Source organism: Moraxella sp. RCAD0137 (genome assembly GCF_002894025.1).
GTDB lineage: Bacteria > Pseudomonadota > Gammaproteobacteria > Pseudomonadales > Moraxellaceae > Moraxella > Moraxella porci.
In genome coordinates, this window is the sequence record NZ_LTCC01000001.1 from 173,014 (window position 1) to 288,356 (window position 115,343).

The window sequence follows — 115,343 nt, forward strand, 5'->3', positions numbered from 1 at the left end:
AACACTCCTGTAGCAAGACATGGAGATAATTTATACAATCTTCCTTTTAACATGAATACATTTTATCAGCTTTGGGGTGTAAAAACGCCTGATGAAGCTAGAAAAAAAATCAATGAGCAGCGCTCACAGTATGCTCACATTACAACGCCAAAAAACCTTGAAGAGCAAGCCTTGGTTTTAGTAGGTAGAGATATTTATGAAAAACTCATTAAAGGATACACCGAAAAACAATGGGGAAGATCTGCTACTCAAATCCCTGCATTTATTATTAAAAGACTTCCTTTAAGATTTACTTTTGACAATAACTATTTTAATGATCAATACCAAGGTATCCCAAAAGGAGGTTACACTAGGCTTGTTGAGAAGATGCTTGACGGTATTGAAATACGGCTGAATACAAACTACCTCGACAATAAAGATTATTGGGACGATCAGGCTCACAAAGTAGTGTATACTGGAAAAATTGATGAGTTTTTTGGTTGCCAATTTGGAAAACTAGATTATCGAAGTCTAAAATTTGAACACGAACTCTTGGATATAGACAATTATCAAGGCAATGCGGTTGTCAATTATACAGAGTCACACATTCCTTTTACCAGAATTATCGAACATAAACATTTTGAATTTGGCACCCAAGATAAAACTATCATTACGCGTGAATATCCATTGGAAGCTGATGAATCCAATGAAGCATACTATCCAATTAATGATGATAAAAATCAGGCAATATACCAAAAATACCAACAACTAGCAGATCAGTTGGATAACTTTATTTTTGGTGGACGACTGGCAGAATATAAATATTATGATATGCATCAAGTTATTGAGAGTTCACTTGAAAGTGTTAATAAAGAATTAAAGAGTGTATTATGAAAGACAAGGTTTTAGTTTTCTTCCCTAGATCGGTTAATATTAATGCTGGTGGTCCCGCTGGATTTTTAGCACATAATCTTGCAGATAAGCCAAAAGATGATTTTGTTTTATCATCCGATTTTTTACAACCAATGAGTTTTATCAAAAAAACCCCGTATAGAATTAAGCGATTTTTCAATAAATTACAAAATGGCAATCAAGTTGATCACAAAGCTTATTTTCAAGCCAGAGAGCATTTTTTTCATGTGAAAGCAAATACATATAAATATATCTACTTCCATGAGGATGTGGATTATTTTCGTGTTAAAGATCTTATTTCCGACAATCAGTGTGTCATTTTCCAACCTCACTGTCCGCAAAAACATTCCGAGGAGTATAAGGAGTATTCCCCTAATGATGTGACTATGCATCATTACATACAGCAAGCAGAGAAAGCAGTCTTTGAGCGAGCAGATATAGTTGTGCTGCCAAATGCAGATTGTTTACCAATCTACCAAGATCTATACACCTCAAGAAATAAGTTTTATTTCATTTTAAGCGGTGCAAAATCTTCATACAACAATCAAAGCCAAACAAAATTTGACTTACCTCAAAATCAAATTAATTTAATGTATATTGGACGCAGAAATCATGTGAAAGGTTTTGATATTGTTATCAATAGCTTTAGGCGCGCTCGACACCATCGCAAAGATATCCATCTTTATGTTATTGGTCATGGTGATTTAATAAATGAGGACGGCATTACTGATATTGGTTTTTCAAACAATCCTATTGCTTGGTATAATTCGGTTGATTATCTCATCAATGCCAATCGCCAAAGCTATTTTGATTTATCTATCATTGAAGCAATTTCAACAGGCGTGCCTATCATTATGTCAGAAAATTTAGGACATAAATATTATAAAAACACTTCCGCATTAATTAAGATGTTTGAAATTGAAAATAGCGATGCATTGGTTAATATTTTAATACATGACTTAAAAAAGCGTGATTTTCAAGATTTAAGCAATATAAATTTGTATCAAAATTATCTGACTGACACTCATTATTACCACAGATTTATAGATTTTATCAAATATCTACATGAAAACTCTATAAATCAATGAGTTTTTTTGACATCTACATTTGCGGATGCATACTAATATGAGCAAAATAACAATCGTTACAGCCTTTTTTGATATTGGGCGTGGAGAGATTTCCACACAAGATGGGCTACCAGATTATCTAATGCGGACAACAGACACATACTTTGACTATTTTGCCAATCTTGCCAAATTGGAAAATGACATGGTGGTATTTGTTGCCAAACCTCATGTTGAGAAAGTCCTAGTCCTAAGAAATGGCAGACCGACACAAATTATTGAATTTGACTTTGCCAACAAACTCAACTATGTCAAAAAACTAATTCATAACGTGCAAACTGATGTGCAATTTATCTCAAAGATCAATCCAGAACAAATCAAGAATATTGAATATTGGTCAGCTGATTATGTTTTGGTTAACAATCTTAAAGCCTATTTTGTCAACAAAGCGATAAAACAAGGTGTTGTCAACACAGATATGGTTGCATGGGTTGATTTTGGCTATTGTCGAGCAGCCGAAACTTTGAATGAGCTTAGATATTGGGCTTATGATTTTGATCCAAATTTTGTTCATATGTTTACTATCCGTAAAAATAGAAAGATTCAACACCATGGCGATGTCATGAAATTTATTTTTAATAACGAAGTCTATATCATCGGTGGCTGCATTGTAGCATCGCAATATAAATGGCGAGAGTTTTTAAAATTGCTTACCAAAAATCAAAAATCTTTGCTTCAAAATCGAATTATTGATGATGATCAGGGTATGTATTTAATGTGCTTATTGCAAAACAGACACTTATTCAAGCTAAACTATCTTGGCAAAAAACAATGGTTTGCATTATTTAGAAAATATGATAAGACCGCAAAAGTTTCCATTATTGAAAAAATAAAAGATTCTTTTATATAGGGAGTAGTCTATGAATCAATTTATTTTTAGTGACAGTAAAGAAATGATTTCTCTTAAAAAACTATACCAGCATCCTTATCGAATTTTTTATTACGCTTTTACACCTAGAAGAATTCGCAAACAAAAAGAATTGAGAGCCAATCTGGCACAACAGTCTCAAGTAGCCCAAGATTGGCAGCGCTTAATATCGGCCTATTTTAACAATCAGCTAGATAGCTTTCAATTAAAGCCAAAACAAAACCTAGGTACCAATAAGGTTATTTGGCAGTACTGGGGGCAAGGACTCGATAACCTACCTGCAATGGTAAAACTGTGCTTCAATAGTGTTGATAAAAACAAAGGTGATTATCAGGTCATTCGCTTGACTGATGAGACACTTAGCCAGTATTTAGAACTCCCCGACTTTATTGCCCGAAAGCGACTTAATCCCGAATTCAAACATGTCTTTTTTTCTGATTTGCTAAGACTAGCTTTGCTTTCTGCCTATGGAGGTATATGGGTTGATGCTACAATATTATTAACATCGCCGATTAACAAAACTATTAGCGAACAGGACTTTTTTGTATTCGAAAGAGTAAATACTGTTAAAAATAAAGAATTTTGGACACGCTTTAATCCAAGCTACTTCAGCTGGGAAGAAAGCCATCGCGTTAACATGCTCACCAGTTTTATTATTGCAAAAAAAGAAAGCAAGCTATTGAATCACTGCTTGCAACTCATGCTAAATTTTTGGCATACTCAAAATCACATTCCACACTACTTTTTCTTTCAAACCATGTATGATGTATTAACCAAAGAATTTATGCAAAATCAGCAGCTGTCCATTGATGACACACTACCACATCAGCTGATCAGCATTATTAATGATCCCTTTGATGCAGATAAATACGGGCAGATTACTGAAAATATCAACATTCACAAAATGACCTATATCGACAATGTGCAGCCAGGTTCATATTACGAATATCTATTAAATATTTATAAATAAAATAAGATTTGAACATGATTAACAAACTTACTTTCGGACTATTTACAGAGCAAGACACCAAAAGCTTTATGCGTCTGATGGCGTATGTCAAGCCGTATAAATTCCGCATCATCGTCGCCCTGCTTGCGATCATTGGTGTCGCTATTACCGAAAGTTATCTGGCAGCCTTTATCGCCCCATTGGTTAACCAAGGATTTGTCATCCCTGATGGCGTACCGCCTATCAAAGACGGTGAAGGATTGGTTGCAAGCATAATCCATCTTAAAGATCGGTTTATGTTTACAATCTGGGGGACTGAAAGTAAAGTGTGGATCGTGCCCATTTTTTTTATGGCATTGGTCATTTTTCGAGGGATTTGTCGTTTTGTCAGCCAGTACTTGATGAGTTGGGTTGCGATTATGGCGATTAGCCATCTGCGTCGTGATATGTTCGATAAGATGCTAAGCTTGCCATCTGAATATTATCAAGCCAATACATCAGGTCATGTTTTGATGAATATCGTTCAGATGGCAGACACCTCGATTAATAACGCCAGCAATGTATTTATCACCCTCACTCGTGATACGCTCATTGTGATTGGCTTGGTATGCGTATTATTTTATTTGAATTGGCAATTGGCGCTCGCCATCATGGTGATGTTTCCGATATTGTCCGCTCTATCTAAGTATTACCGAAACCGTTTGAAACATGTACTCAGTGATTCGCAGCTATCAATCGGTACACTCAATACCACCATTGGTGAAACCCATCAAGGCCAGCGGATCATCAAGCTATTCGGTGGTCAGATACAAGCATCAAAGCGCTTTGATGGCGTCAATAGCACCATTGTTCGCCTTACTAAGAAAATCACACAGGCTACTGCTGCTCGCTCTCCGATCAGTGAGGCCATTGGCTCATTGGCTTTGGCTGCGGTGATTTTTATTGCCCTATGGCAAAGTCAGGCGGGCGTTACCACCATCGGTGAATTTATGGCGTTTATCGTGGCGATGATGCAGATGTTTGGGCCGATTAAAAACTTAGCAAATATCAGCATCCCTATGCAGGCCATGTTTCTGGCGGCCGATTCGGTCTGTGAGTTTATGGACACCAAGCCCGAAGCTGATCATGGCAAAGTGATGCTGGATAATATCTCTGGCAATATTTACTTTAAAAATATTGAGGTGCGATATGGCCAAGACAAAACTGCCTTAAATAAGTTTAATCTCAACATAAAAGCAGGTGAAAAAGTTGCACTTGTTGGCCGTTCAGGATCGGGTAAAACCACTGCCATCAATCTATTGCCACGATTTATCACGCCAAGCAGCGGAGAGATCTTATTGGATGGCATTGACATCAACACCATCAAACTTGAAAATCTACGCGCTCAATTTGCACTGGTCACTCAAGAGATCTTTTTATTCGATGACACTTTGTTTGAGAATGTCCGCTATTCTCGACCGAGCGCCACAGAAGCTGATGTGATGGCAGCACTAGAGGCGGCAAATTTGACTGAATTGGTCAATAAACACCCACTTGGTCTGCACCAACCAATCGGTGCTAATGGCAGTCAGCTGTCTGGCGGTCAGCGTCAGCGTGTGTCTATCGCCCGAGCGATTTTAAAGGACGCACCGATTCTGCTGCTTGATGAAGCAACCAGCGCTCTGGATAATGAATCTGAACGCCTTGTGCAGCAGGCACTTGAACGCCTAATGCAGGGTCGCACCAGTATCATCGTCGCTCATCGGCTAAGCACCATCGAACAAGCGGATCGTATCATCGTGATGGATGAGGGCAAGATCATTGAGGAAGGTTCTCATCATGAGCTGATGGCAAAAGGTGGGTATTATGCTAAGCTTCAGAATCTAACAGAACGAGCGTAGTTTGGATTGGATTACGCTTGTTCAAATCATCATCCGCGACACTCTTTCATGGCAAATTATTAAGGCCGTTTAGCGCTGCCTGACGGTCATCCCGATCCATCCAAGCCATCACCCTTCGATCACTTGGATGGTCTGACGCACATCACACACGCCCAGCCCACCAGATACTGGCGCGGCGAACCAGTCTCCTTGCATGTGGCGGCGTGCATTGACAAATTGCGCAAAAGACTGAGAATTGGTATCGAGCGCTTTAAAACGAAGCTGTGCGCTTTTTGGCAGATCTGATCCCAAGCGGATCGATTGGATATCAAGCGGATGCCCTCCTGCCTCAAAAAACCCCATCGCACCCGTACCTCTTGGCAGTGAACTTAACTGCTCGATACCATGCACCACGCGTCCCACCACGCTGATCTGTCGATCAATATGGCGCGCTGGCTGCCCGATCATCACATACAGCTCGGTGGCATTTGAGCTGTCTGGTGCATCATCGCGCGCAGCACCCACCATGCCATAGCAGTGCACCAAAAACGCCTGATCACCTTTGATGCCAGTAGGATACCCGTTCACAAATCCAACACGGTCTGCATGCGCGTCCATATCCTCTAGAGCCATCATTTGCAGCGAATGAGCAGGTATGGTAAATTCTGCAGGCAACTTAACAGCATCAGGCGGCAGTGGCTTCATGAGTGTATTGGTCACATAATCAAGCGCGCCAAATTGCACGACATAATTATCCTGCACCCGATATACAGGTACACCATCCCAATACGCCGCTTTGGCCAGTCGCCTGATCTGATCAGAATGCTGCGGGGCAAAGGTGTCATTCAGCTCCATTATCACCAGTCGCCCATTGTTCAAGGTGATGTAGATTAAGTTATCTTGCTTAAGCTCATACCACTCAGCATCACTGCTGGCAGCCAAGACCTCAGCGCTACTTCGATAGCTGTGTGTGATGGGGTGAATGCTATGAGAGATGGCGGTGCTGACATGCTCGGCGGCATGAGCGGTCATCATCATTGCAATCAATGAGCCCAGCATCAGCTTACAAGTTAGTGATAAGGTCATGGCGTCTTCCTTGTCAAAAAATACATCATATCTTCTAAATGATTATCATCCGAAGCCTAACAATTATTGTAGCACATTTTGCAATAAATAAAACGATTCATCAATCCTGCGTGCGTCTTAATAGACCACCAAAATAAACCAACAAGATCGCTTAACAAAATTTGACTTTAAAATGGCTGTATTTACGCTTATACTGCTACTATCTTTACTGATCTAATTGTATCAATATTCTTTTGACCAGTGATGACCAATCAGTTATTAACTCATCAATAATTAAGGAAATCTTATGAGCGTGGATAAATTTAATGCCAAAACCAAAGATGTTGGCGGCATTCCTGTGTCGCGTTTTTTACCCCAAAGACACAGAAAAACTATCGGAGCTTGGTGCTTTTTGGACCATGCAGGTTCAGATGATCTTTCATTAGCCGACGATGAGGCAGGATTGCAGGTTGGCTTACATCCACACCTAAATTTACAGACCTTTACTTGGATGCTATCAGGCGAAGTATGGCATCAAGACAGCCTTGGCCATCGCCAATTGATCCGCCCCAAACAAGTCAATCTGATGACTGCAGGCACTGGCAATCAAACTGGCATCAGCCACACCGAGCAAACCCCTGATGGCGTTAAGGACTTGCATGCTGTGCAGCTATGGATCGCCCTACCCACCGATCAAGCCATCGCCCCAAATTTCGAGCATTATCCAGAGCTGCCGACTTGGAGCCGTGATGGTGTGAATTATATCTTAACAACGGGCAGTTATCACGGTCATACTGCGCCGACCACCCAGTACAGTCCTCTGGTCGGTGTAGATATGCAATTCACCCAAGATGCTCAGTTTGAGATCGAGGCGGTGGATGGCTTTGAATATGGTTTTTTAATTATCGATGGCGAGCTGAATGTGAATGGCGAGACCTACCATCAAGATGAACTTGTGGTACTCTCCGACTGTGTTGATGCTACAGAATCCGTACAATTATCCGCCAAAAAAGGCACGCATCTGATGCTGCTTGGCGGCAAGCCACTTTCGCACCCGACCATCATTTGGTGGAATTTTGTTGCAGATAATGTTGACGATCTAAAGCAAGCGGTTGCTGATTGGAATGCAGGTCATCCGCGGTTTGGTGATATTTCGCTAGATGGCACCGATCTGCGCAGACTGCCAGCTCCAGAAGTGCCTGATGGCATCTTACAAAGCTGATCGAAAAATAAAAAAAACGGCAATGTACATCTTTTGCCGTTTTTATTTGCTTATTGGTTAGCTTGATGGTTCGCTGTCAGCTTAGCACCTTGCCAAGCTACTGGCAAATCATAGCTTAACCACTTCTTCAGCTTGCAGGCCTTTATCGCCCTCAGTCACCACAAACTCAACAGACTGACCCTCTTTAAGTGAGCGATAGCCTTCACTTTGGATAGCGCGAAAATGTACAAACACATCCTCACCTGTGGCACGCTGAATGAAGCCAAAACCCTTGGCATCATTGAACCATTTCACAATACCTTGTTCTTTAGACATAACAAATTTTCCTTGAATACCTCATCATTTTGATGGGTTAAATTATTATCAGCTTGACGATCAGATCATCTAGCACGCCAAAAATCATTAATTGATTTTGATGAAATCTTACCATCATTTTGGCTAATTACAAATACTTACAATACCGAAAATTCAGAATATTCAACATTTATTTATAAAATACCTAGCCAATATCCAGATAACTCACCGCTATAACATGAAAGATGCTGGCTAAGGTCTTGCTATAAAACCACAAACCATTTCCCTTTATTTGGCATTGTGCAAATATTTGCCAAACGCCGATAAATTCGATACAATGATTTTTTGCAACACGGACAGTATCCGATGATTACTCAACATCCCACCCAAACCTCCAAAAAGATCGCCCTCATTAATGGGCCGAATTTGCATCTCTTAGGCAAGCGCGAACCTGAGATTTACGGATATACGACGCTAAAAGATATTGAAGATAGACTTATCAATAAATCTTGTGAGCATCACATTGAGCTGATTTGCTTTCAATCCAACCACGAAGGCGCCATCGTTGATTTTATCAGTGAGCAAGGCTTATTATCCAATAAACCCGTCGATGCGGTCATTATCAATCCGGCTGCCCATACCCATACCTCAGTCGCCATTCGTGATGCACTTGCCGCATTAAACAAGCCGTTTATTGAGGTTCATCTATCAAACATTCATGCTCGCGAACCCTTTCGCAGCCATTCTTATTTCTCAGATAAAGCAGTCGGCGTCATCTGCGGCTTAGGCGACAGCGGCTATGATATGGCATTGGACTGGTTTATCAAGAATTTATAAACAAACCTTAATGAAAATGGAGACTCTCATGACCAAAACAGAACAACTGATCGCCCAAAATGACAAATACGGCACCAAAAACTACCTACCCTTGCCCATTGTCATCAGCCAAGCCTCTGGCATTTGGGTTGAAGATCCTGAAGGCAGGCGCTATATGGACATGCTAAGCGCCTATTCAGCCGTCAATCAAGGCCACTGTCATCCGCGCATCATTCAGACGCTCAAATCACAAGCCGAGAAAGTTACCCTGACCAGTCGCGCCTTTCATAATGACCAGTTGGCACCTTGGAGCGAGAAAATCTGTAAACTGTCTGGCAAAAGTCGTGTCCTGCCGATGAATACAGGCGCCGAAGCTGTCGAAACCGCCCTAAAAACCGCGCGTCGATGGGGCTATGATGTCAAGGGTATTGCTGATAATCAAGCCGAAATTATCGCTTGCGTGGGCAATTTCCACGGTCGGACATTGGGCGCGGTATCACTGTCGTCCGATCCTGATTATCAGCGTGGCTTTGGCCCGTTATTGACAGGCATTAAGCTTGTGCCTTATGGAGATCTACAGGCGCTCAAAGATGCCATCACGCCCAATACTGCCGCCTTTATCATTGAGCCGATTCAAGGTGAAGCTGGCATCAATATCCCACCAAAAGGCTATATGAAACAAGCCTTTGATCTGTGCCGCGAAAACCGCGTATTGTTCATTGCTGATGAGATTCAGGCAGGCTTGGGTCGTACTGGCAAGATGTTTGCATGTGAGCATGAAGACATCGTACCAGACATGTACATTCTTGGCAAAGCTTTGGGCGGTGGCGTGTTCCCGATCTCATGCGTGGTGGCTGATGATGAGATCCTAGGGGTCTTTGAACCTGGCTCGCACGGTTCGACCTTTGGCGGCAATCCACTGGCTTGTGCGGTATCGATGACAGCTTTGGATGTATTGGTTGAAGATAAATTGGTTGAAAATTCAGCAGAATTGGGCGATTATTTTTTATCAGAGCTAAAAAATATCAACAATCCCATCATCAAAGAAGTGCGTGGCCGCGGCTTGTTTATCGGTGTTGAGCTGACACAAGCGGCTCGACCATATTGCGAAAAACTCAAAGAGCTTGGGCTTTTGTGCAAAGAAACGCACGATACCGTGATCCGCTTTGCACCGCCTTTGATCATCACCAAAGAAGAGATCGATCTGGCGCTCTCAAAAATCCGCCAAGTGCTATAATTCCCAAACAACAGCCCCAGTGCCGTGACACTGGGGTTTTTATCAGATCAAAGGATTGATGACTGGAATTTTAAAAGCCGATGACTTCTCATTTTGCTCAGTATGTGATTGAGCTGATGTCACTTGCTGGGTCTGATCTTCTTGTTGGCTTAGATTGTCGTGATGCTTTGGGCTAAATGTCTGCACCAAAGGATTGATCGGTAAGCCCATCTTGTCCAGCTCTTCGGTCACACCCACCTGAATATTATCCCCTTCAAACAATCGCTCATCATCCGTACGCTCAAGGCTAAGATTCTCAAAATCAAACAAATTACGGTCGGCAAGCTGACTTGGCGCGACATTTTGCAGCGCTTTGAACATACTTGCTAGGCGTTTTGGATGTGCATGATCCCATTCACGGAGCATCTCATTAATCATCGCACGCTGCAGATTTTCTTGGCTGCCACATAGATTGCATGGAATGATGGGAAATTTTTTGTAATTGGCGTATTTGATGATGTCCTTTTCGGCAACATAAGCAAGCGGACGAATCAGCACATTTTGTTTATCATCGCTTAATAGCTTTGGCGGCATGGCTTTTAGGCTACCACCATGGAATAGGTTTAGGAAAAAGGTTGCCAAAATATCATCACGATGATGACCCAGTGCCACTTTGGTCGCACCGATTTGTTTAGCAAATCCATACAATGAGCCGCGACGCAGACGAGAGCAAGCCGAGCAGTAGGTCTTACCTTCAGGGACGACTTGCTTGACGATGCTATAGGTGTCTTTTTCTAGGATATAATACGGAATACCCTGTTCTGACAAGTATTTTGGCAAGACATCTTCAGGGAAACCGGGTTGTTTTTGGTCAAGGTTTACCGCCACGACATCAAAGTGAATCGGTGCGATACGCTTTAGGAATAATAAAATATCCAGCAAGGTAAAACTATCTTTACCGCCCGAAATGCACACCATCACCACATCGCCATCTTCAATCATCTTAAAGTCGCGAATCGCCCATGAGACTTCTTTGCGGAGTTTCTTTTGTAGCTTTTTGAAGCGGCTTGATTTGATACCGTCGTCAAATTCATGACGCTCATCATCAAGATTTTCTTCATCATAGGTTTCGATAGAGCTATCTAGACCCGTGAGTACATCGCTCAATTCTTGTTGTTCTTGGCTATCAATTTCGTGAGTATGACTTGTCATGTGTTACCTATCATTTCAATGCTTAATTTGATGAATCTTTACGCTTAATGCGATAACGCGATGTCGTTTGTGCATCATTGCTTTTATCAGTGAGTTTTTGCGTCAAGCTTTGGGCAAGTCTTTCACCATCGGCAAGCTTTGGATTGACATAGACACGCTTGATACTTGGTTTGTCGCTTGTTGGCTTGTCGCTTGCACGAGCGACATCTGCTTGCCGATCAAATCGCTTGCCTTGTGATTTGGCTTGAAATTTATCTTGTGGTTTAGCCTGTGATTTGGCAAATGATCCATCTTGGTATTTAGACTGATTAAAGTCTTTTTTACCCGAGTGTTTTTTGTCGCTACGATCAAAGGCTTTACGCTCAGCTTTGGCAGACTGATCAAACGCCCTACTTGACGCTCTGTCTGATAGCTTATCTGAAGATTTCGCAAATGGCTTGTTATCCGTTTTATTCTGTGTTTGATATGAGTGGCTACGGTCATTTAGCATATCATCACGGACATCAATTTCGGCGGTTTTGATGGCGTTTTTGTGACGGATTTCAAAGCTTTGATGAATTGGTTTTTTGATGTCAAAATCAAAGCCGATGGTTTTGTGTGTAATGTCAATGACTTCGTAGCGATTTTTTAGGCTATCATCTAGCTCAAAGCGAGTGTAGTTATTACTAAAATACAGTACGCCAGCGGCTGATAGGCGGTTCATCGCACGGTTAATCAGCGCCACATGGTCACGCTGTACATCAAATGTACCTTTGAATTTTTTGGAATTTGAAAAAGTTGGCGGATCGATAAAAATCACATCATACTGCTCGGTATTATGTTTAATCCACTCAAAAGTATCTTCACTAATGAACTGATATTTTAATTCATCTTCATAGGCAGCGTCGAGCACCAAGCCATTTAGGGCGAAGTTTTGCTTACCCCAGTCCAAATAATTCCCCGATAAATCTACACTGGTCACGCGCTTAGCCCCACCGATGGCAGCGTGCACGCTTGCTGAGCAGGTGTATGAAAATAAGTTCAGCACTCGCTTGCCACGGCTTGCCGCCTTGACCAATCCACGCATATTGCGATGGTCGATAAACAAGCCCGTATCGAGATAATCGGTGAAGTTGACATAAAAATAGGCATGGTCTTCGCCGACAACCCACATTTTTTTGCGTTTGCTGGTTTCATTCTTGGTGTATTGTTCATTGCCTGATTGGCGAGCGCGCGTCTTGATAAAGATAGACTCACGAGATACGCCAAACACCTCACGCACCGAATGCAGCACCAAATTAAAACGAGCCTTAGCAACATCAGCAGGGATTTGCTTTGGTGGTGCATATTCTTGGACATGGATTTTGTCGCCATAGACATCGATGGCGACATTGAAATTTGGCAAATCTGCGTCATAAACTCGCAGATTGGTCACGCCTTGTTTGAGTGCTTGTTTTTTTAGATTGGCTAAATTTTTTTGTAGGCGATTGATAAATTCTTGAGCCTCATCGATCTGCACATCTTGACGCTCAAAATCACGAATCAAGCTTGGCAATGGCGATAGGTTAAGCTTGCCATGACGGAAATACACCGTCAGTGCACCGTTATGACAACGCAAAGTATTCGGCTCTACGATTGGTAGCGTATCGGCGTGCTCCACATGACTTGCCAGCACCGCCATATAAGCATCTTCCACGCCTGCATCACGCAGACCATCGACACATTTTAGCCCCAAGCCGTGATACAAGGGCTTGATAAAATCACTGTCGCCCAGTCGTTCGCCATATGGCGGGTTGGTGATGACGAGTGGTGATTTGGCAGTGATGCCAGTCAGCACATCTGTCAATGTCGCAAGCGGACGCTGCTCAAGTCGCACTTTGGATAATATCGGCGATAAGCCAGATGCCATCAAGTTCTTATGACACGCCTGCACCGCATGAGCATCGGCATCACAGGCGATGATGGTCAAGTTTTCATTTTGTAATTTATCTAAATTATTATGAAACTGATCTTGGGCGGCTTGCACCATCTCATCCCACAGCTCTTCATCATGATGCTGCCAACAATAAAAGCCAAATTCATCACTCACCTTTTCTAGCCCCACAGGATAATTGGCACGCATGAGTAGTGCTTCGGTGATAAAAGTGCCTGATCCGCACATCGGGTCAATGATGGCATCAAACTCGCCATGATGCCAACCACATTCATACAGCAAAGCCGATGCCAAGTTTTCCTTCAGTGGTGCTGCGGTATTGGCGACACGATAGCCACGGCGGTGCAAGCTAGTGCCTGATAAATCAAGGAACAGCTCGGCAAATTTATTATTCGCTGCTGCAAAAATCTGAAAATCTGGCGCTTTGGCATCGACATCAGGGCGCGCGCCAAACGCACGGTTGAAGGTATCGGCGATGGCATCTTTGATACGCAGCGTAGCAAACTGCTGATTGACTGTCAATCGCTTATCCGTGCTCAGACGGATGGCAAAGCGATGCTCAAGCCCGAACAGCTTCGTCCAATCGATGCGGGTGGCGAACTGATACAATGCTTCTGGCACATCTTCATTCAGTACTTCTGTGCCATTATCAATTTTTTGTTTAAAATGATATTCGCCAAGCGGCAGCAGAACACGACTGGCCACACGGCTAAATAGACAGATATGATACAGCTGACGCAAATTCAGCGACACCAGCACACGCCCTGCACGCAGTATTTGCGGCACAAGCCCAAAGCTTTCAAGCTCAATCACCAGCGCCTGTTCAAGTCCATCAGCACAGGTGATGACACCATGAAAGTCATCGGCATTAAAATTCGCCAAATCAGCAAAATAAGTCGGGGTGTGCGTGGTCATACTATCCAATCAATTACAAGAATAAAAACTGATTATTATAGCATATATCAATATTAAAATCCGCTCGTTTATTCATAAAATAAAACCGCCTTAAGCCAAAGATGGCATGAAAGCGGTTTAGCATCAAAGATCACCGTGTGGCTTTAGATGGTGTCTGATGGCTTCTCCAAAATCACTTTTTTAATATCATCCACACCATCATTCATAATCAGCTTCATATATGGATATGGCACTTCGATGCCAGCTTCATCCAACGCTCGTTTGATTTTTTCATTAATGTTTTCTTTGATGACAGGAATGCGAGCCACAGACAGCGGCGCAACCCAAAATCGCACAATCAGATTAATCCCAGATTCACCAATGCTATCAACTGTCGCAAGTGGCGCAGGATGCTTGAGCACAACTTCATCTTTTTGCAGCGTCTTGATGATGGCACTGCGCGCTGCCGTGATGTCGGCGTGTAGTCCGATACGAGTTTTGACATCAAAGCGAATCATCTTTTTGGATGTCAAATTTACCACCTCAGATGATGCCACGGCAGAGTTTGGGATGATGATAATGATGTTATCACGGTCAAGGATTTGGGTCGCGCGCAATGAAATCTTGACCACTCGCCCTTCTTTGTCACCCAAGCGAATCCAGTCACCCACCTGAAACGACTGCTCTACCAAAATCACGATGCCTGCAATAAAGTTGGCAAGTGTGCTTTGGGATGCCCAACCCACCGCAAGACCTGCAATACCCAGACCTGCGACGATGGAGAAAATATCAAATCCGAACTTCGCCATCACCGTGGCAAATGCCAACACCAAGATCAGCACAAGCAGCAAATTTTTGAGTAGCTGCTCAATCGATGCGTTCAGCTCATAGTGCTTTAGAACACCACTGACCATCTGCCCACTGACCGCCCACAGCACATAATAAAACCCCGCCCAAGTCGCCGCTTTGGCAGTTGCGGTAACCGTCTCGGCTCGAATGCCAATCTGTGACATGATCGCCAATAAGCTTGTCATAAACCATAAATAGCGCAAAGTCGCTCGCACGATGCGCGCATAGCGATGTGGCAAGCCAAACAATTTACGCACGGTTTTGGTTAAATACACCAAAAACCAATAAATAAACCCCACCAATACCAACAAAATAATGATCTTAATGCTGGTGGTTAACATCTTAAAGCCGATATTGGCTAAAGTCAGAGTTTGATCATCCAGACTGCCACCGAACAGATGGTAAATATTTTGATACAGATCTCTTAAAATATTTCTAAAAAAATCGGTGATGGTGGAATTATTCATGAAAAGTCATTAAAGCAATTAATTTTAAGCGCAAAACCCCTAAGGCGCTGGCCTTAAGGGTTTTATGAATATCAAAGCTTAAGATTTGTTATTATCGTCAGCCAAGAAGAACCAAGTATCCAGCACAGAGTCTGGGTTTAGCGACACCGAGCTGATGCCTTGTTCCATCAGCCAATAAGCCAAATCTGGATGGTCGGATGGGCCTTGGCCGCAGATACCGACATATTTTCCAGCATCGCGACATGCTTGGATGGCCATACCGAGCAATTTTTTGACCGCAGGATCACGCTCATCAAATAGATGCGATACGATACCCGAGTCACGGTCTAGACCAAGGGTTAGCTGTGTCAAATCGTTTGAACCGATTGAGAAACCGTCAAAATATTGTAAGAACTCATCTGCCAAGATAGCATTGGTTGGAAGCTCGCACATCATGATGATTTCTAGGCCATTTTCGCCACGCTTCAAGCCATTTTTCTCAAGTAATTCAATAACTTGCTTAGCTTCACCAGTGGTACGCACAAATGGAATCATGATTTTGACATTGGTCAATCCCATATCATCACGCACATATTTTAGTGCACGGCACTCAAGCTCGAAGCAGTCACGGAAATTATTCGACACATAGCGAGATGCACCACGGAAGCCCAGCATTGGGTTTTCTTCTGATGGCTCATATAGCTTACCGCCGATTAGATTGGCATATTCGTTTGACTTAAAGTCAGACATACGCACAATCACAGGCTTGTTGCGGAACGCCACTGCCAAGGTTGAGATGCCTTCAATCAATTTATTGATATAAAACTCAACTGGTGAGTTGTAGCCTGCCATGCGCTCTTGCACCGCTTGTACGGTTTCTTGTGGTAGGCTATCGATGTTTAGTAGTGCTTTTGGATGCACGCCAATCATACGGTTGATGATGAATTCCAGACGAGCCAAGCCCACGCCTTCATTTGGGATTTGGGCAAAGTCAAAGGCACGGTCAGGGTTACCCACGTTCATCATCACCTTGAATGCAAGCTCTGGCATAGTGCTGATTGAGTTACGCTGTACTTCAAAGTCAAGTAAGCCTTCATAGATAAAGCCAGTATCACCTTCGGCACACGATACAGTGACTTCTTGGCCATCAACCAACACTTCGGTCGCATTGCCCGAGCCAACGATGGCAGGCACGCCCAGTTCACGGGCGATAATCGCTGCATGGCAGGTACGACCGCCACGGTTGGTGATGATCGCCGATGCACGCTTCATCACTGGCTCCCAATCTGGGTCAGTCATGTCAGAGACAAGCACATCGCCATCTTGGACTTTGCTCATTTCGTTCAAATTGGTGACGATACGCACTTTACCACTGCCCACACGCTGACCGATTGAGCGGCCTTCGGTGAGTACTTTAGCGCCTTTTGAGTTGATGATATAGCGCTCCATATGGTTCTTATCTTGGCGAGATTTGACCGTTTCTGGACGTGCTTGTACGATGAAAATTTCGCCTGTATCACCATCTTTTGCCCACTCGATATCCATCGGCTGACCATAATGTTTCTCAATGATCAATGCTTGCTTAGCAAGGCGAGTTAGCTCATCGGTGGTTAGGGCAAATTGGTTGCGGTCTGCTTTATCAACATCAACGATTTTGGTTGATTTGGTAGTACTACCTTCATCGCCATAAACCATTTTCTTTTGTTTTGAGCCAAGATTACGGCGTACTACAGCTGGACGGTTTTGTTCTAGCAGTGCTTTTGATAGATAAAATTCATCAGGATTCACCGCGCCTTGGACGACCATCTCACCTAGGCCATAGCTTGCGGTGATGAACACCACTTCATCAAAGCCAGACTCGGTATCTAGCGTAAACATCACGCCTGAAGTACCCGTTTCTGAGCGTACCATACGCTGAATACCTGCTGACAGAGCCACACCTGCGTGCTCAAAACCCTTATGCACACGATACGCGATCGCACGATCATTATATAAAGACGCGAACACTTCTTTGATAGCAATCAGCACATTATCGATACCACGGATGTTCAAAAATGTCTCTTGCTGACCTGCAAATGACGCATCTGGCAAGTCTTCTGCTGTCGCTGATGAACGCACCGCTACAGCGATGTCTTGACCACCTGATAGCTCGTTGAACGCCGCACGGATTTCATCTTCTAGGTCTTTTGGCAATTCTTGATCAATCACCCAGCCACGAATCTTAGCACCAGTTTGTGCCAGTAATTCAACATCATCAACATCCAAGCCTTTTAGCTCAGCATTGATTTTGTCAAGCAAACCAGTTTCGTTCAAAAAGCGGTTAAAGGCATCGGATGTCGTGGCAAAGCCATTCGGTACATTCACGCCCAGATTACCCAAGTGGCTAATCATCTCACCTAATGATGAGTTTTTACCGCCGACAAGTTCGACATCGTGCTTGCCCAGTTGATTAAATGCAATGACCTGCTGGCTCATAAGTAGCTCCCAAAATGCTAAACAAAATCTCAAAGATGAAAACTGCCGACTTATCCATCATCTTAGAAATTCGATCGGATGTTGCAATGATTTTAGGCGATTATAGCGACAAATTTTATAATTAACAATCAATTTATCCTTTTATTTATAAATTAAATATAGCCATAAATTTATAAAATGATAAAAAGCAATAAATGACTGATTTTAACGCATTTTACCAATCTTAACCAAAATCACGCCATCGTAAGTTGGGTGAAATTTGTGCGCGGTGCTGTTCGTAAGTTAATTTTGTGCTATAATTAAAGCGCTAATTTATCTTAGGTCAAATGAAGTAGAACAGACATGTATGTCCATACCCCCTTACATTCCGATCAAGACGATCGCCCCGCCATTCGCAGCGCTTTTTTCATTTCTGACGGCACTGCGATCACCGCTGAGACACTTGGTAAATCGCTGCTGAGTCAGTTTAGTGATGTTGAGTTTGACATTCAGGTGATCCCCTATGTCGATACCATACAGCTGGCGCACGAAGCGGTTAAGCGCATTAATACTGCTTATGAAAAGACCCAGCTGCGTCCTTTGGTATTTGACACCATCGTCAGTGACGAAATCCGAGAGATCATCAATTCGGCCAATGCTCACAATCTGGATATCTATGAGGGCTTGATCAATCGTATCGCCACCGAGATCAATCATAAGCCAAACCCACATGCAGGCATGGCGCACAGCAATGTTGATTCGGATGATTATAAAGCGCGTATCGATGCGGTACATTTTGCACTGGATAATGACGATGGCGCCCGCACCAATCACTATGATGGCGCTGACATCATCTTGGTCGGTCTGTCTCGTTCTGGCAAAACACCGACCTCACTGTATCTGGCGCTCCAATACGGCATCCGTGCCGCCAACTATCCATTAACCGAAGAAGATCTAGACACCAGTCAGCTGCCGCGTGCGCTCAAACCTTATCATAATAAGCTATTTGGTCTGACGATCGATACCGAGCGTCTTGTACGCATTCGCCAAGAGCGCAAAGCAGGCAGTCGTTATGCCAGCCTTGCTCAATGCCAAGCCGAACAGCAAGCGATTCAGGCCATTTATAGCACCCAAAAAATCCCCAATCTGAATGTCTCTGAAATGTCAGTTGAAGAAATTGCTACGCGTATTTTGCAGATCACAGGCCTAAAACGCCGCATTGGTGTTTAAGTTGATTTGGCTATCGTACAGCTGATGGGCGGATACAGTAACAGATAAAGTTAAACATTAGAGAAATGCTATGACAAAAAAATATGTTTTAAGCGCATTATTGGCACCCATATTTTTGATGGCTTGTCAAACCACACCTCCCAAGCCTGCGCCTTATATTGCCCCTGTACTGACCACCAAAAACAGCCAAGTGCTGGAGGTACTGCCGACGCGCATGCCGTGTGACTCAGCCACGCCCATGCAGTGTTTATTGGTCAAGCCTGTCAATGGTGCAGACAGCGAGATTTTTGGCATCGGTTTTGGTGATATTAAGGGCTTTGAGCCGAAAACTGGCGTGCATTACAAGATCCGTGCCAGTCAAGAATTTGATCAAGCAACCAATGAACCTACTGGCAAATGGCAGCTACAAGAGGTGCTTTTTCAAGGCCTGCCAAATTTATGACGCTGCGCTTTGAGCAAAAGTCAGATTAAAGATTATCTAAAAAATCCATCATAATTTTTCTAAGGAATTGATATGTCAAAAAACAAAAAAGCCAATAACGAACCAGACAGCGTAGAACCACAAGACACCCCTACCGCCATCAAAGCAACTGCGCCCACATTTCAGCATGTCGATCACGACCACCCTAGCTTGATCAGCCCGCTGGATGGCAATCGCATTGATTTGGGTCGCTATAAAACCCGTCTGAACAAAAACCGCCTAAAGCACAATTATGAATATGATGCCATCGTGTTAGGCGCAGGCCCTGCAGGTGAAGCAGCTGCGATGAAACTTGCCAAATCTGGCCTACGCGTGGCGGTCATCGACCCGCGCGAGCAAGTCGGTGGTAACTGTGCCCATGTCGGCACCATCCCTAGCAAAGCCCTTAGACAGTCGGTATTTAATATCATTAACTTCCGCCGAGATCCATTGTTCAATAAGGCCAAAGATAGCTATCAAGTCCCGCTTAATAAAGTACTAAGCCGTGCGCGTGAAGTGATTCGCAATCAAGTCAATACTCATAAGCTGTTTTATGAGCGTAACCAAATCGAAGTCATTCACGGCTGGGGCAGCTTTATTGATGCACACACTCTGGAGATTTATTCAGGTGAGCTTGAACCAACCAAGACCATTACCTTTAATGAAGCAGTGATCGCTGTCGGCTCGCGCCCTTATCGTCCTGACATCCTAGACTTCGATCACCCTCGCGTCTTTGATTCAGACAAGATCCTACAAATGGATTATATGGCGCGCAAAATCATCATCTATGGCGCTGGGGTCATCGGTTGTGAGTATGCATCCATCTTTACAGGCTTAGGCTATGTGGTTGATTTGATTAACAATAAAGAGCAGCTGCTTAGCTATTTGGATGAAGAGATCTCAGATGCCCTAAGCCACGACTTTCGTCAATTTGGCGTGCGCATCCGTAATAACGAAGAAATCGACCATCTTGAAACACATGACGACTGTGTCATCCTACACCTAAAAAGCGGTAAAAAAATCAAATCAGATGCGATTCTTTGGTGTAATGGTCGCTCGGGAAATACCGACAGTCTAAATCTTGAAGCTGTGGGGTTGAGCGCCAATAATCGCGGTCAATTGGAGGTCGATCAAACTTATCGCACCAGCGTTCCACACATCTACGCTGTCGGTGATGTCATCGGTTGGCCATCATTGGCATCGGCTGCCTATGATCAAGGCCGAAATGCGGCAGGCTTTATGGTTGGTGATGAAGATGCAGAGTTCATTAACAGCGTGCCGACGGGTATTTATACCATCCCTGAGATCTCAAGCATTGGCAAGACCGAAGCTGAGCTGACGGCCGAGCAAATCCCGTACGAAGTCGGCCAAGCTTTCTTCCGCCATCTGGCTCGCGCACAGATTATCGGTGAGCGCTCAGGCGTCCTAAAGATTTTGTTCCATCGTGAGACCTTGGAGCTGCTAGGCATCCATTGCTACGGCAACCACGCCTCTGAGATCATTCACATCGGTCAGGCGGTGATGAAGTGTGGCCATACGCTGGAGTACTTTATCAACACCACCTTCAACTACCCGACGATGGCAGAGGCTTATCGTGTCGCTGCCCTAAATGGTATGAACCGAATCTTTTAATCGTCTTTCATTTTATCATCGAATGAGCTGATGGCTGCCATCGGCTCATTTTTTTGGCCTATGATTTGTGATACATCCTACTGATGACCAATTAAATAACCGCCACGCTTTTGATAATACGCAAAAAAACCGAGCGATATCAACCGCTCGGTCATCGAATCATTCAATAGCTGAGTGATTCGTTTTGTTTATACCAAAAAGACATACGCCCAAATAGTGACGATGGCAATGGCGACCAAGTTCAGCCACCAGCCGACTTTCATCATATCGCGCTGTTTGACATGTCCTGTACCCATCACGATGGCGTTCGGCGGAGTCGCCACAGGCATCATAAAAGCACAAGATGCACCAATACCGATGACCATAATCAGCACTTCAGGCGGCAGGCCAAGCTGTACACCGATTGGCGCAAACAGTGGCACAAGTAGCGCAGCCGATGCAGTATTACTGGTGAACTCAGTCAAGAAAATGATAAAGGCTGCGATCACTAGGATCACCAGCAGTGGTGAAGCACCTGCCAAAGCAGCAGAGATGCTCTCACCCAGTACCGCCGATGCACCTGTATCTTTCATGATATTTGACAGAGCAATACCACCACCAAACAGCATCAATACGCCCCAGTCGGTGTTGTCCGAGACTTGTTTCCAGCTGACCAAACCAAACAGCAGCACCGCCACCGCAGCAAACAGCGCGATCACAGTATCAGGCTGTGCAAAGCCAAAAGTCTCGCCCAGCTGCTTACCAAAAATCCAGCTCACCGCAGTGATGGCAAAAATGACCAAAGTCAAAATGCGTGGCAAGGTCATCGGGATATGCTCTTGCTCGACCATTTGGATTTTTTGATTAAGATTTGGGCGTAGCACCAGATACATAGCACCTAGCAAAAATGGCATCAGTACCAGCATCACTGGCAGACCAAAGCTCATCCACTCGCTAAAACCAATGCCAAGTTCTTTGGCGGCAATCGCGTTCGGCGGTGAACCCACCAAAGTACCCAAGCCACCGATCGACGCTGAGTATGCAATGCCTAGCAGCACGAAGATAAAGGTATTGCGGTCTTTGGTCTCATCCACCGAGGTCAATAGACCAATGGCAAGTGGCAGCATCATCGCTGCTGTTGCTGTATTACTGATCCACATCGATAAGCCTGCGGTCACCGCAAACATCATCACCACAGCGCGACCCAGATGACCGCCCGCCATGCCAATTAAGCCAAAGGCGATCTTACGATCCAGCTTTTGGACATGCATGGTAGCAGCCAGCGCAAAGCCACCAAAGAAAACAAAAATAATCGGATCGGCGAAGCTTGACAAGGCTTTTTTGGTATCAAATTCAGGAATGCCGATAAACAGTGCTAACAGCGGCACCAAGATGGCTGTCGCAGTCACATGAATGGCTTCTGTTAGCCACAAAATGCCAATGAATGCTGCCAATGCCAAGCCTTTATTGGCCAGTGGTTCAAAAGGTAAAATATTGTTCAGCACAAAAGCAACGACAGCTGCGATCGCAGTAATTACAATGCCGCGAATGGCATCGCTACGCAGCGTACCTGAGGGTGGCGTGCTATTATCATCGTGCTGAAAATCGGTTCTAAGAGTAAAATCTGTCTCTTGTTGGGTATTTTTCGTCATAATTCATCCTTAATGTAAAGACCTTTTTTGAGGATGTATTTTGGCAAGTTGGCACATCACAGTGATCCTCGGCCGATCCACCACTCATCAAGGCAAAACGATGCAAAAATTACAGGTACAGCAAAACTGCTTATGGCAGCAAGCTCCCATAAGCAGTTTATCCATTGCAAATCGTCCATCGCTTTGGTGTTATGATAACAAATTAGTAAGAATTTGCAACAGATTTGTCATTTTAATCTTACGCGATTGATACAAAGTGCATCAAAAATAAATTATCTTTGATAAATCCGCCATTTATCAATTAACAAATTCCCAAAATTTGGTTAAAATAAACATCAAGACAAACCTCTCACCGACCTATTACATACGGATTATTTATGACTGACACAACCACCACGCCTGATAATTTTAAAGATGCCTATCAAATCTTAAAATCCAATGCCGATCGACTTGAACAATCTGATGCGCTTGACATCGATAATTTGGTCGCCATCGTCGAAGAATCTTTGGCGGCTTATAAAGTTTGTCAATCCAGAATTGATGCGGTCGAATCTGCTTTGACCTCGGCATTTGCCAAGGCAGATGTGACAACAGAAGACGCCTAAGCGCTCATCACTTAGCATCACATAAAAATTAGCATCACATAAAAAAGGCGCCGATGACGCCTTTTTTGGTTGATCTGTTTGGGTTGATGAGACTGCCATCACTCTTTGATCTCAAACACTTGCTTAAGATACGCCAAATAAGTATCATCCTCGATCATGGTCTTGCCTGGACTGTCGGAGAGCTTGGCGACTGGCTGACCATTACAGGCCACCAGTTTTAGCACGATGTTGAGCTGCGTTGCGCCCATGTCATTGGTCAGATTGGTGCCGATACCAAAGCCTGTCTTAATTCTTCCTTTAAAATACTGATGCAGATCCCACGCTTTTTGGAGCGTTAGACCATCACTAAAAGTCAGACTTTTGGTGATTGGATCAATTTTTAGTTTATGATAATGCTTGATTGCTTTATCGCCCCACTCATACGGGTCGCCACTGTCATGTCTTAGACCATCAAACAGCTTGGCAAAATACAAATCAAAATCGCGCAAAAACGCATCCATCCCCACCACATCGGTCAAGGCAATGCCCAAATCGCCACGATACTCACGCACCCAGCATTCCAGTGCCGCCTTTTGGCTATCTCTTAGGCGCACATCCAGCGCCTGAAATGCCTGCATAAATTCATGTGCCATCGTGCCAATCGGCGTGATGCCAAGTTTTTTGGCAAGATAGACATTGGAAGTGCCACGCACGATCTCAGGACACGCCTTGGACAGCGTCTCGACCACATGATACTGCCAAGCTTTGCTAAACCTGCGACGCGTACCAAAGTCCGCCACCGTAAATGGTGCTGACTCATGGCTGCCATCGGCGGTTTGTTTGGCGTGATATTCATGCAGCCAAGCAACTTTCTCATCCAAGCGTCGTTGCCCCTCGATCAGCAATGCCTTGGTATCAAGGCGTGCATAATACAGCTCACTGACGATGCACAGCACAAAAATCTCAAAGAACATCGCCTGAATCATCGGGCCTTCGATGTCGATGTTCAGATGATTTTCCTCATCGACAGATACCGTGATAAAGCGGCGTTTTAGCGCAAATAATTCTAAATAATCGACAAAATCAGATTTAATAAATCTTAGACTGCGCAGATAATCCAGCTCATCTTGAGCAAAACGCAGCTGACACAAATAATCCAGCTGCGTCTCAAGATCATCCTTAATTTGACTGAGCGGATAGACGGTTTCGTCATGATTGCGGCAGCGAAAGCGATACACGCCATGCGTCTGGGGGAATTGATGCAACATCGCTTGTAGCATGGTGAATTTATATAAATCATTATCCAATAGCGATGTGATGATCGGCTGTGCTGATGAATTGCTCATAAACATATCCATGATTATTGTTGTTAGTCAAATGCTTATCATACACAAAAATCACGCCATTTGCACTCATTTTCCCACTGGTTTTTCAATTTTTTTAAGTAATTTTCCAATTATTATTAAATTGTATATACCTTGATGCGACTGCTTGTATGACTTAAGATGCCATCAATCTTACAGCAAAGCGCTGAAATTTGGTGTATAATGCACTCCCTACCCCAAAAACTTAAAATCACTCGAAAACTGCTTATGAGCAACCAAATTTTCCCCAGTCAGTTGACACAGTTATCAGCCTTATCGACAGATAATTTTCAAGTGCGTCTGCTTGATGATGCTGAATATAACGCCACACACGATGCCATGCTGACACGCACTTTAGCGCGTATCGAAGATAAAAAATCAGGCATCACTCACCCTGATGAGCTGTGGATTGTCGAGCATCAAGATGTCTATACGCTTGGTCAAGCAGGCAAGCCTGAGCATATTTTATATCAAACAGATACGCCGATTATCAAGACCGACCGTGGCGGTCAAGTCACTTGGCATGGACGTGGGCAGCTCGTCGTATATTGGCTGTTTGATTTACGCGCACTCGACATGGGCGTGCGTGATTTGGTCAGTCATGCTGAGCAAGCCATCGAAGACGTGGTCAGCGACTATTTGCCCGACTCACTCATCGCCAAGGCTCGCCGTGATGCCCCAGGGGTGTATATTTATAATCATGATGGAGATATGCTTGGCAAAATCGCAAGTCTTGGCTTTAAGATTAAGCATGGCTTTAGCTATCATGGCGTGGCGATTAATCTTGTCAATGATTTATCCGCCTTCAATGCCATCAATCCGTGTGGCTATGCAGGGATGCCGATGGCAAAATTGGCAAGCTATGGGCTATTTGATAACACCAAAGTTGCTGAATTTATCGAAAAATTCATCAAAAATATTCGCGCACGCCATCAAGGATTGGTTGCACTTCGAGCGATAGGCGAGTAAAATAGCTCAAATTTCTTTTTTTAATCGGAGTATAGTATGGCAGATTTTAACCAAATCCTAGATGCAGGCGATGTTGATGGCGGTATCATCAATGTAGTTGTTGAGATTCCAACGGGTTCAAACCACAAAATCGAATGGAACCGCAAATTGGCTTGCTTTGAGCTTGACCGCGTTGAGCCTGTTGCATTTGCCAAGCCTTGCAACTATGGCTTTATCCCACAGACACTGGATGAAGATGGCGATGAGCTGGATGCGCTGATCATCACCGAGCAGCCGCTGACCACTGGTATTTTCCTACAAGCCAAAGTCATCGGCGTGATGAAGTTTGTTGATGATGGCGAAGTCGATGACAAAATCATCGTTGTCCCTGCTGACGATCGCAACAATGGCAATGCCTATAACAGCCTAGAAGATTTGCCTGCACAGCTGATCAAGCAGCTTGATTTCCACTTCAACCACTACAAAGACCTAAAAAAACCAGGCACCACCAAAGTTGAAGGTTTCTTTGGTGTGGATGTCGCCAAAGAAGTCATCAAAGAGAGCCAAAAACGCTGGAAAGAGATGTGATCTTTGACCAACATCGATCGCCCTAAAAAAAGCCAAGTTGTGTAAACTTGGCTTTTTATTTTGATATGGATAGGGCTTGGCACATCCTTTGGCAAAATAAGTAGGTCTTATCACTGCGACGGTGGGATGATATCAATCTCGATGATATAATCCATCACAGCGGGTCTGCGCCCAAAAGCATCGTATTCCAGACGGATGACATGACGACCATTTTTGGTCACCACAAAGCTACCATTGGCAAAATCATGGGTGTCAGGACGCACCAAACTTAAGTGAATCCGATCATCAGAGATGCTGGCTTGGATGGTATCGCCGATATAAGGATAGATGAAATAATCACAAGTATTGCCCGCCATGCTATCTTGGCGCAGCACTTGGTTGCTATCAACCTTTTTTTGTACCAATCGAGGGCAGTTGTCTTGGGCATTGGCCTTTCTTTGGGCGATGGGCGTTGTGTTTACGATGGTCTGATTCGTGGTTTGATTTGGCATGTTAGATGCTTGTGGCTCGACTTTATCTTGGTTGCATGCGGTTAATAACACCACAGATAAGGCGCTGATAACGGCGCAAAATTTACAGCTTTGTACCATGATGCCATATCCTTTATCAAACATTCTCAAATCGCCAAACCCATCAGTCAACGCTCAAGCCATGCCAATGAGCAGCACTACAGGATCGATGAGCATTTAACCGCCAAGCCAGATATTAGCCAAAATCTTGGCAAAACCGCGTTGGCAGCGCATATAAATTCTCGCTGACAGCAACTATAGCACAAAAATTACAAAAAATAAACAAAATACAGCAAAACTTTACTAAGCTCATCACTCGACGATATCGGAAAATGTCGCTGATAATACATTTGCCAAGTCTTTGGGATCGATGCCGATATCACAGCCTCGCTTGCCGCCACTGACATACATTTGATCCAGCACTTCGGCACTGCTGTGAATCACTGTTTTTAGACGCTTTTTCTGAGCCAATGGGCTGATGCCACCGACGATGTAGCCTGTGACGCGTTCAGCATCGGCAGCGGCTGCCATTTGTAGTTTTTTGCTGCCGACCGCTGCTGCCAATTTTTTTAGATTTAGGCGATGATCCACCGGTAAAATCGCGACAAAGTACGACTGTCCATCAAAAGCCAATAATGTCTTGAACACCAGATCGGCTTGTAGTCCAAGTTTTTCGGCAGCCTCAAGCCCAAAGCTCTCGGCAGATGGATCATGCTCATAGCTTAGCACTTGATGGCGGATCTTTTGTTTTTCAAGCAATTTGATGGCAGGTGTCACAGCTCATACCTCATTTGGGTTGACGGTATCAACCTTAGGATCGCGGCTGGTGCAGATCGCCATTGCTTTTGCCACTTTATCGATGATCACTTGACTGTCGATGCTGCCTTGTTTTACGATCGACAATAAAGCTTCGGACGACAGTGTGGTTTTGATTTCGTCGCCCGTACATTGGCACAGATTGGCCTTTTGTTCGGCTGTTAAGATCAGATCGGTGAAGGCGGCATTATTATTCAGCTGATTTTCACACTCGGTTCTTAGTGTCGTCAGCAGCATTTCACTGCCCAGATTACCCACTTCATCGATGCCAAGGTTTTTGGCGGTTTGTTGGATGTGGGGGTTATCACAGCCCACCAAAAATACAGCACCAATGATGAGCGCAAAAAGCTTATTTGTAGAGAACATCATACACCTCCATCAAGCGATCGGCTTAAGCGGCGGTACGACATCGGCATTTTGGGCGCGATGACGCAGATAATGATCCATCAACACGATCGCCAGCATCGCCTCAGCGATCGGGGTTGCGCGCACACCGACACAAGGATCATGACGGCCTTTGGTGATGACATCGACCGCCTCGCCATCAAGATTGATGGTCTTGCCTGCGGTGGTGATGCTGGCTGTCGGCTTTAAAGCGATGGCGACGCGGATGGTTTGGCCGCTTGAAATACCACCCAAGATACCGCCTGCGTGATTGGCATTAAAACCCTCGGGCGTCAGCTCATCACGGCTGTCATGACCAAACTGCTCAGCCACAGCAAAGCCATCGCCAATCTCAACACCCTTAACAGCATTGATGCTCATCATCGCATGGGCAATGTCAGCATCAAGCCGATCAAAGACAGGTTCACCCAGACCCACAGGCACGTTTTCAGCAAAAATCTCAAGCTTGGCGCCGCAGCTGGTACCCTCTTCGCGCAATGAAGTCACCAACTTTTCAAAGCGAGCCACTGCCTCAATATCGCCACAAAAAAACGGATTGTTATTCACCTCATTCCAATCGAGCTGATGTGCCTTTTCATTGCCGATCTGCGTGACATGACCACGGATGACGATGCCAAGGCGTTCGGCCAAGTACTTTTTGGCGATCGCGCCTGCTGCCACACGCATCGCTGTCTCACGCGCTGACGAACGGCCGCCACCGCGATAATCCCGAAACCCATATTTCATGGTGTATGTATAATCGGCGTGATTTGGGCGAAAGGTAGCAGCGATGTTGCCATAGTCTTTGGATTTTTGGTCGGTATTGCGAATCAAAAGACCAATGGGCGTACCGGTAGTCTTACCCTCAAAGACCCCTGAGATAATCTCGACGATGTCATCTTCTTTTCGCTGAGTGGCGAATTTGGAGGTGCCAGGTTTGCGGCGGTCTAGTTCGATTTGCAGATCTTCGCTGCTCAATGCCATACCTGGCGGCACACCATCAACGATGGCCATCAGGCCTACGCCATGTGATTCGCCACAAGTGGTGACGGTGAAAAGTTGTCCTATCGTATTGCCTGCCATGTTGCCGCCTTAGAATGTATTTTTGGATGAAATGTATTTTTTGGATGATAAAAGTAATAAACTGGATAAAATTGTCATTTTATCATAATTTTAGATGACAAACAGCTTATCATGGCCAATCTATTGATTTAAAAAACTCAATTTAGCCCAAAAATTTACCACAACAGGCCTTGAATCGTTCATTAGAGCCGCACAGGCATGGCATTTTGCCAGTATGGGTGCATGGCACAGTTGGATCCAAAAAATACCAACGCTCACCCTCGCCATCATCAACTCGTACGAACGCCGAGCGCTCTTCGTGGCACTGTTCACCGTCTGTCGCCATAAAATACGCACGAAAATGCACCTGTGCATGCCTTTTGCCGATCTTTGGGTTGTGGCTTAAAATCATCAATCGCTGCCAGTTGGTTTGGGCTGCCCATGCTCTGATGGCATCCACCGCCAACAGTGGCTGCTGAATGGGCAGCGTGGTATCGATGATATAATCAATATCCTTTCGCACATAAGCACAGTAACGCGAACGCATCAAAGCCTCAGCATTTGGGGCTGCAAGACCTTGGTGATATAGCGCGCAGCAGTCATCATAGGCCAATGCTGATCCGCATGGACACAGATGGATGCTCATGAGGCAATCTTTTCAAGTAGGTATCTTTGGGCATCGTGCGTGCCGCCTGTGGTCGATAATGGATACCACTCGCCTGTGCCTGACAGCTGCCAAGCTTGGACATCATCTTTTAGATAATTAATCAATCCATCTTCATAGATTTTTTTGAATAATTTAGGCTCAAGGATCGGGAAAGCCACCTCGACACGGTGCAATAGGTTGCGATCCATCAAATCGGCCGAGCTGCAATACAGTCGCTCACTGCCGCCATTTTCGACATCATTTGAAAAATAATACACCCGCGTGTGTTCCAAAAACCGTCCCACCACTGAACGCACACGAATATTTTCGGATAAACCCACCACCTGTGGGCGCAAACAGCAGATCGATCGCACGATCAAATCAATCTGCACGCCTGCCATGCTGGCCTCATACAGCTTATTGATGATCTTGCGCTCGGTCAAGGCATTAAACTTCATGATGATGCGCGCTTTTTTGCCAGCTTTGGCATGGTTAATCTCATCATCAATCAAGCTTAATAAAGTCTCATGCAGGGTAAATGGCGCATGTAAAATCTGCTTCGATGGCAACGGTCTGCCCATGCCTGTCAGCTGCTGGAATACGCCTGCGACATCCTCGGTCACCTCCGTGTTGGCGGTAAACAATCCATAATCGGTATAAGCTTTGGCATTGCCTGCATGATAGTTGCCAGTGCCTAAGTGCGCATAGCGGCGGATTTTGCCATTTTCGCGGCGAACGATCAGCATCATCTTGGCATGCGTCTTGTAGCCGACGATCCCGTACACGACCACCGCGCCTGCTTCTTGGAGCATATTGGCCACAGCGATGTTTGAAGCTTCATCAAAACGCGCGCGCAGCTCAATCACTGCGGTGACTTCTTTGCCATTACGCGCTGCTTCTGCCAATGCTTGCACGATCTCTGAGTTTACCCCAGAGCGATAAATGGTCTGTTTGATGGCCAAGACATTTGGATCATTGGCCGCTTGCCAGAGCAGATTCACCACAGGACTAAAGGCATGAAATGGATGATGTACCAAGACATCTTGTTTGGCGATCGCTGCAAACATCGCGCCAGTATCGCCTTTTTCGATATCGCGGAATGCTTTTGGGATCGCTGCGGTAAATGGCGCAAATTTCAACTCAGGACGATCAAAGCTGGTTAATAATCTGGTCAAATTCACCGGTCCATTAACACGGTACAGCTGATATTCATTGAGTTCAAATTCATCAAGCAAAAAGTCACTGATCTCTTGTGGGCAATTTGTGGTCACCTCCAAGCGCACTTCTTGGCCAAAACGGCGATTATCCAGCTCCCCTTCGAGTGCTTTGGCAATGTCATCAACATCATCAGCCAGTGCCAAATCAGCGTTTCGCGTCAAGCGGAACTGATAGCAACCTGTGACCTGCATGCCCAAAAATAGTTCGCCAACATTTTCATGAATCACTGCCGAGAGCATCACATGGTGTTCTTTGCCATCAGTCAACTCATCAGGCAAGCGAATGACGCGCGGCAATGAGCGCGGCGCAGGCACGATCGCAAGATTAATATCGCGTCCAAACGCATCTTTACCCTCTAAGCTTACGATGAAGTTCAGCGATTTATTGACCAAGCGGGGAAATGGATGCGCAGGATCGATACTGATCGGTGTCAAGACTGGCATCACTTGGCTCAAAAAATACTCTCGCACCCAAGCGCGCTGCTCATCGTTCAGCTCATCGCGTCGTAGATAGCGGATCTCATGCTTGGCAAGCTCAGGCAAGATGTCTTCATTGAGCATTCGATACTGCTCGCGCACGGCACGATGAGCGATGGTACTGATGATTTGCAAAATTTCGCTTGGCTTTCGACCATCTAGGCTGCTGACCTGATCACCTTGTTTCATTTTTTGGAGCAAGCCTGCCACACGGATCTCAAAAAATTCATCCAAATTTGATGAAAAAATCGTCAAAAAAAACATGCGCTCCAACAGTGGGTGATGCACATTGGCCGCCTGCGCCAGAACTCGCAGCTGAAATCTGAGTGCTGACAAATCGCGATTGATGTAGCAGTTGGGCATGAAATTACCCGACGCATCAAACAGATTTTCAATCTCTGTAAGTGGCAGCGCAGCAGGACTACTTGGGTTGGCTGAGACTTCGTTGGCGGTGTTAATCATGGTGGAATTCCTAAAACTTGCGATAATCAAAGCGATGCTCAAGCTGAGCGGTCGTCGCTGCAGGTGATGTTTGGTTGGTGTAATTGGTTTGATCGGTCGTCTATTCATAAGCTCAGTTTACAAAAATTTGCCAGCAGATTCAATGAATCTTTGATGACAAATTTGATCAATCAGCACATCATCACGGTATCGCTGCTGTATTCATGCGCCGCAAAATGATGCGCTGCTTATTGCGCAGGCGCTTGGCGTTCATATTTTTGCCGTAGTATTTGGGATTGGGCAGCATACTGATCAACAGCGCCGCTTGCTCGCGGTTGAGCTTAGCAGCAGAACGGTTGAAATAATGCTGCGCCGCCGCCTCGATGCCATAAATCCCCTCGCCAAATTCAGCGACATTCAAATACACCTCCAAAATGCGCTGCTTGGTCCACATCGACTCCATCATCACCGTGATGATGGCTTCCTCACCCTTGCGCAGATAAGATCGGTGTGAGGTCAAAAACAGATTTTTGGCCAGTTGCTGACTGATGGTCGAGCCACCTGCTGAGATCGCGCCTTCAGCTTCATTGGCTGCGATCGCTGCTTGAATGCTATCAAAATCAAAGCCGTGATGGCTGACGAATTTGGCATCTTCGCTGACGATGGCGGCTTGCTTGGCTGACTTGGCGATGCGATCATAATCCACCCACGACTGAGTGACACCCCCTCCAGACAAGCGATGCCAAAGCATGAATGCTGAATTTTCGACAGGCGTATTTCCCCATAAGACCAAAAAGCCTGCCACCATCAAATGAAAGCTCAAAAACAGCACCAATAAGGGTGCAATTATCCATTTAAAAATCCAGCGAAACACGCTACAATACCTTTATATACCAAAAACAGTTGTCTATCATAACTCATCCAAACCGCCTTGTATAGTGATTGTATCGCATGTCGCCATATCTTACCAGCCAGCCACTAAGTTTTGATGCCATCGCTTTATTAACCAAACTTGGCCATGATCGGCATGCACTAAGGCATATGGAGGCTACCGAATTTTCGGCGCTGCGTCATCAGATTTTGGCTGCACTTCAAGCTAGCGATACGCCGGCTTGGTATCTACTTGGTACTGACGGCTGTCATCTGTGTCATGAGGCGCAGTCGATCATTCATACTGCATTGAGTGTCTGCGCCCAGATGCCCACAGTCTGCGCGTTGGATCTGGCGGATGCTGCCGATGAGCGCTTGGTGGATCTGCTTGGCAGACACATTCCCATCTTGATGACTGACAGCCAGCTGCTGTGCTATCCTTTTGGCTTGATGGACATCATCCCTCTGGCATCGAGCGTTTAAAAAAAATCCGCCCCTAAGGACGGATGAATTATACTGTGGCAAATTTGGTCATTTGGCTCATTTAACCATTCGGCAAATCACTCAACCAAATCACCTCTATTTACCACTTAAAATCACACCAAACGACTGCTGGCAAGCTCGGTCAGCTGATATAGGCCGTCACGGTAGCGGTTATTTGGCAGGCTAGACAGTGCATCTTGGGCAAGCTTGGTTTCTTCGAGTGCTCGTGCCTTGCAGTAATCCAATGCGCCTGAGGCTTGTACCAATGCAATCAGCTCGCCTGCATCAGCCACTTTACCAGTTTGGACAGCGATCCGCAATTTGTCATACTCTGCACTGTTGTTATTTTTTAGGATTTCTAATGTCTTGATGATGGGCAGGGTTGGCTTGCCTTCTGCAAGATCATCACCCAGATTCTTACCCATCACCGCAGCATCACCAGTGAAATCAAGCACATCATCAATCATCTGAAAGGCATTGCCAAAATGATAAGCAAATGCCCCAAGCGCGTCCAGATGCTCATCACGACCTTGCAAAATCGCAGCACCTTTGGTTGCCATCATAAATAGGCGTGAAGTTTTGCCGTCAATGATTTGTAGGTAGTCCGCTTCCACTGTCTCAGGATTGTGCTGATGCTGTAGCTGCAATACTTCACCTTCGGCAATATCACAAGTGCCATCACTAAATAGCTTAAGCAATGGCAGATTATTAAAACCTACTAATAAATTAAATGAGCGAGCAATCAGATAATCTCCCACCAAGACCGCTGTGGCATTATCCCAAGTCGCATTAGCAGTTGGGCGACCACGGCGCAATCCTGATGCGTCGATGACATCATCATGCACCAGCGTCGCCGTATGTAGCATCTCGGTAATCGCCGCCAGTTGCATCGCCTGTTCGCTCTGCACATCATTCAGCATTCGTGCGGTCAAGAGTGTAATCAGTGGACGCATTCGCTTGCCGCCTGCATCGATGACATGCTTTGAGACACTCATCACCAATTGTACTTTTGAATTAAGACTACCAAAAACCTGCTTATCCATGATCGCAAAGTCGTCAGCGACGATGGCTTGAATGTCTGCATAAGTGGGAATAGAAGCTGTCATAAATGCACGCCAAAAATTAAAATAATCCGCCTATCATACCACAACCCGACTGCTTACTCAAAAATCTTGCAGGAAGTTTTTGGCAAATTTCGCAGAATTGTTCAAAAATTAATCAGTTGGTTTGCTTAGAACAATTTTTCATAACTAATTGTTATATTTTCATACATAATTTCGCCTGTTAACACTTGTAATACAAGCCAACTACAGGCATAATGTTAGCTTTGAATAATCGTGGCATTACGCCCATCACTGACGGATAAGCCAATCATGAGCCAAACTACCACACAACATACAGAAATCGACGACGTGAACATCGAAAAAATCATTCCGCTGATCACCCCAAGCAGCCTAAAAGCCGAATTGCCGCTATCTGATACCGCCTATCAAACCGTACTAAACGGCCGTAAAGTCGTGCAAAATATCCTAGATGGCATCGATAAGCGCATCTTGGTCGTGGTCGGCCCTTGCTCGATTCACGATCCTGTCGCAGCACATGAATATGCTGATAAATTAAAAGTCCTTGCCGAAGAGCTAAAAGATGAGCTATTCATCGTGATGCGTGTTTATTTTGAAAAACCACGCACCACCACTGGCTGGAAAGGTCTGATTAACGATCCAGATATGAACGACAGCTTCGATATCGAAAAAGGTCTGCACACCGCTCGTAAACTACTGCTTGAGCTGAACGAAAAAGGCCTGCCTTGTGCCACCGAAGCACTCGATCCAAATACGCCACAATATATGCAAGATCTGATCAGCTGGTCAGCCATCGGCGCTCGCACCACTGAGAGCCAAACGCACCGTGAGATGAGCTCTGGCCTATCCTGCCCAGTTGGTTTCAAAAATGGTACCGATGGCAGTATGACAGTTGCGGTCAATGCCATGCAAGCGGTGCAATCAGGTCATAGCTTCCTAGGTTTATCAAGCGATGGTCAAGTCGCCATCATCAAATCAAAAGGTAACAAGTACGCCCATGTCGTATTGCGTGGCGGTAATGATAAGCCAAACTATGACGAAACTGCCGTCGCTGCTGCCGAAAATGAACTTGCCAAAGGCAAAACCAATGGCAAAATCATGATCGATGCCAGCCATGCCAACAGTGGCAAAGATCCTTATCTACAGCCCATGGTCATCAATAATGTCGCCGGCCAAATCGCAAAAGGCAACAAATCCATCATGGGTCTGATGATCGAAAGCCACCTAAAAGGCGGTCGCCAAAATATCCCTGCCGACCTATCACAGCTAGAATATGGCAAATCCGTCACCGATGGCTGCCTAGATTGGGAAGCGACCGTTGAGACGCTGCGTAGCTTCGCCAAAGAAGTCAAAGAACATCTGCCAAACCGCTGATTTAGATTGATAAGTTTCAATCTATTTCATAGCAGATAAACTGCAAAACCGTCATTCGTGGCGGTTTTTGCGTTATCATTAATGCCCTTCTTGCGTTATAATAAACCCATTAAATTTCAATCCATTGAATCAACCGAGCACACCATGAGCAATCCAAGTTTTAAAGATTTATTATCCAAAGAATTTCGTGATAATCTAAAAAATCTTGCCAAGCCATCCACCAAGCCTGAGAACGATACGGGCAAACCCATCGATCCTGTGAGTCTGATGAACGCCAAACAAGTCGCTGGCGAAGTCAAACGCTATAATCATGATGCCATTGATGAAGACAAAGTATTGTTTATGCAAGCCATGAGCGGCGTCGCCCCGCTCAAAACCGATGCCGTCATCAGCCGCCGCCCGACCAAGGCAGATGAGAATGCCTTACGCCGTCGTGCTGCTGCCGAAGGTGGTGAAGAGCTACTTGGTGCCAATTTATCCGATATGCAAGCCTTGCTCAATCCCGTGGCAGGTGAAGCCTATTTGTCGTACAAAAATCCAACCCTACAAAACAAGATTTTTGAGCAATTAAAACAAGGCAAACTTCGCTGGTATGATGCCGTCGATCTGCATGGCTCAAGTATCGAAGATGCTCGCACTGCCGTGCAAACCATCATCGCCAATGCCCTATCAAATGGCGAAACTGTCGTAAAAATCGTCCATGGTAAAGGCAAAGATGCCATCATCAAAACCTGCGTCAATGGCTGGTTACGCCAAATCAGTGATGTGATGGCTTTTGTCTCTGCACCCGCCAATGATGGTGGCAATGGTGCGGTGCTTGTGCTACTTAAGAAAAACAAATCCGTCAAATAATCGAATAAACAAAACCCCAAAAGCGATCCACTTTTGGGGTTTTGTATTAACTCGCATCAATCCGCAATCTTCTCACCATGGATTGCTAGGTCTAGACCTTGATATTCATCTTCGGCATCAACACGCAGACCAATGGTGTATTTAATCACAAGACCAATGATGGCGGTCATCACTGCACTATAAGCGATGGTAGCCAGTACGCCTTCGATTTGTAGCCATAGCTGAGTTGCCATATCGACATTTGCCGCATCTGGATAAATCTCGGTGCTGACAAATACCCCAGTCAAAACCGCACCCACGATACCACCAACACCATGCAGACCGAACGCATCTAGGCTGTCATCGATGCCCAAGCGACGCTTGCCGTACTGAATCATTAAGAAACACGCCACCGCAGTCAACACACCAACCGCAAGCGCACCTGACACATCCACAAAGCCTGCCGCTGGCGTGATACCCACAAGACCTGCGATCGCACCTGATGCACCGCCTAGAGCTGATGCTTTGCCACGAGCGAAGTATTCGCACACCATCCACGCAATCGCACCAATCGCCGCTGCCACTTGTGAGACTACTAATGCCATCGCTGCACTGCCATTGGCACCCAGTGCCGAGCCACCATTGAAACCGAACCAGCCTACCCATACAAGACCTGCACCGATCAATGTCAAGGATAAGTTTGCAGGAGCAAGGTTGCCTTTGCCATAATCTTTACGCTTACCAAGTAATGCTGCCAATACAAGACCTGCAACACCTGCGTTGATATGCACCACCGTACCACCAGCAAAGTCAAGCGCATCACCGGTCAGCCAGCCACCACCCCATACCCAGTGGCAAATCGGTGCATATACAAGCAATACCCAAGCTGCTGAGAACCACATAAAAGCACCAAATTTGATACGCTCAGCCAATGAACCTGCCAAAATCGCCACGGTAATCACAGCAAAGGTCAATTGGAAAATCACAAACAAAATCACAGGGATCGTGCCACTGACATCATCAAGCCCAACGCCTGCAAGCATCGCATTAGCAAAGCCGCCGACAAAAGCATTCATGCTACCTTCTGAGAATGCCAATGAATACCCGAGCACCACCCACAGCACCGACACCACCGCTGTCGCACCATAGCTGTGCATCATGGTCGATAGAATATTTTTCTTACGCACCATCCCTGCATAAAACAGTGCAAGCCCCGGCAAAGTCATCATTAGCACCAAAGCTGTCGATACCAGCACCCAAGCTGTATCACCAGTATCCAAGACATCTTCGGCAAATGCCACATTTGACATTGCAAGCAGTCCAAGTCCCATCAAGGCCGATTGCCACTTTCTTAACGCTTTCATTTGCCACCCCTTTTGCATTTGATTTGTTATCCGAATTTATAAAGCCGCTTCATCCATCTCACCTGTGCGGATGCGAATCACTCGCTCCAGTGGTGTGACAAAAATCTTACCATCGCCGATACGACCTGTATTCGTAGATTGCATAATCACATCGATGACTTGATCAACCATCTCATCAGTCGTCGCGATTTCGATCTTCACCTTTGGCAAAAAATCCACCACATATTCAGCACCGCGATACATCTCAGTATGACCTTGCTGACGACCAAAACCTTTGACTTCAGTGGCGGTGATGCCCTGAACACCGATTTCTGATAGACCTTCACGGACTTCATCAAGCTTGAATGGCTTTATGATTGCACTGATTAGCTTCATGACTTTCTCCTTTTGCTTCTTAGTAGCTTTGCAACTTTGTGTAACTTATTTGTTGTTACATAGTATGCAAAAATTTTATTTAAAAGAAAAACGGTTTATTTTTATAAAAAAAGCTTTATTTATCGTTTTTTCTTATGTTTTAATAATTTTTAGTATTCAATATTTTATCTTATGATTTGATATATTTTATTGATATATAATTTTGAGTAGTGTTTCATACAGAAATTTGGGATAAAAATTGCATAAAATGGGCAATCTGCTACAATAACAGCCAGTCTTTTGAAAGGTCTTTTTATGACACAGAGCACACTCCCCATCAAGCCACTCACCATCGGTATCGTCGCAGGCGAAGTCTCAGGCGATGCACTCGGTGCTGATTTTATGCAGCAGATGAACGTCATTCACCCCAATATCCGCTGGGTCGGTGTTGGCGGCGTGCAGATGGCAGCACAAGGACTTCATTCTGTGATTGAAATGTCTCGCCTATCAGTGATGGGACTGGTGGAAGTCGTCAAGCATCTGCCAGACCTTTTGCGTGCCAAAAAAGAGATTTTGACAGCGTTTGATGATGCCAAGATTGATGTGTTTGTCGGGATTGATGCACCTGATTTTAATCTGAGATTGGGTAAAGTACTTAAGCCAAGCGGTGTGTATTGCGTGCAATATGTCAGCCCATCAGTTTGGGCATGGCGTGAAAATCGCATTCATGGCATCAAGGCGGCGACCGATTTGGTGCTGTGTCTATTCCCCTTTGAGCTTGGTGTCTATGCCAAGCATCAGCACCCTGCCGTCTGTGTCGGTCATCCACTACTTGCCAAGCTATCCGCTGACACAAGAAGCCTAAGCAATAAACGCACTGAGCTAATAACTGCACTACCGCAGTATCCCGATTTAGCACGGCTATCAGCTGCCAAACAAGTGATTTGCCTAATGGCAGGCTCTCGCACTTCAGAGATTGACGCCATCTTACCGTTATTGATTGACAGTGCCAAATTATTGGCAAATCAGCAGGCAGACTGCCAATTTATCTTACCTGTGGTCAGTCAAGCACACAGCGAGTTGGTGCAAACATACTGCCAAACCCACGCCAGTGAACTGGCTGATAGTATTCATATAGTGCATAATGATGGTCAATTTTCGTACACATCAAGCCTAGGACTAAGCCAAGCCTGTATGAATATCAGTGATGTGATACTACTAGCATCAGGGACTGCGACGCTTGAATGCCTACTGCTTGAGCGTCCAATGGTCGTGGTGTATAAAGTCAGTGCCATCACCTATGCTATCGCCAAACGACTCGTAAAAATCCCCTATGTCAGCTTGCCAAACATCCTATCGCATCAGCAAATCGGTCAAGCCATCGTGCCTGAGCTAATCCAAGCTGATGCCACAGCTATGGCGGTCAGCGAACAAGCACAGATGATTTTGGCTGATACCAGCAAGCAAACTGCGTTGCTACACCAAACAGCCATGACACTGCGAGCCGATAGCCATGCCAATCCTGCACAGGCGGTGCTTGATGGATTTTTCAAACACAAGGCAGTCAAGTAATATGACATTGGATGAACTTTGTACCATCAGCACCAAAGCTGATGCCAAGCCAATCACGGGCTCACAGCTTGTCATCGGTGTCGATGAAGTGGGTCGGGGTGCGTTATTTGCCAACATGACGGTATGTGCGGTGATACTGCCTGATAAGCTGACAGGACTGTTTGGTGAGATTGACTTGAGTACTACGCCGCTGAAGCTACTCAATGACAGCAAAAAATTGACCGAAAAACGCCGTGAAAGCTTATTTGAGCCGATCAAAGAATTAGCACTTGATTATGCCATCGTTGATGTGTCACGAGCCGTCATTGATGATATCAATATCTCAAAAGCCACCATGCTTGGGATGCGACTTGCAATGACTACCTTGATCGCCAAACACGATCTTGCCGATGACACCCTACTTTTGGTTGATGGGAACGAGTTTCCTATGCTTGATGGTAGCTGTGCAAGACATTTTTATCAGAGACACACAATGATCAAGGGCGATGCGACCCATACGACCATCGCCTGTGCCAGTATTCTTGCCAAAGTACATCGAGATCGGCAGATGATTGAATATGGCAAGCATTATCCAGAATATCGGATCGAAGGTCATAAAGGCTATTTGACCGCCGTGCATAAGGCCGCCATCATGACTTATGGCATCTTGCCTGAGCATCGACGTAGTTATCGCCCGATTAGTGAGATGTATCGAGATGGTTTTGTCAATCAGGCCTATTGGGTGGGTGACTACCCATAAATTAAAAAGAGTGGTGCAAGGACCACTCTTTTTAATTTAACACCCAATCAACGCTTTTTCTCAGCTCGCTTAAACTTCTGAATGCGTTTTTTCTCACGCATCAGCTTGGCTTTGTTTTTGACCACTGGATTTTTCTTGCCCTCATACGGGTTGGCATTTTGTTTAAACTCCACATGAAGTGGCGTACCTTCAAGCTTAAATACATTGCGATAGACATTCTCAAGATAACGCTGATAACTCTTTGGCAAGGCTTGGGTTTGGTTACCATGAATGACAATTACCGGTGGATTATGCCCACCAAGGTGCGCATAACGAAGCTTAATGCGGCGACCTGAGACCATCGGTGGTGGATGGTTGGCAACGGCATCTTCTAGGATACGAGTCAGCTGATTGGTTGACACCTTAAACATCGATGCATCATATGCCTTGTGGATGGATGGATACAAATTGCCCACGCCATTACCATACAATGCTGAGATGAGATGAATTTTCACCCATGGGACGAAGTTAAATCGGCGATCAATCTCAATCTTGACGATGTCTTTTTGGTCTTGGGTTAGACCATCCCATTTGTTAATCGCCACGACAATCGCACGCCCTGCATCAAGTGCATAACCAAGCATATGCAAGTCTTGATCGACAATGCCTTCTTTGGCATCAATAACCACGACCACGACATTGGCATCTTTGATGGCTTGAAGAGTTTTGACCACTGAGAATTTTTCGACTTTTTCATCGATACGACCACGGCGACGCACGCCAGCGGTATCGATGAGTACATAATTACGCCCTTCTCGCTCAAAGGGAATATAAATACTATCTCGAGTCGTACCCGGCATATCAAAGACCACGACACGCTCTTCGCCCAGTAAGCGGTTCACCAGCGTTGATTTACCGACATTTGGGCGACCGATGATGGCAAGTTTCAATGCCTTCTCGTCAAGCTCATCCGCTTCTTCATCTTCGATCATATCCGCGGTCAACGCTTCAAGCAGATTTGTGACGCCCTTGCCATGACTTGCCGCCATTGGGAATGGCTCACCAAAACCCAGTGCAAAAAACTCTGCCGATGACGCTTCATGCACGCCATCCATCTTATTTGCCACCAAAAATACTGGCTTACCCAGACTGTGCAAAAAGCGGGCAATCTCACTATCAGCGCCAATCACCCCTGCACGAGCATCAACGACAAACACCACAATATCCGCTTCATGGATGGCGGTATAAGACTGTGTCGCCATATAGTCATCGATATTGCCCGTGCCATCATCCATCTCACCGATACCGCCAGTATCAACGACGATGAATGATTTATTCTCAAAATGTGCATCGCCATATTGACGGTCACGGGTCAAGCCTGCCAAATCCGCCACCAAGGCTTGACGGCTTTTGGTTAGCTGATTAAACAAGGTGGATTTGCCGACATTGGGGCGACCAATCAAGGCAACGACAGGTTTGATGCTCATAAACTTCTCTTAATTATCATTAGATGGCCATGTTAGCAATGTGTTTGGCCAAAATCTATTTAAACTTTATAAATTTTAAAAACAGCAAAACCTTTGCCATCATGTGACAGCAAAGGAGCGCCTCAGCAGATCAACTTAGAACTGATAAATACTCACAATCCCATCGGTTGACTGCGCATAAAGGCGATTATTAACCACATTTAGGCTGGTTAGCTCACCTTTGGTGCTGACACGGCTGATGATTTGGCCGCTGGCATTTAGCACATGGATTACACCTTGTTGATCACCAACGGCAATGTGCTGGCCAATGGTCACAGGGTTGGTCAGACCGCGATACTTCAGTTCATCATTTTGCCATAGCTGATCACCTGTTAAGCGATCAAAGGCCACGACCTCGCCATCAATACTACTGCCAATCACAGCGCTGCCTAGCACAGTCAGTGCATCGGTGCTGGCCAACTTACTGATGAACAATGTGCGACCTGTACTCATGTCAAATCCAGCAAGCTGACCGCTGTAGCTAGCAGCATACAGATGACTACCAGCCACGGTCGGAGCAGCATCGACATCGCGCAGTTTACTGATCTCACCCACGCCACTGGCCAGACCGACACGGCGCACCCACTGCGGCGCACCTGTGATGCTGTCAATGGCATGAATGCGGCCATCAGAAGCACCAACCAATACCGTACGCGCATCAATTTGCAAAGGCTTGGCCATGCCGCGTACGCTGGTATTCGGTGCCTGAGTATGGTATTGCCAAATGCTGTTGCCCGTGGCGATATCCAAGCCGATGGCTGCACCACCATTGGTTGTGACGATCACGCGATCACTCATGACCAATGCAGGCGCAAGGCTACTTGCGGACAAATCTGCCGCCCAGCGCTGTGTGCCAGTTTGTGCATCGATGGCGATGATCTTGCCTGAGCGCGTGCCGACGACAGCAGTACTGCCAGCAGCATCAATACCAACAGCACTGGTGATGGCATCACCCACATTCAGCTGCCATGCTGTCGCGCCATTGATCACAGCACTGACCACACCGCCGCGACTGGCAGCGATAAAACCATTGGCAACTGGTGCGACCTGCAAGTCGATGACATCTTTTGCCTTGGCGCGACTGCGACCCAAAGTGGATTTGCCTGTATCCAAACGCACGCTCGCTACCTGGTTTAATACTGAAACTGGTGCTTGGATGCTCGTCAGTTTAGCAGGTTTACGCTCGGTGGGCTTGATACTTTTGGTACCACAACCGACCATCGCCACTGCCAAAGCCGCGACCAATGCTGTTTTCATATAGCGCTGATACATAAGATGTCCTTAATTTTTAAATACTATTCAAAACTGGTGATGCCGATGGTCATCATCGCTCATTATAAAATGTCGTTACTAATCACGGATTGCCGCTTTGTGTAGTTTGTGTGTCAGCAGGCTCTGACACTTGTTCGACCATGGTTGCCTCTGCAGTCGCCACAGCATTATTATCGGTAGGCTCATTCGCCACAACCATCGGCACTTCAATTGGTTCAACGGTCACGCCCAAGGATTGTAGTTTTAAAGCCAATACCGCGCGATTTTCTTGGCGCTCACGAAGCACATCCCAGGCAGCCAAATAGGCTTTTTTGGCATTTTCACTGTCATTTTTGGCAAGATACACATCACCCAACAGCTCTTGGCGTGATGGCTCAAACGCCTCTGGCATACTCTCATTTGCCACCGCAAGCGCACCATCGATGTCGTTATTGGCAAGCATCGCGCGGGCATAGCGAATCTTAGTCATGGCAAGCAGGCCTTCATCATCAAGATCAATCACAGCTGCTTGATTGAGCGTCGTGACCGCACCTGCCAAATCATCATTATCCGTCTGATGGCGCGCCTTGATCATCAGCGCCTGCCATGCATAGACAGTGTCACCATGTTCCGCGACCAACGAGTCGATGTCTGCCAGCAGTTTAGCTTCTTCATCAGCCAGTTGCTTTTGGGCAGCGTCATCCAGTGATGGATTATTGGCAGATAGTAGCAGTTGCTCATCACGGGTCGAGATGCTGGTATAGGCATCCGCTGCGACGGTGTCGATCTTGGCGTAATTTTTTTGGTAATATTGCCAACCAAAAAACACCGCCAACACCACTAGCACAGCGTAGATGATCTTCTCGCCATGCTGCTTTAATGCATTCAGTGACGAGTCTGCCTTATTTGAATTTTCTGTCATTGTTATACTCTAAAGTTAATATCAAGCCATTATAGCATATCGCAGTGACACTGTCGCTAGTTATCCAAAATAATAGCCATTCGGCTGTCTGTGCTGCTCGCCTGTCGCCATGGTTTTGATAGTGATTTCACCGGTTGCCACTTCATCTTCGGCAAGGATGACGGTGTGCGCTGCACCTGATTTATCAGCTTTTTTCATTTGTGCTTTTAAGCTTGTGGCGCTGGCCATTTTGACACGCAGATTTGGCCGTGCTACTCGCAGTGCATTGGCATATTGCACACCATGAATGAAATAATCAGGGTGTGCAATCACAAAGACATCGCACTCGCTTTGTGGTGCAAATGGATTCACCGCTTCGATAAGTAGTAATAAACGCTCCAGTCCCATCGCAAAGCCCACCGCAGGCTCAGATTGCTCAGGCTTACCCTTGATAATACCAATCAAGCCATCATAGCGACCGCCACCACAGACGGTGGCTTGTGAGCCAAGTTTATCCGTCACCCATTCAAACACGGTCTTATTATAATAATCCAAACCACGCACAAGTTTTTCATTAATTTCAAAGCCGATGCCAAGTGCCGTCAGATAAGCTTGTACCTGTTCAAAGTGTGCTTTGGTTGCTTCACCCAAAAAGTCGCTGAGCTTTGGGGCATTTTGTAGGATTTCTTGAGTTTTGGCATCTTTTGAATCTAGAATACGCAGTGGATTAGTGCTAAGACGACGCTGCGAATCTTCATCCAGACTGTCTTTGTGTGCCGTCAAATACTCAACCAAAGCCGCCTTGTATGCCATACGCTCATCAGCCTCACCCAACGTGTTCAGCTGTAGCGTGACTTCATGGTCGATACCAAGCACCTGCCACATACGATGAGTCATCGCAATCAATTCAGCATCCGCATCAGGCAGCTCGCTACCAAAGCACTCCACGCCCAACTGGTGAAACTGACGATAACGACCTTTTTGTGGGCGTTCATAGCGAAACATTGGTCCGATGTACCATAATTTTGGTGTATCGCCACGAGTCAGATTATGCTCAACTACGGCACGCACCGCACCTGCCGTCCCTTCAGGGCGTAGCGTCAGCGGGGTTGGTGGTTCACTTTTATCAAAAAAGCTGTACATCTCTTTTTCGACGATGTCGGTCGCCTCACCCACACCGCGGGCAAATAGCTGAGTTTCCTCGACAATTGGCAGGCGAATTTGGCTAAAGCCATAGCTGTCTAGCACACCGATTAATTTGGCTTCTAGGCGACGCCAATTTGGGCTATCGCTTGGTAAGACATCATTAAAGCCTTTGATGGCGGTAATTTTACTCATTAGTAACCCTTCTTATTTTAAATATTTTAATCAGCCTTGCACACGCAAAATCTCATTGGCGCGCGCTTCTTGGATTTCTTTGACCTGCGCTCGTACCATTGCTTCGATTTCATCGACTAGCTTGGTCGTGTCAATCAAATGGCTCTTGGCGCCATTACGATACACCAGGCTATTTGGGCTAGCACCGACGACACCGATGGTCGCTTCTTTGGCTTCACCCGGCCCATTGACTTTACAGCCAATCACCGACAAATCCAGCGGCTCACGCACATCTTCTAGGCGTGCCTCAAGCTCATTCATCACACGGATGACATCAAACTCTTGACGGCTGCAGCTAGGGCACGCAATGAAATTCACGCCATTTGAGCGAATGCCAAGTGATTTTAGGATATCAAAGCCAATCTTAATCTCTTCTTCAGGCTCAGCAGCAAGCGAAATACGCATGGTATCGCCAATGCCATCCAAGAGTAGACCGCCCAATGCAATCGCCGATTTGACCGTGCCTGTACGGTACACGCCTGCCTCAGTCACCCCCAGATGCAGCGGATTATCAATCTGCGCTGAAATCAGACGATAGGCATCCAGTGTCAAAAACACATTGGATGCTTTGACCGAGATTTTATAATTTTGAAAATCCAATTTTTCTAAAATATCAATATGGCGAAGTGCTGATTCAAGCATCGCTTCGCCTGTCGGTTCTCCGTATTTTTTTTGTAAATCTTTTTCGAGCGAACCTGCATTCACCCCGATGCGAATCGGCACATTATGATGACGAGCAGCCGCCACCACTTCACGCACTTTGGCGTCATTGCCGATATTACCTGGGTTGATACGCAGGCAGTCAGCGCCAGCATCCGCCACCGCCAAAGCAATCTTATAATCAAAATGAATATCAGCAATCAAAGGCACACTGACTTGCTTTTTGATGTCAGCAAAGGCTGCCACACTCTCCATCGTCGGAGTGGACACACGCATCAAATCAGCACCGGCATCGACACATCGCTGAATCTGCGCCACCGTCGCCGCCACATCGCAGGTGTTGGTATTGGTCATACTCTGCACACTGATCGGTGCATCACCACCGATGGCGACATTGCCGACATGGATTTTTTTGGTTGGGCGGCGTTTGATTGGATTATGTGCTGACATAGTTGTTCACGCTTTTTAGTTTTGTTAATGAATTTAATGGCTGTGATGCGTACTTAGCCAATAAGCACTGAGCGTCTGGCGCATCTGATCACCAAGCTGACTACCTGCACTGATGGCGCGATCAATGGCCAAAATGGCAGCCTGATAATGAGCGTCTGTGGGCAGCATACGCACTTGCTCGACCTTGAGATAAGCCAAATTCTCCAAGGCAATCACCCGATCAGCATAGCCGATATGCTCACCTGCAATACCAAAATGCTCAATCGCTGCCTGATACTCTTTTTGGGCGGTCAAAAACATCGCATATTGGTGATGTAGCGCCATATCTGTATCATCCATTGCCAGTGCTTTTTGGTATAGCTGGCGTGCTTTTTCAAGATTGGCAACACTGCCATCACTTTGGTACACGCGTGCCATCACACCGATGGCTTTTGCATGGTTGGGATCTGCATCCAGCGCCATCTGAGTCTGCTGCATCGCCAGATCCAACTGCCCTGCTTGTAGGTATTGTAGCGCAATCTCGGTGCGAATGCGCGCCAAATCCTGCTTAGCTGCGGATACTGGCAGCATACTTTGGCAGGCAGCCAAGAGTGGCAGCATCACCATCATCATCTTAGCACGGTGCATCACCAACCTCACTATAAAAACCCAAAACACTGACCGCCACCAAAACACAAGCCATCTTTAAAGCCAACCAATGCCACCAAAGCGCACGGCTGTATGACGCCACGGATCAATCCCAAGCCAGTCAGGATTGTTGGCGTCTTTCAATACTTTCTTGCCATTTTTTGGCTCGGCGTGTGCGATCCGCCACTTGTCCGACCAACTGCCCACACGCTGCATCAATATCATCGCCACGCGTCTGACGAATGGTACAGACAAAGCCTGCGTTATTAAGAATATTGCTAAACGCATGGATGCGGTTATTGCTTGAGCGGTCATACGGTGCATGCGGAAATGGATTAAACGGAATCAGATTAATCTTACTTGGCAAATCTTTGAGTAGCGCCACCAGCTGTCTTGCGTGCTCATCACTGTCATTCACGCCTGCAAGCATTACATATTCGATGGTGACGTGTTTTTTGTGGCGGGGATTTTCATCATAAACATAAGCTTTGGCGGCGGCGATGAGTTCAGACAGTGGGTATTTTTTGTTAATCGGTACCAGCTCATTGCGTAGCTCATCATTGGGTGCGTGCAGACTGATGGCAAGCGCCACATCAATGTCTTTGGCAAGATCATACATCTTTGGCACAACGCCCGATGTTGAGAGTGTCACACGACGCTTGGATAAGCCAAACGCATGATCATCAAGCATCAAAGACATCGATGCCACCACAGGCTGGTAGTTGAGTAGTGGCTCACCCATACCCATCATGACGACATTGGTCACACGGTTCTCACGCTCGGTCGGGGCGACATCTTCCATATAGGACTGGTTGGCGACCCATAACTGACCGATGATCTCACTTGGTGTCAAATCACGCTCAAAGCCTTGTTTACCTGTACTACAAAATGAGCAGTCCAAAGCGCAGCCAACTTGGCTTGAGATACATAAAGTCTTACGCCCAAATTGCTTATTGTCATCGGCTGGAATCAGCACTGTCTCAACCAGCGAGCCGCCAGCAACCTCAAACACCCACTTACGCGTACCATCTTGGCTAAATTCCTTATATTTCACCGTCGGTGGCGTGACGCAGGCTGTGTCATGCAGACGCTGTTGCAGTTTTTTTGAGATATTGGTCATCTCAAAAAAATCGGTCACGCCAAATTGATAAATCCACTTCATCACCTGCGTCGCTCGAAATGGCTTTTCGCCAATACTGACAAAAAAAGCGGCAAGCTCATCTTTTGACATACCCAAAAGATTGATTTTAGCTTGAGTGTCGCTATTGACATCAGGTGTATGAATGACAGGAATTTTGTTCACAAAGTTTCTTCTATATCAACAATTAAACGCACTATTATACCCAAAAATTTTGTCAAAGTCATGCGCTGCACCACATCGGCACAGCCAGACATCATTGTGGGTTTTGTTAAGGCTTAAGCGATCAATGCATTGATCGGCCATCATCACGCCATGGCTTTGACGCGTGCAACTTGACGCGCGAAATCCTCGCGGTACTCAAGCAGCTCTTCACAAGTGATGGCAAACACACCGCTACCGCCTTTTTCAAAGGTCAGCCAATCAAACTGAATCTCAGGATACGCTTGGCGCAGCGCCCATTCACTATCACCAACCTCACAGACGAGCAAGCCATCGCGTGTCAGATAATCTGGCGCATCATGCAGGATTTGATGCACCAGATCCAAACCGTCTTGACCTGCTGCCAGCGCATGCTCAGGTTCGTGCAAAAACTCAGGTGGCAACTCTGCCATGATCGCAGCATCCACATACGGTGGATTGGTGACGATCAGCTCATATTGATTCTCAGCAGGCAATTTGGCAAACAAGTCCGACTCAAGCAAATTCACCTGATGCTCAAGCTCATGATGCTCAACATTCGTCCATGCCACCTCAAGCGCATCTTTGTCAATGTCGGTAGCATCGACATTGGCATCAGGAAATGCCTTAGCCAGTGCGATGGCGATACAGCCTGACCCTGTACATAAATCCAAAATGCGTTCAGGTGCGGCCAGTTGCGACTCTTCCAAGCCATGATGAAAAAACTTCGACTTGCGCACATCATCGACATCAAAATACGGATAAAATTTTTGTTGGATCAACTCAGCGATCGGTGAGCGTGGGATCAAAACGCGCTCATCAACATAAAATGGCAAATTGCAGAAATACGCCAGATTAATCAAATAACTCAAAGGCTTACGCTGAATGATACGCTCGGATAATAGCGTTAAGACTTGTTGTTTTTCGCTTGGGGTGAGTTTACATTCTAAAATCTGTTCATCGGCCGACCACTCAAGCGACAGCGAATGCAGCACAATCGCTGCTGCTTCAGCAAATTCATCGGTTGTGCCTTGTGCCACTACCACATCATATTGGCGCAGCTTGGTCACCACAAAGCGGATAAAATCGCGAATCGTCACCAAAGCTTGTTCGGCCTCACCAAGCTCTGCATACAAAGCAGCGATGTCCGCTTGGGTCAGCTCGCCATTTTCACTGGGTGTGTATTCAAATTCATGGTCTGCTAAGTCGTCATGATTTGCAATTTCATTAAATTGTGACATAAATTACCTTAAATGATGAAAGTCAGCTATCACATCCCTGTGGATTTGATGGCAAATTTTGGCGTTTTGATGGCCGCTTTATGGAGTCAAATGACTTTATTATAATGAAATTTATCAATAAAAGCACGAATTTTCCAAGCAATTGGTCAGTAGATGCTCAATAAACACGGAATGAAAGTGAATTTTGGCCAATTTAGCCAACTTTGATGGAATGCGTTTGGCTTTAAGTCGAAAAATTGCTACACTATGCGCATTGACCCAAGCTAAGTTTTTGGATTAGACCAGATTTAGAGATTAAATGATGAAACATAGTGACTTTTGTTTGCCTGATGGCATGAGCGCCGAGACTTTTTTGGCTGACTATTGGCAAAAAAAACCGCTTTTGATCAAAGGCGGCCTGCCTGCTTTGGTGGGTATGTTTGAGCCAGAAGATGTGCTTGGCCTTGCGCTCGAAGATGGCGTATCAGCGCGTCTGATTAGCCAAGATGATGCCAATCCCGATCAATGGTCGCTTAAACAATCGCCACTGAGCGAAGAAGATATCGATCAAGCACCGACGCTGTGGACGATTTTGGTGCAGAATTTGGAACAGTGGTCGCCTGAGCTTGGTGAGCTGTGGTCGCATTTTGATTTTATTCCAAAATGGCAACAAGACGACATCATGGTGTCGGTCGCGCCCGAAGGCGGTTCGGTGGGCGCGCATTATGATGAATATGATGTGTTTTTGGCGCAAGGATTTGGCGCGCGTCGCTGGATATTGGGAAAGATGTGCGATGCTGACACGCCCTTTGTGCCTGATCAGCCGATTCGCTTGCTGGATGATATGGGGCAGATTATTTTTGATGAAGTGCTTGAGGCTGGTGATGTGCTGTATGTGCCACCAGGACTTAGCCATCATGGTATTGCCCAAAACGACTGCTTGACTTTTTCTTTTGGCTTTCGTCGCCCAAATCTGGTGCAGATCATCGATGAGATCGCCGATGTTGCCACCAACCACAGCGAGCTGTTTCGTGTGCTGACTTTGCCTCAAGCTCTGCAAGATGACGCCTTTGAGCTGAGTGATGACAGCATCCAAGCCATGAAAAAAGCCGTCTTAGATCTACTAAATTCCAAAGCAGGCGATGCGCTGTTTGCTGATGCCATCGCTGAGCTGGTCTCCAAGCGACAGTATGAGCTGCTGGCCTTTGAAGATGAGCTGAGTGCAGATGAGCTAAGTGATCGCCTGTCCGATGGCGAGGCTGTGATGCTAAATCCTGCCTGCCGCTTCGTGCGCAAAGGTGCTGCTTGGTATGTCAATGGCGAGTGTGTCAGCTTTGATGCTGAGGCTTTGGCGCTGTTTGAACGACTGATCGCAGGCGAGGTGATTGGGGATGGTGATGTGGATGACGAGAAGTTACAAACCCTAAGCCAATGGCTCAATGACAACTGGCTGGTGATGGTATGAAAATGCGCGTACTTCGAGCGGTGTTGATCATCATGGCTCTGATGCTGATTGCGGCGTTGTTATTTTTAAGACATCAAAACAACAACCAACCGACCAATCCGGTCCCTGTACTTAGCACAGCAGAATCAAGCTGATTTTATTCATTTTCATTTTTATAAGAACAGATTATGTCATTTGTGCATTTGGGCATTCGCAGCGAATATGCCATCATCGATTCGATCGTTCGCATCAAAGAGCTGATCAAGGCCGCCGCTAATGACGGTCAGACCACGCTTGCGCTTGCCGACTGGAACAATATGTTCGCTGCAGTCAAATTTTATAAAGCCTGCATCGGTGCTGGCATTAAGCCAATTTTGGGTGCTGAGGTGGTCATCGGCGATGCCATCGACAAAGATGCTGCCGATGCGCGTCACAGCGTGATTTTATATGCCATGAACAATCAAGGCTATCAAAATCTGATGCGCTTGATCTCAGATGCCTACACCAACCGTCCGATGAATGATAATGGCTCGGTGCTGTTTGAAACACCTGTCATTACCAAACACGCGCTTAGCCAATACAGTGATGGCTTGATCGCCATTCTCACCCATCGCTCTGAGATCGCGCTGTCTTTATTGGGCAATCACCCAGACAATGCCCTGCCGCTGTTACAAGCATGGCAAGAAGTATTTGGCGATCGCTTATACATCGGCATCCGCCGCGTCAAAACTGGTGATGATCGTTTCAATCAAAATGCCATCATTCAAGCAGCCAAGCTTGGCATCGCCATCGTGGCGCATAATGATGTGCGTTTCATCAACCCAAGCCCGATTGATGCCAATGACAAAAACAACATCGCAAGCACCGACTTTGATGCTCACGAGGCGCGGGTATGTATCGCAAACGGCTATTTGCTGAGCGATGACAAGCGGCCGCATGACTACACCGAGCTACAGTATTTTAAGAGTCAAGATGAGATGGCAGAGCTATTTGCTGATTTGCCAGAAGCCATCGAAAATACCAATCGCTTGGCGTCTCGCTGCAATGTCACGCTGACGCTTGGCATCAATGTCTTGCCTGATTTTCCGATTCCCGAAGGCGATACGATTGAGACATTTTTTCGTAAGACATCCGCCGATGGTCTGAACAAACGCCTAGATAAGCTCTATCCGATCGATGAGCGCGGTGATGATTGGCCAGAGATCCGTAAGCCCTATGATGAACGACTAGAATACGAGATTGACATTATCCTAAAAATGGGATTCCCAGGGTATTTTCTGATCGTTATGGACTTTATCCGCTGGGCTAAAGCCAATGGCGTCCCTGTTGGACCGGGTCGTGGCTCGGGTGCAGGCTCGCTCGTTGCTTATGCACTGAACATCACCGACCTTGACCCGCTTCGTTACGACTTGCTGTTTGAACGATTCTTGAATCCTGAACGCGTCTCGATGCCTGACTTTGATATCGACTTTTGTATCGAAGGTCGTGACCGCGTCATCGACTATGTGGCGCGCACTTATGGTCGCCAAGCGGTGAGCCAGATCATCACTTTTGGTACGATGGCGGCTCGCGCGGTGGTGCGTGATGTGACGCGCGTTCAGGGCAAGCCCTTTGGTCTGGGCGATCGCATCTCAAAGCTGATCCCAAAAACCCCCGGCATTAAGCTAGATGAGGCGATGGAACAAGAGCCGCAGCTCAAAGAGTTGCTCACCAATCCTGACGCCCCCGATCATGAGCTGGCGCTTGAGATTTGGGAGATGTCAAAAAAATTAGAAGGCATCACGCGCAATGTCGGTAAGCACGCAGGCGGTGTACTGATTGCCCCAAATCGTATCAGCGATTTTAGTGCGGTGTATTGTGACGACGAAGGTCATCCTGTCAGCCAGTTTGATAAGGACGATGTCGAAGCAGTCGGCTTGGTGAAATTTGACTTTTTGGGTCTTAGAAACCTAACCGTCATCCAAGCAGCGGTCGATAACATTAACCAAACGCGCCAAGCGCTCGGCCAGCCGCCGATCGATCTTGAGACACTGCCGCTTGATGATGCCGATGTCTATAGCTCAGTACTCCAAGAAGCCAAGACCTCTGCGGTATTTCAGCTTGAAAGCTCAGGGATGAAAAAATACCTAGCGCAGCTTAAGCCATCGAATATCGAAGATGTCATCGCGATGTGCGCGCTGTATCGCCCAGGGCCGCTCGAATCAGGCATGGTGTCGGACTTTATTGAGCGTAAACACGGCATCCAAGAAGTCGCTTATCCGCATCCGCAGTTTCAACATGAGCTGTTGCAGCCGCCTTTAGAATCCACCTATGGCGTCATCGTCTATCAAGAGCAAGTGATGCAGATCGCACAGGTCTTAGCAGGTTATACGCTAGGCGGTGCCGACATGCTACGCCGTGCGATGGGTAAGAAAAAACCCGAAGAGATGGCCAAGCAGCGATCATTGTTCGTCGATGGCGCGATCGGTCAGAATATCGATGGCGGTTTGGCGGCGCAGATCTTTGATTTGGTCGAAAAATTCGCAGGCTACGGCTTTAACAAATCGCACTCGGCTGCCTATGGGGTGCTTGCCTATCAGACAGCATACCTTAAGCACTATTATCCTGCTGAATTTATGGCGGCAGTACTCACCTCTGAAATGGATGACACCGATCAGGTGGTGTTCTTATTATCAGACTGCCGCGATAACTTTGGCCTAAACATCATTCCACCGAGTGTCAATCATAGCCAGTGGAAATTTGTCGTGCGCGACAGCAAAACCATCGTCTATGGCCTAGGCGCGGTCAAAGGCGTGGGCGAAGAAGCAGTCAACAGCATCGTCGCGGCGCGTCGTGATGGGCCATTTAAGGACTTATTTGATTTTTGTAATCGTGTGGACATCAAAAAAGTCGGCAAGCGATCTTTGGAAGCATTGATTAAGGCAGGCTGCTTTGATGTGCTGGCAGAAACCCTAAAGCCACATTATCTTGGTGAAGATTTTGATCATTCGTATCAGATTCGCCGCGGTCTGTGGCGACAGCTGCCTGAGGCGATGGCTGCCGCCGATCAGAACCGCCAAAATCAGCTCACTGGCACGATGGATCTGTTTGCTGAATTTGATGATACTCTGTTCGTCGCGCCAGAGCTTGAAGAGGTATTTTGGCAGCCTCAAGATCGTCTGCGCTACGAACAGCAGACTATTGGCCTGTATTTGACTGGCCATCCACTCGATGAATATCGCAGTGAGCTACCCCTATACACCACCGTCAGCAGCATATTGGATCTCAAAGACACAGGCAAAGGCGGCCACGCTTGGATTGCAGGGCTGATATTTGATGTGGCGTTTTTTGGGGAGCGCATTGTCGTGAAGATCGATGATGGCAAAGGCCGCCTAGAGATCAGCTGCTATTCTGATACCTTTAAGAAATTCAAAGACATTCTCACCCCAGGCAAGAGATTACCTGGTATCAATGAAGAATATGAGCCAGATTTTAATAGCAAAGGCGAACGACAGTTTATGACCATCGCCAATATCGTCATCGCCAAAATCAGCGTTCGCGAAAGTGATGATGGCCGCATCTTTACCCGTCTTTTGCATGTCGAACCCATCGAACAGGCGCGCATTCGCAGGCTCAAAGAAATTCATCTGAAGCTGCCAAGTCACGACAGCCAACAGCTTGATGCCATCTTAAGTCTATTAAAAGAAAATCGCCCACCGCCAGCTGCCCTACTCCGCGGCAGCCATATGGGCGCTAACGATGAAGATTATGATGCCCATCAACAAGGTGATCTGTGCGTACCAATCAATCTGTATGTCTATGACGCATGCTGTATCGGACGCGTACTGGTGAATGATCGTCTGCGCATTTATCCAAGCGATGAGAATATCGCCACCCTAAAATCCAGCATCCCTGCTGAAAATCTGGTATTTCGCTGATGAAACAAACGATGACATCTTATCTGCCGCACATCCGCATTGTGATGGTTGAGACTACCTTGCCTGCCAATATCGGCTCGGCAGCTCGTGCGCTACACACCATGGGGCTGTCGGATTTGGTGGTGGTTAATCCGCGCCTACCGATTGATGAGAGCAGTGTTGCCAATGCCGCAGGGGCACAAGAGCTACTGGCTAATACTCGCATCACCGCCACACTTGATGAGGCGCTCAGCGATTGTACACTGATTTTTGCTGCCAGCGCTCGCAGTCGTCAGATGCCACGCCCTGTCGTGACACCTGCCTTTGCTGCTATGATGATGGCACAGCATTTATCAGTGCAAGATACATCAAGCGACCAGTCTGATGATGCAGTCATCACACCACGCATTGCCATTTTATTTGGCCGTGAAAATCACGGGCTTAATAATGATGAGCTTGCCAAGGCGGATTATCATATCCAAATCCCTGCCAACCCTGCGTATCCCGTGCTCAATGTCGCCAGTGCCATTCAGGTCATCGCATCTAATATTTATGCACAGTTTTCAAATCCTTGTGATGATATTGCACAGACAAATAGCGTACAAGGTATTTATTCAAATAAACAAACCCAAGGCACGCCACAGATCACCCATCCGCTTGACATCACCATCCGTGGACAATGGGATGAGCCTGCCATCAGTCATGCTCAGGCGATGAGTCTAAACGCAGCAACGATTGACTTATTAAAAAAACTCAATCTTGCCCACGATGACGACCTAAAGCACCTACCGTACCGATTATCACGGCTGTCATCACGACTACAGCTAGACCAAAAAGAGTATGCACTGATTCGAGCATTGATCGCCAAAGTAGATAAGCTTGTGGATTCTTAATATTGATGGCAGCATGGCGAAGGCTTGACCCATAGGTTGCATCACCCTGTTATGGATAAATCCAGTCATTCGGCATCAGCGCGCTTGCATCGCTGGGTTTTTTGGGGTTAAAATAGCCGAAACGGATTATTATTGAGGGATTGCCATGACCACCACGCCTGCCATGCTCGATGAGCTGCTGTTGCAGCAACAGCAGTATTTTGCCAAGCACCCAATCCCAAGCGCTGCCGAGCGTCGGCACAGACTGGATCTGCTCAAATCCGCCCTACTAAAGCATCAAGACGCCCTGATCCAAGCCATCAATCAAGATTATGGCAACCGCTCTTTGACCGAATCCAAAATCGGTGAACTACTCACCTGCATCGAACAAATCAAATACTACCAAAAACACCTGTCACGATGGATGCGCCCCAGTAAACGCCGTATCGGCATCTTGCATCAGCCTGCCAGCGGCTATGTCAGCTATGAACCCTATGGCGTCATCGGCATCATCACGCCTTGGAATTACCCACTAGTGCTATCGATGGGTCCGCTGATCTGCGCTTTGGCAGCGGGCAATGTGGCGATGGTTAAGCTCTCTGGCGCATCGATGCATTTTGGTAAAGTCCTAAAGTCCGCCTTAGCTGAAGTATTCATGCCATCTCAAGTTGCCGTCGTCTATGGCGATGACATCTCTGAGCATTTTGGTAAATTGCCCTTTGATAAGCTGATCTTCACAGGCTCATCGGCAGTTGGGCGCATCGTCATGCAACAAGCCGCTGCCAATCTCACCCCTGTGCTACTTGAGCTGGGCGGTAAATCGCCTGCCATCGTTCATGAGTCGATGCCAATGGCAGATGCCGCCGAGCGACTTGCCTTTGGTAAGCTGTGGAATGCCGGTCAAACCTGCGTAGCACCCGATCATCTGTATCTGCCCAGAGGCAAGCTTGATGAGTTCATCGACTGCTACCAAAAACAAGTCGCCAAGATGTACCCCACTCTTGCCAAAAATCCTGACTACACCAGCATCATCCACGCCCGTCAATATGATAAACTACAGCAACTCTTAACCGATGCTGCTGCCAAAGGCGCGACCATCATCCACATCAATCCTGCCAATGAAAGCGATGAGATGCTCAAAGACATCCGCAAGATTCCGCCGACGATCGTGCATGGAGTGAGCGATGAGATGCTCATTATGCAACAAGAGATTTTCGGCCCAATTTTGCCGATCATCGAATACGACGATATCGACCAAGTCATCCATACCATCAATCAAGGCGATCGCCCGTTGGCGCTGTATTATTTTGACTATAACAAGCAGCGCGGTGACTACATTCGCCAATGGACACATTCAGGACACTTCGGGCAAAATGGCGTCGTCACTCATGTGGCGCAGGATGATCTGCCCTTTGGCGGTGTCGGTGCGTCAGGCATGGGCAAATACCATGGGCCTGAGGGGTTTTATAGCTTTAGCCATGCTCGCTCGGTGATGTACACACCCAAGATTTTTGGCTTAAGATTGATCTTGCCGCCTTTTGCCAGTAAGTTTGCGCTGACTTGGATTGAGCGATTATTTTTAAGATAATATTGTCAATTTATCATCTTAATTTTGCTTTATTCATTATCCATCAATCAATAATGCACAAGGATCGTCATGTCAAATACCACCCAAAATCTAGAGCTACCAGCCGCCATCCATCCGGCGCCCAAGCCTGATTTGGCGTATAAGTCTCAGTATCGCTATGTCGGCATGATGCTCGATGTCGTCGGTCGCAGCCTTGTGATGGCAAGCCATGTTGATCCAGTGATTCAAGAGGAGATCGGTGAGCTACCTGAGAATTTGATCATCATGATGAGCGTCTTTGGCACGCCACTGGGCTTTGGCATCCAAGTGCAGTCGGTGCTGATGGATGATCGCAGTCATGCCAAACGACTGGTGTGGCTAGGCAGTCTGGCAGATATGGATCAATCAGACAATCACAAAGCGCTAAAGATTTATTTTAAACATTTAAGATTTGCTTATCAGATACTATCCTTTAAAGAAAGCACTGCCACAGGCTTTGCCAATAACCGCATGGTGGTCGATGGCGATGTGTCTTTGGCAGTGATCTTAGTGCGCTGCCTAAATCGCCTAGAGAGCGTGATTTTGCCAAAAATCTTAGCACGAAAAGCCATCAAAGCTTATCCTGATGCACTTGGTTTGCCCCAAAAGCTTGGCCATGCACTAAAAATCTACGGCAAACTATTGGCATCATATGTCTTTGGTCACTCAACTACCAACCCGTCTGCCTAAGGAGCCATGTGATGCACGATTATTTTGAATTTTATTGCCCTGTCAAGATCATCGCAGGTCAGCAGGCACTTGAGAATATCCCATTTGAGCTTACACTTTTGGGTGTGCGCCGTGTGCTACTCATCACCGATGCAGGCGTGCGTCAAAATGGTCTTTTGACACCGATTTTACAGGCATTTGTTGGGATGGATATTGAGATCGGCTGCATCGTTGATGATGTGCCAAGTGATTCAAGCTTACAAGTGGTCAAACAAGTCAGCCAAGCGTATCGCACACATCAGTGCCAAGCGATCTTAGCTGTCGGTGGTGGCTCGGTCATCGATACCGCCAAGACCGCCAATATCTTAGTCAGCCTCGGTGGTGATGATCTGATGGCATATGCTGGTGCGCACAATCTGTCAAAACCACTCAATCCACTGTTCGTGGTGCCAACCACCGCAGGCACTGGCTCAGAAGTCACCATGGTCGCAGTCATCAGCGATGATGCTACCCAACAAAAAATCGCATTCGCCTCTTATCATCTACTGCCAAACATCGCCATCTTAGACCCACGCATGACCAAGACACTGCCGCCACGGCTGACTGCGATGACAGCGATGGATGCTCTGACACATGCCATCGAAGCTTATACAGGACTTGCGCACAATCCGATGAGTGATGCTTATGCCATCAGCGCCATTGAGCTTGTCGCCAAAAATCTACCCAAAACACTCGATACACCCGATGACAGTGATGCTCGACTGGGCTTGGCTGTCGCTGCGACGATGGCAGGCATGGCGTTTTCAAATTCGATGGTGGGACTCGTGCATGCGCTCGGTCATGGACTTGGCGCCATCGCCCATCTGCCGCACGGCGTGTGTATGAACATCTTTTTGCCAGTGGTGCTGTCGTATAATCAAGATCACGACGGTGAGCGACTTGGGCGACTGCTACTGCCTTTGGCTGGTGAATCGGTGTATCTACAGACCAAAGCCGATCAGCGCGCCGCTGTACTGATTCGTCACATTCGCACACTTCAGCAGTCGTTGCACGCACGCACAGGTCTGCCTTATACACTTGAGCAGACCGGTCAGGTACAGATCTCGCAGTTTGATGCCATCGCCAAAAAAGCACTGAATGATGGCTCAATCATTTATAATCAAAAAGAAGCAACACTGGATGATTTGATCGAGTTATTGCACCAAGCTTGGCATGGCGAATGGACGATCATCTGATTGATGGCAAGTTGGCAAAGTTTATCGATCTGATGCATCTTGTGATTGAAGCTTGGGCGTATCTGGCGTACAATACGCCCTTTAGTCATTATTTTCACATCCATATCCCAAGAGTGACTTGATAATTAACGATCTCATCGCTACTATAGTTCACTATAGTTAATCAGATGAGTTAGGATAACGCCATGTCGATTTTTGCCAAATTGCGTCAGCTAAAAGACGCCATCGATGACGATGTACAAGCCGTACTGGAGCGCGACCCTGCTGCCCGAACCAAGGCCGAAGTACTATTGACCTACCCAGGCATTCATGCCCGTATCATGCACCGCGGTGCGCACTCATTGTGGCAGCGTGACCAAAAATTCTTGGCGCGTGCATTATCGCATTTTAGCCGCTGCACGACAGGCATTGAGATTCACCCTGCCGCCAAGATTGGCAAGCGATTTTTTATTGATCATGGCATGGGTGTGGTAATCGGAGAGACTGCCGAGATCGGCGATGATGTGACCTTGTATCACGGGGTCACACTGGGCGGTGTATCATGGGAAAAAGGCGCAAAACGCCATCCAACACTGGGTAATAATGTCGTCGTCGGTGCAGGCGCGAAGATTTTGGGTGGTTTTAGTGTCGGTGACGATGCCAAAGTCGGCTCAAATGCCGTCGTGGTCAAGCCTGTACCAGCAGGTGCGACGATGGTCGGTAATGCTGCTCGCATGATCGTCAAAGAAGAGCCAGCCAGCCCTACCGAGCACCAAGCGCAGTCTGAGCATCTGTTTAACGCCTATGGACTTAAGCCCAATGCCAAAGATCCTGTGGCATCGAGCATCGCTGCTCTGCTTGCACACATCCAAGACCAGGACAAACAAATCTGCGAGCTGATGGATGCAGTCAAACGACTTGATCCAAATTTTAAGCCAAAATCGATCAAGTCATTATGTAAAGATGATCTGTTGGTGCTTAATGAGGATACTGTCAGTGACTTTGTCATATAAGTGGCCAAATAAGCTGAGACAAAACTGATGAAAAACCGCTGCACTTGGTGCTTATCCGACCCGATTTATATCGCTTATCATGATGATGAATGGGGCAAACCTGTCTATGACGATGACACCTTATTTGCCATGCTGTGCCTTGAAGCCATGCAGGCGGGCTTAAGCTGGATTACCATTTTAAAGCGTCGTGATGGGTATTATCGGGCGTTTGATGGCTTTGATGCCACCAAAATCGCTGCTTATGATGATGCTAAAGTCGATGAACTCATGCTAGATGCAGGTGTCATTCGCCATCGCGCCAAGATTTTGGCAATCATCAATAATGCCAAAGCATATCTGGCGATCAAACAGCAGCAAAGCTTTAGTGACTATCTGTGGGGCATCACCACACCTGATGGCAAGCCCATTGACAACCGCCCTGCAGCACTCTCCGACATCCCTGCACAGACCGATGTGTCTGTACGCCTAGCCAAACAGCTTAAAAAAGACGGCTTTAAATTCGTCGGTGCCACCACCTGCTATGCCTTTATGCAGGCGGTGGGGATGGTCAATGACCATGTGGCGGAGTGTGAATTTCGCTAATGGCGGTGTCAGATGCCTTGGATTTGTTTATTCAAATTACTAAGCCATCGACGCCATCAGCGCCATCAGCCAGTGATTAGCCATGCGCTGATTCTAAGCTTAAACTGATGACACGCGTTGAGTCATCAGTTTAAGCTTTATGGCTCAGATAGTGACTCAGACATCGGCATCTTTTTTGGTGGTATCATTCGTGTGATGCTGAGCAAGCAGCTTTTCAAGCATCGATCGATCCAAACCCTCGATTTGAATGGTGCGATTGGGAAATGGAATGCTGATACCTTCGGCATCAAAGGCGTATTTGACCTGTTCAAGCAGCTCTGCTTGCACGCCAAACCAATCATCATTATTCGCCCACACGCGCATGCTCAGATTCACCGAACTGTCCGCGAGCGCAGTCACAATGACCGTTGGCTCTGGCGTATCAAGCACATTGGGGTGCGTCTTGGCCAATGACAGCATGACAGAGCGCGCATGGCGAATGTCAGCATCATAGCCGATGCCGACATCGATGTCCACGCGACGCGTCGGCAGCGAAGAATAGTTGACACTGGCACTGGTCATGATGTCACCATTTGGAATGATGATCTCGTGATTGTTGGCGGTGCGGATGCGTGTATTGACCAAAGTGATATCAAGCACCGTACCAGTTTGGCCGCCGACTTCCACGACATCTCCGCGACCAAAAGGACGAAAAATCACGATCAGCACGCCTGCAGCCAAGTTAGACAGCTGATCTTTGAGCGAGACACCAATCGCCACGCCAGCTGCACCGAAGATCGCCACAAAGGAGTTGGTGTTCACCCCAAGCTTATTGAGCGCTGCCAAAATCACAGCCACCAGCATCAAGCCGTACAGCAAATTACCCAAAAAATTGGCAGTCGTATTATCCAAGCGACTTCTTGCCATCACATGTTTGGCGACGAGTACCACACGCTTGCCGATCCATTTACCAACAAAGAAAATCAGCAGCGCCAGCACCAATCGACCCGACATATCAATCGCAAGCTGTGTCAAGGTATTAATATCAATCGGAATGCCCAAAAACTGCAGCGTATCATTAGCGCCATGCTCCAAAGTATCCTTGGTCAATTTGGCAGCATCTGCAGCCACTTCTTTGGCGGTCTCAGCTGCTTGTCTGGCTTCTTCGGCAGCCTCGGTGACAGCCTGCGCGGTTTGTGTTCGCTCTACGGTATCGTTGCTACTTTGTGTCATAGTTTACCCGTCATCCACTTTATTAAACTCTGCAATTTAAAATAAAATCATTGATAGCCAAAAAGCTCAAAAGGCTTGTAAATACAAGCCTTCATTGCCATCGTATGATCGCTTAGATGAATTTGGTGATCAGTTTGAGTGGCAGATATTTCATACCAAGACCGATCGGCAGCCACGGCCATGCTGGCACATAAGCCTCATCGACTTTGGCTTCGATGGCCTTGACGATCACATCCGCACCCTCGTCTTCTTCAACCTCGAATGGCAGATATTTGGCACCGATATTCAGATCAGTGCGCACATAACCCGGATAGATGGTTGAGATGGTGATGGGCAGTTTTTCTTTGATCATATCCGCTCGGATGCCTTCGGCCAGACGCGCCAAGCCAGCTTTGGCAGCTGCATAAGTGGTCAGATGACGCGGCAGACCACGCACCGCTGACATGCTAGAGATCACCACAAGCTGTCCGCTGTTCTGGGCACGAAAAATCTGCATCGCCGCTTCACATTGAGCGATGGCAGCGATAAAGTTGGTTTCGGCTGTGGCGCGGTTGATGTTAAATCGACCATGGCCGATCACGCGACTGTCGCCGACGCCAGCATTGACGATGATCTTATCGATCTTACCGATTTTGGTGGCAAAGTCGTTAAACACCTCAAAAATCTGCTCATAATCGGTCACATCCAAGCGCGCAGTATGCACCGTGATGCCATAATCGCCCTCAAGCTCAGCTTTGATGGCATCGAGTCGCTCCAAACGACGGGCGCAGATCGCCAAATCATAACCCAAAAAGGCAAATTTGCGCGCCATCATCGCTCCAAGACCAGAGCTGGCACCCGTGATCAGCACGGTTTTGCCAGCGCCTGTGCCACGGATGTCATTTAGGTCTTTAATTTTATTAAAGCGATTGGCGATCACACGGCCAAATTTATCCACCTTTAAAAACAATGCTTCGAGTTTTTTCATCAATGTATAACCAAAATAATCAAATTAAATCCAATCAGCTGCTTGCTTTGATTGAAAAGATGGCCTATTTTATCGCAACTGACAAAAAATTCCCAGTAAATTTCATGCCAAAATCTGACTGCTTAGGACATCTTAAGCCAGCTTACGCGCGCATCACTTACACCCGAAACTTAGCAGCCAAATTCCCGACCCATGACATACTTTGATCGATGAGGCTGCTGACACTGCTGTCCAGCTGCTCGGCCAAACCCAACTTTTCAGCGAAGTTTGGCTTGCTGCGAGAATTGAGCAAATACACCTGCTGATTTTCAAGTTTGGATAATAAATATGCATCCGAGGTGCCGATTTGGTCGATGAGATTTAAGCGCTTGGCATCTTCACCAAACCAAATCTCACCTGTCGCGATCTGATCGACATCCAAGCTTGGACGATGGCGCGCCACAAAATCCTTAAACAGCTCATGAATACGCTCGATATCAGCTTGATGCTTGGCACGATCTTCATCGGTATTTTCACCAAAGACAGTGACGGTGCGCTTATGCTCGCCTGCGGTAAACTGCTCAAAATGCACATCGTGTTTTTTTAAAAACTCATGAAAATTTGGCAGCTGACTGACCACACCGACTGAGCCTAAGACCGCAAAGTCACTGGCGATGATCTGATCGGCCGTACACGCCATCATATAGCCACCGCTGGCGGCGATTTTATCAACACAAATGGTCAGCTTTAGATTGGCCGACTTAATGCGCTCAAGCTGTGCTGCTGCCAGACCATAGGCATGCACCTGACCGCCGCCGCTCTCTAGACGCAGCACCACTTCATCACCTGCTTTGGCGACGCTGATGATGGCACTGATCTCTTCGCGCAGATGCTGCACTGCACTGGCACGAATATCACCATCAAAATCCAGCACATACACCGACTGGCCATCAGCCTGCTGATCAGCTGATACCTCACTGTTTTGATGCTTGGCAACTTTATTTTGCCGCGATGACTTAAGCAGCTCACACAGCTTATTCATCAGCTGATGTGGCGCATCGTCGCGATCGGATTGGATGGCCTCGATGCGCTTTTTGGTGTTTTTTTGGACTTTATTAAGATGAATAATGCGCAGTTCGACCGGTTTTTTTGGGGTATGTAACATGATATTCCTATATGACTAATGATGTATCCATTGACTTGGTGAAGCCAAGCCAAGCTTGTGGCAGATATTGGGTAGATGTTGGCAAATTTAAATCGCAAACCATCAAAAATTACAAAAACGCCACAAAGCATTATCCAAGCGCTGGGATCTAACGCGAGGATTCAGCTTTGGTTTTATTTTTCAGACCCACACCGCGCAGACGCCCTCTGTGATCGACATCACGGACGATCAGCGACCAAGTATCATTTAAATGCACCTCATCGCCTTTGACTGGCTCGGTCTTAAAATGCTGCATCATATACTCTTCAACGGTTTGGTTTTTGGCTTGTGTCAAGGCATCAATGAGCTTGTCATCAACCCCAGCTAGGCTGCCTGCCACTGGTGGCACTGTAAAGACATCAAAAGCATTAGCCACAGGTTTTGGCAAGCGACTGTTATTGGCCAATGATCGTGTGGCCAGATTATAAAATGGCAAATCTGCGATACGCGCATGCGGTGACAACAACCAATCGCCATAAAATTCGCTGTTTTTTTGGTATTGCGTGGCGGAATTGTTAAAGATTTTGGCGACACTTTTGGCATCATCGCCACGCATCGCATACCAAACCACATCGCCCATTTTTAAGATGGTGTCTTCGGTGACTTTGACCAATTTATCATGGCGCACCAGCGCAAACAGTGACACTTGATCGGTGTTAAATTTGCTGGAAATGGCCTGTGGATGACGACCTATGGCAAAGGCGCCTTGCTTGACTTCAAATTCATACAAAGTAATGTTGGCTTGATCACCCACCCAAATCTCATGCTCAGCTTTGGGTTCATCATTGGTCGGTACCCACACCCGAAACAGTCGCGACATCATCGGAATGCTCGCGCCTTGAACCAAGAGCGAGAAGATCACCACCCCAAAGGTAATATTAAACGCCAAGTCCGCCCCTGGCACTTGCATGGTCACAGGAATGATGGCAAGGGTAATCGGCACTGCACCGCGCAGCCCCACCCATGAGATAAAGCCAATCTCACGAAAGCCGAATCGAAACGGCAACAGCGAAGTCGTGACAGCGATTGGACGCGCAACAAACAACAAAAACAAGAAGATAAACAAAGAATAATGCAGCACCTGCAAAATGCTCGATGGCTGCACAAGCAAACCCAATACCACGAACAGCACCGCTTGGGCAAGCCATGCAAAGCTGTCCATCACGCGCAGTACATGTTCGGTGGCGCGCACTTTGGTGTTACCGATGATCACACCTGCCAAATACACCGCCAAAAAGCCAGAGCCGCCCATCAAATTGGTAAAGCCAAAGACGATCATCCCAGCAGACATAATTAAAATCGCGTACATGCCATCAGCCAGATGGACTTTTGGCAATAGCTTAGACAGCGCCCAACCAGCCAACAAACCCAGCACCAAACCGATGCCAATTTGACTGACAAGCATCATCAAAATATCGCCAACACTTTGGCCAGCAGGATCAAGATTCAGCGCGATCATCGCTGTGACTAGCAAGATCGCCAATGGATCGTTGGCGCCTGATTCGATCTCAAGCGTCGCCTGTACACGGTCATTGAGCTTGACGCCGCCATTACGCAGCAGACTAAAAACAGCCGCAGCATCGGTTGAGCCAACGATCGCTGCCATCAACACGCCCAATCGCCAATCCACATCCAATAGCCAAGTCGCAAACACGCCAAGCGCCATCACAGTGGCCAGCACGCCCCAGCTGGCCAAGGTCACCGCAGGCTTTAGCCCGACACGAAAGGACTGCAGCGATGTACGCAGACCGCCATCAAGCAAAATACAAGCCAGCGCCGCTTGACCAATGAAGTTCGCCAAATTATATTCAGCAAACTCAATACCCAACACCCCTTCTTCGCCAGCGAGCATCCCCACCGCCAAGAAAAATAACAAAAGCGGCACACCAAGACGCGCCGACAGGGTACTGGTCATGATGCTGGCAAAAATCAGCATCGATGCGACCACATATAAGATGTTTAAGGTATCCATAACTCAATCCCAGTTTTGGCTAATAAAGCCATCAAGCACCACAAATTCACTACCGCCAAAGACTGTCTAAAACAGCAGTCCAACATTCAGCCCATCAAGTTCATAAATCATTGTTATTTCAAGGGGCAAACTGCATCAATCCTATCATAACTGCCATCAATATACCACCCAAAACCCCCAAAAAAATCCGCCAATTTTTCATATTTTGGCATTCATCTACCAAAACCTCCGATCTTGTCTGTTTTAGACAGCTACAGATAACCTGAGCGTGACTGATGACATCTGCATAAAAGCCTGAGTTTTATTGGAATTTTTATTAACAGCCAATTGAAAGCAGCAAGCAATTTCATGGTCAACAATCGCAGCCAAAGAGGAATGTAAAAAAGCGTAAATTTTATTATCTCAATACTTGCACGATTGCCAATTACAAGGCATAATGTAGCGTTTTAAAGACAAACCTAACTTTCGGTGCGCTGCTGTCAAATTTGTGGCTGCACTTGATGATTATTAAGTAAAATTGATTAAGGCAAATTTTTATGATGCGTAGCACTTATTGCGGTCAAGTGACCGAAGAGCTGATTGATCAAACCATCACCATCGCAGGCTGGGTACATCGTCGCCGTGACCACGGTGGCGTGATTTTCCTAGATATGCGAGACCGTGAGGGCTTATTGCAAGTGGTGATTGACCCTGATACCCCTGAGGCTTTTGCTACTGCTGATGCTGCGCGTTCTGAATATTTGCTAAAAATCACCGGCCGTGTGCGCCGCCGCTATGCAGGCACCGAGAACCCAAATATGGTGAGCGGTCAAGTTGAGCTATTGGGCAAAGAAATTGAGCTACTTGCCAAGGCTGACACCCCGCCATTCCCATTGAATGATGACAACATCACTGTCTCAGAAGAGCTGCGCCTAAAATATCGCTTCTTAGATATGCGTCGCCCAGAGATGCAAGAGCGTATGAAATTCCGTGCCAAAGCCACTTCGACCATCCGTCGCTATCTGGATGATCATGGCTTCTTGGATGTTGAGACGCCTGTACTGACTCGTGCCACCCCTGAAGGCGCTCGTGACTATCTGGTACCATCGCGTACTCGCCAAGGCAACTTCTTTGCCCTACCACAATCACCACAGCTATTTAAGCAGCTATTGATGGTAGCAGGTTTTGATCGCTATTATCAAATCGCTAAGTGCTTCCGTGATGAAGATTTGCGTGCTGACCGTCAGCCTGAATTTACTCAGGTGGATATCGAAACTTCATTCCTATCAGATGAAGAGATCATGGATATCGCGGAAGGCTTGACCAAAGATCTGTTCAAGACGATGCTTAATGTCGAATTTGACAAATTCCCACGCATGACTTATGCCACCGCGATGCGTGATTATGCATCAGATAAGCCTGATTTGCGTATTCCTTTGAAGCTCGTTGATGTCGCTGATATCATGCAAGGCGTTGAATTTAAAGTATTCTCAGGCCCTGCCCAAGATCCAAAAGGTCGCGTGGCTGCTCTTCGTGTGCCAAACGGTGCTGAGATGAGCCGTAAGCAAATCGATGAGTACACCAAATTTGTCGGTATCTATGGCGCCAAAGGCTTGGCATATATCAAAGTCAATGATGCCACCAAAATCAACAACGGTGTGGATCAAGAGTCTGGCCTACAATCACCGATCATCAAGAACATGACTGATGATGTACTGATTGAGCTGATTAAGCGTACCGAAGCACAAACTGGCGATATCATCTTCTTTGGTGCTGACAAAGCCAAAGTGGTGAATGATGCGATGGGTGCACTGCGTGTCAAAATCGGTACTGATTTGAATATGTTCACTTGTGAATGGGCGCCGCTATGGGTAGTTGATTTCCCAATGTTCGAAGAAACTGACGATGGCAAATGGACTTCGGTGCATCATCCATTCACCCGTCCAAAAGGTTCTGTCGAAGAGCTAAAAAACAGTCCAGAGACTGCTCTATCAATCGCCTATGATATGGTGCTAAATGGTACTGAAATCGGCGGTGGCTCACTGCGTATCAATACCGTTGAGATGCAAGAAGCTGTCTTTGATGCGCTAGGCATCTCAAAAGAAGAAGCTGAGCTGAAGTTTAAGTTCTTGATGGATGCGCTTCGTTTTGGTGCGCCGCCACATGGTGGTTTGGCATTTGGTTTGGATCGCTTGATCATGTTGATGGTGGGCGCAAGCTCAATCCGTGATGTGATTGCTTTCCCGAAAACCAAAACTGCTGACTGTCCATTGACCGAAGCACCTGCTGCTGTCGATAACAAACAGCTGCGCGAGCTTGGCATTCGTGTCCGTGAAAAAGAAAAGGCAGAATAAGCTCCAATGTCGTTAGGCCTCTTAAAATACATGCCGCTGTCAGTCCTTCATGGATTGGCAGCTGTTTGTGCTTATGTGGCGCACAGCTTTAATCTAAGCATCTATCGCAGTATCAACGCCAATCTGATTTTGGTATATCCCAATATGCCAGATGAGGATCGTGCGATATTGGCCAAAAAAATCCTAAAAAACCAACTTTCCAGTGCCATTGATAGCTTTAAAAGCTGGGCGATGCCGCCTGAATGGTCGGTCAATCAAATCACCAAAGTGCATCATCAGCACATCCTTGAACAGGGCCTATCCAATCCAAACGGCATGCTCGCCATCGTCCCTCATATTGGCACTTGGGAAATGATGAATGCATGGCTAAATACCTTTGGATCACCGACCATTATGTATAAGCCAATCAAAAATCCCAACGTCGATGCCTTTGTGCTGGCAGGTCGTGAACGATTGAATGCCACATTGGTGCCAACCGATGCCACAGGCGTCAAGGCAATTTTTAAGACGCTGAAAGATGGTGGCTTTAGTATCATTTTGCCCGATCATGTACCCGACCCTTCAGGCGGCGTGGTGGTGCCGTTTTTTGGAATTGAGACCATGACCAGTACCCTTGCGCCCAAGCTTGCCGCCAAGACCAATTGCGCTTTGGTGGGGTTAAGCTGCGTCAAACGCGCTGATGCCGATGGCTTTGAGGTTTTTTGTTATGCGCTTGATGATGAGCGCCTATACCATAAAGACATTCACATCAGTACCACCGCCTTAAACCACGCGATGCAGCAGATGATCGATGTGCATTTTGAGCATTATATGTGGGGATATCGCCGTTTTAAGAACACACCACTGGTGGATAACCCTTATCTATTGCCACACGATGAGCTTCAACAGATCGCCATCAAATTACATCAGGCCACCCAAACATCCTAAGGATTACCATGACTGACACCAATTACATCATCTGCATGAAGTGGGGTACCAAATACGGTGCTGAATATGTCAATCGACTTTATAATATGGTGGCTCGTAACATCACCCTACCATTTACCATGGTCTGCTTGACAGATGACACTACAGGCATCCGTGATGAAGTGGTTTGTTACCCGATTCCAGAGCTGAATCTGCCAAGCAATATCCCTGAGCGCGGCTGGAAAAAACTCACCACCTTCAAGCCTGATTTATACGGCCTAAAAGGTACGGCACTGTTTTTGGACATCGACATTGTAATCGTTGGTAATATCGATAGCTTTTTTACGCACCAGGCGGAGCATGACGACAGTGTGATGATTATTCGTGACTGGAAAAAACCGTGGCGTATGGTGGGTAATAGCTCGGTGTATCGCTTTAAGGTGGGTTATAACACCTATCCGCATTTGCTGGAATATTTTGAAAATAATTTTGAAAAAATCCGCAGCGAAGTGCGTCATGAACAGGCATTTTTGTCCAATTATCTGCGCGAGCATCATCACCTTGAATACTGGGATCCTTCGTGGTGCGTGAGCTTCAAATATCATTGCCTGCACAAGATTCCTTTGGCGTATTTTCTACCCCCCAAAAAACCTACCAATGCCAAAATTGTCATTTTTCATGGCGAGATCAATCCACCAGATGCCATCACAGGCGGTGGCGGCAAATGGTATCGCTATGTGCTACCAAGCAAGTGGATCAAAGAAGCTTGGCAATAGGTAATAAAAAGACTGCTATGGCTAAGCAGTCTTTTTATTGGCTTTAGACACAGGTCAATGGATTTGGCATAAAACCTTAGCCATATCATCCGCTAAGATGCAGCATCTAAGATTTGGCAAGCTTACGCACCTCGGTGATGGTTTTGCCACCCAATCCATAATTATCCATATCGATCTCATCGATGACCACGACGGTCGTGGCAGGATTTTTATTCAAGACGCGCGCGAGCAGTTCGGTCACGCCTTCGATGATTTGCTGCTTTTGTTCGACACTAGGCGCTTCACTGCCGCCTGTGACTTTGACATTGACATAGGGCATTTTTATCTCCTTTTATTTTGGTGGATTATCCATCATAGATGAAATTATCAAAGTATCTTAATTTATTGAACAGCTTAGCCTTTTTGCCAAGCGATCATCGCACCCATCAATAAAGCGATCATCGCAAGCAATAAAGACATCTCAAATCCTTGTGTCCAGCGATACAGCTGTGCTGAGACGATCGGCCCTAAAATTTGGCCAATACTATAAGCGACTGTGGCGATGGCGATCAGGTTTTTGCCAGTTTTGGCGGTCAGCTGCTTGGCGATAGGCATCACCAAAGTCACCGTACCCATAAACCCACCACCGACAAGCAAAGCGCTTAACATATAGCCCATCGTGTATGGCGCAACCACGGGCAAAATCACACCGATCGCTTGCATCAGCATATTTAGCACAAGTGACATGCGCGTACCTAAGCGCTGACAAATCTGATACCAGATGAAACAAGAGGGTATCACACTCAGCCCAAATGCCGTCCAGACAAATTCGATATCAGCATTGGCCACGGCAAGGGTGATCAAAAGCGGTAAATAAGTCGCGGTAATGATATAGCCAAACCCCGCCAAGCCATATAATACAGGCAATGCCTGAGCATCCAAACGACTATTAGTAGCAGCAACTGATACAGATACTGGGCTGTCTTGGCTTTGTTCAAAGAACAATCCATGGATCACCAATGCTGTGGCAGCCAGAGCGACAAGTGCAAGCAATAGCCATATCTGTGGTGACAACCAGCGCTCTGACATCACCGCCACCAGTTGCGCTGAAGTGGCAATTCCCAGACCGACGCCTGCGTACATGATGGGTGCTGCATTCAGCTTTTGGCGCTGCCCCAATAACCACATCGAGGTAGCTACGATACCAACAGCACTGAACACGCCTGCCAACAATCGAATGCCGATGATCAGCACGCCTAAGCTTGTCAAATACAATGCACCCAGCGTGATCGCAGTGCCAAGCAGTGCCACCAAAGCCCATTGATGCGCCTGATCAAGCTTGATGCGTATCGCGCCGATCGCGCCGATGAGATAGCCCAGATAATTGGCTGCTGCTGCCCAACTGCCCTGCTCAATGTCCAAAATCTGCTCATTGACCATATAAGGATACAGTGCAGTATAGGCAAATCGCCCAAAGCCCATCACCACAGCCAGCATCAAAGCAGCCTCAAGGCCATTTTTTAAGGTACTACGCATCGCCATGCCAACTGCCAAGTGTTCAAAAGATATCATTAGCTTACTTGAGTTGATTTACATATGCAAACAATGTTTGGTATTTTGTAAATTTATACAGCCATATTGACAGATTATAACCCATCGGATGGGATGGATAATTGACATCATCTTTAGCATCAAAGCTTGCGATACACCTCATCAAAAGGCACACGAAAACGCTCGCCCCACACGCCATTGTCGGTGCGATAGCCGCACGAAATGATCATGTTAATCTCGGCAGCATCAGGCAGATTGAGCAGATTTTTGACCATTTTACTGTCAAATCCCTCCATCGGACAAGTATCCGCGCCTGCCGCACTCATCGCCAGCATGAAGGTCTGTGCCGCCAACGCGCAGCTTTTGTGTACCATGATGCGCACATCAGTGGCAGAGACGCGATCATAGACGGGTTTGAATTTTTGGATGGTTGAGAACACCAATTTGCGTGCATTGGCCACGCCAAAATTGGTGCGATAAATCATCGGCATGGTCACGCCATAATAGCGCTCAACGCGTTTGATGCGCGCCGCCTGTCGTGATTCGGGGGAATAACGCTGGATATTGCCGCGCTCGAATGCCAATGCCGCTTTGGCACGCTTTGCATAATGGTCTTGACGCGTCACGAACACCACCATCTGCTGTGCGCTCGTGGCCGCCTGCTGTGATAGGCACGCCTTGGCCAGTTGATCAAGCAGCGCAGCATCAGTAATGTGATAAAACTCATACAGTTGCATATTTGAGCTACTGGGTGCTAGCTGAGAGAGTTCAAGACACTCTTTGACCAACTTAGGATCCAAACTTTGATTGGCATCATACTCAGGCACAGCACGGCGATGGTTGACGATGTCTTTAAAATGCTGCATGGCACACCTCTTAATCTTTACAAACTTTTGGCTTTGGCTGGCACTTAGCGCTTAAACATATCTGCTTGGCGATTTTTTTTGACATAATCAATCATACAATCACGCAACAGCTGACTGGCCGTGCGATTGTTATCGCGGGCGGCCTTTTTAAATTGCTCAACCAGATTTTTATCGACGCGCATGTTAAAGGTGGTTTGTTCGCTGTGATTCATCAGATTCTCCAACATATTGAATTTATGAGATAATTTGGGTGGATTTTAGCATAATTGCAATGACAATGCAAGTACTTTGTCTTTATAATACCATCGCTAAAGCCATCATAGCAGTATTGATCTATAGCTGAGCGCGCATTGAGCTTGCTGACATTTGCCCATAAAAAAAATCACCCCAACCAATGGTCAGGGTGATTGGCCAAAGCCATCGATTAGATTCTAAACTGTGGCAGTAGCGCTGGAATCCCAGGGAACATCCCCACCGCCGCCATCACAGCGCACAGCACGACAAAGCCCACCAAAGGAATGATCACGCGGCCACTCAAGCCCAGCTCGACGCTGCGCTGCTTATCACCGATCAAGCCCAGATTGTCCAGCATCATCGTCAGCGACCAACCAAATACAGGATTGACCAGTGCAGAGGCGAACACGACAATCGCGGCTGACTGAGTGGTCTTGCCTTTGCGCGTCATTTCCATGCCCGCCTCAAGCAGAGGCACAAACACTGCCACGATCAGCGCCACGGACAGCACAGGCTGCCAGATCGCCAAATCCATCGGATAACCCCAAATACTGGCAATGATACAAAACACCGCCGTCAGTACCGCACCTGCTGGAATGGGACGTTTGGCGATGGCGGCAGGAACGATGTAAGTTCCCCATGATGAGGCGAAATTGGCGCCGCCCAACAGCGACCCTGCTGCCTGACGCGCCGATGCTGCAATCATGGTATCATCAATGTTCATGTGCGTGCGCTCAGAATTTGGCGGATAGCTGATTTTTTGGAATACTTGATGGCCAAGAAAATCAGGCGACCACATGGCTACGGCCAGCACCGCAAACGGGAAGACCACCACAAAGGCCTTTAGGTCAGGCAAGCCCATTGTCCAACCCGTATCCTCACCCCACCAATAGGCAGGATTTAATGGCGGCAGACCAGGCTCGGTTTTAAATTCAAAAGGCGCACCCAAAGCAAACGCAATAAAACCTGCCAACGCACAGCCAATCGGTACGGCCAGCCAACGCTTTTGCCAATGCTCAAGTAGCGCGTACATCACGATCGTGGCGATGATGATAACAAAAGCCAAGTGCGGTAAGCCGATCTGCTCCGACCAAGTCATCATGTTTTTGACCTGAGCGATCAGACCAACAAAGCCCAAGTATAATAACAAACCACCTGCCACGCCATTACTGGTCAGCTTAGCAAGCAAAGATCCGCCCTTAAAAAGCCCCAGCAAAATGCCGAACACGCCGATCAAAATACCAAATGCCAAAGGATGTCCGCCAGCAGCCACGACCAAAGGAATCAGAGGAATCAATGGGCCATGCGTGCCTGCCAAGTTGGCTGTCGGCAACAAAAACCCTGATAACAGCAGCACAAACACCGCCGCGATCAGCATCTCATAGCGCACATTTTCCAGTACAAAAGCTTCACCAAGGCCAAGCGGTGCTGCAAATGCCGCTGCCATCGCGCCGACCATCACGATTTTACCGATCGTACCAGCCATCGCAGGAATGGCATCTTCAAACTCAAAGCGATAATCACGAAATGGCAAATTGGCTCGCCAACGACGCGGCTTCATGATCTGAAGCTCGTGGTTTAAATAGGCGTCGCGCGACTCAAAGCTTGAGCTTGGGCGATGCAGTTCGCGGTAGCTTTTGTTTGAATTATCATCAATCACTGAATTAGAATCACTCACAATAGTCTCCTTTTATTGCTTTTGAACGATCATCTTTTCACTTACAAAACAAGTGTACTTGTTATTTTGATTGCAGGATTATAACTTGCTTTAGTATGTCTGTCATGCATTATTTTATAGAAATGATAATAAAACCCCAAAATTATTTTTATTTGCAACTTTGGCATAACTGTAAGTCATATCTTGCATTGTGTGATGGTATCGATAAATTTGTATTGTCATATATACAAATTATCTCAACAATGGGATTTTATCGCCAATCTTCACCTAAGCGTCGGCTGCTTGGCAGATTCATAAAAATCTGGATGAATCCTTAGAACAAATTTGCTAAAATGATCCATTATACCCTCCATTTAGGATCGATCATGACATCTGCTACTCATCCTTGCCCTACCTGTCAAACACCAACCCAATGGTCGGATAATCCGCATCGACCGTTTTGTTCTGAGCGCTGTAAGCTTATTGATCTGGGTGCATGGGCATCAGATGAGTATGTGATAGCAGGTGAGGACAGCCCTTTTTCGGGGCAATTAGATGATTCATCCACAGCGTATTGATTTGGACACAGATCGAATTTATATCATTAAGGAAATCCCATGAGCACTCATTTGATGCCAACTTATGCCCGTCAGCCCATCAACTTCGTGCGTGGCGATGGCTCATATTTATACACCGCAGATGGCACAGCCTATTTGGATGCGCTCACAGGCATCGCTGTCTGCGGTCTTGGGCATTGTCATCCTGCCATCACCGCCGCGATCCAAGCACAGGCAAGCGAACTTGTGCATACCAGTAATTTATTTGAAGTCAGCTGGCAAGAAAAAGCGGCCGATCTTTTGTGTCTAGCTGCTGGCATGGAGCAAGTATTTTTTGCCAATTCAGGCGCTGAGGCCAATGAATGCGCCCTAAAGCTTGCACGCGCCTACGCACACAAGCAAGGCAAGCGCCGCGCAAAAGTCATCGTGATGGACAATGCCTTTCATGGTCGCACCCTGCTGACGGTATCAGCCACCGCCAACCCAAAAGCGCGCGCTGGATTTTATACCTTAGATGAGGATTTTATCCGTGTGCCTTTTGGCGATGCTGCAGCCGTGGCAGCACACAGCGCTGATGCGGATGTTTGTGCCGTGCTGGTCGAACCGATCCAAGGCGAAGGCGGACTGCATACGCCAGCAGACGACTATCTGGAACAACTCTCCAAAATCTGCCATGATAATGATTGGCTGTTGATGCTCGATGAAGTCCAAACTGGCAATGGCCGTACAGGCAAATATTTTGCGTATCAGCATTCAAGCATCACGCCCGATGTTCTTACGACTGCCAAAGGCTTGGGCAATGGCTTTCCTGTTGGTGCCTGCATGGTCAATGGCAAAGCAGTCGGACTGTTTGGGGCTGGTTCACACGGCTCAACTTATGGCGGTACGCCCTTGGCAAGCCGTGTGGTCTGTGCGGTGTATGAGACTTTGGATGACAGCATCATGCAAAATGCTATCACCCAAGGTGACAAAATCCGCGCTGCGGTTATCAATGCCTTTGGCGATCATGGCATCCAAGCTCGAGGTCGCGGCATGATGATTGGCTTTGCAATGCCAGATACCCTCGACCTAACCAAGGCGGTCGATCTGGCACGCGATGAGTATCAATTGATCATCAATGTCACGGGTGGTAATGTCATTCGCCTGCTGCCAGCATTGACTTTGTCTGATGCCGACACTCAAGCACTGATAGACAAACTGTGCGCACTCATCGGCAAGCTAATCGATGCAGCACAGCCATCGATGTGAAAATCATGTCAAACCAAGCCTCTTTGCACCCACAAATAAGCACATCCGATGGCTCGCCTGCTCTGCTGTTCAATGATGGGCAAGCCACGGCGCGGCTGACTTATGCTCAGCAGCAGCGCATCACTCGCTTATGCATTCGCTGCGCGCTATTGCTCATGCAATATGGCGCTGAGTCAGCGGTCGTCGTCGATCTCACCAAGCGCTTGGGCAAGGCGCTTGGCATCGATGGCGTCGAATGTGGCTTATCCTTTAATGCTGTGACGCTCACCACTTTATACCAAGGGCGCTGCATCACCACAGTGCGCAACACCGTGCATCAAGGCATCCATGTCAGTATCTTAGTGCAGATTCAGCAGATCGTCTTACACGCCGAAGAAGCTTGGCAGTCGCGTCAATTTATCCTAACCTTGAGCGAACAAGATGCACTGATCGATGGCATCGAACAGAGTTTTGATGGCATGGCGCGCACCACTTACCCAAATCTGCTGGTCTCATTATTTGTCGGCATCTCTTGCGCCAGTTTTGCTTATCTAAATGGTGGCGATTGGATGATCGCACTGGTGACATTGGTTGCAGGCTTTGTGGCCATGCGAATGCGCATATTTTTGGCGGCGCACCACTTCAACCCATTTGTCGTGGTCATCATCACCGCCTTTACCGCCACTTTACTCGGCGCATCTGCGTACTTTTTGGAATTGGGGAGTAATGCTGACATTGCCGTCGCTGCCAGCGTGCTGCTACTGGTACCCAGCTTTCCCATCATCAATTCACTGTCTGATATCCTAAAAGGCTATATCAACATGGGCGTCGGTCGCTGGATGTTCGCCACCATGTTGACACTCTCTGCCTGTGTTGGCATCGTGATTGCGCTGATTTTCTTGGGCATTCCACATTGGGGGCTGTGATGGATTGGCTAATGATTCTTCAAAAAGTCGTGCTATCTTGCATCATCACCATTGGTTGGTGCTTGATGTTTACTTTGCCAAGGCGTTACATCATGCACTGCATGGCGGTCACGGCACTGGCTTTTGGCACCAAGCTTTTGATGGTGCAGGATGGCACACATCTTGCGATTGCCACTTTTTTTGGTGCGATGATGGGCAGCTTTTTGGGTGTGCGCTACGCTCAGCGATATGGATTGCCACCAAAGGCATTGATTGTGCCAAGTCTGATCTGCATGATGCCAGGTATCGCTGCCTATAAAGCCATGGTGAGCATGGTGCAGATCGGCTATTTTGGCTTTAGCATGGATTTGTTCATCATCATGATGCATCATTTTTTTGAGGCGATTTTTGTGATCTCAGCATTGGTGTTGGGATTGTCGATTCCTGGGATTTTATTTTATCGTAGAAAGCCAATTGTCTAAAAAAAGCCTATCGGATTTAAAAAAGTGCAGCGTAAAATCTGCACTTTTTTTGACTCTTAGATAATATAGACTTAATTTACCAAGCCTGTGCCAATGCTGACAACGCGCCTTTTAGCATCGCTGAGACAGTACTGTTACAGGTGCCGATGCCTGAGTAGATTTGACCATCGACAGACAGCTGGATATAAGCAGCAGCGGCATTGTGCGTTTGGTTGTCCTTGCCGTCATCGCTATCGATTTGGGCAGTTTGGCTGATGGCGTGTTCGGCATAGTTGGTGACATGGATTTGCTTGCCGGTTGCCTTGACTAGGCCATCAATGAACGCTGATAATGCACCATTGCCTTGACCGATGACTTCAAACACTTCGGTCGGTGCTGCCACTTGACCTTGGAATGATACTTCACCGCCTTTGTTGTTGATGGTGTAGTCGCTCAATCGGAAAGTATCTTGAGATAGATAAGTTTGGGTGAAGATTTCCAAAAGCTCTTCGGTCTTCAGCTCACGAGCCAGACTCTCGGCTTGGGCTTGCACCACACGAGCAAAGTCAATCTGCGTCCAGCGTGGCAAATTAAAGCCATAATGACGCTGTAGAATATACGCTGCACCGCCCTTACCTGACTGGCTATTGATACGCACGACATCTTGGTAGCCACGACCGATGTGTAGCGGATCGATTGGCAAATATGCCACATCCCAATGATTTTCCGTCTCTTTGTGCGATTCGTTATAATCCAGTGATTTTTTGATGGCATCTTGGTGTGAGCCACTAAATGCAGTGAACACAAGCTCGCCGACATACGGATGGCGTGGATGTACTGGCAAATTATTGCACTCAGTGACGATTTGCACCATTTCGCTGACTTGGCTAAAATCAAGCTCAGGATCGATACCTTGGGTATATAGGTTCATCGCCATCACCAGGATGTCCATATTGCCTGTGCGTTCACCATTGCCCAATAGCGTGCCTTCGATACGATCAGCACCTGCCATCAAGCCAAGCTCGGACGCTGCCACCGCACAACCACGGTCATTGTGCGTATGTAGGCTGATGATGACGTGCTCTCGTTGCTTGAGATGACGGCAGAAATATTCCACTTGGTCGGCATAGATGTTTGGTGTGCTGGCTTCGACCGTGGCAGGTAGATTTAGGATGACCGCTTGACCGTTTTGTGGTTGCCACACTTCACAGACAGCATCACACACTTCGACCGCATAGTCGGTCTCGGTTTGGCTAAAGCTCTCTGGGCTGTATTGGAACACCCATTCGGTATCTGGATAATTTTTTGCCTTATCGCGAAGCATCGTCGCTCCTGCGATGGCGATTTGTTTGATTTCTTCTTTGTCCATCTTATAGACTTTGTCTCGTTGGACTTTTGAAGTTGAGTTATACACATGGACGATGGCACGGCGAGCACCTTGTAGTGCTTCAAAAGTACGCTCAATCAAATGCTCACGCGCCTGCACCAATACCTGCAAAGTCACATCTTCAGGCACATGACCTTCTTCGATCAAACGACGGGTAAAATCAAATTCGACTTGTGCCGCAGAAGGAAAACCAATCTCAATTTCTTTAAAACCGATATCAACAAGCAATTTAAAGAATTTTAATTTTTGCTCAATATTCATCGGATCGATCAAGGCTTGGTTGCCATCACGCAAATCAACACTCGCCCAAATCGGTGCCTTGGTAATGGTCTTATCCGGCCAAGTGCGGTCAGTCAGCTTGGGTGCAAATTCAAAAGGACGATATTTGGTAAAATCGAACGCAGGATTTTTTGGGGTAATATGTGGCATGATGGCTCCAAATTAAAAGCAAATTAATCGTAATTTTTGATGCTTGGTATCATAACAAATTTAGTATAGCAATTTTTACCTATTTTTGCATTATTTTTAGCATCAATGAGTACAAATCACTAATTTTTTGATAATATATAGTGAATTTCACTCATTTTAAGAGATTTATCAGTTATGGCAACCGCCCAAGACATCGTGACGCTCGATGGCATCGATCGTAAGATTTTACGGATTTTAACAAACAATGCACGAGCATCCATCAGCGAGATCAGCGATATCATCAATCTATCCGCCACGCCCACCATCCGCCGTATCAAAAGGCTTGAAGAGCTTGGCATCATCACAGGCTATCATGCACACACCGACCCCGCCACACTGGGCTATACGCTGTCGGTCTATGTGGCGGTGAGCATGGATAAGCATACCGCTGAGCGTTTTGGCGAATTTGAAAGCCAAGTTCGCACCTTTGATGAAGTGGTCAGCTGTAGCGTTGTCACAGGTCGTAGTGAAGATTACCTGCTCAAGGTCTTGGTCAAAGATATGCGTCATTATGAAGAATTTCTACTACACAGGCTTAGTAAAATTGATGGTGTCAGTCAGCTACACACCAGTTTTGAGCTGCGAGAAGTGTTTAGCCGTTCAGCGGTATGACCACGCACTATGCTTGTGATATATGCTTTGATAGATGAATGGTGCGATGACAAATGGCATCAATCACTTTTGCATCGTGACTGATGATGAGCATGGCTGTTTGATACTTTTGATTAATTTTTCTTAATAAGTTCAGCAGCTTGACAATAGATATGCGATCGAGCATCGCCGTTGGTTCATCGAGAATCAACAGCTTTGGACGAGCAAGTAGAGCGCGCACGATACATATCCGCTGAATCTCACCCCCAGATAGACCGGATGGATAGCGATCCAGTAGCGTGGCTGATAGACCGCACAATTTTAATAGTTCATCCATATAGGCATCATCATAAGTATCATCATAGGCATCATCAATACTTTGGCACGCTTCAAGCAGACTTTGGCGGATGGTACGAGCAGGATTTAGGCTGTCTTTGACTTCTTGCATCACCAGCTGTGCTTGTCGCTGTCGCATTCTAAGCGCCCTGGCAGATAACTGGTACAGATCTTGATGATCGATGATGACTTTGCCAGTCACCATCAGCCTTGGATCTAGCCTTGTGATGGCTTTTACCAGTGTTGACTTGCCGACACCTGACGCCCCCATGATGCCGACGATTTCGCCTTGAGTGATTTGTAAATCAAACTCTTCAATCACAGTGGCAGACGGTCTCAAGCTCAGCCATTTTCTTGGGTGGCGTATGCCAAGATTTTGCACTGTCAATATCGGCTGCAATGTATCTGCCATCATCGGTGATGGCGTACCAAAATCTGCATCAAGTAGCGCCTGCGATATCCGATGGTGCAGCAATTGATCGACATCAAGCACAGCAAAACCATCCGATGACAAGACCAAAAACCGATCACAGCACGCCATTAGGCTTGGCAAATCATGGCTGATGAGTATCAGCGCTGTGCCTGTTTGTTTGGATAGATTAGTTAGTAGTTCTAAAATTTCATCTTTGAGATGGCTATCAAGCGCACCTGTCGGCTCATCGGCGATGATGACTTTTGGAGATCCTGCCAAAGCCTGTGCAATACTGATACGCCTTGCTTCACCGCCTGAGAGTTCATGCGGATAGGCAGATAAATAACGCTCAGCATCAGGTAGGTGCACCATCTCAAGCAGCTGTTTAGCACGGGCTTTACGCTCGTGTTTTGGGATACCAAGCGTGGCAAATAGCTTATCAAAGCTTGTCGCTATCGTATCCACAGGATTTAGCGATGCTTTAGGCTCTTGGAAGATGTATGCCATCTTGGTGCGTATCTGGGCAAATGCCCTATCATCACCTTGCCGATCAAGTGGCACACGCTCGCCTACAATCTGAGCCTTGGTAGATGATACACGCCAATATGCTGGCAAAAGCCCAAATAAAGACTGCATCAGTGCTGTCTTGCCGACACCTGATACGCCGACTACGCCCAAGATTTCGCCCGAATGCACATCAAGCGTCAGCCCCTGTATCAATACTTGCCGATCTGATGAGATGCTAAGATTGCTCAATTGCACCACTGGCAAGGCAGTATCATTACTTGACATCGAGTGCATTTCTTAGCCCTTCTCCAATCACAATCAAGAGCGACAGCACCACCGACAACACCACAAAGCCAGTCAGTACCAAATGCGGTGCATCCAAATGATTTTTGCCTTGGAGCAATAATTCACCCAAACTTGCCGAACCCATCGGCAAGCCCAAACCCAAAAAATCCAGCGTCGTCAATGCACTGATATTCGCCACCATCACAAAAGGCAGCTGTGAAAGTGTCAAAAGTAGCGTACTTGGCAGGATATGTCGCTTGATGATGGTGAGCGGATGCACGCCAAGATTTTGGGCAGCCAGTACATACGCCCTACGCCGTGTCCGCAAAAAATGCGCTCGCGTCAACGGCACGAGTGATAACCAACCAAAAGACAGCAACAGCACAAACAGCACAGGCACCGACGGCACAAACACACTTGCCAAAATCATCATCACAAACAGTTGCGGCAAACCCAGCCACACTTCCACAAACCGCTGACCCAGCAAATCCGCCAGCCCACCAAAATACCCCATCAATGCCCCAAGGGCAACACCAATCACGCTACCGACTAGGCTCAGCCCAATTCCCATCAATAGACAAATGCGAAGTCCATACAGCACACGAGCCAACACATCTCGCCCGACATCATCTGTACCAAGCCAATGGTTGCGACTGGGTTCACTTGGGTGTGGTGTCACAGCATCAAGCACCAGCGTATGTTCACCATAGGGTATCGGTGGCATGATAATCAGTCCATCACGGCGGATATGGTCAGTCAATACAGGATCTTGATAATTGGCACTCGTCTCAAACACACCGCCAAATGCCGTCTCAGGATAATCATGCAATAACGGCAAAAAGCTTTGGTCATGATGGCGAATAAATAGCGGTTTGTCATTGGCAATCACAGGTGCCAATAATGAAACACCGCCGATAATCATCAACAAAATCAATGAAAAAAACGCCAAACGCTCACGGCGAAATCTCGCCCAACGGCTCATGCCACAAGCTTGACTAACATTATGGCTACCCATCATCCATCACGCCCCAAAATCCACTCTAGGATCAATCAGCACATACAGCACATCAAATATCAGCTGCACCGCCATGCCAAGCAAGGTAAATATGTACAAAATCCCAAACATCAGCGGATAATCTCGCTGCACCACCGCATCATAGGCAAGCCGTCCCAGTCCGTCTATCCCAAAAATCACTTCAATCAAAAAATTGCCCGAAAACAGCACGCCCACCACCGCCAGTGGCAAACCTGAGACAATCGGCAACAGAGCATTTTTGAATACTTGTGTGTATAAAATACGCAGCTTGGACAGACCCCGAGCACGCATGGCAAGCACATAAGATGAGCCAAGCTCATTCATCACGCTAAATTTGGTCAAATACGCAATCCCTGCAATCGAGCCCACACTACTGGCAAGCACAGGCAGTGTCAGATGCCAGAGTAAATCAGCTGCCCTAGCCCAAACGCTTAGCTGCTCAAAGTTTGGCGATACTACCCCTTGAATGGGGAAAATCTGCCACACGCCTGCAAACAGCACAAGCAATAGCACCGCCATCATAAATACCGGCAAAGCGTGTAGCACAGACAACATCACCATCATCAGATGATCTTTGGCACTGCCATGCACCTGTGCCTTATACATCCCGATCATCACGCCAAAACCATAGGCAACCAAAAGGCTTAACGCACCAAAAGCAAGACTGATTGGCAGTTTTTGGACAATCAAATCCATCACCGATTGACCCTGAAAAAACGACTGCCCAAACTCAAACTGAGCAAAATTTTTCACCATCAGCCAAAATCGCTCATCAGCCGGCAAATCAAAGCCAAAACGCGTATTTAGCTCTGCCATCATTTGGGCAGATAACCCTTGTGAGCCTTGATAATGCTGAGCCAAGGCAAATCCTTGGGCGGCAAGTGACTGTTGTTCGGCTTGGATTTTGGCAAGCTGCTGTTCGACTGGCCCACCAGGGGCGATTTGGATGATGGCAAAGTTAATCAGCAAAATCAAAAACAGTGTCGGTACCATCAAGGCGAACCGCTTAAGTATATAGCTCATCGATACCCCTGATGTGTGATGATGTTCTGATTGTGTGATTGGTGTTTCATGGCTGATTTGATGGTTTTGTATGGTTTTGTATGGTTTTGTATGGTTTTGTATGGTTTTGTATGGTTTTGTATGGTTTTGTTGGGTTGATTTACATTTTCTAATCAAGCGGTCAAATGATTGTAAAGAATCGATGAGCCAATCACCATCAGCATCACACCACCTGCAATCATCGCCCCTTTGCCAAACCGCTCGCCCAGTCTGCGACCAAGATACAGCCCCATCGTTGCCATGATGGTGGTCGCAAGTCCAATCAATACCGCCGACAGCCAAATATTGACCTCCAAAAATGCCAATGATACACCCACCACCATCGCATCAATACTGGTCGCAATCGCTGTAATCAATAGCCAAATCCCCGTGCGAGTCTCAGACGCCTCATCGTCCTCGTCGCCCCAGATGGCTTCATAGATACAGCGAATACCCAGTATCATCAAGAGCACAAAGCCAATCCAGTGATCGACACTCTCCATCCATTGATGTGCCACTTTGCCCATCAACCAGCCAATCACAGGTGCAATCGCCTCAACCACGCCAAACACCAAGCTATGCTTGATCGCCTTGGTCAAGGTCATGCCTCGTGCTGCCGTGCCTTTGGCGATGGCTGCCGAAAACGCATCCATCGACATCCCAAAGGCAAGAATAATTAGAGCAATCAGACTCATTGATGATTCACTTATTTTAATCTATGTGATGATTTGATTGACCAAACCGCCAAATCCAGCCAAAGCCGTGCATTTTAATACTGCTTTTAATCTTGATCTAATCGTGGTATAGATAGTGTTTATGCATTAATCATACATTGTTTAGGCATTGTTTTTGGCGATACGCAAAGCCGTAAATACTGATAATCCATCATCAGCACAACCAAGCTTGTCAGCCATCGTTTGACGCAGTGACGGCTCAAAGCTGTGCAAAAAAACATTAATCTGCTTTTCATAGCCAAGCTGTGTCGGTAAGCTTATTTTAGCATTTTCTAGGCGTGATTGGGTATCAAGGATGGCAGTTTCGATGGTTTTTTTGGCGCTATCAGCGCAGACTGTTTGAGCAAATTTCAGATTCGATAGCGTATATTCATGCGCAGGATAAAATAGCGTCTCATCAGGCAGTCTCAAATACCGCTCAAAGCTTGCATAAAGCTGTTCAATCGTCCCTGTAAACACCCGCCCACAGCCACCACTAAATAGCGTATCGCCACAAAAAACTCGCATCACGCCATCTATCTGCACAAGGTAGCTTAAGTGGCTATCGGTATGCCCTGCACTCATCTGCACAGTAAAATCAAGCCTCATGATATGAAGCTGACTGCCTTCATCAACTGGCACAGCATCGGTAAGTCCATGATGACTATGTGCGTACAATGTACAGTCTTTATAAAGACTCATAAGCTTATCCACACCACCGATATGGTCGTGATGGTGATGGGTAATGAGTATCGCCACAGGTGTCAGCTGATGGGCATTTAGGTAGCTGATGACCTCATCGGCAGAGCCCGGATCGACGATGATGGCGTGTTGATCGGTACGGATTGCCCAAATATAATTATCGTCAAATGCCTTGATGGCGTGAATGTGAAAACTGCTCATAATTTTTATAACCTAGTCAGTGGGTTGATACCACCAATAATCCAGACCAATACTGCTGGTTGGTGGGCGTGTTGGGTGGTGATAGCCTTGATAATACAGGATATCAGTGCTGTTTTTGCCATACCAAGGGATCATATATTCACCTGCAAGCAGTAGCCGATCTAGTACCTTGGCATACAGCTCGATCTCTTGGCGTGATGTGGCTTTGCTAAGCTTCACAATCACGGCATCAACCGCAGCACTTTTGATGCCAATGGTGTTTTGGTTGCCCACCTCATCTGCTGATGCCGAACCCCACAGATAGCCCTGCTCAGCACCTGGTGAATTGCCCTGCATAAAGCTGTCTATGATCATATCAAACTCATAGGCTCGCTTGGCGTGCAGATAGCTTGAGCCATCCATTCGTCGCAGCTGTGCATCGATACCCAGCCGCTTTAGATGTGTGATATAGGGCAATAGCACGGCTTGATATTGATCATCCTGTACCAAGATTTCAAGGCGTACGGCTTGACCATCTTTATCATGTAGCTTGCCATCCTGATAAGTAAATCCAGCATCCAGCAAAAGCGCTCTTGCTTTTAGTAAATTATCACGATTGATACCATCGCCCATCGATACTGGCTGAATGGGTACGCCCATAATGGCGGATTGTTCATCAGAATTGAGCGGTAATTCTTGTAATACAGCCAATTCTTTGGCACTTGGCTTGCCCATCGCCTGTAGTGGCGAACCAAAAAAGTAGCTGGTGAGTCGCTGATATTCACCATAAAGCAGTTGTTGATTTGTCCATTCAAAATCAAACGCCAAATTCATCGCCTGACGCACACGCTTATCAGCAAATAAAGGACGGCGTAGATTCATCACCAGCCCCTGCATCAAGACAGGATTTTGGTTGGTGAGTGAGACTTTTTGGATGGTACCCGTGCGTGCATTTGTCTGATCAAAAGTTGCCCATCGCTTGATGTCATTTTCGATACGAAAGCGGTATTGACCAGTTTTAAAGGCTTCAAATGCCACGGCTTCATCAGCAAAATACTGATATTCAATCACATCAAAATTAAACCGACCTCGATTGACCATCACATCCGCTCCCCAATAATTTGGATCTCGGACATAGCGTATTCGCCGTGATGGCTCGGCAAGCTCAAGCTGATACGCCCCACTACCCATCAACGGTACAAGACCAACTTGATCAAATCGCTGATCGATATCCGCTTTGGCAAAAATAGGCATCAGCCCGACACTGGCACCCAAATCCGCCGATGCCACTTGGTTAAAATAAAACTTCACTCGATGGCGATCCAGCACTTCGATGGCTTCAATCCCACCCAAAAATCCCCGCCATGACATTAGGCCCTTGGTCAATATCGCCTCAAAAGTCGCCTTGACATCCTCTGCCGTTACCGCACTACCATCCCAAAACTTCGCCTTAGGATGAATATGATAAATAATCCAACTGTCATCATCAGGATTATGCGTCACCGCGTTGGCAAGCTGTGGATAGAGCACATAAGCTTCATCGAGCGAGCCTGCCATCAAGGTGTCATACAGATAAAAAGTGCCTGTCGCAGGAATACCCTGATCAATAAAGCTATTTAGGCTATTAAACATCCCGATGGCAGACATCGACAGCACGCCACCTTTTGGTGCATCAGGATTGGCATAAGGCAAATGTGTCGCTTGATCGTATTTGGCATCATTATTGACGGTCAGGACACTGCTTGTGATGACACCGCTGTTTAGATGATTGTGGCGAATGGTTGGCGATAATTTATCAGCGGATAAATCAAGCGAATCTTTTGTGTCAGACTGCACCATGGCCATCTGCCCATCTGTAGTTTGCTTGCCGTCCGTACAGCCTGTCACTACAGCCGTCGCACCAATCACGCACAACAAAAACCACGACCCAAACACCTGCTTGGCTCGTGGTTTATAATGCTGATTCAAAAGCTGGTTCATCGATACGGTTGATGACAGATTAGCCGTGCTTACGCTCAAATTCAGCCATAAAGCTTACCAAAGCCTGAACCTGCTCAAGCGTGATGGCATTGTAGATACTTGCACGCATACCGCCGACGACACGATGGCCTTTTAGGTTCAATAAACCTGCTTGTTTGGATTCTTCCAAAAATAGCTTATCCAGATTGCTATCAGCCAATTGGAATGGTACATTCATGATTGAGCGGTGCTTTGGATTGACTTTATTGGTATAAAAATCACTGGCATCAATCGCATCGTACAGCGCTTTGGCTTTGGCATGATTTATCTTGGCAATCGCCTCAACACCACCTTGCTCAAGCAGCCATTCAAACACCAAACCCGACAAATACCATGCATAAGTCGATGGCGTGTTAAGCATTGAATCATTTTCAAATTGATTTTTATAATTCATCACATTTGGGCACCATGGACTTGCCTTGTCTAGCAAATCTTTACGGATGATGACCAAAGTCAATCCAGCAGGACCAATGTTCTTTTGTGCACCGGCATAAATCATGCCAAAGTCATTGACATTGATTGGCTCTGATAGGATGCATGATGAGAAGTCAGCGACAATCGGCGCATTGACTTTTGGTGTATCAAAGATTTGTACGCCGTGAATGGTCTCATTTGGGCAGTAATGAAAATAGCTTGCGCCATCGGTCAGCTGCCAAGTATCAAACGCTGGCACATCACTACCATCCCCTTCGGCGACCAAGTTAATTTTGCCAAGTCCAAGCGCCTCGTAGCGTTTGGCTTCTTTATAGGCCTTTTGAGACCATGCACCGGTGTTTAGATAGTCAGCTGTACCGCCGTTTAGCAGGTTTAGCGGAATGCTTGAGAATTGCAATGCTGCACCGCCTTGCAAAAACAGCACCGCATACTCATCACTGATGTTCATCAGCTTTCGCAAATTGGCTTCGGCTTTTTGGGCAAGCTCGATATAGTCAGCGCTGCGATGGCTAATCTCCATCACTGATGCGCCAAGTCCCTGCCAATCAAGCATCTCAGCTTGGGCGCGCTCAAGGACGGCAGTCGGCATACTGGCAGGACCAGCACAGAAATTTGCTAAACGGGTCATGGGATTATCCTTAATGATATAAAAATCGCCTAAAAGCGGTAGAAATTTGGACTATTGTATCACGAAATCAAGCCATTGTAATGGCAAATCATGCATCCGATGGGGAATGTATAAGCTGCCAGAATTGTTTTTTGATGTCAGCATGCATCAGCATATCATTGATTTGATAGCGTTTGTGCAGTGTGATTTGGTGTATCGAATCAAGCATCAGATAATCAGGCAACGCGGTCAATACCGCCATGTGACGCAGCGGATTGGCCGTAATCATGCAGCCAAAAATAAAGCCCTTTAACGAAGTATTAGCCGTTGAAACTGAGGCGGCATTGCCATCCTCTGTAAATAAAGGATAATCCAGTGTTTTGGTATAAAACGCTGCGCCTGTGCGCTGGGCTTGGTTTTTGATGGCTTGATTCAGCGACATCCACAGCTCACGGCCTGCTGTGTCGAGCGCATCACTATCCACCAAAATCAGCCACTGCTGATAGATGATGGCTTGTAGATGAAATTCGATGGCATGGGCAGCGGCTGTATTCTGTGAATCTATCGCACTTGACTGCTCTGCGATGGGTTCTGCTTTAATATCAGCCGATGAGGTATCAGTCGTCAAATTTTCTTTGGTCTTGGCGGTCGCTTTTAGCAGTGTGTCGATGATCTGTCTGGGGTTTTTGGCGGCCTTTGATGATGGCTCAAGCTTAACATCGCGAGTATTGACCATAGCTGGCACAGATACGGGATCGGTCTGATGTGCTAAGACTTCAGGTGTATTAGGCGGCGTGGCTTTTGGGGTCAGACTGATGGTGCTGCTGCCGCGATCCGCCCACAGCATCACACCCAGCTGTGCTAGGATGTGACGGTTTTGGATGCGTCTGTTTTGGTGCTGTGCATGAGTCATCATGTCATCCATGGCTCAGCTGTCCGCCATCGCAATAGGTGCAGATGATGGTACTGCCAAGCTATAACGGCAGCTTGAGGTCGGCTCGGAGAATTGCGCGCCCCATTTGCGATACCCTTGGGTATCCAGATGAATGGCGCCTGTGGCATATAGACCTAAGCCAAATGCGTGTCGCTCACCGTGGCTGAGCCAATAATCGCATAGCTTGTTTTGGATCTGGTACAGCTCAGGGCTGTCAGCAGTCAGATCAGGCACCCAAATATCGATGGCGCTGTTATTAAGATGCTTACTGGCAGGCGCACCCCCTGCGCAGGCATTCAGGCTAGGATTGCGATATACGGATCGTATCTCGGTGTGTGGCGGCAGTATGTTGGATTTTTTAAGTTCATCATATAAGCGCAGCGTCGGCAGCATATTATTCCACAGATGCTGTGGCGGCACTTGATAAGGGGCGTGGCCACAGCTTTGCCATGAACGAGCCGTGGTTAATAGCTGACGCATCGGCGGTACAGCATCACTGGATAACTGCCCGCCCAAATAAGCTTGATAAATGGCGACCTGCGGATCTTGCTGTGCATCGAACCACAGCTTAAAATGCTGCTGACTGCCCACAGCCAAAGTCAATAGCTGATGATCTGTTTGCTGCACAGGATTTGGCAGCTGATGGATCATCGTGCCAGTAGAAATGGCGGTCTTTGATGGCGGTGCTTTGGACGGCTTGGTTTGGGTTTGTGGTGCAGGCGTGGTACAAGCACCTAGCACAACAGCCATCACCCATATGCCAGAAATATAAAAATAACGCGCCATAATTTGATCTCGCAGGATTATAAAGCTTATTACAGCTATCAAGTCAAAGCCATCAAGCCGTCCTTATAGCTTACACCATCGCTTGATTTTTGGCAACCAATCCCCATATTATAAAGATAAGCTTGATAACACAGCTTAAATTAATTTAGCCATAGGATCGGGCATCTGATGCGCATTAGACTGTAAGTGCGGTTGGTTGTGGCGATATTTCATAAAAATAGCGTCAATTTGTGCAAAAATTATACAAATTTCTGTGTTTTTTCATCGAAATATACTTGTAATTTAATAAAATGGTGCTAAGATAAGGTATTTGGTGCGCTTAGCATCACTTTACGATTTATTATTAACTTTATTGATACTTCATTGAACTTTGAAGTGGTATTGATACTGAATGTTTTGATTCTGAAAATGGCTACTATTTTGGCAAAAAAATACTTGGGTTTGGCTCAAGTTTCATTGACAGAATTTTCAACAAAAAGGTAAAACCATGAAAACAGTGAGCAAATCTTTACTTGGCGTCGTCAGCATTACTTTGAGTGCAAGCTTTGGCCTAAATAGCCATGCTGCCAACAATAATGCCAATATCGATAATGTCCTACAGCAGCTCAGCGCACAGCACAACAATGCCTCAAGCCTTGTCAAGCAAGCGCGCCAGCCTTCCTCTTTGGCATTAAACAGCCCATTGATCGCTCAATCTGCCAATACCAAAAAAGCCGATGATAACACGCCTGTCTTGGATCGCTTGACGGCGGTCGCTTCAAGCACGGTCAATAAATTTAAACAAACTGGCATCGCCTCTTGGTATGGTCGCCAATTTCATGGCCGTAAGACCGCCAGCGGTGAAACCTTTGATATGAATGCCCTAACGGCAGCGCACAGCAGTCTGCCGATGAACTGCTATGTGCGCGTCACCAACCGCGACAATGGCAAATCGGTGGTGGTTAAGATCAATGATCGACCTAAGACCAATCGTGTACTTGATCTATCCTACGGTGCTGCACAAGCCATCGGCATGACGGGTAATGTTGGCAATGTCACCATTGAGCGCATCGATTAAGATCACCGATACCCCAAAGACCGGTTTTATCCGGTCTTTTTCATACCCTGTAGATCACGGCTCACGAATCGCCATCAAAATCTGCTGCTTAAGCTCAAGATATGCTTGAGACTGCAAAAAACCCTCCCCTTTAGGCACCATAAAGTGATGGCTTAACTGTGCAGGAAAGCCTTTTAGCAAATAAACATGATCAGATAAATAAATCGCCTCATCAATATCATGAGTGATGATTAAGCAGGTCAATTGATGCGTCCGAGAAAATTGTAAAAACCACTCGTACATCTCAGATTTCGTCACAAAATCCAATGCCGAAAAAGGCTCATCAAGCAGCATCAGTGCATTATTTGATAAATAGGTGCGTAGCAGTGCCGCGCGCTGGCGTTGGCCGCCTGAGATCTGGCTTGGGTATTGATCGGCCAAGCCATCAAGACCAAATGGAGTTAGCTTTGGTGCGATAATCTCGTCGATGGCCGCGCGATCCAGACCGCGCAGCACCAAAGGCAGCGCGATGTTTTGATAGACTGTTTTAAAGGGGAGTAGTAGATCTTTTTGGAGCATATAGCCCACATGCCCTGGCTCGCCTGTCACACGATGGCCATCGATGATGACAGCACCATCATCTGGGCGGATCAGCCCCGCTGCGATATTAAACAGCGTGGTCTTACCCACGCCAGAGGCGCCGACGATGCTCACCACTTCGCCAGTCTTAACACTCAGTGACAGCCGCTCAAACAGTGGCAAATCACCATGAGCGGTCGAAAAGCTATGACAAATCTCATCCAAGACCAGCTTGGTCATCATGGCACCTGTTTAGTTAATTGGCTGAATTGGGCAGATAATCATTACTTACGCCTGCCTGCGGTGGTAGCGGCTTGTCGGCCAAGCCTTGATCATTCACCCAACCAAAAAAGCGATCCCAACGCGCATAGTCAAACCGCCCCCAGTCGCCCTGCTCATCCAGATACTTAGGCGAGATATAAGCTTGACTTTGTGCAGCAAGCTCTGGATTGATTTCAGGTGCATGCTTGACTAAGATCTGTACGCTTTGCTCTGGATTTTTGGCAGCGTATAGATAGCCTTCTTTGATGGCGGCCAGCGCTCTTTTATACTTATCAGGATTGGTCTTTAGTGCCTCACTGTTGGCGATGAGTAGCGGTGCATAATAATCAAAGACAGGATCGGCATCTTTTAGATAAAAGAAATTGGTATCCACGCCTTTGATCTTGGCATGGATGCCATCCCAACTGTAATACGCCATAATATAATCAAACTGATTCATGCGCAGTGCAGTGGTCGCATCGGTCGATTCACCCGGAATCTTATTTAGTGGCGCACCGACCACTTGAGCGACCACCGCATCATCGACAGGATCCTCCCAAGTCGAATAGCGCTTGCCTACCAGATCTGTCGGTGAAGTCGCACCCAGGCTGGCCAAGGACAGCAATCCAGCGCTGCTGTGCTGAGTGATGGCAGCCACGGCCGTGATCGGCTCGCCTTTATTGAGGCGTTTGACCATATTCGGCTGAAAATACACACCGAAGTCTGCGCGTTGATTGGCCACCAGTGTCGAGGTACTATCTTCACTTGGCTGAACGATCTTAGCATCAAAACCTTGCTTGGCAAAATAGCCCTGATCCAGCGCCACATACAAGCCTGTGTGATTGGTATTCGGCACCCAATCAAGCGCAATGATCAGCTCTTCTTGTGTCGCTTGCTTGGTTGTGGTTTGACTGCAAGCGGCAATACCCACACCCATCAGAATGACGATTGCCGCCTTTAAAGGGTTTATGCCAAAAAATTTCATTTCCTACTCCTTGTGTTGATAGTTCATTACACGGCGCTCTAGCCATTTGACAAAAGCAATCAGCGCCAATGTCAAAAAGCTGATCAAAAAAATCACCGCAAACATATTATCCAGCTCATAAGATTTTCGGACGCGCGTCATATAGACGCCCAGCCCATGATAGCCACCAAGCCATTCTGCGATCACCGCTGATATTAACGCATAGCTTAGCGAGACTTTTAATCCAGTAAAAAAATACCCCATTGAATAAGGCAGCTTTAGATGGCGATAAGTTTGGTATGTTGTCGCTTTCATCGAACGAAACAAATCCAGCGCCTCGCGACTGACCGAGCGATAGCCGTCCAGTAGCGCAATGGTCATCGGAAAAAACACCGACAGCACCACCAGCACCACTTTTGGCAAAATACCATAACCCAGCCAAATCACCAACAATGGTGCGATGGCGATGGTGGGAATGGTTTGATTTAATAAAATCAGCGGATAGACACTTTGGCGAAATGGCCTTGACAGATCCATCACGATCGACAGCACAAAGCTAAGCACAAGCCCAATCGCGGTGCCGATAAATGCTGTGATCAGCGTGTATTTGGCATGATGCGCAAGTAGCCGAGCATCCTCAAACAGCGCCTGCATGATCTGCCAAGGACTGGGCAGTAAATAATCTGGCAGCAGTCCTGTGGCCACCACCAGTTGCCAGACCATCAAAATGATCATCACCAAGCTGTATTGATGCATCAGGCTCAAAAGATGGCGCATACAAAAAATCAAAAGAAAGTGTGTATCTATTTTAGCACATCGCCACAAGTGTGAAAACCAATCAATCTGCATTTACTGCGTTTATCTGCTGATTATTTAAAAGCAATAACGGCTGATGGATTTAATAACCAATCTCGATGATAATGCCATCAGCCACATTAGAGATATTAAAGAAATAATATGCAAAACTGCGGAAATTAAATTGCTCATTGAGCAATAATTTGGTAAAATTAAAACAATAATTAACCCAATGTCTTTTTGGAGTAAGGTTTATGAAACATCTTGTACCTGTAATTGGACTGAGTTTGGTGTTGACTGGTTGTGATGGGGATATCATCAAAAGCATGGCTCGCGCGGTGTTGGCTGATGAGATCAATCAGGAACAGACCCAAGCACAAACTGGTGCTGTCGAGCTACAACCAGTTCAGCCGATTCAGCCATCAGCAGCTGAACAATTTGGTACACCTGAACAGCAAACCATCGCCCAAAACAAAACTGTCGCCCAACCTGCTGCGACACAAAATGCGCGTTCAAGATTTACTGAGACGCCTGTCAATGCCTACGCCACTGTCATTACCCGTCATGGCAGCAATGTAATGGTGCGTCAAAGCCCCTCTAAAAACGGCCGTAAAGTTGGTTATCTGTACACCGGTGAGCCAATTCGCATCTTGGCTGAGACCAATCAATGCGAAACCATCAATGGCATTTATAACTGCTGGGTAAAAGTTCAAGACTCAATGGGCTTGACTGGTTATAGCTTTGGCGGATATTTGGATTATTGATTTTAGACCAAGATGATGAGACATTCCAACAACAAGCGGCCGCCGATTTTAGGTATATTGCTGATATTATTGGGCTTACTGGCAGCGATTTACTTCGCCAAGGATTTAATCTTCCCTAAGCCAAGCAAACAGACGGTCAAAGATGTGTACCCGAATGAGGCCACCACCTCGACGGTGGACATTCCTAAGACCAACGCCGAAACAGCGCCCGAGCAAGGGGTGATAAACACCATGCCATCATCAAACATCACTGCGCCACGCGACAGACTGTCGCAAGTTCACGGTGCGGGTAATGATTCAGAGCTGGTCAGCCTACCCCCCAAATACACCAGCAAAAATGAGCAGATTCATAAAGATGTTTATGATCCTTTGATGGCAATGATTGCAGCCGCGCAAAAAGACGGTGTGTCACTTTCGGTTGTCTCAGCCTATCGCTCTTATAAGCGACAAAAACAAATTTGGGAAAATAAATGGGGCAGCGCCTCTGATAATGACTCAAAAAAGGCATTAAGCATCCTAAAGTGGTCATCATTTCCTGGCATGAGTCGCCATCATTGGGGAACGGAAGTAGATTTCAATAGCGTAGCCTTAAACTACTGGCAAAGCGCACAAGGCATTGCCACGCATCAATGGCTGGTTAACAATGCGCCATCCTTTGGCTTTTGTCAGGTGTATGGCCCAAACCGTGAAAAAGGCTATAGCGAGGAGCCTTGGCACTGGTCTCACATACCTACCGCTGATAGATATTTTGGACAGATTCAGCATCCTGAGATTCTACAGATCGCCCTAAATCAGCCTGTAAAAGGCGCGCAGGCAGTCCGCTCTTTGGGTACTGCTATGGATTATGTCACCACCATCAATCACTGCGCTCTGTGATATTGTTGCTTGATGCTGGATTTTGCGATTCATCCAAGGTCTGGCAACAAGCAAGCATCATTTTTTAGCATCTGTGCCGCGACATCATCACCGCGATATTTCCAATGCCAAGACTCTTCAGCCACGCCGCTGACTTTTGAGTACGCTTCCGTATAAGTCTGATACCAACCATAATGGTGCGCATTTTCAAGCAGCCAAGTATAGCCTTTGGTCTTCACAAAGCTGTCATCAAATGGTGAAAAATCGACTGCCAAACCCGTATGATGCTCAGAATATCCTGCTGGTGCTGACAGTCGATAGATCTGCGCTGGGCTTTGTTTGGATTTGATCTTGCGATTGATCAGATCTTGTTGATATTTAACAGAGCGAAAGCCAGAAGCGATCGTCAGCGGCGCGCCATCAGCTTTGGCAGCGGCCATCATTTTTCTAAGCGATGGTGCGGCTATTTTATGCACTCGGTGTCGATTCACGACCACAAGATCCGCCCATTTGACCTCATCAAAAGCAAAATGATAAATACCGACGCGCTGAGCGTCTGGGTTTGGTGTACAATCGGCTTCGGGGTGCAAAACATCCGCCTGATCAGACATCAGCGTGGATTGCTTGGAGGTAGCTGTGTTATTTTCTGACAATAGCCGTATCAACAAAGGTTCAATCGATGGGTTGTGATCTTGGGTCAGTCGATTGCTTAGATGGTCTGTCTGTGTTGCCAGACTTGTCACAGGCCAAAGCAGTGCCGATGTGATGAATAAATAGAAGTGTTTCATAAATTTAAGATGATTTAGAATTTTAACTATTGTTATGGCTTTGAAAATGATACAGTCGCTCACAAACTACATCACCAACTTTTTGATTAATCGGTGGATTTTGCTTAAAGTATTGGTTTTCTGATTCGTGCAGATTGATGATGAATTGATCAGCGGTTTGCCAGACGATGACTCTGGGGAATTGCTCACTGATACCAAATGCACGGCGTATCGAGTCTTTGAGCGTCTCAAGCTGAGCCTCGTTTAATGGGCTGTCTGTGAGATAATTCAGACCCCACACTTGAAGCTCATCAAAATGATGGCGCTGTGTGAGCAGATCTTTGCTCATTTGCCATTTGCCTTGTAATTTCACCAAATAAACAAAGCTCGGCACATCCAAATCTTGCCATCTTAATCGACTGATGCTGACATAATCACCATCAAACTCATAGGTGATGAAATCCACCACCTCAAAAGTACTGCTTGTCCCAATCATCGCATACTGACCAGTGCATTGCCAAGTACCCACCAGTGTTTCAGACGCGCGCGCATTGGCAGATGCGCCAAGCATCCAAGCACATCCCAATAAGGCAATGAATTTCTTTAGCATAACAATATTCTCAATGATAATTTTATCAGGGTCAAATGCTTTGCTGGTGGTAATGTTGTCATCATAAACTCAAGCTTTAGGTATTTAAGTAGTATAACAAAAAAGGCAGCCGTAGCCACCTTTTTTATGGATTCATCGATTACATCAAGATACGGCGTGGATCTGCCAATAGCTTAGCGATATAGCGTGTAAATACCGCAGCATCAGCACCGTTGATGGCACGATGGTCATAAGACAATGACAGTGGTAGCATCAAGCGTGGCTCAAACTCTTTGCCATTCCAGCGTGGTTGGAAGGTGGATTCTGAGATACCCAAGATTGCCACTTGTGGGAAATTGACCAGTGGCGTAAAGTATGTACCACCCATATTGCCTTGGCTAGAGATGGTAAAGCTTGCGCCTTGTAGCTCTTTGGCGGTCAGCTTCTTATCACGGGCTTTCTTGGCAAGCTCGCCGATTTCTACAGCTAACTGACGGATGCCTTTGGCTTGTGCATCTTTGATGACTGGAACAATCAAACCATCATCGGTAGCAACAGCAATACCCATATTGACCGACTTGCGTATAATCATTTGGGTGTTGTCATCAGAGACATGGCTATTAAACTTCGGATGCTGAGTCAGTGCGTACGCTACCGCCTTGACGATAAATGCCAAGATGGTTAGGCTCACACCCTGTGCTTTGAACTCGCCTTTAAGCTCATTACGCAAATTCTCAGTATCGGTGATGTCCGCTAGATCAAACTGAGTAACTTGAGGGATAAGCGTATTCAAGTTCAGCTGTGGGATAGAGACTTTTTGAAGTCGAGTCAGCTCAACAGTCTCAATCTCACCCCAGATTTCTTTGTTTGACATATCTGGTAGTGGTGGCAAGCCAGCTCGTGCTGCTGCAGCTGGTGCGCTTGTTGCTGCTGCAGGCTTGGTAGCAGCACTCATTACGCTCTTGACATAGCCAAATAGGTCTTCTTTTAGGATACGACCATGTGCAGCTGTACCTGTTACAAGGCTGATATCCACACCCATCTCACGAGCCAGCTTACGCACTGCAGGGCCTGCATGGGCATTGCGTGCTTTTTCGTTGACGACTGCTTCAGGCAGCTTAGTGCTTGCTGTAGCTGATTTAGGCGCTTCTGCTTTTGCTGGAGTGGCCTGTGGTGCTGCCGGTGCAGATGCAGTCTGAGCAGCTGGTGCAGAGACTGGTGCAGACGCACCACCTTTGATGGTGATAAAGGCTTGACCATTTGATACCGCATCACCTTGATTAACAAGGATAGCTTCAATCACACCATCAACTGGTGCAGGTACTTCGACAGAAGCTTTATCGGATTCAACCAAAATAAGTGGCTGATCTTTGGTCACGGTATCACCAACTTTTACCATCACATCAGCGACTTCGGCACTTTCTACACCAAGATCAGGTAGGTTGTGCGTTTGGCTTGATGCTGGTGCAGATGCAGCTGGTGCTGCGGTTTGTGCAGGCTGCTCTACTTGTGCAGGTGCAGCAGTTGCCACAGGTGCTGACGCAGATTCAGACGCACCGCCTTTGATGGTGATAAAGGCTTGACCATTTGATACCGCATCACCTTGATTGACAAGGATGGCTTCAACCACACCATCAACTGGCGCCGGTACTTCAACTGATGCTTTATCAGATTCAACCAAAATAAGTGGTTGATCTTTGGTCACAGTATCACCAACTTTGACCATGATGTCAGCGACTTCGGCACTTTCTACGCCAAGATCAGGCAGGTTGTGCGTTTGGCTTGATGCTGGTGCAGATGCAACTGGTGCTTTGGTTTGCGCAGGGACTGCTTGTTCTGCTGCTGCGGCCGCTTCAGGCGCTTCTTCTTTGGCTTGTGGTGCTGGTGCCGCTTCGCCTGCTTCGACGGTGAATAACACAGAACCTTCGCTGATACTATCACCAACATTGACATGAACAGCGGTGATGGTGCCTGCAACGGGTGCAGGCACTTCGACTGAGGCCTTGTCTGATTCGACCAAGACCAAATTGTCATTTTCGCTGACTTGATCGCCAACTTTTACCATTACTTCGGCCACTTCGGCACTTTCTACACCCAAATCGGGGGCTTTGATTTCCATCATGTTCTCCTATTATTTGGGCTCTTGAATGTTGCTGTCATTTAAGAGTGCAGCATCGGCTTTATCTTCGCTGCGACCTTCTTGATCGATGGCTTCGTCTGGTTCATCGATCAGCTCTGGCACTGGGTTTGGCTCACGAGTTGTCTTCGGTGCTGGCGCATCTGGGAAGAAATCATACTGTGGCTGTGGCTGCCATGCAGGTGCTTGGTCAGCATCAATCTCAAAGCTATTGATCGCATCTTGGACTAGGCGTACATCGATTTCGCCTTCATCGGCCAATTTTTTCAGGGTAGCAACCACGATATGTTCTGCATTAACATTGAAGAAGCTGCGCAGTTTAGCACGGCTGTCTGAACGGCCAAAGCCATCAGTACCTAGCGTCACATATGGACGGCTATCTGGTAGCCAGCCACGAATTTGCTCTGAGTAGTTACGCATATAGTCGGTCGCTGCCACAACGATACCTTTGTGTGGTGCCATTTGCTGAGTGACCCATGGGGTTTTTTGTTCAGCAGTTGGGTGTAGGCGGTTGTAGTCATCACACGCCATACCATCACGAGTCAGCTCGTTAAAGCTAGTGACGCTCCAGACATTGGCCGTGATACCGAACTCATCTTTTAGGATACGAGCAGCTTTTTGGACTTCATGCAAGATAACACCAGAACCTAGTAGCTGTACTTGTGTTGAGCCATTGTCCTCAAGTAGATACATACCGCGTTTGATGCCTTCTTCGACACCTTCAGGCATCGCTGCATGCTCGTAGTTTTCGTTCATCAAGGTGATGTAGTAGTACACACGCTCACCTTCGCCATACATACGGCGTAGGCCATCATGCATCACGACTGCCAACTCATAGCCATAGCAAGGATCATAAGTCACGCAGTTTGGCACTGTGCCAAATAGGATATGGCTATGACCATCTTGGTGCTGCAGACCTTCACCGTTTAGTGTGGTACGGCCAGCGGTTGCACCAAATAGGAAGCCTTGTGCTTGGCAGTCACCTGCCGCCCATGCCAAGTCACCGATACGCTGGAAGCCGAACATTGAGTAGTAGATGTACATTGGGATCATCGGCAATGCGTTTACTGAGTAGCTGGTCGCCAGGGCAATCCACGCACTCATTGCACCCGCTTCATTGATACCCTCTTCAAGCATATGGCCATCTTTGGCTTCACGATAGCCCATCAATGCTTCAGCATCTTCAGCGACATAGTTTTGACCGACAGATGAATAAATACCAAGCTGACGGAACATACCTTCTAGACCAAAGGTACGCGCTTCATCAGGTACGATCGGCACGACATGCTTGTTAAGACCTTTGTCTTTTAGCAGTGCTGACAATAGGCGAACAAAGACCATCGTCGTTGATTGTTCTTTACCCTTTGAGCCTTGTAGCACTTGATCAAAGATCGATAGCTCAGGAATCTCAAGTGCAATATGACCACTACGACGTGATGGCAAATGACCACCCAGTGATTCACGGCGACCCATCAAATATTTGTACTCGGCGCTGTCTTCGCTTGGGCGATAGAATGGCAACTCTTTTAATTGCTCATCGGTGAATGGCAAATCAAAACGATCACGGAAATATTTTAGACCACTTTCGTCCAATTTCTTCAATTGGTGCGCCTTGTTCACCGCTTGGATTTGGCTTGATAGACCATAGCCTTTGACAGTCTTAACCAAAATCACCGTCGGCTGACCTTTGGCTTTCATCGCCTCGGCATACGCTGCATACACCTTCTTCGGATCATGGCCGCCGCGGTTTAGGTGCATCAGCTCTTCATCTGTCCAGTCCTTGACCATTTCAGCCAGCTCTGGATATTTTCCAAAGAACTCTTTACGGACAAAAGCGCCATCACGAGCGGTGTACAGCTGATATTCACCATCGACGACTTCTTCCATGCGCTTTTTAAGGGCGCCTGAATCATCTTTGGCAAGTAGCGGATCCCAATGATCACCCCAAATGACTTTAATCACTTTCCAGCCAGCGCCACGGAAAACTGACTCTAGTTCTTGGATGATTTTGCCGTTACCACGCACAGGGCCGTCTAGACGCTGTAGGTTACAGTTGATGACCCAGATTAGGTTGTCAAGCTTTTCACGGCCTGCCATTGAGATGGCACCCAAGCTTTCTGGCTCATCCGTCTCACCATCACCCAAGAATGCCCATACTTTACGATCTTCATCTTTGATCAGACCGCGGTTAGTTAGGTATTTTTGGTTACGCGCTTGATAAATCGACATCAATGGACCTAGACCCATTGATACGGTTGGGAACTGCCAATAATCTGGCATCAAATATGGGTGTGGGTAGCTAGATAGGCCTTTGCCATCCACTTCACGGCGGAAATTCTCCAGCTGTTCTTCAGATAGGCGACCTTCTAAGAACGAGCGAGCGTACATACCTGGCGCGCCATGACCTTGATAGTAGATCATGTCACCGCCGTGCGCTTCGCTTGGTGCGCGCCAGAAGTGGTTAAAGCCTGTTTCGTACAATGTCGCTGATGATGCAAAAGTCGCCAAATGTCCGCCCAAATCATCGTTATTTTGGTTGGCACGCATCACCATAGCTAAAGCATTATAACGAATCAAGGCACGCAGTTTGCGCTCCATGTGCAAATCGCCAGGATAATTCGGCTCATCTTCAACAGGAATGGTATTGATGTACGCGGTATCCAGACGGTTAAAAGGCAACCCCTCTTGGACGGCCATGTTATACAATGATTTTAGTAGGAATTGTGCACGATCTTTGTCGGCATTTTTAATGACCGATTCAAAAGCGTCCAGCCACTCTTGAGTCTCAATATGATCGGGGTCGTTATAATATGTAGTCATTACGATAACCTGTTAAAATGAATCCGCCATCAGATCATGGCGGCAGCTGACACATGAGCGACGATCCACTCATGCAACCAATGGAACAAATTCAATATACAAATGTTCTTGTTTATTATAAAAGGATTTTGTCAAAATGTTTATTCAATAAAATAAATATCGATGGCGCTTTCATTTATTAAAAAAATGTTGGAGTTAATCCAAAATTAATATCCATCGCCCTTCGACATTCAGCTGCTTTATTGTTCAGTGACTGCCTTTGCCCGCTGTACCAAATCCGCCATCACTCGTGATTCATGCGTATCAAGCTGTGATAATCCATCAATAACACCCTGTCTATTTTGGGCGTCTTTATTTTGGCTTAGCTTAAAAGATGCTTGAACATCTAGGATGTCAAGCTCAATCGCCACCAATGCCTTGCACAGTTGATGAATAAACTCATCTGGCGCATCTGTCAGTCGCCACGGGGTATGATCAGGGTTGCTATTATGTAGCTGATTTTCAAAATAATCAGTCGTTTTGGATAATATATCAATGGCGGCAGCTTCATTGGCAAGACTGGCTTTGGCAGTGATATGCACCGCTTGATAATTATAAGTCGGCACCTCTTTATGGCTGACTGCCTTGGATGGGTACCAGTTGGCACTGATATAGTGATTGGCACCAGTGAACACGATGAGCCATGGCGTATCAAGGTGTCGCCACATTGGATTGGCTCTAGCGATATGCGTAATCAGTCGCCCACCCTGCTCATCGTTCAGATACAGTACAGGCACATGGCTTGCCACAGGTACGCCATCGATGATGGTAATGATGGTCGCAAGCGGATACTGCTGAATCATCTCAATGATCGATGAGCGTTGTGATGGCTGAAATGATTTTGGGATAAACATAAAAAAACCTTAATTACACCACTGACCGATCAATCGGACAAATCCAATAAAAAAGCTGCCACTTGTCGCACCCCTTGCATATCATGAGACTTTAAAGGTAGGCGTACTGGATTCATCTGCCACTGCCCATCGATAGACACCGCCAAAATATCCAAATCCATTACCACTTCATAGTCATACTCGGCACATTTTTTGGCAGGATCACGACCACAAGCCTGCTCAATCTGCTTAAGCGTAGTTTCTATGTCTGTATATTGCATAGATTTTGTCAGTGCTATGTGTGCTACAGCATTATGATACACTCGCTGACTACGCCCTGTAAAATCACTCCCAGTCACAAGCTCCGATAATCGCATCTCGCCAAATTTCTGAAGCTTGGACACTGCACAAGCAAAAGCCATGTCCGCCTGATGATTGCTCCCCAAGGCGATCACCAGATGAGTAACTTGCCCATCCGTCATACAGATGCCCTGCGTACGATTTTGACACCGACGCTTTTGGCTGCCTTGATAGCGTTCGGCTTATGGATGGTGAGCGTAATTTGGCTACAGGGATAATGAGCTAGAATATGCTCAGCTATCTTATCTGCCAATGTTTCAAGCAGTTCAGCCTGAATCTCGTGGCACAGTCGCTCAATGTCTTCGCTGACCGTTTTATAATTAATCACGTGTGCCACATCATCATCCTTGATGGCACGACTCATATCACACACCATCTCTGCATCAAAAATCAGCTGCTGCTTAATCGCACGCTCCCACGAATACACGCCAATCAGCGTATTCACCTCCAAGCCTTGGATAAAGACAATATCGCCCATAGTGGTTTTCCAATGATAACTAATTAATTAGATTTTCTTTTTAATAAATCAATACTAAAAATCGCCAAAGCTGTCCAAATCAGTCCAAAGACAATGATATTTTGGAGGCTAAATGGCTCTTTATACAAAAACACCGCAAGCAAAAATACAATGCTTGGTGTTAAATAGCCCATAAAACTCAATAAAGTAAAGCTCACCATTTTGGTGGATTTATTATAAAGCAATAATGGAATCAGCGTGATTGGGCCTGACAGCATTAATAGCCAAATATCCGCTGACAGCCACAAATCAAGGCTTGAACTTGCCACACCTGCTTGCGATAGCCACAAAAGACACAGTGGTAATAGCAATGCTGTCTCAAGAAACAAACCATCAATCGCATCAAACGGTGTCTGCCGCTGAATTATCCCATAAACGCTAAAACTCAGCGCCAACAGCAAACTCACCCACGGCAGACCGCCTAGCCACACCACCTGTATGCCGACTGCGATGGCAGCAAGCAGCACTGCAATTTTTTGTAAGTTTCTGAGTTTTTCTTTTAGAAATACTAAAGATAATGCCACACCCATTAATGGATTGATAAAATAACCAAGACTTGCTTCAAGCACCTGATCATGGGTCACCGCCCAGACATAAGTCAGCCAGTTGGTGCCAATGAGCAGTGCTGCAATAAAGGTAATCCCTAGCCATTTGGGCTGATGACGAATCACACCAAGCCAAGCTGTACGACGACTAAGCATCAGCACAATCAGTAGCAGTACAAACGTCCAAACCACTCGATGCACGATGACTTCGATGGCATTATAATGGCTTAACTCTTTAAAATATAAGGGGAAATTTCCCCATAACAAAAAAGCCACCAAAGCGATGATGATGCCTTGGGTGGTGGTCTTGACCGTTTTGGTTGGCTGATTCACGATGTATTTTCCTTATTGGCTCACCGCCATTTGGTGTTACAAACCGTGATGAGCTCATGGGTCAATCATCAAGCACAAATCATATCTTAATGAATGAAATATAAAGAGGGTTATTTCACATCAATGCTTAGACCGACCGAATTGGCAAGTTCAGCAAAGTTTGGAAAACTGGTATTGACCGTCTCAGTACCTTGGATGATAATCTCATCAGATGCACGAGCCGACGCCACAGCAAAGCTCATGGCGATACGATGGTCATGATGTGACTCAATCACACCCCCGCCAAAGATGGCATTACGCTCGCCTGCCACACCACGGCCTTGGATGATGATGCCATCTTCTAGGACAGTTGATTCTACGCCCAAAGTCGCCAAACCATCTGCCATCACTGCAATACGGTCAGATTCTTTGACTCGCAACTCTTTTGCACCAGTCAGCTTGGTTGTACCTGTGGCACAGCTGGCTGCGACAAACAGCACAGGAAATTCATCAATCGCTAGCGGCACGAAATGCTCAGGAATATCAATGCCGTGCAAATCCGATGGCTTAACAGTGATATCAGCGATTGGCTCGCCACCGACGATGGTTTCGTTAGTCACGGTGATGTCAGCACCCATCAGCTTAAGGATATCAATCACACCGGTACGAGTTGGATTCATGCCGACTTTTTGGATGGTCAAGCCTTCACCGCCACCAATTGCACCTAGCACCATAAAAAATGCCGCACTTGAGATATCAGCAGGTACGATGATATCTGTCGCCGTCAAGCGTCCACCACCTGTCACTGTGATGACATTACCATCGGTATGTACAGGATAACCAAAAGCGTTCAGCATACGCTCGGTATGATCACGGCTGACTTCAGGCTCACGGATGGTGGTTGTGCCATTTGCCCAAAGCGATGCCAAAATCAAGCATGACTTAATCTGCGCTGATGCCACAGGCAAGGTATAATCAATGGCCGTCAATGACTGCGAACCTGTGATTGATAGCGGTGCTGTGCCTTTTTCGCCCGTCGATTGGATTACGGCACCCATCTCACGCAGTGGCTTTGCGACACGCTCCATCGGACGCTTAGATAGGCTAACATCCCCAGTCATGACACTGTCAAAGCGTTGAGCAGATAAAATCCCTGCCAACAGACGCATACTTGTGCCTGAATTACCCATATACAACGGCTCTTTTGGTGCTTGTAAGCCATCGATACCCACGCCATGAATGGTGACTTTATCGCCATCGCGTTCGATTTTGACACCCATATCAGCAAATGCCTGCAAGGTCGCCAGTGCATCTTCACCTTGCAAAAAACCGCTCACATGAGTCACGCCATCGGCAAGCGAGCCAAACATGATACTGCGATGTGAAATAGATTTATCCCCTGGTACGGTGATGGTACCTGCAATGTGGTTTTGGGGGCGGATATGGTAGCTTTGACTCATAATCGTGTCCTTGATGGCATCGGTTGTGATGATGCTATTGGGTTTGTGTGTGGATTTTTTGGCAAGCATATGCCCAAAATGACGGCGTGCATGGCGAGAGGTCGCCAGCCAATCAAGTAATTTTTCTGAATTTTGTGTCTCGATAATTTCTTTAAATTCATTCAGATGTTGTTGAAACTCATCTAGAGAGTTAAGCAGTGCTGATTTATTGGCAATAAAAATATCATGCCACATCACAGGATGACTGGCGGCAATGCGACTAAAGTCACGAAAGCCCCCTGCAGCATAACGAAAAATATCCAAATTATCATCATGGCTTGCCAGCTGATGCGTCAGGCTAAACGCCAATAAATGCGGCAAATGACTAGTATAAGCCAAAATCTCATCATGACGCTTGGCATCCATCTCGATGACATCCGCACCCACACCCTGCCATAGCTGACGCAGTTTGGCAAGTTGTGTCAAATCCGTACTGTCCGTCGGGCATAGTATCAGCTTATGTTGTACAAACAGCTCGCCATTTCTGGCATGAAAGCCTGAGTTCTCAGCACCTGCAATCGGATGCCCACCGATAAAATGATGATGGTCGCCAAAAACTTCATCAGCAAGTGCTGCAACACTTTGTTTGGTGCTACCAACATCGCTGATTAGACAGTCTGCATCCAAGACGCCTGCATCCATCGCCGATTTGAGTGAGTACATGACAGATGCCATCGCCTTGACGGGTACAGCAATCACCACGATATCAGCACCCTTGACAGCTTCGCCAATCTGAGTACTACCATCAGCAATCACACCGGCATTGATGGCGTCTTTGATGCTTGTGGCGTTGGTGTCCATTGCAGTGATTTTGCCGACGAGCGGTGTGCTGCGACGCTGATTGGCATTATGCACCGCCTGCACCAGCGACGCACCAATCAGCCCAAGCCCAATCACGCACAGATGGGCAAACAGTGGCTTTGTCATCTCATCCATTGGTGATAATTCCCGATTTGACTGATGATAATTTGCATTAAAATAATCACTCAATTCTTAACAAAAGCTAAGAGATATCATCAATTATAGGACGGCTTTTGGATAAGAACCCAACACTCGCAAATCCTTGACCAATGGGCGAATATCTTCGATAGCAGCAGCCACATGATCATCACTGATATGGCCATTCATATCAATAAAGAACACATAAGCCCATTTGTTCGGACGCTCTGGACGAGTCTCAATACTGGTCATCGATACACCATGGCGACGCAGTGGCTCAAGAATCTCAATCAACGCACCTGCTTTATCAGGACTTGAGACCATGATGGATGTCTTATCCGCACCAGATGCACCGACATCTTCACGACCAATGATCAAAAATCTCGTGGTGTTATTTGGATTATCTTCGATATTTTCGTGTAGCTTGTGTAGGCCGTATTCTGCCACAGCCACATCCCCTGCAATAGCAGCTGAATGCCATTCATTTTGGATACGGCGAGCCGCTTCGCCATTACTTGATACTGCGATACGCTCCACACTTGGGAAATTGACATCCAGCCAATGACGGCATTGTGCCAAGGCTTGCTGATGTGCATAGATACAGCTTAGATTTTTGACTTTGGTGTGTTCAGCGACCAAAAAATTATGATGGATAGGTAGCTCCACTTCACCGATGATTTTTAGGCTAGAGCCAAGGAATGCATCTAAGGTATGATTGACCACGCCTTCTGATGAGTTCTCAACCGGCACGACGCCATACATTGCACTGCCTGATTCAACTTCACGAAACACATCCGTGATGGTGGCAAGTGATACGGTGGTCGCCGCCTTGCCAAAATGCTTCAGTGCTGCTGCGTGAGTGAATGTACCCACAGGCCCAAGATACGCCACTTTTTGCGGTGCTTCCAGCTCAAGACATACCGACATAATTTCACGGAATAAGCGAGCCATCTTTTCGCCTGATAATGGGCCTTCGTTACGCGCCATCACCGCTTTTAGCACTTGAGCTTCACGCTCAGGGCGATAAAAAATCGGATGATCTTCATGGTTCTTTTTGGCGATGGCGACTTTTTGGGCGACTTTTGCACGCTCATTAATCAAGGTTTGAATTTGTTCGTCGATGCTATCAATTTGATTGCGGTAGCTTTTGATTTCGTCTGTATTAATCGGCAAGGTAGGCGTTTCGCTCATGACAGCTTCCTTTTTAAATCAACATAAAATATGTCAATGATACACGATTTTTATGTTTTGGTGTAGTGATTTTGGCAAACTTTCTTTTATAATCGTTTTAGCCGATACGACCGCGCTCTACTGCGATACAAAGACATTATTCAATCAATTGATATAAGAATAGATGGCTTATCATATCAAAACCAGTAGCGAAAATCGCCCAAATGTGTTACTTTTAATCCACCTTTTAGACCATTGAGATTTTTATGAATAGCTTAGAACAATTATCACAGCTCACCACCATCGTCGCCGATACCGGTGATCTATCTGCCATTGCCCGCCTAAAGCCTGTTGATGCCACCACCAACCCAAGCCTGATTACCGCTGCTTTTGCCAGTGGAGAACATGATGAATTATTAAGCCAAATCAAAGGCTTGGATACCGATACCGCCATCGATACGCTGACCGTGGCACTGGGTCATCTAATCAGCACTCTGATCCAAGGCCGTGTCTCTACTGAAGTGGATGCACGCCTATCGTTTGACACCGATGCCACCATCGCCAAAGCTTATGACTATATCGATCGCTATGCCAAACTCGGCGTCGATAAAGAGCGAGTACTGATCAAAATCGCATCAACTTGGCAAGGTATCAAAGCCGCCGAACAGCTTGAAAAACAAGGCATCCACTGCAACCTAACTCTGCTATTTACTGATACCCAAGCCCGTGCGTGTGCGGATGCTGGCGTGACTTTGATTTCGCCATTTGTCGGTCGCATCACCGATTGGCAAAAAGCACACGAAAACCGCCAAGACATCGCCATCAACGAGGATATGGGCGTAAACTCTGTGAAGTCGATTTATCAATTTTATAAATCACACGGCTACCACACCCAAGTGATGGGGGCAAGCTTTCGCAGTATCGAGCAAATCATCGCTTTGGCAGGTTGTGATTTATTGACCATTTCACCCGCCCTACTCGATGAATTGGCAAACAGTCAGCTACCTGTCACAAGACAGCTTATCCAAAATAGTGAAATCAGCACCAAGCCAACACCGCTAAGCCAAGCTGACTTTGAGCAAGCCCAAGACGCACATCCGCTAAATTCCCTACTGATTAAGGGTATTGATGGCTTTGTCGCTGCTCGTGAAAAATTGGTTGAGCAGTTGGCAGGTTTATAAATCAAGCCAACTTCAGAACCGTTTGTGCTAACTAGTGCAAACGGTTTTTTCTTGATTTGGTAAATAGTTAATGATACTATTTTAATTATTTAGCCATCATAAGGAAATCATCATGCTAAAACCTGCTATCATTGCACTTGCATTATTAACCGCTATCAGTCCTGCTTTGGCAAAAGCACAAAAATTGCCGTTTGTTGGGACAAGATATTTTAATTTTGCAGGTGGTATGGGTACGGAAGAAAGCATTACCATCACAAAAAAGGGTAATGCGACTGTTAAAGCTGGAGCTGGGTCATCAATCACGCTTTATAAAGGAAAATATAAAAATCTACTACCAATGGAAGGCGGTGAGTATTATTACCAAATTAAGGGTAATACAATCCGTATGCTAGATAAGAACAAAAAATTAGATTATTCTTGTGAGTATTCAGCGAATCGAGTAAATCCAGATAGTTCAGCGTGCATTCTCACACTGTCAAACCTTGATTAACTTTTAAAATTCAAAAATTTTACTTGCAAAATTTCGATACATCTGTAAACTAATCATCTGATGATTTTTACCCAACATTGTGCCAGTCTAGGATTGGCACAATCAAGGCACTAAGGTGAATTATGAAAAAATATCAATGTATCGTCTGCGGCTGGATTTATGACGAAGAGCTGGGCTGTCCAGAAGAAGGTCTTGCCCCTGGCACTCGCTGGGAAGATATCCCAGAAGACTGGCTATGCCCTGAATGCGGTGTCGGTAAGGCCGACTTTGAAATGGTCGAAATCTAATCAATCGTCATGATTCGCGAAACACCTTTTCACACACAGCCAAGTGCTGTACCCGACGGTTGGCAGAAATTCGGTGATATCCACTGGTATCCATCGGATCTCTCCGAGCATCTGTATCAGGCCATCATTGATATCGGTGATGGCATACAGCTGTGTGTCGAAGCTGGGGGCAATCCTGAGCATCCGCCGATGATCTTTGTGACTGGGCTTGGTTCGCAGATGCTGTTTTGGTCGGACAGTTTTCTGAAACTGTTTATCGATGCAGGTTTTTTTGTGATTCGCTTTGACAACCGAGATACGGGACTATCAAGCAAAATCCAAATCGAAGGTCTGCCACGGCTCAACAAGCTCAAAATGATGCTCAAGGTGCAAGCAGGTCTGTCCAATAAAGGCGAGCAAGTACCCTATACACTCACCGACATGGCAGAAGATGTGGCACGACTGATTAAGACCATGCATCTATCTGAAGTTAATCTCATCGGTGCATCTATGGGTGGTATGATTGCCCAAATCGTCGCTGCTCGCTACCCAAAATACATCAAAAATCTCACCTTGCTATTTTCGACTGCCAACCGTGCGTTTTTGCGACCGCCCAATCCCAAGCAGTTCATGACCTTTGTGCGTCGCCCCGAGAGCCATTCGGAGCGTGATATGGTGCGTCACAGCGTGTGGTTCATGACAGCAGTCGGCTCACCAGGGCATCTTGATATCAAAGGCACGCGCGCCATCGCTGAAAAACGTTATCAACGCAATTTTCATCCGCTTGGTGTGGCACAGCAATTGACCGCGATTTTGGCGTCAGGGTCGATTTTGAAATTCACCAAACAAATCCGAGTCAATACCTTGGTGATTCATGGCGATAAAGATGGCTTGGTTGCACCCAGTCATGGTAAGTTTCTAGCCAAAGCCATCCCAAATGCTCGCTTTGTGCTGGTCAGTGGCATGGGACATGATTTACCCGCTTATTATCACCCCTATCTTGTCACGCTGATTAGCAATCATTGCAAATCCTAAACTGATGCTCAAGCATGGCTTGACCCAATCCCACCCATCATCATTGACAGATAACCGGCATTGATTTGATGGGGTAAAATTTGTTATGATGCCATCAGTTTTATACTGTTAATGACAATTATGTCAATCATAGCAATAAGGATAGGCGATGAAATCACTGATGTTTAAAGACGGTCACAGTGCTACTGTGGGTAATATCTACTGTATCGGTCGCAGTTATGCTGAGCATATCAGCGAGCTTGGCAATACACCAACGGGCGAGCCTGTGGTGTTTATGAAACCCACCACCGCACTGACCCAAGATACCACACTCACCCTACCAAGCTTTAGTGATGATGTGCATCATGAAGTTGAGCTTGTGGTCTATATCGGTCGTGATATCCGCGATGACGAAGAGCCAAGCCTTGATGCCATCACAGGCTATGGCGTCGGGCTTGATCTGACCGCTCGCGATGTCCAAGCCAATCTCAAAGCCAAAGGTCTGCCTTGGACGCTTGCCAAAGGCTTTCGTGATGGCGCTTGGCTATCACCTTTGACGCATGGCACGCCGCCTGTTTGTCAAGTTTTCTTATCAGTCAATGATGAAACTCGCCAAGATGACAGCACGGATAAGATGCTGTTTGATGTGCTTTATCAGTTAAAGTATTTACATAAACATTTTGGCTTGCGTGCTGGTGATTTGATTTATACAGGCACACCAAAAGGCGTAGGCAAGCTATCATCAGGTGATCGGCTTGTGGCGAAGCTCAATGATGATGAGTACACTCTATGCATCCGCTAAGCTGATCTTTATCTACTCTCACAAATCTGCACAATCATCGTGCAGATTTTTATTTTTGGCATTATTTCAATGGCGAAATGGTTGAAATTTTGCTAAAATAGCCGTAAATTTTTCACGGTTTTATGGGGTTTATCATGAATATTTTAGTACTGGGTACGGGCGGTCGTGAGCACGCCTTGGCTTGGGCTTGTGCCAAAGATACACGCGTCAAGACAGTCTATGTCGCTCGTGGCAATGCAGGTACCGACACCGAAGATAAGCTTGTCAATGTCGATTTGGATGTTGCCAATCATGCGGCGGTGATTGAATTTTGTCAAGCTAATGACATTGCATTTGTAGTTGTCGGTCCTGAAGCGCCATTGGTCGCAGGCGTCGTAGATGATTTGCGTGCGGCAAATATCGGTGTCTGGGGCCCGACCAAATACTGTGCACAGCTTGAAGGTTCAAAAGCCTTTGCCAAAGACTTTATGCAAAAACATGGCATCCCAACCGCTTTTTATGAAGTTTTCACCGAGATTGAGCCTGCCAAAGCCTTTGTTGCAAAAAATGGCGCACCAATCGTCATCAAAGCCGATGGCCTAGCCGCAGGTAAAGGTGTCATCGTCGCCATGAACGAGCAAGAAGCTTATGATGCCATCGACGATATGCTGTCGGGCAATAAATTTGGCGATGCGGGCAGCCGTGTGGTGATTGAGCAGTTTTTGGCAGGCGAAGAAGCCTCATTCATCTGCATGATTGATGGTGATAACATCTTGCCGATGGCAACGAGTCAAGACCACAAGCGTATCTTTGAAGGTGACACAGGTGCCAATACTGGCGGTATGGGTGCCTACAGCCCTGCCCCTGTGGTGACGGATGAAGTGCATCATAAGGTCATCGAGCGAGTCATCCGCCCTGTGGTCGATGCGATGAAAGCGAACGGCACGCCTTATACTGGATTTTTGTACGCAGGTTTGATGATCAATGATCGAAATGACCCTTATGTGATTGAGTTCAACTGCCGATTTGGCGATCCTGAGACACAGCCAATCATGATGCGCCTAGAAAGCTCATTGGTTGAGCTGATTGAAGCAGGTCTAAAAGGCAATCTGCCTGCGACTGCCAATTGGTCAAAACAAGTGGCACTTGGTGTCGTTTTGGCAAGCCGTGGCTACCCTGAGACCAGCTCAAAAGGTGATGTCATCACAGGGCTTGACAATGGCACAGATACCCTAAAAGTCTTCCATGCCGGCACCAAACAACAAGGCGATGATATCGTGACCGACGGTGGTCGTGTACTGTGCGTGACGGCACTGGCTGAAACCATCAAGGATGCGCAAGCCAAGGCACTACAGGCCATCGACGGCATCAGCTTTGATGGCATGCAGTATCGCCGTGATATCGGCTGGCGTGCGATTGATAAAGGGTTCTGATTCAAACCATATCAAAGGGATAAAGTGACCTGCTTTATCCCTTTTTTATAGTCCAAAAATCACAATCTTAGCCAATCATAGCGACAAAGGTGAATTTTTGCTATAATAAGCCATCATTTTTATTATCAATTAAATCATCGCATGACTCAGCCAATCGATAAGCTAAAAACCACACCTCTATCTCGTCGCCTATCCATCGCCAAAACTTCACTCAATATCGGTAAGAATTGGGCAAAATCCAGTGTCGGCAGCCTGTTTATGAGTCAAGAACAACGAGCCAATGCCAAACACGCCCTACTCCAAGAACAGGCGGATTATTTGGTGAGCGAGCTGGGTAAACTCAAAGGCTCAGTGGTCAAGGTGGGTCAGATGCTTGCATTATATGGCGAGCATTTTTTGCCGCCACAGGTGCTTGATGCACTGCACACACTTGATGCCAACACCACACCACTATCTTGGCACATCATCTACGATGCACTAAAGGTCGAGCTTGGTGAGCGTGTGACGGATTTTGAAATCGATCGCACACCGATTGGCACAGCAAGTCTTGCCCAAGTGCATAAAGCCGTGCACAAATATACTGGCCGTGAAGTCGTGCTAAAAGTGCAATACCCTGGGGTCGCATCATCGATTGATTCTGACTTATCCATCTTTAAGCATCTATTAAAAATTACCAATGCGGTGCCACAGACCAAAGCACTCGATGCATGGTTTGAAGAAATTGGCGAGCTGTTGCATCGTGAAGTGGATTATACCCTAGAAGCGAACACTACCAAGCGATTTGCAGGCTATCTTGCGGACGATTCACGCTATGTCGTGCCGACAATTTATGACAATTACAGTACGCCACGCTTGATTTGCATGAGTTTTGAGCATGGTGTATCGCTCAATGATGATACGCTAAAGCAACTGCCCCAAGATCGCAAAAATGCCTTAGGTCAAGCCGCCATCGAAGTGGTCATCCGTGAGTTATTCGAGTGGGGTGAGATGCAGACCGACCCGAATTTTGGGAATTACCTAGTGCGATTTGAAGATGGCATTGATAAGCTGATCTTATTGGATTTTGGGGCGATTAAGCAGTTTGATCAACATCTGCTTGGTATCGCTCGTGGGCTTTTGACAGCAGGCTATCACCATGATCAAGCGATGATGATGGATGCGATGACCGGCTATGATTTTTTTGACAGACTTAGCGGTAAGCCAAAATCTGACATGGCAGCGGTCTTTTTGATGGCGTGTGAACCATTTGCCAAGGCAGCGGCATTGAATCACGCGGCTGGCGGTCAGCATCCACACCTAGATGGCCATGGTCGCTACATTTGGGCTAGCAGTGATCTGTACGCCCGAGTGATGAACAAAGCCAAAGAAGGGATGCAGTCATTGGAATTTAGCCTGCCACCAAAAGAGATGATGTTTATCAGTCGTAAATTTATCGGTGCCTATGCACTGCTCGTGTCACTTGATGCACGCACCGATAGTGAAGGCTTAGTTGGGAAGTTTGTCTAAGTTGCAAAATGGCTGATATCGTTCAGCCATTTTTTTGTGTGAGTCTTAGTTATTTTGTAATGCATTTAGATGCCTTACAACACCTATCGCCGCCGCTCGACCTGTGGCAAAACACGCCGTTAATAAATAACCCCCTGTTGGTGCATCCCAATCCAGCATCTCACCACAGCAAAACACGCCTGCATGAGCACGCAGCTGCAGGTCATCATCTACCGCCATACGCTTGATGCCACCGCCTGTACTGATGGCTTCATCCATCGGGCGAAATCCCGTACACTCAATGGCAAGCGACTTGATATGCTTTGCCATGATTGTTAAGTCCGACCAGTCGG

At 46.6% G+C, this 115,343-nt stretch carries 104 protein-coding genes and 2 pseudogenes (2 of these 106 only partly in view); 47 read left to right on the forward strand and 59 right to left on the reverse strand.

What is annotated here, in order from left to right; all coding sequences use genetic code 11:
• The 5 genes in view from glf to msbA are tightly spaced (at most 37 nt apart) and all read left to right on the forward strand, a layout consistent with a single transcriptional unit that may run on beyond the window.
• Positions 1–873: the 3' portion of a UDP-galactopyranose mutase gene (gene glf / locus AZ602_RS00740; protein WP_103033253.1), read on the forward strand. The gene continues 243 nt to the left of window position 1, outside the view; the window shows 873 of its 1,116 coding nt (coding positions 244–1,116); the start codon falls outside the window, past its left edge; it ends in the stop codon at positions 871–873.
• Positions 870–1,979 (forward strand): glycosyltransferase, encoded by a 1,110-nt coding sequence (locus tag AZ602_RS00745; protein WP_103033254.1) that lies wholly within the window; start codon positions 870–872, stop codon positions 1,977–1,979. Before glf ends, AZ602_RS00745 begins: the two co-directional genes overlap by 4 nt.
• 37 nt (positions 1,980–2,016) lie before the next feature.
• Positions 2,017–2,865 carry a protein YibB gene (yibB, locus tag AZ602_RS00750; RefSeq protein ID WP_199174057.1) on the forward strand — a complete coding sequence of 283 codons (849 nt, stop codon included), beginning with the start codon at positions 2,017–2,019 and terminating at the stop codon, positions 2,863–2,865.
• A 10-nt stretch (positions 2,866–2,875) separates the two neighbouring features.
• Positions 2,876–3,853: a capsular polysaccharide synthesis protein gene (locus AZ602_RS00755; protein WP_103033256.1), complete on the forward strand. Its 978-nt coding sequence runs from the start codon at positions 2,876–2,878 to the stop codon at positions 3,851–3,853.
• Between the two features lie 14 nt (positions 3,854–3,867).
• On the forward strand, positions 3,868–5,712 hold the full coding sequence (gene msbA, locus AZ602_RS00760) for a lipid A export permease/ATP-binding protein MsbA (protein WP_103033257.1): 1,845 nt from the start codon (positions 3,868–3,870) through the stop codon (positions 5,710–5,712).
• 108 nt (positions 5,713–5,820) lie between these two features.
• Here the strand turns inward: msbA and AZ602_RS00765 are convergent, their stop codons facing one another.
• Positions 5,821–6,777, reverse strand: a complete 957-nt coding sequence (locus tag AZ602_RS00765; protein WP_103033258.1) for a peptidylprolyl isomerase — start codon at positions 6,775–6,777, stop codon at positions 5,821–5,823.
• A 286-nt stretch (positions 6,778–7,063) separates the two neighbouring features.
• On the opposite strand from AZ602_RS00765, the gene AZ602_RS00770 reads away from it, so the two are divergent.
• Positions 7,064–7,978: a pirin family protein gene (locus AZ602_RS00770; RefSeq protein ID WP_103033259.1), complete on the forward strand. Its 915-nt coding sequence runs from the start codon at positions 7,064–7,066 to the stop codon at positions 7,976–7,978.
• 108 nt (positions 7,979–8,086) lie between these two features.
• On the opposite strand, the gene AZ602_RS00775 is transcribed toward AZ602_RS00770, so the two are convergent.
• Positions 8,087–8,293, reverse strand: a complete 207-nt coding sequence (locus AZ602_RS00775) for a cold-shock protein (RefSeq protein WP_078317020.1) — start codon at positions 8,291–8,293, stop codon at positions 8,087–8,089.
• A gap of 345 nt (positions 8,294–8,638) precedes the next feature.
• Here AZ602_RS00775 and aroQ point away from each other — a divergent pair, with 345 nt between their 5' ends.
• Complete coding sequence (gene aroQ / locus AZ602_RS00780) at positions 8,639–9,109, forward strand: type II 3-dehydroquinate dehydratase (protein WP_103033260.1); 471 nt, start codon at positions 8,639–8,641, stop codon at positions 9,107–9,109.
• A gap of 28 nt (positions 9,110–9,137) precedes the next feature.
• Positions 9,138–10,325, forward strand: coding sequence for an ornithine--oxo-acid transaminase (locus AZ602_RS00785; protein WP_103033261.1), 1,188 nt, complete (start codon positions 9,138–9,140; stop codon positions 10,323–10,325).
• Positions 10,326–10,367: 42 nt separating this feature from the next.
• Here AZ602_RS00785 and ttcA read toward each other — a convergent pair whose 3' ends face one another.
• The 4 genes from ttcA to ppsA form a co-directional block, all read right to left on the reverse strand.
• Positions 10,368–11,516, reverse strand: a complete 1,149-nt coding sequence (gene ttcA / locus AZ602_RS00790) for a tRNA 2-thiocytidine(32) synthetase TtcA (protein WP_103033262.1) — start codon at positions 11,514–11,516, stop codon at positions 10,368–10,370.
• 22 nt (positions 11,517–11,538) lie between these two features.
• The gene (rlmKL, locus tag AZ602_RS00795) at positions 11,539–14,343 is read right to left on the reverse strand and encodes a bifunctional 23S rRNA (guanine(2069)-N(7))-methyltransferase RlmK/23S rRNA (guanine(2445)-N(2))-methyltransferase RlmL (protein WP_103033263.1); all 2,805 of its coding nucleotides are present in this window, start codon (positions 14,341–14,343) and stop codon (positions 11,539–11,541) included.
• A gap of 143 nt (positions 14,344–14,486) precedes the next feature.
• Complete coding sequence (locus tag AZ602_RS00800; protein ID WP_103033264.1) at positions 14,487–15,638, reverse strand: mechanosensitive ion channel family protein; 1,152 nt, start codon at positions 15,636–15,638, stop codon at positions 14,487–14,489.
• A gap of 78 nt (positions 15,639–15,716) precedes the next feature.
• Positions 15,717–18,092, reverse strand: a complete 2,376-nt coding sequence (ppsA, locus tag AZ602_RS00805; RefSeq protein ID WP_103033265.1) for a phosphoenolpyruvate synthase — start codon at positions 18,090–18,092, stop codon at positions 15,717–15,719.
• 342 nt (positions 18,093–18,434) lie between these two features.
• Here ppsA and AZ602_RS00810 point away from each other — a divergent pair, with 342 nt between their 5' ends.
• The 3 genes from AZ602_RS00810 (at position 18,435) to sthA (ending at position 21,393) form a co-directional block, all read left to right on the forward strand.
• Complete coding sequence (locus AZ602_RS00810) at positions 18,435–19,301, forward strand: pyruvate, water dikinase regulatory protein (RefSeq protein ID WP_103033266.1); 867 nt, start codon at positions 18,435–18,437, stop codon at positions 19,299–19,301.
• A gap of 70 nt (positions 19,302–19,371) precedes the next feature.
• Positions 19,372–19,743, forward strand: a complete 372-nt coding sequence (locus AZ602_RS00815) for a DUF4377 domain-containing protein (RefSeq protein WP_103033267.1) — start codon at positions 19,372–19,374, stop codon at positions 19,741–19,743.
• A gap of 72 nt (positions 19,744–19,815) precedes the next feature.
• Positions 19,816–21,393 carry a Si-specific NAD(P)(+) transhydrogenase gene (sthA, locus tag AZ602_RS00820; protein WP_227525127.1) on the forward strand — a complete coding sequence of 526 codons (1,578 nt, stop codon included), beginning with the start codon at positions 19,816–19,818 and terminating at the stop codon, positions 21,391–21,393.
• A gap of 188 nt (positions 21,394–21,581) precedes the next feature.
• Here the strand turns inward: sthA and AZ602_RS00825 are convergent, their stop codons facing one another.
• Entirely contained in the window at positions 21,582–23,024 is a 1,443-nt protein-coding gene (locus AZ602_RS00825) for a DASS family sodium-coupled anion symporter (RefSeq protein ID WP_103033268.1), read from the reverse strand.
• A gap of 377 nt (positions 23,025–23,401) precedes the next feature.
• On the opposite strand from AZ602_RS00825, the gene xseB reads away from it, so the two are divergent.
• Positions 23,402–23,629: an exodeoxyribonuclease VII small subunit gene (gene xseB / locus AZ602_RS00830; RefSeq protein ID WP_103033269.1), complete on the forward strand. Its 228-nt coding sequence runs from the start codon at positions 23,402–23,404 to the stop codon at positions 23,627–23,629.
• A 98-nt stretch (positions 23,630–23,727) separates the two neighbouring features.
• Here the strand turns inward: xseB and pncB are convergent, their stop codons facing one another.
• Positions 23,728–24,954: a nicotinate phosphoribosyltransferase gene (gene pncB / locus AZ602_RS00835; protein WP_369803834.1), complete on the reverse strand. Its 1,227-nt coding sequence runs from the start codon at positions 24,952–24,954 to the stop codon at positions 23,728–23,730.
• A 246-nt stretch (positions 24,955–25,200) separates the two neighbouring features.
• On the opposite strand from pncB, the gene lipB reads away from it, so the two are divergent.
• On the forward strand, positions 25,201–25,941 hold the full coding sequence (gene lipB / locus AZ602_RS00840; protein WP_103033528.1) for a lipoyl(octanoyl) transferase LipB: 741 nt from the start codon (positions 25,201–25,203) through the stop codon (positions 25,939–25,941).
• A 36-nt stretch (positions 25,942–25,977) separates the two neighbouring features.
• The gene (locus AZ602_RS00845) at positions 25,978–26,508 is read left to right on the forward strand and encodes an inorganic diphosphatase (RefSeq protein ID WP_078317008.1); all 531 of its coding nucleotides are present in this window, start codon (positions 25,978–25,980) and stop codon (positions 26,506–26,508) included.
• A gap of 110 nt (positions 26,509–26,618) precedes the next feature.
• On the opposite strand, the gene AZ602_RS00850 is transcribed toward AZ602_RS00845, so the two are convergent.
• The 7 genes from AZ602_RS00850 to mtgA all read right to left on the reverse strand — a co-directional run bounded on the left by AZ602_RS00850 (position 26,619) and on the right by mtgA (position 32,934).
• Positions 26,619–26,999, reverse strand: coding sequence for a hypothetical protein (locus tag AZ602_RS00850; RefSeq protein ID WP_146025206.1), 381 nt, complete (start codon positions 26,997–26,999; stop codon positions 26,619–26,621).
• A 330-nt stretch (positions 27,000–27,329) separates the two neighbouring features.
• Complete coding sequence (ybaK, locus tag AZ602_RS00855; protein ID WP_103033272.1) at positions 27,330–27,794, reverse strand: Cys-tRNA(Pro) deacylase; 465 nt, start codon at positions 27,792–27,794, stop codon at positions 27,330–27,332.
• Between the two features lie 3 nt (positions 27,795–27,797).
• Positions 27,798–28,202, reverse strand: coding sequence for a hypothetical protein (locus AZ602_RS00860; protein ID WP_143821212.1), 405 nt, complete (start codon positions 28,200–28,202; stop codon positions 27,798–27,800).
• Positions 28,203–28,211: 9 nt separating this feature from the next.
• Positions 28,212–29,300, reverse strand: a complete 1,089-nt coding sequence (aroC, locus tag AZ602_RS00865) for a chorismate synthase (RefSeq protein ID WP_103033273.1) — start codon at positions 29,298–29,300, stop codon at positions 28,212–28,214.
• Positions 29,301–29,442: 142 nt separating this feature from the next.
• Positions 29,443–29,925 carry a YchJ family protein gene (locus AZ602_RS00870; protein WP_103033274.1) on the reverse strand — a complete coding sequence of 161 codons (483 nt, stop codon included), beginning with the start codon at positions 29,923–29,925 and terminating at the stop codon, positions 29,443–29,445.
• Entirely contained in the window at positions 29,922–32,081 is a 2,160-nt protein-coding gene (gene ppk1, locus AZ602_RS00875) for a polyphosphate kinase 1 (RefSeq protein WP_103033275.1), read from the reverse strand. Before ppk1 ends, AZ602_RS00870 begins: the two co-directional genes overlap by 4 nt.
• Before the next feature lie 181 nt (positions 32,082–32,262).
• Positions 32,263–32,934, reverse strand: coding sequence for a monofunctional biosynthetic peptidoglycan transglycosylase (gene mtgA, locus AZ602_RS00880; protein WP_103033276.1), 672 nt, complete (start codon positions 32,932–32,934; stop codon positions 32,263–32,265).
• Positions 32,935–33,011: 77 nt separating this feature from the next.
• Here mtgA and AZ602_RS00885 point away from each other — a divergent pair, with 77 nt between their 5' ends.
• On the forward strand, positions 33,012–33,413 hold the full coding sequence (locus tag AZ602_RS00885) for a hypothetical protein (RefSeq protein ID WP_103033277.1): 402 nt from the start codon (positions 33,012–33,014) through the stop codon (positions 33,411–33,413).
• A gap of 113 nt (positions 33,414–33,526) precedes the next feature.
• Here AZ602_RS00885 and AZ602_RS00890 read toward each other — a convergent pair whose 3' ends face one another.
• A complete protein-coding gene (locus AZ602_RS00890) occupies positions 33,527–34,519 on the reverse strand; it encodes a polyprenyl synthetase family protein (RefSeq protein WP_103033278.1) in 993 nt (330 codons plus the stop codon).
• A gap of 267 nt (positions 34,520–34,786) precedes the next feature.
• Between AZ602_RS00890 and AZ602_RS00895 the strand changes: the two genes are divergently transcribed.
• Both AZ602_RS00895 and AZ602_RS00900 read left to right on the forward strand, forming a co-directional pair.
• Complete coding sequence (locus AZ602_RS00895; RefSeq protein ID WP_103033529.1) at positions 34,787–35,869, forward strand: 3-deoxy-7-phosphoheptulonate synthase; 1,083 nt, start codon at positions 34,787–34,789, stop codon at positions 35,867–35,869.
• 144 nt (positions 35,870–36,013) lie between these two features.
• The gene (locus tag AZ602_RS00900; RefSeq protein ID WP_103033530.1) at positions 36,014–36,721 is read left to right on the forward strand and encodes a Smr/MutS family protein; all 708 of its coding nucleotides are present in this window, start codon (positions 36,014–36,016) and stop codon (positions 36,719–36,721) included.
• A gap of 56 nt (positions 36,722–36,777) precedes the next feature.
• On the opposite strand, the pseudogene AZ602_RS00905 reads toward AZ602_RS00900, so the two are convergent.
• Positions 36,778–37,992 (reverse strand): annotated as a pseudogene (locus tag AZ602_RS00905) (ammonium transporter); the annotation flags it as partial.
• A 108-nt stretch (positions 37,993–38,100) separates the two neighbouring features.
• The gene (gene glnK, locus AZ602_RS00910; RefSeq protein ID WP_078316997.1) at positions 38,101–38,439 is read right to left on the reverse strand and encodes a P-II family nitrogen regulator; all 339 of its coding nucleotides are present in this window, start codon (positions 38,437–38,439) and stop codon (positions 38,101–38,103) included.
• A gap of 294 nt (positions 38,440–38,733) precedes the next feature.
• Between glnK and lpxB the strand changes: the two genes are divergently transcribed.
• The gene (gene lpxB, locus AZ602_RS00915) at positions 38,734–39,990 is read left to right on the forward strand and encodes a lipid-A-disaccharide synthase (protein WP_103033280.1); all 1,257 of its coding nucleotides are present in this window, start codon (positions 38,734–38,736) and stop codon (positions 39,988–39,990) included.
• Position 39,991: 1 nt separating this feature from the next.
• The gene (locus AZ602_RS00920; protein ID WP_227525128.1) at positions 39,992–40,729 is read left to right on the forward strand and encodes a ribonuclease HII; all 738 of its coding nucleotides are present in this window, start codon (positions 39,992–39,994) and stop codon (positions 40,727–40,729) included.
• A 47-nt stretch (positions 40,730–40,776) separates the two neighbouring features.
• Here AZ602_RS00920 and der read toward each other — a convergent pair whose 3' ends face one another.
• The 8 genes from der to prmB form a co-directional block, all read right to left on the reverse strand.
• The gene (gene der / locus AZ602_RS00925; protein WP_103033281.1) at positions 40,777–42,195 is read right to left on the reverse strand and encodes a ribosome biogenesis GTPase Der; all 1,419 of its coding nucleotides are present in this window, start codon (positions 42,193–42,195) and stop codon (positions 40,777–40,779) included.
• Between the two features lie 135 nt (positions 42,196–42,330).
• A complete protein-coding gene (gene bamB, locus AZ602_RS00930; RefSeq protein ID WP_103033282.1) occupies positions 42,331–43,506 on the reverse strand; it encodes an outer membrane protein assembly factor BamB in 1,176 nt (391 codons plus the stop codon).
• A gap of 82 nt (positions 43,507–43,588) precedes the next feature.
• Entirely contained in the window at positions 43,589–44,407 is an 819-nt protein-coding gene (locus tag AZ602_RS00935) for a tetratricopeptide repeat protein (RefSeq protein ID WP_103033283.1), read from the reverse strand.
• A gap of 60 nt (positions 44,408–44,467) precedes the next feature.
• Positions 44,468–45,724 carry a histidine--tRNA ligase gene (gene hisS, locus AZ602_RS00940; RefSeq protein ID WP_103033284.1) on the reverse strand — a complete coding sequence of 419 codons (1,257 nt, stop codon included), beginning with the start codon at positions 45,722–45,724 and terminating at the stop codon, positions 44,468–44,470.
• Between the two features lie 30 nt (positions 45,725–45,754).
• Complete coding sequence (gene ispG / locus AZ602_RS00945) at positions 45,755–46,873, reverse strand: flavodoxin-dependent (E)-4-hydroxy-3-methylbut-2-enyl-diphosphate synthase (protein ID WP_078316991.1); 1,119 nt, start codon at positions 46,871–46,873, stop codon at positions 45,755–45,757.
• A 33-nt stretch (positions 46,874–46,906) separates the two neighbouring features.
• Complete coding sequence (locus tag AZ602_RS00950; protein WP_103033285.1) at positions 46,907–47,500, reverse strand: hypothetical protein; 594 nt, start codon at positions 47,498–47,500, stop codon at positions 46,907–46,909.
• 121 nt (positions 47,501–47,621) lie between these two features.
• Positions 47,622–48,803, reverse strand: coding sequence for a 23S rRNA (adenine(2503)-C(2))-methyltransferase RlmN (gene rlmN, locus AZ602_RS00955; protein WP_103033286.1), 1,182 nt, complete (start codon positions 48,801–48,803; stop codon positions 47,622–47,624).
• Positions 48,804–48,946: 143 nt separating this feature from the next.
• Positions 48,947–50,059 (reverse strand): 50S ribosomal protein L3 N(5)-glutamine methyltransferase, encoded by a 1,113-nt coding sequence (prmB, locus tag AZ602_RS00960; protein ID WP_103033287.1) that lies wholly within the window; start codon positions 50,057–50,059, stop codon positions 48,947–48,949.
• Positions 50,060–50,360: 301 nt separating this feature from the next.
• On the opposite strand from prmB, the gene AZ602_RS00965 reads away from it, so the two are divergent.
• The 10 genes from AZ602_RS00965 (at position 50,361) to AZ602_RS01000 (ending at position 61,334) form a co-directional block, all read left to right on the forward strand.
• The gene (locus AZ602_RS00965; RefSeq protein ID WP_103033288.1) at positions 50,361–51,503 is read left to right on the forward strand and encodes a cupin domain-containing protein; all 1,143 of its coding nucleotides are present in this window, start codon (positions 50,361–50,363) and stop codon (positions 51,501–51,503) included.
• Entirely contained in the window at positions 51,500–51,637 is a 138-nt protein-coding gene (locus AZ602_RS10030; RefSeq protein ID WP_158245099.1) for a hypothetical protein, read from the forward strand. The genes AZ602_RS00965 and AZ602_RS10030 overlap by 4 nt, the downstream gene beginning before the upstream one ends.
• A gap of 33 nt (positions 51,638–51,670) precedes the next feature.
• Positions 51,671–55,399, forward strand: coding sequence for a DNA polymerase III subunit alpha (gene dnaE / locus AZ602_RS00970; protein WP_103033289.1), 3,729 nt, complete (start codon positions 51,671–51,673; stop codon positions 55,397–55,399).
• Positions 55,396–56,271: an RNA methyltransferase gene (locus tag AZ602_RS00975; protein WP_369803849.1), complete on the forward strand. Its 876-nt coding sequence runs from the start codon at positions 55,396–55,398 to the stop codon at positions 56,269–56,271. The genes dnaE and AZ602_RS00975 overlap by 4 nt, the downstream gene beginning before the upstream one ends.
• A 145-nt stretch (positions 56,272–56,416) precedes the next feature.
• Positions 56,417–57,838: a coniferyl aldehyde dehydrogenase gene (locus AZ602_RS00980; protein WP_103033291.1), complete on the forward strand. Its 1,422-nt coding sequence runs from the start codon at positions 56,417–56,419 to the stop codon at positions 57,836–57,838.
• A gap of 69 nt (positions 57,839–57,907) precedes the next feature.
• Positions 57,908–58,546, forward strand: coding sequence for a hypothetical protein (locus AZ602_RS00985; protein WP_227525130.1), 639 nt, complete (start codon positions 57,908–57,910; stop codon positions 58,544–58,546).
• An 8-nt stretch (positions 58,547–58,554) separates the two neighbouring features.
• Positions 58,555–59,760 (forward strand): iron-containing alcohol dehydrogenase, encoded by a 1,206-nt coding sequence (locus AZ602_RS00990; RefSeq protein ID WP_103033292.1) that lies wholly within the window; start codon positions 58,555–58,557, stop codon positions 59,758–59,760.
• Positions 59,745–59,882 (forward strand): hypothetical protein, encoded by a 138-nt coding sequence (locus AZ602_RS10035; protein WP_158245100.1) that lies wholly within the window; start codon positions 59,745–59,747, stop codon positions 59,880–59,882. Before AZ602_RS00990 ends, AZ602_RS10035 begins: the two co-directional genes overlap by 16 nt.
• A gap of 63 nt (positions 59,883–59,945) precedes the next feature.
• On the forward strand, positions 59,946–60,752 hold the full coding sequence (gene cysE / locus AZ602_RS00995) for a serine O-acetyltransferase (RefSeq protein WP_199174059.1): 807 nt from the start codon (positions 59,946–59,948) through the stop codon (positions 60,750–60,752).
• A 27-nt stretch (positions 60,753–60,779) separates the two neighbouring features.
• Entirely contained in the window at positions 60,780–61,334 is a 555-nt protein-coding gene (locus AZ602_RS01000) for a DNA-3-methyladenine glycosylase I (RefSeq protein WP_103033293.1), read from the forward strand.
• A gap of 156 nt (positions 61,335–61,490) precedes the next feature.
• On the opposite strand, the gene AZ602_RS01005 is transcribed toward AZ602_RS01000, so the two are convergent.
• From AZ602_RS01005 to AZ602_RS01020, 4 genes are all read right to left on the reverse strand, one after another.
• Complete coding sequence (locus AZ602_RS01005; RefSeq protein WP_103033294.1) at positions 61,491–62,546, reverse strand: mechanosensitive ion channel family protein; 1,056 nt, start codon at positions 62,544–62,546, stop codon at positions 61,491–61,493.
• A gap of 112 nt (positions 62,547–62,658) precedes the next feature.
• Entirely contained in the window at positions 62,659–63,513 is an 855-nt protein-coding gene (locus AZ602_RS01010) for an SDR family oxidoreductase (RefSeq protein WP_103033295.1), read from the reverse strand.
• Positions 63,514–63,670: 157 nt separating this feature from the next.
• On the reverse strand, positions 63,671–64,657 hold the full coding sequence (gene sohB / locus AZ602_RS01015; protein WP_103033296.1) for a protease SohB: 987 nt from the start codon (positions 64,655–64,657) through the stop codon (positions 63,671–63,673).
• 148 nt (positions 64,658–64,805) lie between these two features.
• Positions 64,806–66,668 (reverse strand): potassium/proton antiporter, encoded by a 1,863-nt coding sequence (locus AZ602_RS01020; protein WP_103033297.1) that lies wholly within the window; start codon positions 66,666–66,668, stop codon positions 64,806–64,808.
• 536 nt (positions 66,669–67,204) lie between these two features.
• On the opposite strand from AZ602_RS01020, the gene aspS reads away from it, so the two are divergent.
• Genes aspS through AZ602_RS01035 form a run of 3 tightly spaced genes read left to right on the forward strand, consistent with a single transcriptional unit; the run spans position 67,205 to position 70,683 of the window.
• Positions 67,205–69,001 (forward strand): aspartate--tRNA ligase, encoded by a 1,797-nt coding sequence (gene aspS, locus AZ602_RS01025; RefSeq protein WP_199174060.1) that lies wholly within the window; start codon positions 67,205–67,207, stop codon positions 68,999–69,001.
• Between the two features lie 6 nt (positions 69,002–69,007).
• Positions 69,008–69,928: a lysophospholipid acyltransferase family protein gene (locus tag AZ602_RS01030; protein ID WP_103033298.1), complete on the forward strand. Its 921-nt coding sequence runs from the start codon at positions 69,008–69,010 to the stop codon at positions 69,926–69,928.
• Between the two features lie 8 nt (positions 69,929–69,936).
• Positions 69,937–70,683, forward strand: coding sequence for a glycosyltransferase (locus tag AZ602_RS01035; RefSeq protein WP_103033299.1), 747 nt, complete (start codon positions 69,937–69,939; stop codon positions 70,681–70,683).
• Positions 70,684–70,789: 106 nt separating this feature from the next.
• Here AZ602_RS01035 and AZ602_RS01040 read toward each other — a convergent pair whose 3' ends face one another.
• The 5 genes from AZ602_RS01040 to AZ602_RS01055 form a co-directional block, all read right to left on the reverse strand.
• Positions 70,790–71,002 (reverse strand): 4-oxalocrotonate tautomerase family protein, encoded by a 213-nt coding sequence (locus AZ602_RS01040; RefSeq protein WP_078316974.1) that lies wholly within the window; start codon positions 71,000–71,002, stop codon positions 70,790–70,792.
• 74 nt (positions 71,003–71,076) lie between these two features.
• Complete coding sequence (locus AZ602_RS01045) at positions 71,077–72,198, reverse strand: YbfB/YjiJ family MFS transporter (protein ID WP_158245101.1); 1,122 nt, start codon at positions 72,196–72,198, stop codon at positions 71,077–71,079.
• A 155-nt stretch (positions 72,199–72,353) separates the two neighbouring features.
• Positions 72,354–73,079 carry a nitroreductase family protein gene (locus tag AZ602_RS01050; protein WP_103033301.1) on the reverse strand — a complete coding sequence of 242 codons (726 nt, stop codon included), beginning with the start codon at positions 73,077–73,079 and terminating at the stop codon, positions 72,354–72,356.
• 44 nt (positions 73,080–73,123) lie between these two features.
• A complete protein-coding gene (locus AZ602_RS10095) occupies positions 73,124–73,291 on the reverse strand; it encodes a hypothetical protein (RefSeq protein ID WP_169835662.1) in 168 nt (55 codons plus the stop codon).
• A gap of 212 nt (positions 73,292–73,503) precedes the next feature.
• On the reverse strand, positions 73,504–74,991 hold the full coding sequence (locus AZ602_RS01055; protein ID WP_103033302.1) for a DUF3360 family protein: 1,488 nt from the start codon (positions 74,989–74,991) through the stop codon (positions 73,504–73,506).
• 365 nt (positions 74,992–75,356) lie between these two features.
• On the opposite strand from AZ602_RS01055, the gene AZ602_RS01060 reads away from it, so the two are divergent.
• From AZ602_RS01060 to AZ602_RS01075, 4 genes are read left to right on the forward strand one after another with little or no spacing between them, the layout of a single operon-like run.
• Complete coding sequence (locus tag AZ602_RS01060) at positions 75,357–75,548, forward strand: DNA gyrase inhibitor YacG (protein ID WP_078316971.1); 192 nt, start codon at positions 75,357–75,359, stop codon at positions 75,546–75,548.
• A gap of 39 nt (positions 75,549–75,587) precedes the next feature.
• Positions 75,588–76,775 (forward strand): acetylornithine/succinylornithine family transaminase, encoded by a 1,188-nt coding sequence (locus AZ602_RS01065; RefSeq protein WP_103033303.1) that lies wholly within the window; start codon positions 75,588–75,590, stop codon positions 76,773–76,775.
• 5 nt (positions 76,776–76,780) lie between these two features.
• Positions 76,781–77,680 carry a threonine/serine exporter ThrE family protein gene (locus AZ602_RS01070; protein ID WP_369803836.1) on the forward strand — a complete coding sequence of 300 codons (900 nt, stop codon included), beginning with the start codon at positions 76,781–76,783 and terminating at the stop codon, positions 77,678–77,680.
• Positions 77,681–77,691: 11 nt separating this feature from the next.
• Positions 77,692–78,141: a threonine/serine exporter family protein gene (locus tag AZ602_RS01075; RefSeq protein WP_369803837.1), complete on the forward strand. Its 450-nt coding sequence runs from the start codon at positions 77,692–77,694 to the stop codon at positions 78,139–78,141.
• Between the two features lie 76 nt (positions 78,142–78,217).
• Here AZ602_RS01075 and leuA read toward each other — a convergent pair whose 3' ends face one another.
• On the reverse strand, positions 78,218–79,936 hold the full coding sequence (gene leuA, locus AZ602_RS01080) for a 2-isopropylmalate synthase (RefSeq protein WP_103033305.1): 1,719 nt from the start codon (positions 79,934–79,936) through the stop codon (positions 78,218–78,220).
• A gap of 174 nt (positions 79,937–80,110) precedes the next feature.
• On the opposite strand from leuA, the gene AZ602_RS01085 reads away from it, so the two are divergent.
• Complete coding sequence (locus AZ602_RS01085) at positions 80,111–80,587, forward strand: Lrp/AsnC family transcriptional regulator (protein WP_103033306.1); 477 nt, start codon at positions 80,111–80,113, stop codon at positions 80,585–80,587.
• Positions 80,588–80,594: 7 nt separating this feature from the next.
• Here the strand turns inward: AZ602_RS01085 and AZ602_RS01090 are convergent, their stop codons facing one another.
• The 9 genes from AZ602_RS01090 to AZ602_RS01130 form a co-directional block, all read right to left on the reverse strand.
• Positions 80,595–82,106 carry an ABC transporter ATP-binding protein gene (locus AZ602_RS01090; protein WP_158245102.1) on the reverse strand — a complete coding sequence of 504 codons (1,512 nt, stop codon included), beginning with the start codon at positions 82,104–82,106 and terminating at the stop codon, positions 80,595–80,597.
• Positions 82,096–83,124, reverse strand: a complete 1,029-nt coding sequence (locus AZ602_RS01095) for an ABC transporter permease (RefSeq protein ID WP_103033308.1) — start codon at positions 83,122–83,124, stop codon at positions 82,096–82,098. Before AZ602_RS01095 ends, AZ602_RS01090 begins: the two co-directional genes overlap by 11 nt.
• A gap of 3 nt (positions 83,125–83,127) precedes the next feature.
• Positions 83,128–84,165 (reverse strand): ABC transporter permease subunit, encoded by a 1,038-nt coding sequence (locus tag AZ602_RS01100; RefSeq protein ID WP_103033309.1) that lies wholly within the window; start codon positions 84,163–84,165, stop codon positions 83,128–83,130.
• 152 nt (positions 84,166–84,317) lie between these two features.
• Complete coding sequence (locus AZ602_RS01105) at positions 84,318–84,878, reverse strand: manganese efflux pump MntP family protein (RefSeq protein ID WP_103033310.1); 561 nt, start codon at positions 84,876–84,878, stop codon at positions 84,318–84,320.
• 141 nt (positions 84,879–85,019) lie between these two features.
• Positions 85,020–85,799, reverse strand: a complete 780-nt coding sequence (gloB, locus tag AZ602_RS01110; RefSeq protein WP_103033311.1) for a hydroxyacylglutathione hydrolase — start codon at positions 85,797–85,799, stop codon at positions 85,020–85,022.
• Positions 85,800–85,811: 12 nt separating this feature from the next.
• Positions 85,812–87,758: an extracellular solute-binding protein gene (locus AZ602_RS01115; protein WP_103033312.1), complete on the reverse strand. Its 1,947-nt coding sequence runs from the start codon at positions 87,756–87,758 to the stop codon at positions 85,812–85,814.
• A 19-nt stretch (positions 87,759–87,777) separates the two neighbouring features.
• Positions 87,778–88,860 (reverse strand): 3-phosphoserine/phosphohydroxythreonine transaminase, encoded by a 1,083-nt coding sequence (gene serC, locus AZ602_RS01120; RefSeq protein ID WP_103033313.1) that lies wholly within the window; start codon positions 88,858–88,860, stop codon positions 87,778–87,780.
• A gap of 88 nt (positions 88,861–88,948) precedes the next feature.
• On the reverse strand, positions 88,949–89,752 hold the full coding sequence (locus tag AZ602_RS01125) for a hypothetical protein (RefSeq protein ID WP_146025207.1): 804 nt from the start codon (positions 89,750–89,752) through the stop codon (positions 88,949–88,951).
• Positions 89,753–89,767: 15 nt separating this feature from the next.
• Positions 89,768–90,523, reverse strand: coding sequence for a D-Ala-D-Ala carboxypeptidase family metallohydrolase (locus AZ602_RS01130; protein ID WP_227525131.1), 756 nt, complete (start codon positions 90,521–90,523; stop codon positions 89,768–89,770).
• A gap of 778 nt (positions 90,524–91,301) precedes the next feature.
• Between AZ602_RS01130 and AZ602_RS10370 the strand changes: the two are divergent.
• A pseudogene (locus AZ602_RS10370) lies at positions 91,302–91,616 on the forward strand (septal ring lytic transglycosylase RlpA family protein); the annotation flags it as partial.
• 54 nt (positions 91,617–91,670) lie between these two features.
• On the opposite strand, the gene AZ602_RS01140 reads toward AZ602_RS10370, so the two are convergent.
• The 3 genes from AZ602_RS01140 to AZ602_RS01150 are packed head-to-tail and all read right to left on the reverse strand — an operon-like array spanning position 91,671 to position 94,176.
• A complete protein-coding gene (locus AZ602_RS01140) occupies positions 91,671–92,417 on the reverse strand; it encodes an ABC transporter ATP-binding protein (protein WP_103033316.1) in 747 nt (248 codons plus the stop codon).
• A 13-nt stretch (positions 92,418–92,430) separates the two neighbouring features.
• Positions 92,431–93,372, reverse strand: a complete 942-nt coding sequence (locus tag AZ602_RS01145) for an ABC transporter substrate-binding protein (protein ID WP_369803850.1) — start codon at positions 93,370–93,372, stop codon at positions 92,431–92,433.
• 51 nt (positions 93,373–93,423) lie between these two features.
• Positions 93,424–94,176, reverse strand: a complete 753-nt coding sequence (locus AZ602_RS01150; RefSeq protein ID WP_103033318.1) for an ABC transporter permease — start codon at positions 94,174–94,176, stop codon at positions 93,424–93,426.
• Positions 94,177–94,448: 272 nt separating this feature from the next.
• On the opposite strand from AZ602_RS01150, the gene AZ602_RS01155 reads away from it, so the two are divergent.
• A complete protein-coding gene (locus AZ602_RS01155; protein ID WP_103033319.1) occupies positions 94,449–94,958 on the forward strand; it encodes an SH3 domain-containing protein in 510 nt (169 codons plus the stop codon).
• 15 nt (positions 94,959–94,973) lie between these two features.
• Positions 94,974–95,834 (forward strand): M15 family metallopeptidase, encoded by an 861-nt coding sequence (locus tag AZ602_RS01160; RefSeq protein WP_158245103.1) that lies wholly within the window; start codon positions 94,974–94,976, stop codon positions 95,832–95,834.
• A gap of 29 nt (positions 95,835–95,863) precedes the next feature.
• Here AZ602_RS01160 and AZ602_RS01165 read toward each other — a convergent pair whose 3' ends face one another.
• From AZ602_RS01165 to pheA, 10 genes are all read right to left on the reverse strand, one after another.
• Positions 95,864–96,601: a D-alanyl-D-alanine carboxypeptidase family protein gene (locus tag AZ602_RS01165; protein WP_103033321.1), complete on the reverse strand. Its 738-nt coding sequence runs from the start codon at positions 96,599–96,601 to the stop codon at positions 95,864–95,866.
• A gap of 22 nt (positions 96,602–96,623) precedes the next feature.
• Positions 96,624–97,190: a hypothetical protein gene (locus AZ602_RS01170; protein WP_146025208.1), complete on the reverse strand. Its 567-nt coding sequence runs from the start codon at positions 97,188–97,190 to the stop codon at positions 96,624–96,626.
• Positions 97,191–97,329: 139 nt separating this feature from the next.
• Positions 97,330–99,288 (reverse strand): 2-oxo acid dehydrogenase subunit E2, encoded by a 1,959-nt coding sequence (locus tag AZ602_RS01175; RefSeq protein ID WP_103033323.1) that lies wholly within the window; start codon positions 99,286–99,288, stop codon positions 97,330–97,332.
• 12 nt (positions 99,289–99,300) lie between these two features.
• On the reverse strand, positions 99,301–102,126 hold the full coding sequence (gene aceE, locus AZ602_RS01180) for a pyruvate dehydrogenase (acetyl-transferring), homodimeric type (protein WP_103033324.1): 2,826 nt from the start codon (positions 102,124–102,126) through the stop codon (positions 99,301–99,303).
• 239 nt (positions 102,127–102,365) lie between these two features.
• Positions 102,366–103,019, reverse strand: a complete 654-nt coding sequence (locus AZ602_RS01185; protein ID WP_103033325.1) for an FMN-binding negative transcriptional regulator — start codon at positions 103,017–103,019, stop codon at positions 102,366–102,368.
• Between the two features lie 29 nt (positions 103,020–103,048).
• The gene (locus AZ602_RS01190) at positions 103,049–103,480 is read right to left on the reverse strand and encodes a 2-amino-4-hydroxy-6-hydroxymethyldihydropteridine diphosphokinase (RefSeq protein ID WP_103033326.1); all 432 of its coding nucleotides are present in this window, start codon (positions 103,478–103,480) and stop codon (positions 103,049–103,051) included.
• On the reverse strand, positions 103,477–103,836 hold the full coding sequence (gene folB / locus AZ602_RS01195; RefSeq protein ID WP_103033327.1) for a dihydroneopterin aldolase: 360 nt from the start codon (positions 103,834–103,836) through the stop codon (positions 103,477–103,479). Before folB ends, AZ602_RS01190 begins: the two co-directional genes overlap by 4 nt.
• Positions 103,837–103,859: 23 nt before the next feature.
• Positions 103,860–104,753 (reverse strand): EamA family transporter RarD, encoded by an 894-nt coding sequence (gene rarD, locus AZ602_RS01200; RefSeq protein ID WP_103033328.1) that lies wholly within the window; start codon positions 104,751–104,753, stop codon positions 103,860–103,862.
• Between the two features lie 110 nt (positions 104,754–104,863).
• A complete protein-coding gene (locus tag AZ602_RS01205) occupies positions 104,864–107,167 on the reverse strand; it encodes a bifunctional prephenate dehydrogenase/3-phosphoshikimate 1-carboxyvinyltransferase (RefSeq protein WP_103033329.1) in 2,304 nt (767 codons plus the stop codon).
• Positions 107,168–107,251: 84 nt separating this feature from the next.
• Positions 107,252–108,361, reverse strand: coding sequence for a prephenate dehydratase (gene pheA / locus AZ602_RS01210; RefSeq protein WP_078316941.1), 1,110 nt, complete (start codon positions 108,359–108,361; stop codon positions 107,252–107,254).
• A gap of 245 nt (positions 108,362–108,606) precedes the next feature.
• Here pheA and AZ602_RS01215 point away from each other — a divergent pair, with 245 nt between their 5' ends.
• From AZ602_RS01215 to AZ602_RS01245, 7 genes are all read left to right on the forward strand, one after another.
• On the forward strand, positions 108,607–109,521 hold the full coding sequence (locus AZ602_RS01215; RefSeq protein ID WP_103033330.1) for a transaldolase: 915 nt from the start codon (positions 108,607–108,609) through the stop codon (positions 109,519–109,521).
• A 112-nt stretch (positions 109,522–109,633) separates the two neighbouring features.
• Positions 109,634–110,011, forward strand: a complete 378-nt coding sequence (locus AZ602_RS01220) for a hypothetical protein (protein WP_103033331.1) — start codon at positions 109,634–109,636, stop codon at positions 110,009–110,011.
• A 122-nt stretch (positions 110,012–110,133) separates the two neighbouring features.
• Positions 110,134–110,298 carry a rubredoxin gene (gene rd, locus AZ602_RS01225; RefSeq protein WP_078253585.1) on the forward strand — a complete coding sequence of 55 codons (165 nt, stop codon included), beginning with the start codon at positions 110,134–110,136 and terminating at the stop codon, positions 110,296–110,298.
• 9 nt (positions 110,299–110,307) lie between these two features.
• On the forward strand, positions 110,308–111,312 hold the full coding sequence (locus AZ602_RS01230; RefSeq protein ID WP_103033332.1) for an alpha/beta fold hydrolase: 1,005 nt from the start codon (positions 110,308–110,310) through the stop codon (positions 111,310–111,312).
• 148 nt (positions 111,313–111,460) lie between these two features.
• On the forward strand, positions 111,461–112,093 hold the full coding sequence (locus tag AZ602_RS01235) for a fumarylacetoacetate hydrolase family protein (RefSeq protein ID WP_103033333.1): 633 nt from the start codon (positions 111,461–111,463) through the stop codon (positions 112,091–112,093).
• 134 nt (positions 112,094–112,227) lie between these two features.
• Entirely contained in the window at positions 112,228–113,505 is a 1,278-nt protein-coding gene (gene purD, locus AZ602_RS01240) for a phosphoribosylamine--glycine ligase (protein ID WP_103033334.1), read from the forward strand.
• Between the two features lie 141 nt (positions 113,506–113,646).
• Positions 113,647–115,011 carry an AarF/ABC1/UbiB kinase family protein gene (locus tag AZ602_RS01245; RefSeq protein ID WP_103033335.1) on the forward strand — a complete coding sequence of 455 codons (1,365 nt, stop codon included), beginning with the start codon at positions 113,647–113,649 and terminating at the stop codon, positions 115,009–115,011.
• Between the two features lie 45 nt (positions 115,012–115,056).
• On the opposite strand, the gene AZ602_RS01250 is transcribed toward AZ602_RS01245, so the two are convergent.
• Positions 115,057–115,343 carry the 3' portion of a TIGR03862 family flavoprotein gene (locus AZ602_RS01250; protein WP_103033336.1) on the reverse strand. The gene runs 937 nt beyond the window's last position, so 287 of the gene's 1,224 nt are visible here — the last part of the coding sequence; its start codon lies off the right edge, out of view — the gene reads right to left on this strand; its stop codon occupies positions 115,057–115,059.

What these genes read in the sequence shown, in the direction of transcription:
- AZ602_RS00745 (WP_103033254.1), top strand. Translation starts at nt 870, where the DNA reads ATGAAAGACAAGGTTTTAGTTTTCTTCCCTAGATCGGTTAATATTAAT.
- yibB (WP_199174057.1), top strand. Translation starts at nt 2,017, where the DNA reads ATGAGCAAAATAACAATCGTTACAGCCTTTTTTGATATTGGGCGTGGA.
- AZ602_RS00755 (WP_103033256.1), top strand. Translation starts at nt 2,876, where the DNA reads ATGAATCAATTTATTTTTAGTGACAGTAAAGAAATGATTTCTCTTAAA.
- msbA (WP_103033257.1), top strand. Translation starts at nt 3,868, where the DNA reads ATGATTAACAAACTTACTTTCGGACTATTTACAGAGCAAGACACCAAA.
- AZ602_RS00765 (WP_103033258.1), bottom strand. Translation starts at nt 6,777, where the DNA reads ATGACCTTATCACTAACTTGTAAGCTGATGCTGGGCTCATTGATTGCA.
- AZ602_RS00770 (WP_103033259.1), top strand. Translation starts at nt 7,064, where the DNA reads ATGAGCGTGGATAAATTTAATGCCAAAACCAAAGATGTTGGCGGCATT.
- AZ602_RS00775 (WP_078317020.1), bottom strand. Translation starts at nt 8,293, where the DNA reads ATGTCTAAAGAACAAGGTATTGTGAAATGGTTCAATGATGCCAAGGGT.
- aroQ (WP_103033260.1), top strand. Translation starts at nt 8,639, where the DNA reads ATGATTACTCAACATCCCACCCAAACCTCCAAAAAGATCGCCCTCATT.
- AZ602_RS00785 (WP_103033261.1), top strand. Translation starts at nt 9,138, where the DNA reads ATGACCAAAACAGAACAACTGATCGCCCAAAATGACAAATACGGCACC.
- ttcA (WP_103033262.1), bottom strand. Translation starts at nt 11,516, where the DNA reads ATGACAAGTCATACTCACGAAATTGATAGCCAAGAACAACAAGAATTG.
- rlmKL (WP_103033263.1), bottom strand. Translation starts at nt 14,343, where the DNA reads ATGACCACGCACACCCCGACTTATTTTGCTGATTTGGCGAATTTTAAT.
- AZ602_RS00800 (WP_103033264.1), bottom strand. Translation starts at nt 15,638, where the DNA reads ATGAATAATTCCACCATCACCGATTTTTTTAGAAATATTTTAAGAGAT.
- ppsA (WP_103033265.1), bottom strand. Translation starts at nt 18,092, where the DNA reads ATGAGCCAGCAGGTCATTGCATTTAATCAACTGGGCAAGCACGATGTC.
- AZ602_RS00810 (WP_103033266.1), top strand. Translation starts at nt 18,435, where the DNA reads ATGTATGTCCATACCCCCTTACATTCCGATCAAGACGATCGCCCCGCC.
- AZ602_RS00815 (WP_103033267.1), top strand. Translation starts at nt 19,372, where the DNA reads ATGACAAAAAAATATGTTTTAAGCGCATTATTGGCACCCATATTTTTG.
- sthA (WP_227525127.1), top strand. Translation starts at nt 19,816, where the DNA reads ATGTCAAAAAACAAAAAAGCCAATAACGAACCAGACAGCGTAGAACCA.
- AZ602_RS00825 (WP_103033268.1), bottom strand. Translation starts at nt 23,024, where the DNA reads ATGACGAAAAATACCCAACAAGAGACAGATTTTACTCTTAGAACCGAT.
- xseB (WP_103033269.1), top strand. Translation starts at nt 23,402, where the DNA reads ATGACTGACACAACCACCACGCCTGATAATTTTAAAGATGCCTATCAA.
- pncB (WP_369803834.1), bottom strand. Translation starts at nt 24,954, where the DNA reads ATGAGCAATTCATCAGCACAGCCGATCATCACATCGCTATTGGATAAT.
- lipB (WP_103033528.1), top strand. Translation starts at nt 25,201, where the DNA reads ATGAGCAACCAAATTTTCCCCAGTCAGTTGACACAGTTATCAGCCTTA.
- AZ602_RS00845 (WP_078317008.1), top strand. Translation starts at nt 25,978, where the DNA reads ATGGCAGATTTTAACCAAATCCTAGATGCAGGCGATGTTGATGGCGGT.
- AZ602_RS00850 (WP_146025206.1), bottom strand. Translation starts at nt 26,999, where the DNA reads ATGCCAAATCAAACCACGAATCAGACCATCGTAAACACAACGCCCATC.
- AZ602_RS00860 (WP_143821212.1), bottom strand. Translation starts at nt 28,202, where the DNA reads ATGATGTTCTCTACAAATAAGCTTTTTGCGCTCATCATTGGTGCTGTA.
- aroC (WP_103033273.1), bottom strand. Translation starts at nt 29,300, where the DNA reads ATGGCAGGCAATACGATAGGACAACTTTTCACCGTCACCACTTGTGGC.
- AZ602_RS00870 (WP_103033274.1), bottom strand. Translation starts at nt 29,925, where the DNA reads ATGAGCATCCATCTGTGTCCATGCGGATCAGCATTGGCCTATGATGAC.
- ppk1 (WP_103033275.1), bottom strand. Translation starts at nt 32,081, where the DNA reads ATGATTAACACCGCCAACGAAGTCTCAGCCAACCCAAGTAGTCCTGCT.
- AZ602_RS00885 (WP_103033277.1), top strand. Translation starts at nt 33,012, where the DNA reads ATGTCGCCATATCTTACCAGCCAGCCACTAAGTTTTGATGCCATCGCT.
- AZ602_RS00890 (WP_103033278.1), bottom strand. Translation starts at nt 34,519, where the DNA reads ATGACAGCTTCTATTCCCACTTATGCAGACATTCAAGCCATCGTCGCT.
- AZ602_RS00895 (WP_103033529.1), top strand. Translation starts at nt 34,787, where the DNA reads ATGAGCCAAACTACCACACAACATACAGAAATCGACGACGTGAACATC.
- AZ602_RS00900 (WP_103033530.1), top strand. Translation starts at nt 36,014, where the DNA reads ATGAGCAATCCAAGTTTTAAAGATTTATTATCCAAAGAATTTCGTGAT.
- glnK (WP_078316997.1), bottom strand. Translation starts at nt 38,439, where the DNA reads ATGAAGCTAATCAGTGCAATCATAAAGCCATTCAAGCTTGATGAAGTC.
- lpxB (WP_103033280.1), top strand. Translation starts at nt 38,734, where the DNA reads ATGACACAGAGCACACTCCCCATCAAGCCACTCACCATCGGTATCGTC.
- AZ602_RS00920 (WP_227525128.1), top strand. Translation starts at nt 39,992, where the DNA reads ATGACATTGGATGAACTTTGTACCATCAGCACCAAAGCTGATGCCAAG.
- der (WP_103033281.1), bottom strand. Translation starts at nt 42,195, where the DNA reads ATGAGCATCAAACCTGTCGTTGCCTTGATTGGTCGCCCCAATGTCGGC.
- bamB (WP_103033282.1), bottom strand. Translation starts at nt 43,506, where the DNA reads ATGTATCAGCGCTATATGAAAACAGCATTGGTCGCGGCTTTGGCAGTG.
- AZ602_RS00935 (WP_103033283.1), bottom strand. Translation starts at nt 44,407, where the DNA reads ATGACAGAAAATTCAAATAAGGCAGACTCGTCACTGAATGCATTAAAG.
- hisS (WP_103033284.1), bottom strand. Translation starts at nt 45,724, where the DNA reads ATGAGTAAAATTACCGCCATCAAAGGCTTTAATGATGTCTTACCAAGC.
- ispG (WP_078316991.1), bottom strand. Translation starts at nt 46,873, where the DNA reads ATGTCAGCACATAATCCAATCAAACGCCGCCCAACCAAAAAAATCCAT.
- AZ602_RS00950 (WP_103033285.1), bottom strand. Translation starts at nt 47,500, where the DNA reads ATGCACCGTGCTAAGATGATGATGGTGATGCTGCCACTCTTGGCTGCC.
- prmB (WP_103033287.1), bottom strand. Translation starts at nt 50,059, where the DNA reads ATGTCACAATTTAATGAAATTGCAAATCATGACGACTTAGCAGACCAT.
- AZ602_RS00965 (WP_103033288.1), top strand. Translation starts at nt 50,361, where the DNA reads ATGAAACATAGTGACTTTTGTTTGCCTGATGGCATGAGCGCCGAGACT.
- AZ602_RS10030 (WP_158245099.1), top strand. Translation starts at nt 51,500, where the DNA reads ATGAAAATGCGCGTACTTCGAGCGGTGTTGATCATCATGGCTCTGATG.
- dnaE (WP_103033289.1), top strand. Translation starts at nt 51,671, where the DNA reads ATGTCATTTGTGCATTTGGGCATTCGCAGCGAATATGCCATCATCGAT.
- AZ602_RS00980 (WP_103033291.1), top strand. Translation starts at nt 56,417, where the DNA reads ATGACCACCACGCCTGCCATGCTCGATGAGCTGCTGTTGCAGCAACAG.
- AZ602_RS00985 (WP_227525130.1), top strand. Translation starts at nt 57,908, where the DNA reads ATGTCAAATACCACCCAAAATCTAGAGCTACCAGCCGCCATCCATCCG.
- AZ602_RS10035 (WP_158245100.1), top strand. Translation starts at nt 59,745, where the DNA reads ATGGACGATCATCTGATTGATGGCAAGTTGGCAAAGTTTATCGATCTG.
- cysE (WP_199174059.1), top strand. Translation starts at nt 59,946, where the DNA reads ATGTCGATTTTTGCCAAATTGCGTCAGCTAAAAGACGCCATCGATGAC.
- AZ602_RS01000 (WP_103033293.1), top strand. Translation starts at nt 60,780, where the DNA reads ATGAAAAACCGCTGCACTTGGTGCTTATCCGACCCGATTTATATCGCT.
- AZ602_RS01005 (WP_103033294.1), bottom strand. Translation starts at nt 62,546, where the DNA reads ATGACACAAAGTAGCAACGATACCGTAGAGCGAACACAAACCGCGCAG.
- AZ602_RS01010 (WP_103033295.1), bottom strand. Translation starts at nt 63,513, where the DNA reads ATGAAAAAACTCGAAGCATTGTTTTTAAAGGTGGATAAATTTGGCCGT.
- sohB (WP_103033296.1), bottom strand. Translation starts at nt 64,657, where the DNA reads ATGTTACATACCCCAAAAAAACCGGTCGAACTGCGCATTATTCATCTT.
- AZ602_RS01020 (WP_103033297.1), bottom strand. Translation starts at nt 66,668, where the DNA reads ATGGATACCTTAAACATCTTATATGTGGTCGCATCGATGCTGATTTTT.
- aspS (WP_199174060.1), top strand. Translation starts at nt 67,205, where the DNA reads ATGATGCGTAGCACTTATTGCGGTCAAGTGACCGAAGAGCTGATTGAT.
- AZ602_RS01030 (WP_103033298.1), top strand. Translation starts at nt 69,008, where the DNA reads ATGTCGTTAGGCCTCTTAAAATACATGCCGCTGTCAGTCCTTCATGGA.
- AZ602_RS01035 (WP_103033299.1), top strand. Translation starts at nt 69,937, where the DNA reads ATGACTGACACCAATTACATCATCTGCATGAAGTGGGGTACCAAATAC.
- AZ602_RS01040 (WP_078316974.1), bottom strand. Translation starts at nt 71,002, where the DNA reads ATGCCCTATGTCAATGTCAAAGTCACAGGCGGCAGTGAAGCGCCTAGT.
- AZ602_RS01045 (WP_158245101.1), bottom strand. Translation starts at nt 72,198, where the DNA reads ATGCGTAGTACCTTAAAAAATGGCCTTGAGGCTGCTTTGATGCTGGCT.
- AZ602_RS01050 (WP_103033301.1), bottom strand. Translation starts at nt 73,079, where the DNA reads ATGCAGCATTTTAAAGACATCGTCAACCATCGCCGTGCTGTGCCTGAG.
- AZ602_RS10095 (WP_169835662.1), bottom strand. Translation starts at nt 73,291, where the DNA reads ATGAATCACAGCGAACAAACCACCTTTAACATGCGCGTCGATAAAAAT.
- AZ602_RS01060 (WP_078316971.1), top strand. Translation starts at nt 75,357, where the DNA reads ATGACATCTGCTACTCATCCTTGCCCTACCTGTCAAACACCAACCCAA.
- AZ602_RS01065 (WP_103033303.1), top strand. Translation starts at nt 75,588, where the DNA reads ATGAGCACTCATTTGATGCCAACTTATGCCCGTCAGCCCATCAACTTC.
- AZ602_RS01070 (WP_369803836.1), top strand. Translation starts at nt 76,781, where the DNA reads ATGTCAAACCAAGCCTCTTTGCACCCACAAATAAGCACATCCGATGGC.
- AZ602_RS01075 (WP_369803837.1), top strand. Translation starts at nt 77,692, where the DNA reads ATGATTCTTCAAAAAGTCGTGCTATCTTGCATCATCACCATTGGTTGG.
- leuA (WP_103033305.1), bottom strand. Translation starts at nt 79,936, where the DNA reads ATGCCACATATTACCCCAAAAAATCCTGCGTTCGATTTTACCAAATAT.
- AZ602_RS01085 (WP_103033306.1), top strand. Translation starts at nt 80,111, where the DNA reads ATGGCAACCGCCCAAGACATCGTGACGCTCGATGGCATCGATCGTAAG.
- AZ602_RS01090 (WP_158245102.1), bottom strand. Translation starts at nt 82,106, where the DNA reads ATGTCAAGTAATGATACTGCCTTGCCAGTGGTGCAATTGAGCAATCTT.
- AZ602_RS01095 (WP_103033308.1), bottom strand. Translation starts at nt 83,124, where the DNA reads ATGATGGGTAGCCATAATGTTAGTCAAGCTTGTGGCATGAGCCGTTGG.
- AZ602_RS01100 (WP_103033309.1), bottom strand. Translation starts at nt 84,165, where the DNA reads ATGAGCTATATACTTAAGCGGTTCGCCTTGATGGTACCGACACTGTTT.
- AZ602_RS01105 (WP_103033310.1), bottom strand. Translation starts at nt 84,878, where the DNA reads ATGAGTCTGATTGCTCTAATTATTCTTGCCTTTGGGATGTCGATGGAT.
- gloB (WP_103033311.1), bottom strand. Translation starts at nt 85,799, where the DNA reads ATGAGCAGTTTTCACATTCACGCCATCAAGGCATTTGACGATAATTAT.
- AZ602_RS01115 (WP_103033312.1), bottom strand. Translation starts at nt 87,758, where the DNA reads ATGAACCAGCTTTTGAATCAGCATTATAAACCACGAGCCAAGCAGGTG.
- serC (WP_103033313.1), bottom strand. Translation starts at nt 88,860, where the DNA reads ATGACCCGTTTAGCAAATTTCTGTGCTGGTCCTGCCAGTATGCCGACT.
- AZ602_RS01125 (WP_146025207.1), bottom strand. Translation starts at nt 89,752, where the DNA reads ATGACTCATGCACAGCACCAAAACAGACGCATCCAAAACCGTCACATC.
- AZ602_RS01130 (WP_227525131.1), bottom strand. Translation starts at nt 90,523, where the DNA reads ATGGCTGTTGTGCTAGGTGCTTGTACCACGCCTGCACCACAAACCCAA.
- AZ602_RS01140 (WP_103033316.1), bottom strand. Translation starts at nt 92,417, where the DNA reads ATGATGACCAAGCTGGTCTTGGATGAGATTTGTCATAGCTTTTCGACC.
- AZ602_RS01145 (WP_369803850.1), bottom strand. Translation starts at nt 93,372, where the DNA reads ATGGGTGTGGGTATTGCCGCTTGCAGTCAAACCACAACCAAGCAAGCG.
- AZ602_RS01150 (WP_103033318.1), bottom strand. Translation starts at nt 94,176, where the DNA reads ATGCGCCATCTTTTGAGCCTGATGCATCAATACAGCTTGGTGATGATC.
- AZ602_RS01155 (WP_103033319.1), top strand. Translation starts at nt 94,449, where the DNA reads ATGAAACATCTTGTACCTGTAATTGGACTGAGTTTGGTGTTGACTGGT.
- AZ602_RS01160 (WP_158245103.1), top strand. Translation starts at nt 94,974, where the DNA reads ATGAGACATTCCAACAACAAGCGGCCGCCGATTTTAGGTATATTGCTG.
- AZ602_RS01165 (WP_103033321.1), bottom strand. Translation starts at nt 96,601, where the DNA reads ATGAAACACTTCTATTTATTCATCACATCGGCACTGCTTTGGCCTGTG.
- AZ602_RS01170 (WP_146025208.1), bottom strand. Translation starts at nt 97,190, where the DNA reads ATGCTAAAGAAATTCATTGCCTTATTGGGATGTGCTTGGATGCTTGGC.
- AZ602_RS01175 (WP_103033323.1), bottom strand. Translation starts at nt 99,288, where the DNA reads ATGGAAATCAAAGCCCCCGATTTGGGTGTAGAAAGTGCCGAAGTGGCC.
- aceE (WP_103033324.1), bottom strand. Translation starts at nt 102,126, where the DNA reads ATGACTACATATTATAACGACCCCGATCATATTGAGACTCAAGAGTGG.
- AZ602_RS01185 (WP_103033325.1), bottom strand. Translation starts at nt 103,019, where the DNA reads ATGTTTATCCCAAAATCATTTCAGCCATCACAACGCTCATCGATCATT.
- AZ602_RS01190 (WP_103033326.1), bottom strand. Translation starts at nt 103,480, where the DNA reads ATGACGGATGGGCAAGTTACTCATCTGGTGATCGCCTTGGGGAGCAAT.
- folB (WP_103033327.1), bottom strand. Translation starts at nt 103,836, where the DNA reads ATGGGCGATATTGTCTTTATCCAAGGCTTGGAGGTGAATACGCTGATT.
- AZ602_RS01205 (WP_103033329.1), bottom strand. Translation starts at nt 107,167, where the DNA reads ATGGATGAGATGACAAAGCCACTGTTTGCCCATCTGTGCGTGATTGGG.
- pheA (WP_078316941.1), bottom strand. Translation starts at nt 108,361, where the DNA reads ATGAGCGAAACGCCTACCTTGCCGATTAATACAGACGAAATCAAAAGC.
- AZ602_RS01215 (WP_103033330.1), top strand. Translation starts at nt 108,607, where the DNA reads ATGAATAGCTTAGAACAATTATCACAGCTCACCACCATCGTCGCCGAT.
- AZ602_RS01220 (WP_103033331.1), top strand. Translation starts at nt 109,634, where the DNA reads ATGCTAAAACCTGCTATCATTGCACTTGCATTATTAACCGCTATCAGT.
- rd (WP_078253585.1), top strand. Translation starts at nt 110,134, where the DNA reads ATGAAAAAATATCAATGTATCGTCTGCGGCTGGATTTATGACGAAGAG.
- AZ602_RS01230 (WP_103033332.1), top strand. Translation starts at nt 110,308, where the DNA reads ATGATTCGCGAAACACCTTTTCACACACAGCCAAGTGCTGTACCCGAC.
- AZ602_RS01235 (WP_103033333.1), top strand. Translation starts at nt 111,461, where the DNA reads ATGAAATCACTGATGTTTAAAGACGGTCACAGTGCTACTGTGGGTAAT.
- purD (WP_103033334.1), top strand. Translation starts at nt 112,228, where the DNA reads ATGAATATTTTAGTACTGGGTACGGGCGGTCGTGAGCACGCCTTGGCT.
- AZ602_RS01245 (WP_103033335.1), top strand. Translation starts at nt 113,647, where the DNA reads ATGACTCAGCCAATCGATAAGCTAAAAACCACACCTCTATCTCGTCGC.